General features: G+C 39.8%; 121 protein-coding genes, 3 pseudogenes and 3 riboswitches (2 of these 127 only partly in view). Of the genes and pseudogenes, 82 read left to right on the forward strand and 42 right to left on the reverse strand.

What is annotated here, in order from left to right:
- Positions 1-722, forward strand: partial view of a D-cysteate sulfo-lyase gene (gene cuyA / locus AC2YJL_RS05000; protein WP_195696125.1) — the 3' portion only. 271 nt of this gene lie to the left of the window's left edge; the window shows 722 of its 993 coding nt (coding positions 272-993); the start codon falls outside the window, past its left edge; the stop codon is at positions 720-722.
- Positions 723-757: 35 nt separating this feature from the next.
- Here the strand turns inward: cuyA and AC2YJL_RS05005 are convergent, their stop codons facing one another.
- Complete coding sequence (locus AC2YJL_RS05005) at positions 758-2107, reverse strand: sensor histidine kinase (RefSeq protein WP_050689893.1); 1350 nt, start codon at positions 2105-2107, stop codon at positions 758-760.
- Entirely contained in the window at positions 2104-2775 is a 672-nt protein-coding gene (locus tag AC2YJL_RS05010; protein WP_050689894.1) for a response regulator transcription factor, read from the reverse strand. The genes AC2YJL_RS05005 and AC2YJL_RS05010 overlap by 4 nt, the downstream gene beginning before the upstream one ends.
- Positions 2776-2997: 222 nt before the next feature.
- On the opposite strand from AC2YJL_RS05010, the gene AC2YJL_RS05015 reads away from it, so the two are divergent.
- Both AC2YJL_RS05015 and AC2YJL_RS05020 read left to right on the forward strand, forming a co-directional pair.
- A complete protein-coding gene (locus AC2YJL_RS05015) occupies positions 2998-4272 on the forward strand; it encodes a S1C family serine protease (RefSeq protein WP_487374646.1) in 1275 nt (424 codons plus the stop codon).
- Positions 4269-5171 carry a peptidylprolyl isomerase gene (locus AC2YJL_RS05020; protein ID WP_230933407.1) on the forward strand — a complete coding sequence of 301 codons (903 nt, stop codon included), beginning with the start codon at positions 4269-4271 and terminating at the stop codon, positions 5169-5171. The genes AC2YJL_RS05015 and AC2YJL_RS05020 overlap by 4 nt, the downstream gene beginning before the upstream one ends.
- 473 nt (positions 5172-5644) lie before the next feature.
- Here AC2YJL_RS05020 and AC2YJL_RS05025 read toward each other — a convergent pair whose 3' ends face one another.
- Positions 5645-6100 carry an Lrp/AsnC family transcriptional regulator gene (locus AC2YJL_RS05025; RefSeq protein ID WP_195696127.1) on the reverse strand — a complete coding sequence of 152 codons (456 nt, stop codon included), beginning with the start codon at positions 6098-6100 and terminating at the stop codon, positions 5645-5647.
- A gap of 120 nt (positions 6101-6220) precedes the next feature.
- Here AC2YJL_RS05025 and AC2YJL_RS05030 point away from each other — a divergent pair, with 120 nt between their 5' ends.
- The 4 genes from AC2YJL_RS05030 to AC2YJL_RS05045 all read left to right on the forward strand — a co-directional run bounded on the left by AC2YJL_RS05030 (position 6221) and on the right by AC2YJL_RS05045 (position 9452).
- Entirely contained in the window at positions 6221-6679 is a 459-nt protein-coding gene (locus AC2YJL_RS05030) for a carboxymuconolactone decarboxylase family protein (RefSeq protein ID WP_195696128.1), read from the forward strand.
- A gap of 115 nt (positions 6680-6794) precedes the next feature.
- Positions 6795-6939: riboswitch (cyclic di-AMP (ydaO/yuaA leader) on the forward strand.
- Between the two features lie 124 nt (positions 6940-7063).
- Complete coding sequence (locus AC2YJL_RS05035) at positions 7064-7723, forward strand: potassium channel family protein (RefSeq protein ID WP_013058591.1); 660 nt, start codon at positions 7064-7066, stop codon at positions 7721-7723.
- A 3-nt stretch (positions 7724-7726) separates the two neighbouring features.
- Positions 7727-9046 (forward strand): TrkH family potassium uptake protein, encoded by a 1320-nt coding sequence (locus AC2YJL_RS05040; protein ID WP_230933406.1) that lies wholly within the window; start codon positions 7727-7729, stop codon positions 9044-9046.
- Positions 9047-9371: 325 nt separating this feature from the next.
- Positions 9372-9452: a YjcZ family sporulation protein gene (locus AC2YJL_RS05045; protein WP_016765202.1), complete on the forward strand. Its 81-nt coding sequence runs from the start codon at positions 9372-9374 to the stop codon at positions 9450-9452.
- A gap of 188 nt (positions 9453-9640) precedes the next feature.
- Here the strand turns inward: AC2YJL_RS05045 and AC2YJL_RS05050 are convergent, their stop codons facing one another.
- Positions 9641-9727 (reverse strand): YjcZ family sporulation protein, encoded by an 87-nt coding sequence (locus tag AC2YJL_RS05050; RefSeq protein ID WP_016765201.1) that lies wholly within the window; start codon positions 9725-9727, stop codon positions 9641-9643.
- Between the two features lie 174 nt (positions 9728-9901).
- Between AC2YJL_RS05050 and AC2YJL_RS05055 the strand changes: the two genes are divergently transcribed.
- The 4 genes from AC2YJL_RS05055 (at position 9902) to AC2YJL_RS05070 (ending at position 15959) form a co-directional block, all read left to right on the forward strand.
- A complete protein-coding gene (locus AC2YJL_RS05055; protein WP_230933405.1) occupies positions 9902-10399 on the forward strand; it encodes a tetratricopeptide repeat protein in 498 nt (165 codons plus the stop codon).
- A gap of 409 nt (positions 10400-10808) precedes the next feature.
- Complete coding sequence (gene ggt / locus AC2YJL_RS05060; RefSeq protein ID WP_230933404.1) at positions 10809-12887, forward strand: gamma-glutamyltransferase; 2079 nt, start codon at positions 10809-10811, stop codon at positions 12885-12887.
- A 508-nt stretch (positions 12888-13395) separates the two neighbouring features.
- On the forward strand, positions 13396-14295 hold the full coding sequence (gene rocF / locus AC2YJL_RS05065; protein ID WP_013058586.1) for an arginase: 900 nt from the start codon (positions 13396-13398) through the stop codon (positions 14293-14295).
- 230 nt (positions 14296-14525) lie between these two features.
- Positions 14526-15959 (forward strand): amino acid permease, encoded by a 1434-nt coding sequence (locus tag AC2YJL_RS05070; RefSeq protein WP_043978423.1) that lies wholly within the window; start codon positions 14526-14528, stop codon positions 15957-15959.
- A 51-nt stretch (positions 15960-16010) separates the two neighbouring features.
- Here AC2YJL_RS05070 and AC2YJL_RS05075 read toward each other — a convergent pair whose 3' ends face one another.
- Positions 16011-17186, reverse strand: a complete 1176-nt coding sequence (locus AC2YJL_RS05075; RefSeq protein ID WP_251568480.1) for a hypothetical protein — start codon at positions 17184-17186, stop codon at positions 16011-16013.
- A gap of 164 nt (positions 17187-17350) precedes the next feature.
- The gene (locus AC2YJL_RS05080) at positions 17351-17584 is read right to left on the reverse strand and encodes a YczF family membrane protein (RefSeq protein ID WP_014458674.1); all 234 of its coding nucleotides are present in this window, start codon (positions 17582-17584) and stop codon (positions 17351-17353) included.
- 157 nt (positions 17585-17741) lie between these two features.
- On the opposite strand from AC2YJL_RS05080, the gene AC2YJL_RS05085 reads away from it, so the two are divergent.
- Genes AC2YJL_RS05085 through AC2YJL_RS05095 form a run of 3 tightly spaced genes read left to right on the forward strand, consistent with a single transcriptional unit; the run spans position 17742 to position 21707 of the window.
- Positions 17742-19364 (forward strand): spore germination protein, encoded by a 1623-nt coding sequence (locus tag AC2YJL_RS05085; RefSeq protein WP_195696133.1) that lies wholly within the window; start codon positions 17742-17744, stop codon positions 19362-19364.
- Positions 19354-20583: a Ger(x)C family spore germination protein gene (locus tag AC2YJL_RS05090; RefSeq protein WP_014458677.1), complete on the forward strand. Its 1230-nt coding sequence runs from the start codon at positions 19354-19356 to the stop codon at positions 20581-20583. The genes AC2YJL_RS05085 and AC2YJL_RS05090 overlap by 11 nt, the downstream gene beginning before the upstream one ends.
- 17 nt (positions 20584-20600) lie before the next feature.
- Positions 20601-21707, forward strand: a complete 1107-nt coding sequence (locus AC2YJL_RS05095; RefSeq protein ID WP_195696134.1) for a GerAB/ArcD/ProY family transporter — start codon at positions 20601-20603, stop codon at positions 21705-21707.
- Between the two features lie 37 nt (positions 21708-21744).
- Here the strand turns inward: AC2YJL_RS05095 and AC2YJL_RS05100 are convergent, their stop codons facing one another.
- Positions 21745-23154: a polysaccharide deacetylase family protein gene (locus AC2YJL_RS05100; RefSeq protein ID WP_195696135.1), complete on the reverse strand. Its 1410-nt coding sequence runs from the start codon at positions 23152-23154 to the stop codon at positions 21745-21747.
- Between the two features lie 158 nt (positions 23155-23312).
- Between AC2YJL_RS05100 and AC2YJL_RS05105 the strand changes: the two are divergent.
- From AC2YJL_RS05105 to AC2YJL_RS05115, 3 genes and pseudogenes are all read left to right on the forward strand, one after another.
- Positions 23313-23441: pseudogene (locus AC2YJL_RS05105) on the forward strand (RNA polymerase subunit sigma-70); the annotation flags it as partial.
- A gap of 22 nt (positions 23442-23463) precedes the next feature.
- Positions 23464-23799 (forward strand): annotated as a pseudogene (locus AC2YJL_RS05110) (RsiV family protein); the annotation flags it as partial.
- A 197-nt stretch (positions 23800-23996) separates the two neighbouring features.
- Positions 23997-24527: an HTH-type transcriptional regulator Hpr gene (locus tag AC2YJL_RS05115; RefSeq protein WP_013058578.1), complete on the forward strand. Its 531-nt coding sequence runs from the start codon at positions 23997-23999 to the stop codon at positions 24525-24527.
- Between the two features lie 40 nt (positions 24528-24567).
- Here AC2YJL_RS05115 and AC2YJL_RS05120 read toward each other — a convergent pair whose 3' ends face one another.
- The gene (locus AC2YJL_RS05120) at positions 24568-25857 is read right to left on the reverse strand and encodes a globin-coupled sensor protein (protein ID WP_230933400.1); all 1290 of its coding nucleotides are present in this window, start codon (positions 25855-25857) and stop codon (positions 24568-24570) included.
- Between the two features lie 184 nt (positions 25858-26041).
- Here AC2YJL_RS05120 and AC2YJL_RS05125 point away from each other — a divergent pair, with 184 nt between their 5' ends.
- The 8 genes from AC2YJL_RS05125 to AC2YJL_RS05160 all read left to right on the forward strand — a co-directional run bounded on the left by AC2YJL_RS05125 (position 26042) and on the right by AC2YJL_RS05160 (position 33688).
- Complete coding sequence (locus AC2YJL_RS05125) at positions 26042-26716, forward strand: C40 family peptidase (RefSeq protein WP_251568484.1); 675 nt, start codon at positions 26042-26044, stop codon at positions 26714-26716.
- 261 nt (positions 26717-26977) lie between these two features.
- A complete protein-coding gene (locus AC2YJL_RS05130; RefSeq protein WP_230933398.1) occupies positions 26978-27325 on the forward strand; it encodes a DUF2642 domain-containing protein in 348 nt (115 codons plus the stop codon).
- A gap of 18 nt (positions 27326-27343) precedes the next feature.
- A complete protein-coding gene (locus AC2YJL_RS05135; protein WP_230933397.1) occupies positions 27344-27544 on the forward strand; it encodes a hypothetical protein in 201 nt (66 codons plus the stop codon).
- 2 nt (positions 27545-27546) lie between these two features.
- Positions 27547-29073 carry a glycosyltransferase family 2 protein gene (locus AC2YJL_RS05140; protein WP_230933396.1) on the forward strand — a complete coding sequence of 509 codons (1527 nt, stop codon included), beginning with the start codon at positions 27547-27549 and terminating at the stop codon, positions 29071-29073.
- The gene (locus AC2YJL_RS05145; protein ID WP_230933395.1) at positions 29066-30289 is read left to right on the forward strand and encodes a nucleotide sugar dehydrogenase; all 1224 of its coding nucleotides are present in this window, start codon (positions 29066-29068) and stop codon (positions 30287-30289) included. Before AC2YJL_RS05140 ends, AC2YJL_RS05145 begins: the two co-directional genes overlap by 8 nt.
- Positions 30290-30332: 43 nt before the next feature.
- Positions 30333-31754, forward strand: coding sequence for a glycosyltransferase family 2 protein (locus AC2YJL_RS05150; protein ID WP_251568487.1), 1422 nt, complete (start codon positions 30333-30335; stop codon positions 31752-31754).
- A 154-nt stretch (positions 31755-31908) separates the two neighbouring features.
- On the forward strand, positions 31909-32304 hold the full coding sequence (locus AC2YJL_RS05155; protein WP_154992285.1) for a DoxX family protein: 396 nt from the start codon (positions 31909-31911) through the stop codon (positions 32302-32304).
- A 169-nt stretch (positions 32305-32473) separates the two neighbouring features.
- Positions 32474-33688 carry a cytochrome P450 gene (locus tag AC2YJL_RS05160; RefSeq protein WP_230933393.1) on the forward strand — a complete coding sequence of 405 codons (1215 nt, stop codon included), beginning with the start codon at positions 32474-32476 and terminating at the stop codon, positions 33686-33688.
- A gap of 23 nt (positions 33689-33711) precedes the next feature.
- Here the strand turns inward: AC2YJL_RS05160 and AC2YJL_RS05165 are convergent, their stop codons facing one another.
- Entirely contained in the window at positions 33712-34080 is a 369-nt protein-coding gene (locus AC2YJL_RS05165) for a winged helix-turn-helix transcriptional regulator (RefSeq protein ID WP_013084552.1), read from the reverse strand.
- Between the two features lie 242 nt (positions 34081-34322).
- Here AC2YJL_RS05165 and AC2YJL_RS05170 point away from each other — a divergent pair, with 242 nt between their 5' ends.
- From AC2YJL_RS05170 to AC2YJL_RS05185, 4 genes are all read left to right on the forward strand, one after another.
- Entirely contained in the window at positions 34323-34838 is a 516-nt protein-coding gene (locus tag AC2YJL_RS05170; RefSeq protein WP_050689912.1) for an enoyl-CoA hydratase/isomerase family protein, read from the forward strand.
- 139 nt (positions 34839-34977) lie between these two features.
- On the forward strand, positions 34978-35103 hold the full coding sequence (locus AC2YJL_RS05175) for a hypothetical protein (protein WP_264467362.1): 126 nt from the start codon (positions 34978-34980) through the stop codon (positions 35101-35103).
- A gap of 245 nt (positions 35104-35348) precedes the next feature.
- Positions 35349-37667, forward strand: a complete 2319-nt coding sequence (helD, locus tag AC2YJL_RS05180) for an RNA polymerase recycling motor HelD (protein ID WP_230933392.1) — start codon at positions 35349-35351, stop codon at positions 37665-37667.
- Positions 37668-38031: 364 nt separating this feature from the next.
- Complete coding sequence (locus AC2YJL_RS05185) at positions 38032-38622, forward strand: CPBP family intramembrane glutamic endopeptidase (RefSeq protein ID WP_050689914.1); 591 nt, start codon at positions 38032-38034, stop codon at positions 38620-38622.
- A gap of 102 nt (positions 38623-38724) precedes the next feature.
- Here the strand turns inward: AC2YJL_RS05185 and comJ are convergent, their stop codons facing one another.
- Positions 38725-39132: a competence protein ComJ gene (gene comJ / locus AC2YJL_RS05190; protein WP_028411020.1), complete on the reverse strand. Its 408-nt coding sequence runs from the start codon at positions 39130-39132 to the stop codon at positions 38725-38727.
- Positions 39133-39167: 35 nt separating this feature from the next.
- Complete coding sequence (locus tag AC2YJL_RS05195) at positions 39168-39542, reverse strand: NucA/NucB deoxyribonuclease domain-containing protein (RefSeq protein ID WP_487374723.1); 375 nt, start codon at positions 39540-39542, stop codon at positions 39168-39170.
- Positions 39543-39987: 445 nt separating this feature from the next.
- On the opposite strand from AC2YJL_RS05195, the gene AC2YJL_RS05200 reads away from it, so the two are divergent.
- Both AC2YJL_RS05200 and AC2YJL_RS05205 read left to right on the forward strand, forming a co-directional pair.
- Positions 39988-40248, forward strand: coding sequence for a metal-sensitive transcriptional regulator (locus AC2YJL_RS05200; RefSeq protein WP_013058561.1), 261 nt, complete (start codon positions 39988-39990; stop codon positions 40246-40248).
- Between the two features lie 156 nt (positions 40249-40404).
- Positions 40405-42354, forward strand: a complete 1950-nt coding sequence (locus AC2YJL_RS05205) for an FUSC family protein (RefSeq protein WP_251568488.1) — start codon at positions 40405-40407, stop codon at positions 42352-42354.
- Positions 42355-42389: 35 nt separating this feature from the next.
- Here AC2YJL_RS05205 and AC2YJL_RS05210 read toward each other — a convergent pair whose 3' ends face one another.
- Positions 42390-43208, reverse strand: a complete 819-nt coding sequence (locus tag AC2YJL_RS05210) for a squalene/phytoene synthase family protein (RefSeq protein WP_013058559.1) — start codon at positions 43206-43208, stop codon at positions 42390-42392.
- Positions 43209-43533: 325 nt separating this feature from the next.
- On the opposite strand from AC2YJL_RS05210, the gene AC2YJL_RS05215 reads away from it, so the two are divergent.
- The 6 genes from AC2YJL_RS05215 (at position 43534) to AC2YJL_RS05240 (ending at position 49405) form a co-directional block, all read left to right on the forward strand.
- Entirely contained in the window at positions 43534-44205 is a 672-nt protein-coding gene (locus AC2YJL_RS05215; protein ID WP_153255240.1) for a response regulator transcription factor, read from the forward strand.
- Position 44206: 1 nt separating this feature from the next.
- Positions 44207-45241 carry a sensor histidine kinase gene (locus AC2YJL_RS05220; protein WP_251568489.1) on the forward strand — a complete coding sequence of 345 codons (1035 nt, stop codon included), beginning with the start codon at positions 44207-44209 and terminating at the stop codon, positions 45239-45241.
- 87 nt (positions 45242-45328) lie between these two features.
- On the forward strand, positions 45329-45685 hold the full coding sequence (locus AC2YJL_RS05225) for a DUF1093 domain-containing protein (RefSeq protein WP_050689920.1): 357 nt from the start codon (positions 45329-45331) through the stop codon (positions 45683-45685).
- Complete coding sequence (locus AC2YJL_RS05230) at positions 45682-46449, forward strand: ABC transporter ATP-binding protein (RefSeq protein WP_028411027.1); 768 nt, start codon at positions 45682-45684, stop codon at positions 46447-46449. Before AC2YJL_RS05225 ends, AC2YJL_RS05230 begins: the two co-directional genes overlap by 4 nt.
- Positions 46436-48346, forward strand: coding sequence for an ABC transporter permease (locus tag AC2YJL_RS05235; protein ID WP_251568490.1), 1911 nt, complete (start codon positions 46436-46438; stop codon positions 48344-48346). The genes AC2YJL_RS05230 and AC2YJL_RS05235 overlap by 14 nt, the downstream gene beginning before the upstream one ends.
- A gap of 126 nt (positions 48347-48472) precedes the next feature.
- Positions 48473-49405: a patatin-like phospholipase family protein gene (locus tag AC2YJL_RS05240; protein WP_251568492.1), complete on the forward strand. Its 933-nt coding sequence runs from the start codon at positions 48473-48475 to the stop codon at positions 49403-49405.
- Between the two features lie 11 nt (positions 49406-49416).
- Here AC2YJL_RS05240 and AC2YJL_RS05245 read toward each other — a convergent pair whose 3' ends face one another.
- Positions 49417-49782, reverse strand: coding sequence for a DUF3221 domain-containing protein (locus AC2YJL_RS05245; protein ID WP_230933387.1), 366 nt, complete (start codon positions 49780-49782; stop codon positions 49417-49419).
- Between the two features lie 174 nt (positions 49783-49956).
- On the opposite strand from AC2YJL_RS05245, the gene AC2YJL_RS05250 reads away from it, so the two are divergent.
- The 3 genes from AC2YJL_RS05250 (at position 49957) to AC2YJL_RS05260 (ending at position 51591) form a co-directional block, all read left to right on the forward strand.
- Complete coding sequence (locus AC2YJL_RS05250; protein ID WP_251568494.1) at positions 49957-50565, forward strand: hypothetical protein; 609 nt, start codon at positions 49957-49959, stop codon at positions 50563-50565.
- Between the two features lie 136 nt (positions 50566-50701).
- Complete coding sequence (locus AC2YJL_RS05255) at positions 50702-50962, forward strand: hypothetical protein (RefSeq protein ID WP_016765166.1); 261 nt, start codon at positions 50702-50704, stop codon at positions 50960-50962.
- A gap of 290 nt (positions 50963-51252) precedes the next feature.
- The gene (locus AC2YJL_RS05260; RefSeq protein WP_251568496.1) at positions 51253-51591 is read left to right on the forward strand and encodes a hypothetical protein; all 339 of its coding nucleotides are present in this window, start codon (positions 51253-51255) and stop codon (positions 51589-51591) included.
- Between the two features lie 43 nt (positions 51592-51634).
- Here AC2YJL_RS05260 and AC2YJL_RS05265 read toward each other — a convergent pair whose 3' ends face one another.
- Positions 51635-52108: a YtxH domain-containing protein gene (locus AC2YJL_RS05265; protein WP_050689925.1), complete on the reverse strand. Its 474-nt coding sequence runs from the start codon at positions 52106-52108 to the stop codon at positions 51635-51637.
- A gap of 327 nt (positions 52109-52435) precedes the next feature.
- On the opposite strand from AC2YJL_RS05265, the gene AC2YJL_RS05270 reads away from it, so the two are divergent.
- The gene (locus AC2YJL_RS05270; protein ID WP_251568497.1) at positions 52436-53911 is read left to right on the forward strand and encodes a glycoside hydrolase family 32 protein; all 1476 of its coding nucleotides are present in this window, start codon (positions 52436-52438) and stop codon (positions 53909-53911) included.
- 50 nt (positions 53912-53961) lie between these two features.
- Here AC2YJL_RS05270 and AC2YJL_RS05275 read toward each other — a convergent pair whose 3' ends face one another.
- Together AC2YJL_RS05275 and AC2YJL_RS05280 are read right to left on the reverse strand one after the other, a co-directional pair.
- Positions 53962-54243: a hypothetical protein gene (locus AC2YJL_RS05275; RefSeq protein WP_013058546.1), complete on the reverse strand. Its 282-nt coding sequence runs from the start codon at positions 54241-54243 to the stop codon at positions 53962-53964.
- 86 nt (positions 54244-54329) lie between these two features.
- Positions 54330-54518: a hypothetical protein gene (locus tag AC2YJL_RS05280; protein ID WP_251568498.1), complete on the reverse strand. Its 189-nt coding sequence runs from the start codon at positions 54516-54518 to the stop codon at positions 54330-54332.
- 123 nt (positions 54519-54641) lie between these two features.
- Here AC2YJL_RS05280 and AC2YJL_RS05285 point away from each other — a divergent pair, with 123 nt between their 5' ends.
- On the forward strand, positions 54642-54899 hold the full coding sequence (locus AC2YJL_RS05285; protein ID WP_251568499.1) for a hypothetical protein: 258 nt from the start codon (positions 54642-54644) through the stop codon (positions 54897-54899).
- A gap of 79 nt (positions 54900-54978) precedes the next feature.
- Here AC2YJL_RS05285 and AC2YJL_RS05290 read toward each other — a convergent pair whose 3' ends face one another.
- A complete protein-coding gene (locus AC2YJL_RS05290; protein ID WP_487374647.1) occupies positions 54979-56223 on the reverse strand; it encodes an MFS transporter in 1245 nt (414 codons plus the stop codon).
- On the reverse strand, positions 56220-56963 hold the full coding sequence (locus AC2YJL_RS05295; RefSeq protein WP_230933380.1) for a MerR family transcriptional regulator: 744 nt from the start codon (positions 56961-56963) through the stop codon (positions 56220-56222). Before AC2YJL_RS05295 ends, AC2YJL_RS05290 begins: the two co-directional genes overlap by 4 nt.
- Positions 56964-57046: 83 nt before the next feature.
- Here AC2YJL_RS05295 and AC2YJL_RS05300 point away from each other — a divergent pair, with 83 nt between their 5' ends.
- Both AC2YJL_RS05300 and AC2YJL_RS05305 read left to right on the forward strand, forming a co-directional pair.
- Entirely contained in the window at positions 57047-57727 is a 681-nt protein-coding gene (locus tag AC2YJL_RS05300; protein WP_487374648.1) for a CPBP family intramembrane glutamic endopeptidase, read from the forward strand.
- Between the two features lie 231 nt (positions 57728-57958).
- Positions 57959-58921, forward strand: a pseudogene (locus tag AC2YJL_RS05305) (aldo/keto reductase).
- Positions 58922-58957: 36 nt separating this feature from the next.
- Here AC2YJL_RS05305 and AC2YJL_RS05310 read toward each other — a convergent pair.
- A complete protein-coding gene (locus AC2YJL_RS05310) occupies positions 58958-59344 on the reverse strand; it encodes a MerR family transcriptional regulator (RefSeq protein ID WP_013084526.1) in 387 nt (128 codons plus the stop codon).
- Positions 59345-59530: 186 nt separating this feature from the next.
- Here AC2YJL_RS05310 and AC2YJL_RS05315 point away from each other — a divergent pair, with 186 nt between their 5' ends.
- Positions 59531-59701: a hypothetical protein gene (locus tag AC2YJL_RS05315; RefSeq protein WP_195696161.1), complete on the forward strand. Its 171-nt coding sequence runs from the start codon at positions 59531-59533 to the stop codon at positions 59699-59701.
- A gap of 80 nt (positions 59702-59781) precedes the next feature.
- On the forward strand, positions 59782-59922 hold the full coding sequence (locus AC2YJL_RS05320; protein ID WP_230933378.1) for a hypothetical protein: 141 nt from the start codon (positions 59782-59784) through the stop codon (positions 59920-59922).
- Between the two features lie 18 nt (positions 59923-59940).
- Here AC2YJL_RS05320 and AC2YJL_RS05325 read toward each other — a convergent pair whose 3' ends face one another.
- Complete coding sequence (locus AC2YJL_RS05325) at positions 59941-60135, reverse strand: hypothetical protein (RefSeq protein ID WP_230933377.1); 195 nt, start codon at positions 60133-60135, stop codon at positions 59941-59943.
- Between the two features lie 223 nt (positions 60136-60358).
- Here AC2YJL_RS05325 and AC2YJL_RS05330 point away from each other — a divergent pair, with 223 nt between their 5' ends.
- From AC2YJL_RS05330 to AC2YJL_RS05345, 4 genes are all read left to right on the forward strand, one after another.
- Positions 60359-60880 carry a hypothetical protein gene (locus AC2YJL_RS05330; RefSeq protein WP_230933376.1) on the forward strand — a complete coding sequence of 174 codons (522 nt, stop codon included), beginning with the start codon at positions 60359-60361 and terminating at the stop codon, positions 60878-60880.
- A gap of 64 nt (positions 60881-60944) precedes the next feature.
- Positions 60945-61463: an N-acetyltransferase family protein gene (locus AC2YJL_RS05335; RefSeq protein WP_487374649.1), complete on the forward strand. Its 519-nt coding sequence runs from the start codon at positions 60945-60947 to the stop codon at positions 61461-61463.
- Positions 61464-61465: 2 nt separating this feature from the next.
- Positions 61466-61948, forward strand: coding sequence for a DinB family protein (locus tag AC2YJL_RS05340; protein ID WP_230933375.1), 483 nt, complete (start codon positions 61466-61468; stop codon positions 61946-61948).
- Entirely contained in the window at positions 61932-62099 is a 168-nt protein-coding gene (locus AC2YJL_RS05345) for a hypothetical protein (protein WP_195696165.1), read from the forward strand. The genes AC2YJL_RS05340 and AC2YJL_RS05345 overlap by 17 nt, the downstream gene beginning before the upstream one ends.
- An 11-nt stretch (positions 62100-62110) precedes the next feature.
- Here AC2YJL_RS05345 and AC2YJL_RS05350 read toward each other — a convergent pair whose 3' ends face one another.
- Both AC2YJL_RS05350 and AC2YJL_RS05355 read right to left on the reverse strand, forming a co-directional pair.
- The gene (locus AC2YJL_RS05350) at positions 62111-62752 is read right to left on the reverse strand and encodes a pyridoxamine 5'-phosphate oxidase family protein (protein ID WP_487374650.1); all 642 of its coding nucleotides are present in this window, start codon (positions 62750-62752) and stop codon (positions 62111-62113) included.
- Positions 62753-62876: 124 nt separating this feature from the next.
- Positions 62877-63122 carry a hypothetical protein gene (locus tag AC2YJL_RS05355; protein ID WP_028409779.1) on the reverse strand — a complete coding sequence of 82 codons (246 nt, stop codon included), beginning with the start codon at positions 63120-63122 and terminating at the stop codon, positions 62877-62879.
- Between the two features lie 308 nt (positions 63123-63430).
- Here AC2YJL_RS05355 and AC2YJL_RS05360 point away from each other — a divergent pair, with 308 nt between their 5' ends.
- The gene (locus AC2YJL_RS05360) at positions 63431-64441 is read left to right on the forward strand and encodes an aldo/keto reductase (protein ID WP_195696167.1); all 1011 of its coding nucleotides are present in this window, start codon (positions 63431-63433) and stop codon (positions 64439-64441) included.
- A gap of 196 nt (positions 64442-64637) precedes the next feature.
- Positions 64638-64741, forward strand: a riboswitch (purine riboswitch).
- Between the two features lie 155 nt (positions 64742-64896).
- On the forward strand, positions 64897-65775 hold the full coding sequence (locus AC2YJL_RS05365) for a 5'-methylthioadenosine/S-adenosylhomocysteine nucleosidase (protein WP_195696168.1): 879 nt from the start codon (positions 64897-64899) through the stop codon (positions 65773-65775).
- A 73-nt stretch (positions 65776-65848) separates the two neighbouring features.
- Here the strand turns inward: AC2YJL_RS05365 and AC2YJL_RS05370 are convergent, their stop codons facing one another.
- Positions 65849-67345 (reverse strand): carboxypeptidase M32, encoded by a 1497-nt coding sequence (locus tag AC2YJL_RS05370; RefSeq protein WP_487374651.1) that lies wholly within the window; start codon positions 67343-67345, stop codon positions 65849-65851.
- Positions 67346-67551: 206 nt separating this feature from the next.
- Between AC2YJL_RS05370 and AC2YJL_RS05375 the strand changes: the two genes are divergently transcribed.
- On the forward strand, positions 67552-69102 hold the full coding sequence (locus tag AC2YJL_RS05375) for an ABC transporter substrate-binding protein (RefSeq protein WP_230933733.1): 1551 nt from the start codon (positions 67552-67554) through the stop codon (positions 69100-69102).
- A gap of 166 nt (positions 69103-69268) precedes the next feature.
- Here the strand turns inward: AC2YJL_RS05375 and AC2YJL_RS05380 are convergent, their stop codons facing one another.
- Complete coding sequence (locus AC2YJL_RS05380; protein WP_230933371.1) at positions 69269-70003, reverse strand: class I SAM-dependent DNA methyltransferase; 735 nt, start codon at positions 70001-70003, stop codon at positions 69269-69271.
- A 156-nt stretch (positions 70004-70159) separates the two neighbouring features.
- Here AC2YJL_RS05380 and AC2YJL_RS05385 point away from each other — a divergent pair, with 156 nt between their 5' ends.
- Entirely contained in the window at positions 70160-71509 is a 1350-nt protein-coding gene (locus AC2YJL_RS05385) for a TcaA NTF2-like domain-containing protein (RefSeq protein WP_195696171.1), read from the forward strand.
- A 100-nt stretch (positions 71510-71609) separates the two neighbouring features.
- On the opposite strand, the gene AC2YJL_RS05390 is transcribed toward AC2YJL_RS05385, so the two are convergent.
- From AC2YJL_RS05390 to AC2YJL_RS05405, 4 genes are all read right to left on the reverse strand, one after another.
- Entirely contained in the window at positions 71610-72335 is a 726-nt protein-coding gene (locus AC2YJL_RS05390) for a transition state regulator Abh (RefSeq protein WP_230933370.1), read from the reverse strand.
- Between the two features lie 468 nt (positions 72336-72803).
- Positions 72804-72959: a hypothetical protein gene (locus AC2YJL_RS05395; RefSeq protein ID WP_014458731.1), complete on the reverse strand. Its 156-nt coding sequence runs from the start codon at positions 72957-72959 to the stop codon at positions 72804-72806.
- 144 nt (positions 72960-73103) lie between these two features.
- Complete coding sequence (locus AC2YJL_RS05400) at positions 73104-73304, reverse strand: hypothetical protein (RefSeq protein WP_142328714.1); 201 nt, start codon at positions 73302-73304, stop codon at positions 73104-73106.
- 22 nt (positions 73305-73326) lie between these two features.
- Positions 73327-73845, reverse strand: a complete 519-nt coding sequence (locus AC2YJL_RS05405; protein WP_487374652.1) for a ferritin — start codon at positions 73843-73845, stop codon at positions 73327-73329.
- A 281-nt stretch (positions 73846-74126) separates the two neighbouring features.
- Between AC2YJL_RS05405 and pgaC the strand changes: the two genes are divergently transcribed.
- The 4 genes from pgaC to AC2YJL_RS05425 all read left to right on the forward strand — a co-directional run bounded on the left by pgaC (position 74127) and on the right by AC2YJL_RS05425 (position 78761).
- Complete coding sequence (pgaC, locus tag AC2YJL_RS05410; protein WP_098249058.1) at positions 74127-75383, forward strand: poly-beta-1,6-N-acetyl-D-glucosamine synthase; 1257 nt, start codon at positions 74127-74129, stop codon at positions 75381-75383.
- Positions 75341-75802 (forward strand): poly-beta-1,6-N-acetyl-D-glucosamine biosynthesis protein PgaD, encoded by a 462-nt coding sequence (gene pgaD, locus AC2YJL_RS05415; protein ID WP_098526172.1) that lies wholly within the window; start codon positions 75341-75343, stop codon positions 75800-75802. Before pgaC ends, pgaD begins: the two co-directional genes overlap by 43 nt.
- Positions 75799-76665, forward strand: a complete 867-nt coding sequence (gene icaB, locus AC2YJL_RS05420) for an intercellular adhesin biosynthesis polysaccharide N-deacetylase (RefSeq protein WP_230933369.1) — start codon at positions 75799-75801, stop codon at positions 76663-76665. The genes pgaD and icaB overlap by 4 nt, the downstream gene beginning before the upstream one ends.
- A 380-nt stretch (positions 76666-77045) precedes the next feature.
- Positions 77046-78761 (forward strand): putative bifunctional diguanylate cyclase/phosphodiesterase, encoded by a 1716-nt coding sequence (locus tag AC2YJL_RS05425; protein WP_487374653.1) that lies wholly within the window; start codon positions 77046-77048, stop codon positions 78759-78761.
- Between the two features lie 257 nt (positions 78762-79018).
- On the opposite strand, the gene spoIIP is transcribed toward AC2YJL_RS05425, so the two are convergent.
- Positions 79019-80203: a stage II sporulation protein P gene (gene spoIIP, locus AC2YJL_RS05430; protein ID WP_487374654.1), complete on the reverse strand. Its 1185-nt coding sequence runs from the start codon at positions 80201-80203 to the stop codon at positions 79019-79021.
- A gap of 189 nt (positions 80204-80392) precedes the next feature.
- Between spoIIP and AC2YJL_RS05435 the strand changes: the two genes are divergently transcribed.
- Positions 80393-80545 (forward strand): hypothetical protein, encoded by a 153-nt coding sequence (locus tag AC2YJL_RS05435; RefSeq protein ID WP_013058513.1) that lies wholly within the window; start codon positions 80393-80395, stop codon positions 80543-80545.
- Positions 80546-80571: 26 nt separating this feature from the next.
- Here the strand turns inward: AC2YJL_RS05435 and AC2YJL_RS05440 are convergent, their stop codons facing one another.
- Positions 80572-80958 (reverse strand): VOC family protein, encoded by a 387-nt coding sequence (locus AC2YJL_RS05440; protein ID WP_195696179.1) that lies wholly within the window; start codon positions 80956-80958, stop codon positions 80572-80574.
- Positions 80959-81130: 172 nt separating this feature from the next.
- Between AC2YJL_RS05440 and AC2YJL_RS05445 the strand changes: the two genes are divergently transcribed.
- The gene (locus AC2YJL_RS05445) at positions 81131-81658 is read left to right on the forward strand and encodes a YcxB family protein (RefSeq protein WP_230933365.1); all 528 of its coding nucleotides are present in this window, start codon (positions 81131-81133) and stop codon (positions 81656-81658) included.
- Positions 81659-81720: 62 nt separating this feature from the next.
- Here AC2YJL_RS05445 and AC2YJL_RS05450 read toward each other — a convergent pair whose 3' ends face one another.
- The 3 genes from AC2YJL_RS05450 to pruA all read right to left on the reverse strand — a co-directional run bounded on the left by AC2YJL_RS05450 (position 81721) and on the right by pruA (position 85253).
- On the reverse strand, positions 81721-82524 hold the full coding sequence (locus tag AC2YJL_RS05450) for a YwqG family protein (RefSeq protein ID WP_251568511.1): 804 nt from the start codon (positions 82522-82524) through the stop codon (positions 81721-81723).
- Positions 82525-82697: 173 nt separating this feature from the next.
- Positions 82698-83612, reverse strand: a complete 915-nt coding sequence (locus AC2YJL_RS05455; protein WP_025750035.1) for a proline dehydrogenase family protein — start codon at positions 83610-83612, stop codon at positions 82698-82700.
- A 72-nt stretch (positions 83613-83684) separates the two neighbouring features.
- Positions 83685-85253: an L-glutamate gamma-semialdehyde dehydrogenase gene (gene pruA / locus AC2YJL_RS05460; RefSeq protein ID WP_230933363.1), complete on the reverse strand. Its 1569-nt coding sequence runs from the start codon at positions 85251-85253 to the stop codon at positions 83685-83687.
- 530 nt (positions 85254-85783) lie between these two features.
- On the opposite strand from pruA, the gene AC2YJL_RS05465 reads away from it, so the two are divergent.
- The 3 genes from AC2YJL_RS05465 to AC2YJL_RS05475 all read left to right on the forward strand — a co-directional run bounded on the left by AC2YJL_RS05465 (position 85784) and on the right by AC2YJL_RS05475 (position 89091).
- Complete coding sequence (locus tag AC2YJL_RS05465) at positions 85784-87178, forward strand: amino acid permease (RefSeq protein WP_251568514.1); 1395 nt, start codon at positions 85784-85786, stop codon at positions 87176-87178.
- Between the two features lie 39 nt (positions 87179-87217).
- On the forward strand, positions 87218-88606 hold the full coding sequence (locus AC2YJL_RS05470) for an amino acid permease (RefSeq protein ID WP_251568515.1): 1389 nt from the start codon (positions 87218-87220) through the stop codon (positions 88604-88606).
- A gap of 371 nt (positions 88607-88977) precedes the next feature.
- A complete protein-coding gene (locus tag AC2YJL_RS05475) occupies positions 88978-89091 on the forward strand; it encodes a YjcZ family sporulation protein (RefSeq protein ID WP_075419294.1) in 114 nt (37 codons plus the stop codon).
- 40 nt (positions 89092-89131) lie between these two features.
- On the opposite strand, the gene AC2YJL_RS05480 is transcribed toward AC2YJL_RS05475, so the two are convergent.
- Positions 89132-89806, reverse strand: coding sequence for a hypothetical protein (locus tag AC2YJL_RS05480; RefSeq protein ID WP_487374655.1), 675 nt, complete (start codon positions 89804-89806; stop codon positions 89132-89134).
- Positions 89807-90287: 481 nt separating this feature from the next.
- On the opposite strand from AC2YJL_RS05480, the gene AC2YJL_RS05485 reads away from it, so the two are divergent.
- The 3 genes from AC2YJL_RS05485 (at position 90288) to sigH (ending at position 91756) form a co-directional block, all read left to right on the forward strand.
- Complete coding sequence (locus AC2YJL_RS05485) at positions 90288-90488, forward strand: cold-shock protein (RefSeq protein WP_013058502.1); 201 nt, start codon at positions 90288-90290, stop codon at positions 90486-90488.
- A 77-nt stretch (positions 90489-90565) separates the two neighbouring features.
- Entirely contained in the window at positions 90566-90721 is a 156-nt protein-coding gene (locus tag AC2YJL_RS05490; protein ID WP_162837669.1) for a DUF3934 family protein, read from the forward strand.
- Between the two features lie 384 nt (positions 90722-91105).
- Positions 91106-91756, forward strand: coding sequence for an RNA polymerase sporulation sigma factor SigH (gene sigH, locus AC2YJL_RS05495; protein ID WP_013058500.1), 651 nt, complete (start codon positions 91106-91108; stop codon positions 91754-91756).
- 21 nt (positions 91757-91777) lie between these two features.
- On the opposite strand, the gene AC2YJL_RS05500 is transcribed toward sigH, so the two are convergent.
- Positions 91778-92206: a hypothetical protein gene (locus AC2YJL_RS05500; RefSeq protein ID WP_025750030.1), complete on the reverse strand. Its 429-nt coding sequence runs from the start codon at positions 92204-92206 to the stop codon at positions 91778-91780.
- 253 nt (positions 92207-92459) lie between these two features.
- Here AC2YJL_RS05500 and AC2YJL_RS05505 point away from each other — a divergent pair, with 253 nt between their 5' ends.
- From AC2YJL_RS05505 to AC2YJL_RS05515, 3 genes are all read left to right on the forward strand, one after another.
- Positions 92460-92912, forward strand: coding sequence for a MarR family winged helix-turn-helix transcriptional regulator (locus tag AC2YJL_RS05505; protein WP_013058498.1), 453 nt, complete (start codon positions 92460-92462; stop codon positions 92910-92912).
- On the forward strand, positions 92881-94080 hold the full coding sequence (locus tag AC2YJL_RS05510; protein WP_251568517.1) for an MFS transporter: 1200 nt from the start codon (positions 92881-92883) through the stop codon (positions 94078-94080). Before AC2YJL_RS05505 ends, AC2YJL_RS05510 begins: the two co-directional genes overlap by 32 nt.
- A gap of 179 nt (positions 94081-94259) precedes the next feature.
- Positions 94260-95510, forward strand: a complete 1251-nt coding sequence (locus AC2YJL_RS05515; protein ID WP_369361376.1) for a C40 family peptidase — start codon at positions 94260-94262, stop codon at positions 95508-95510.
- A gap of 39 nt (positions 95511-95549) precedes the next feature.
- Here AC2YJL_RS05515 and AC2YJL_RS05520 read toward each other — a convergent pair whose 3' ends face one another.
- Positions 95550-96089, reverse strand: a complete 540-nt coding sequence (locus tag AC2YJL_RS05520) for a DUF2199 domain-containing protein (RefSeq protein ID WP_369361375.1) — start codon at positions 96087-96089, stop codon at positions 95550-95552.
- 151 nt (positions 96090-96240) lie between these two features.
- Here AC2YJL_RS05520 and AC2YJL_RS05525 point away from each other — a divergent pair, with 151 nt between their 5' ends.
- From AC2YJL_RS05525 to AC2YJL_RS05540, 4 genes are all read left to right on the forward strand, one after another.
- Positions 96241-96906 carry a sigma-70 family RNA polymerase sigma factor gene (locus tag AC2YJL_RS05525; RefSeq protein WP_369361374.1) on the forward strand — a complete coding sequence of 222 codons (666 nt, stop codon included), beginning with the start codon at positions 96241-96243 and terminating at the stop codon, positions 96904-96906.
- 29 nt (positions 96907-96935) lie between these two features.
- Complete coding sequence (clpP, locus tag AC2YJL_RS05530) at positions 96936-97517, forward strand: ATP-dependent Clp endopeptidase proteolytic subunit ClpP (protein ID WP_028414941.1); 582 nt, start codon at positions 96936-96938, stop codon at positions 97515-97517.
- A gap of 145 nt (positions 97518-97662) precedes the next feature.
- The gene (locus AC2YJL_RS05535) at positions 97663-98307 is read left to right on the forward strand and encodes a Bax inhibitor-1/YccA family protein (RefSeq protein WP_028409806.1); all 645 of its coding nucleotides are present in this window, start codon (positions 97663-97665) and stop codon (positions 98305-98307) included.
- A gap of 140 nt (positions 98308-98447) precedes the next feature.
- On the forward strand, positions 98448-98582 hold the full coding sequence (locus AC2YJL_RS05540) for a hypothetical protein (protein WP_369361373.1): 135 nt from the start codon (positions 98448-98450) through the stop codon (positions 98580-98582).
- 83 nt (positions 98583-98665) lie between these two features.
- Here AC2YJL_RS05540 and AC2YJL_RS05545 read toward each other — a convergent pair whose 3' ends face one another.
- On the reverse strand, positions 98666-98908 hold the full coding sequence (locus AC2YJL_RS05545; RefSeq protein WP_369361372.1) for a hypothetical protein: 243 nt from the start codon (positions 98906-98908) through the stop codon (positions 98666-98668).
- A gap of 157 nt (positions 98909-99065) precedes the next feature.
- On the opposite strand from AC2YJL_RS05545, the gene AC2YJL_RS05550 reads away from it, so the two are divergent.
- Positions 99066-99743, forward strand: coding sequence for a hypothetical protein (locus AC2YJL_RS05550; protein ID WP_369383382.1), 678 nt, complete (start codon positions 99066-99068; stop codon positions 99741-99743).
- 106 nt (positions 99744-99849) lie between these two features.
- Here the strand turns inward: AC2YJL_RS05550 and AC2YJL_RS05555 are convergent, their stop codons facing one another.
- The 3 genes from AC2YJL_RS05555 to AC2YJL_RS05565 form a co-directional block, all read right to left on the reverse strand.
- The gene (locus AC2YJL_RS05555) at positions 99850-100011 is read right to left on the reverse strand and encodes a hypothetical protein (RefSeq protein WP_328106594.1); all 162 of its coding nucleotides are present in this window, start codon (positions 100009-100011) and stop codon (positions 99850-99852) included.
- Between the two features lie 59 nt (positions 100012-100070).
- Entirely contained in the window at positions 100071-101387 is a 1317-nt protein-coding gene (locus tag AC2YJL_RS05560; RefSeq protein ID WP_034267599.1) for a CitMHS family transporter, read from the reverse strand.
- 296 nt (positions 101388-101683) lie between these two features.
- The gene (locus tag AC2YJL_RS05565; protein WP_025750019.1) at positions 101684-102544 is read right to left on the reverse strand and encodes a LysR family transcriptional regulator; all 861 of its coding nucleotides are present in this window, start codon (positions 102542-102544) and stop codon (positions 101684-101686) included.
- Between the two features lie 184 nt (positions 102545-102728).
- On the opposite strand from AC2YJL_RS05565, the gene AC2YJL_RS05570 reads away from it, so the two are divergent.
- From AC2YJL_RS05570 to AC2YJL_RS05580, 3 genes are all read left to right on the forward strand, one after another.
- Complete coding sequence (locus tag AC2YJL_RS05570; protein WP_369361414.1) at positions 102729-103856, forward strand: 2-methylaconitate cis-trans isomerase PrpF family protein; 1128 nt, start codon at positions 102729-102731, stop codon at positions 103854-103856.
- 93 nt (positions 103857-103949) lie between these two features.
- Positions 103950-104618 (forward strand): cyclase family protein, encoded by a 669-nt coding sequence (locus AC2YJL_RS05575; RefSeq protein ID WP_369361370.1) that lies wholly within the window; start codon positions 103950-103952, stop codon positions 104616-104618.
- A complete protein-coding gene (locus AC2YJL_RS05580) occupies positions 104615-105457 on the forward strand; it encodes a GNAT family N-acetyltransferase (RefSeq protein ID WP_369361369.1) in 843 nt (280 codons plus the stop codon). Before AC2YJL_RS05575 ends, AC2YJL_RS05580 begins: the two co-directional genes overlap by 4 nt.
- Before the next feature lie 27 nt (positions 105458-105484).
- Here the strand turns inward: AC2YJL_RS05580 and AC2YJL_RS05585 are convergent, their stop codons facing one another.
- Positions 105485-106069, reverse strand: coding sequence for a YjgB family protein (locus AC2YJL_RS05585; RefSeq protein ID WP_369361368.1), 585 nt, complete (start codon positions 106067-106069; stop codon positions 105485-105487).
- A 337-nt stretch (positions 106070-106406) separates the two neighbouring features.
- Positions 106407-106565 (reverse strand): hypothetical protein, encoded by a 159-nt coding sequence (locus AC2YJL_RS05590; RefSeq protein WP_155920475.1) that lies wholly within the window; start codon positions 106563-106565, stop codon positions 106407-106409.
- A 327-nt stretch (positions 106566-106892) separates the two neighbouring features.
- A riboswitch (SAM riboswitch) is annotated at positions 106893-106999 on the forward strand.
- A gap of 75 nt (positions 107000-107074) precedes the next feature.
- On the opposite strand from AC2YJL_RS05590, the gene AC2YJL_RS05595 reads away from it, so the two are divergent.
- The 5 genes from AC2YJL_RS05595 to AC2YJL_RS05615 all read left to right on the forward strand — a co-directional run.
- Positions 107075-108085, forward strand: coding sequence for a BMP family lipoprotein (locus AC2YJL_RS05595; RefSeq protein WP_487374656.1), 1011 nt, complete (start codon positions 107075-107077; stop codon positions 108083-108085).
- Positions 108086-108167: 82 nt separating this feature from the next.
- Positions 108168-109700: an ABC transporter ATP-binding protein gene (locus AC2YJL_RS05600; protein WP_487374724.1), complete on the forward strand. Its 1533-nt coding sequence runs from the start codon at positions 108168-108170 to the stop codon at positions 109698-109700.
- On the forward strand, positions 109675-110742 hold the full coding sequence (locus AC2YJL_RS05605) for an ABC transporter permease (protein ID WP_487374657.1): 1068 nt from the start codon (positions 109675-109677) through the stop codon (positions 110740-110742). Before AC2YJL_RS05600 ends, AC2YJL_RS05605 begins: the two co-directional genes overlap by 26 nt.
- A complete protein-coding gene (locus AC2YJL_RS05610; protein WP_487374658.1) occupies positions 110729-111646 on the forward strand; it encodes an ABC transporter permease in 918 nt (305 codons plus the stop codon). Before AC2YJL_RS05605 ends, AC2YJL_RS05610 begins: the two co-directional genes overlap by 14 nt.
- A 24-nt stretch (positions 111647-111670) precedes the next feature.
- Positions 111671-112178 carry the 5' portion of a sulfite oxidase-like oxidoreductase gene (locus tag AC2YJL_RS05615; protein WP_153252718.1) on the forward strand. Its footprint extends 155 nt past the window's final position, so 508 of the gene's 663 nt are visible here — the first part of the coding sequence; the start codon lies at positions 111671-111673; its stop codon lies off the right edge, out of view.

Below are 112178 nucleotides of genomic sequence, written 5' to 3' on the forward strand. Positions count from 1 at the left end.
TGAAATGCGTGCTCGTATTAGAAGAAGGGGAAAATAAAGCAAGTGATCAGCCGACAGGGAACTATTTTCTTTATCATTTACTAGGCGCTCATGACATGCGGTTTGTCGCTGAAGGTTCTGATTTGACAGCGGAAATGAAAAAAGTAGAGCAAGAGCTAATTGAAAAAGGTCATAAACCGTATTTAATTCCAGTAGGAGGTTCGAATGTTATCGGTGCAACCGGATACGCTGCCTGTGCACAAGAGCTGCTTATGCAAAGCTATGAGCAGCAAATAAAGCTTAGCCACGTGGTTTGCACAAGCGGCAGCGGAGGCATGCACGCAGGATTAGTGGCAGGCTTTCAAGGTCTTCAAAGTGACGTATCTGTTATTGGAATGAATGTTAGTCGTGCTAAAGAAGAACAAGAAGCAAAAGTTGCTAAGCTGACGAGTGAACTTTATGATCATTTACATAGTAAAACGCCTTTTAAAGAAGAAGAGATTGTGTGTATGGATGAATACGTAGGTCCGGGGTATGCTGTTCCGACAGAAGAGATGGTGGAAGCAGTCAAACTTGTCGCCAGTACGGAAGGGATTTTATTGGATCCTGTGTATACAGGAAAAGCGATGGCTGGTCTAATTGATTTAATTCGAAAAGGTTACTTTAATAAGGATGAAAATGTGGTGTTTGTCCACTCAGGCGGTTCACCGGCTCTTTATGCCTATACATCAATTTTTTCATAAAAAAGCAAGGGATTTGGCTCCCTTGCTTTTTTAGTTTATATAGGGATAGTAAGTGAAAACGTTACTCCGGTGTCTGTATTTTCAGCCGTAATTGCTCCATCGTGCATCGTAACAATACGCTTTACGATACTTAAGCCGATACCGAATTCACCGTTTGCTCCTTTTTTAAACGGTTCAAACAAGTGTTGAAGCACGCTTTGATCAATGGGCGGACCATCGTTGCTGATTGTACATTGAATGTTCGTTTGGTGCTTAGCAAGTGAAAGTGAAACCTTCGTCTCGGCATAGCGCAGCTGATTGTCGAGTACATTTTCAAGAACTTTTGTCCACAGCTCTTTGTCTCCTTTAATCGTTGCGTTTGCGTCGTCAAATTCCCACTGTATTTCAGGGCGCCTCCACCGCAAGCGATCCACTACTTCATGAAGTAGTGCAGTAAAATCAAAGTCATCTTGTGCAAGCTGATGAGTGGACATATAGTCAAGCTTGGTTAAGTAAAGCAAATCGCGGATTTTTTTCTCGAGATTTTTGGATTCATCTTCAATAACTTTTACCGTTTGCGATAAATCACCTTTTGGATAAATGCCGTCTTGAATCGACTGAGCGTAGCTTTGAATCACCATAACCGGTGTTTTTAAATCATGTGAAATATTTTGAAGCAGCGTTTGCTGTGCTTCATCTTTAGATACGAGCCTTTTGCGCATTTGCTCGATGGACGCGCCTAGCTTGCCAATTTCATCTGAACGGTTCACTGTAACGGGCTCATGCCAATTTTGTTCGGCAATTTTTTTCACATCTTTTTCAAGCGATACAAGCGGCTTGCTTAAATATCTTGATAGCCAAATAGATGGAAGCCAGCTGAATAGAAATACAATTGAAATTACAAGAAGCAGCTGTTTAAACAGAGTAGAAGTGAGCGCGTTGCGATACGTATCCCACGAAAATGAAAGTAAAAAAGCAGGCTGTCCGTTTACACTTACTTTTCGAATTACATAAAAAAGCGTCCGGTTGCCAAGATCTTTTTCATAGCGAGCGACGATTTTTCGCTGATTGATTGCATCTTCCTGTGCTTTTCTCAAAAAGTCTTGAGGCAACACCCGTGATGAAAAATAAGAGATATCCGCATGTTCAGGCAATAAAATATGATCCACGGTTCGATTACCAAGTGTTGGTTCACTGTCTTCATTGCTAAAGTAGTATTCACCTGAGCGGCTTGGCAGGCCGTATTCTTTTAAAATATGCTGTTCATTTTCAATAGTGGTATAAATTTCATTCGTGAAGAACTGCCTGAGCGTCGTTGGGAATAAAATAGCGAGCAAAATTGAAATAAGCAGTAAAATACCGGAGATGACGAGCCAAATTTGAAATGCAAGCGACTTGTTTTTCATGCTTTCATCATCCGGTATCCATATCCGTAAATCGTTTCAATTCGTGCTTGCGGCATTTTTTTACGCACGCGTCTTACTAAATCATCCACCACTCGGTCTGTGCCAAAATAATCTTCTCCCCAAATGAGATTCAGCAACTGCTCCCGTGAAAAAGCCTGTCCAAGGTCTTTTGAGATAGTGACAAGAAAATCAAATTCTTTAGACGTTAAATCAATCGGCTTTCCATTTTCACTGACTGTACGGGTATGTAAATCGATCTCATAAGGAGTCAGCGTGATGGTATCGGTTTTCTTTTGATTGGAACCATATACGCGGTTTAGCAGTTTGTTTGCTCGAATAACTAGTTCACGAGGCAAAAAAGGCTTTGATAAATAGTCGTCGCTGCCCATTTCAAGCCCAAGAACCCGGTCAATATCGGCATCGCGGGCTGAGATAAAAATAACAGGCACTTGTGGTGTTTGCTGCTTGATTTCGCGAATGAGCTGATACCCGTCAATGTCAGGCAGCATAATATCTAAAATCCACAGATGCGGAGGAGTTGCAATCATTTCTTTGGCGTCCGTGCCGTTAAAAAATGAGCGAACGTCCCAGCCTTCTTTTTGAAGGTAAAGGCTTAAAACTTCGTTTAAATTTTGTTCATCCTCTACTAAATATAGTGTAAAGCTCAAATTTGACACCTCCCTCTGAATATATGAAAATTAAGGTAAATAAAGCATATTACGCCATCTATGCGCGTTTCTTTAAAGGCCTATGTACCCGCTATTATACTACGTGTTTGCTGTTATAAAGAAATTTTTCACAATTTCACACATTGTTTTGATACTTATCCCAAACTTTTATTTTATAGTATAGATAACATAAAATTTGCTACGTTAAAAGGAGTGTTTTTCATGGATCCACGTGATTATGAAAGAGAGCAAGAACGAAAAGAAGAATACGAAAATCGCCAGCAGCGCTACGATCAGTATCAGCCTGCGTCATCATCACAGCCTCCAAGAAAACGCTTATTTCCAGTGATTGCATCTTCTATCGCCGGAGCAGTACTTGGAGGAGGAATTGTGCTATACGGTGCTCCCCAGCTGGGGTTAATGGATTCAGCTGATACGCAAACAGCGAATCAAACAACGCAGACTCAAACGGCAACAACAACGAGCACAACGCCTCGAACAGTAAGCACAACCGTCAATCAGTCAGATCTTGTTTCAGTTGTAAATAAAGTATCAGCTGCTGTTGTAGGCGTGAACAATATTCAACAGCAAACAAATCCATTTTCTGGAGATACCCAAACGCAAGAAGCAGGAACGGGTTCCGGTGTTATTTTCAAAAAAGAAAATGGAAAAGCATACGTTGTGACCAATAACCACGTTATTGACGGCGCAAGCGAAGTAGAAGTGTCACTTTCAAACGGACAAAAAGAAAAAGCTAAAATTGTCGGAGCTGACGCGCTAACGGATTTAGCCGTGCTTGAAATGTCTGACAAAAATGTAGAGCAAGTCGCGAAGTTCGGGAAATCATCGGATTTAGTAGCGGGTGAAACGGTGCTTGCAATCGGAAATCCTCTTGGTGAACAATTTTCTCGTACGGTCACACAAGGTATCGTGAGCGCAGCAAAACGCTCTGTCCCTATTTCAGAAAATTGGAACGTAGATGCAATTCAAACGGATGCGGCGATTAATCCAGGAAACAGCGGCGGTGCCTTGATCAATTCTTCCGGTGAAGTAGTGGGCATCAACAGTATGAAAATTTCAGAAGACAATGTAGAAGGCATCGGCTTTGCTCTTCCAAGTGATGAAGTGCAGCCGACGATTGAACAGCTGATGAAAAACGGAAAAATAACGCGTCCATATATGGGGGTAGGTCTTCAAGATGTAGGTCAGCTTTCAGCTGCAACAAAACAAAACCAGCTAGGCCTAACAAGCGATACGTCTGAAGGAGTTGTCGTAACGACGGTTGAACCATTCTCTTCTGCTTCTGATGCAGGTTTACAATCAAAAGACGTGATTGTTGCCATTGATGGAAACGAAGTCAAAACATCCAGTGATTTACGTCAATATCTATACACAAAACGCAAAGTAGGAGACACGGTAAAATTAGACGTGTATCGAAATGGAAAAAAACAAACCATTTCTCTGAAGCTTTCAGAACAGCAGGATAACAATGGATGAGTTCAACACCGTTAAAGCTGCTGCTAGCAGTATTAACAGCGTTCGTATTTTTAACCGGCTGCGGAGAGCAGCATTCAAACACGATGTTTCCTTCTGTAGAAATTAGTCAGCTATCTTCTACCAAAGAACTGGCAGCGTATGAGGGAGGCAAGGTGACAGGAGCTGAATTCAACCGTTTTTTAGCCGTTGAAGGGTTCTTAAACCCAGATGCTCCGCTAAATGATACAAGCTACCGCAAAGAGTTATTGCGGCAGCTTGTTATGCAAAAAATTTTAATTTCGCATCTGAAGACAAGCGATAAAGTACAAAAACAAGTCGAGGATATGTGGAAGCAAATTAAACGCTCATATGACGAGGATACAAGAAAACAAGGTTATGAAGTGTTAAATATTCGTTCTAGTGATGTAACCAACCAGCTAACAAATCAGTTTAAATTAGAAGAATATTTCCGTAAACAAATTACGTCTGATGAACTAACTGCTTACTATAAACATATTGAAAACGATCTAACGCGCGTATCTTTTACGCAGCTGGCTTTTTCCACTTTACATGATGCCTCTGCCGCTGCGGCTGAACTGCAAAAGGGAACATCTCTTCAAAGTGTTCAAAAAAAATTTGCTGATGTCCAGACAATCAGCAAAATAGAGAATGCTGATAACCTAAAGCTTTCAAGTCTATCTTCCTCTTTTATAGATGTTTTAAAAAAACAGCACATCGGAGAGAGTAGTGAGCCCATTAAAATGGGTAAAGTCTATTATATTCTTATTTTAAAACAAAAAGATAAAAAAACGGAATCAGAAGTCAAAGAAGAAATGATGAAAGAACTTGTTTTGAATCATATCAACCGGTATATCCAGGATGAACTGCCAAGGTTTCACGTGACTTTCAACCTTAGGTAGTTCCCTTTTATATAGATTGATTGTTTTCAAAAAACAAGCAGGTAAAAGAGCTTTCTATTAATAGAGAGCTCTTTTACATTTTTAAGTAGACAGAAATGTCGGCACCTGATAAAATGAAGTTGTAAAACTTTCATTATTCGGAAAATTTATACCCTCCAGCTTTGGAGGGTTATTTTTTATGCTGTTGGACGAATAAAAGAGGCTGGGACAAAAGTAGTTTCGTTAAAGGGAGATTCGAACGCGTTTGATTCTTGATGGAGAATCAAACGCGTTCGGTTTTTTCTTATTGACAGGGTAAACGTAGGTTTAATCTATTTATTTGTTTCTGGCTGTTGATTAGAGGGCAAGGCGAAGACTCCTGTGCGGAAAGCGAAGCCTGAAACGGAAATCAACAGCAGTGTCAAAAGTGATTCATACGAGCTTATTGATTCCATTGTTCGCTTTTAGATTGGATTGCTTTCGTTACGTTTCAATCACTTTTCATCTTTTAAATGACTCAATAATGCAGGAGCCATCTCCACGTGAGAAAGAGCGATATGTGAAATCGTTTTGGCATAAGGTGTAATTTCGTTAATAAATTGTTCGAGTACGTTCAGGTGAGGAAGCTGAAGCTTTGTAATAAAGCAGGCTTGCCCGGCGATGCGTTCACAGAATAAAGCGTAGGGATACTGAGAAATAAATCGTTTAAAACGCTCGTGCTCGCCGTTTTTCATCGTTACTTCAATAAAACACGACACGGGCAAATGTAGCTTTTCATAATCAATATCGATTGTATATCCTTTTATAATGCCAAAGCTCTCTAGCTGGCGTACTCGCTCTGCCACCGAAGGAGGAGACAAATTAATTTGTTTTCCTAGCTCTCGTAAAGAAAGGCGGCTGTTTTGCTGCAGCGCCTGCAAAATCGATAAATCAATTTCATCAATTTTCAATTGAAAACCTTCTTTCTTATTAACGTTTCATTTGATTAGTAATAATAGATAAGATGTTTTATATGTAATCTGAAATTCCCATTTTTCTTACTATAATAATTAAAAAGGAGTGAGTAAAAAATGGCAAGAGTTTTGTTAGCAAACGAAGAGGGAACAAATTTTGAAAAAGCATTGAATTTAATTCCGCATGTAAAAAGATTGTATGATGAGCTTTACGACACGCTTTGGAACAGCGATATAGTAGAGAGAGAGACCAAGGAAAAAATGAGGCTTTATCTAGCAGGTGTTAACGGCTGTGAGACGTGTATGAGCATGTCATATGTAGGCGATGAGACGCTTAATCAAAAAGTGTTAAGAGAAAAAGAGCTGGAAGAAAAAGATCGACTGCTGTTTCGATTTATTGATGTGTACCGAGTGCGTCCAAGGGAGTTGACCGATGCTGACATGGATCAATTAAAAAAATTTTACAGTGATACGCAGCTGTTAGAGCTTTTGGCTGTTATTAATTTATTTGATCAATTTCACAAAATGATTGTCAGTTTAGATTTATATGATTTTTGCAGCTTGCAGCGCAAGTGAGGCCTTCGCTAAAAATATCTTGACAGACAAAATTCACAGGAGTAAGATAGCTTTCGTGAAGTGAAACGTATCATGAATCGAATCGATTATTCTAAAAAATAGATCAAAGACATTTGAATAAAAATCGCTTAATCCATTACGGAGCGGAGGACCCATTATTTACGCACATATTGTGCTCCGGGGTGAATCCTTAAAAAGGTAGGGTTACTCTTAAAACCCGAACCCGACAGCTAACTTCGCAAGCGTTTTGAGGGGGAAGAGTGTGAAAAAACACAGGAGCCTTCCTGTGTTTTTTTGCGCTTTTTTTAAGAAAAAGATGTAATTTTTTAGAAAAAGTATAAGCTAAGAGAACACACAGCAGTTGAAGAAAGGAATAAATACATTATGAAAAAACAGTTTGCTGTATTGGGATTAGGTCGTTTTGGAGGCAGTTTGGTTGAAGAGTTTGCAAATCTGGATGTGGATGTGCTCGCTATTGACCGCAATCAGGAGGTAGTAAATAAATTTAGCAACTCAGCTACATATGTTGTGCAAGCAAACGCGATTGATGAAGCTAGCTTAAAGGGGCTAGGTATCCGCAATGTTGATCATGCGCTTATTTCGTTTGGGGATGATATCGAAGCAAGCGTGCTCGCAACGATGCTTTTAAAAGATATGGGCGTTAAGCAAGTATGGGTAAAAGCGGTGAATATGTATCATCAAAAGGTACTGGAGAAAATAGGAGCGGACAAAGTCATTCATCCTGAGCGCGATATTGCTAAGCGTATTGCTCATCACGTGGTGTCAGAAAAAATCATTGATTACATTGAACTGTCAAAGGATTATAGTATTGTCGAAATTGTCGCTTCTAAGAAACTTCATAATAAAACGCTGTTTGATTTAAACATTCGTGCCAAGTACGGCTGCAATATTATCGGCTTTCAGCGAAAAGACGGGGAAATGGTGATTTCGCCTACCGCGCATGAAATAATTGAACAAGGAGATATGCTGATTGTTATCGGACATAACCGCGATTTGAACCGTTTTGAAGAAGAAGGAGTTTAACTCATGAAAAAACAAATCATTAAACTCACTCCTCCGCAGCTGCTTGTCTCCATTTTTGGCGGAGGAATTATTATTGGTGCTCTTCTATTGATGATGCCTTTTTCTACTACCGAGCCAATCCGATGGGTAGACGCCCTTTTTACATCTACTTCCGCTATGACAGTGACCGGCTTAGCCGTCGTAGATACAGGTACGCGTTTTACCGTCATCGGTCAAACGATTATTATGCTGCTAATTCAAATAGGCGGTCTTGGCATTATGTCATTTGCCGTGTTGATTTTTATAATGCTAGGTAAAAAAATTGGCTTTAAAGAGCGCGTGCTCGTTCAGCAGGCATTAAATCAAACGAGCGTCGGCGGAGTTGTCCTGCTAGTTAAAAGGCTGTTTATCTTTTCATTTTTAATTGAATTTGTTGCACTTATCTTTTTAGCAATACGCTGGGTTCCGGAATTCGGATGGTCTAAGGGGCTGTTCTTTAGCTTGTTTCATTCAATTTCAGCTTTTAATAACGCAGGGTTTGGACTACTGTCGGATAACTTAGTGCAGTATGTTGGAGATCCTATTATTAACATAACGATTTCTTTTTTGTTCATCATTGGCGGGTTAGGGTTTACCGTTCTTGCTGATATGTGGGTGAAAAAATCGTATAAAAAACTAACGCTCCATTCAAAAATTATGATTGTCAGCACGTTTGCCATTAATGTGATTGCCATGCTTTTTATTTTTTTCTTAGAGTACAGCAATTCGCATACGCTCGGAAGTTTATCATTAGGAGACAAAGTATGGGCTTCTTATTTTCAAGCGGTAACGACAAGAACCGCTGGATTTAATACAATCGATTTAGCTCACCTGCATGACGCAACGGTCTTTTTAATGGTCTTATTAATGTTTATTGGTGCAGGAAGTGCGTCAACAGGAGGCGGTATCAAACTCACGACGTTTGTGGTGATTATTTTTTCTGTATGGGCATTTTTACGAAGCCGGGAAGATATTGTGCTATTAAAGAGACGACTTCTTCCTCTTCACGTGTTTAAGGCACTAGCCATCACGATGATTTCAATTATGTTTGTATTTGGGGCCATTTTCCTGTTAAATATTTCGGAAAACCTGCCGTTTGTAAAAATTATGTTTGAAGTTGTTTCTGCGTTTGGAACAGTAGGTTTATCAATGGGAGCAACTCCTGAGCTTTCGTACTTTGGACGCGTAATTATTATCTTTATCATGTTTTTAGGAAAAGTGGGGCCATTAACGCTTGCGTTTTCATTATCTAAGCAAAAGCGCGAAGCCGTTCGTTATCCAAATGAAGATATAATGCTAGGGTAGAAAAATCGCCTTCGATGAGGCGATTTTTTATATTATTTATACGTTCAAGACATATAAGAAGTTACGCACAAAACAGTTGCGATGAATAAAAAGAAGGCAAAGACAAGAACACTGGGCAATTTGGAATGTCGGCGCATTAAAGATCCCCCTTTTTTATAGTAAAAAAATCTCTTACTATATATAACGAAAGAAACAAAAATATGATTCACTTTTTTGACGAAATTTGAAGGTTTTTCTCGTTAAAAAAATCCGCACCCCTGTCCTAAACATTTTGCCAAGCTGTTGCATACACTAAAAGCAGATAACAGGAAGTGAGGGATGGTACGTGGGAAAACAAAATTTTGCGTTAATCGTTGTGTTATTTGTTTTACTTGTTATTGTAGGTGCATCTGGCTTTCGCTTTTAAACGTTAACTTTATTTGCGCATAGCTCCCGTCAAAAAGGGCATACTAGGCGGAAGTAAAAAACAAAAATTTCTTCAATATTGCCGAACAATGAGTTCCTCTACTCATTCATCTAATCGGTATGTAGCCATGCGAAAGCATGGTTTTTTTTGAAATAAGAGGATGAATGATGTTCATCCCCTCTAAAAAATTAGTAGTAGCAAGAACATCCTACGATTACTAATAGAATAAATAAAACAACGATAAATGAAAAACCAAAACCGCCTTTTGCGCCCATATGTGTAACCCCCTTTAGTAAGAGTCTCTATATCCTATGTACTAATTGGGTTAAGTGATTGAGAAATTTGCCTATTTTTTAACGGTAACGATCTTTTGAGAAGACTGAAGAACACTTACTTTTTTCATTTGTGCAGAAATCCTTTATGATAAAGAGGAAAAGGAGGGCAAAGTGGTGGGAATACATGTAGAATACGTCATGAATCAGCTAGAAGAGGGTAAGTGGAAAGAGATCAAACGTGAAATTCAACAAGAAATGAAGAAAAAACCTCAAGCATCTGATTTGTACTGTTACTTAGCGGTTTGTTTAGCAAAGCAAATCGAAGAATCAATTATTTTTGAAAAAATGGTATTAAATTTAGAAATGGACCGAGCTCTTCATCAGGCACTAACATTAAATCCATCTTCAAGCTTGGCGCACTTCGTTCGAGGAATAAAATACCGGGAAACTCCGCTTATGTTTGGAGGGGATTACGAAAAATCGCTATCTTATTTGCAGCGGGCGCGAGATCTTGGTTTTGAAGGGATTATGCTGCCGCTCGAACTCGCCAAAACCTATATTCAATTAAAAGAAATGGAAAAAGCAAAAGAACAAATCGCCTATGCCCGGGAAATCAATCCTACTCACGGAGATATTAAAAAAGTCGAAAACATGCTGCAAACAGGACGGTGAATCAAAAGTCCTGTTTTATTTTTGGTTTTAAGGAAACATATGCTGATTTTCATAAAGAATTGCTTTTTATATAACAATAAGAATATTTGTAAAAATTTTAAGAAGTGCATGTAAGTCCAACGACTTCTTAACTGCTAGATTTTCTACATTATTAGAGCGTTCAGTCTACATAATTCCAAAAATAGTAAGAAACTATCAGCCTATGGATAAATTGTTAGAAAATATAGATAATTGTAAATGGATAGAGAAAAAAGTTAAACATGCGACTAATTAAAAAAGCAAAGGTCTGATTTACTTTGCTTTTTATTTATACACATATGTAAAAAATATTATAATAAACCAATTTATTCTTTGTGAAATCCATCGTTTCAGGCGATGTGAAATAATGTATTTGAAGGAGGAGACCCAGATGAAGGTTATGAAGATGTTGGTTATTGCATTATGTAGTTTAAGTTTAGTTGTCACACCAGCTGCTGCTGAAGTTCCGGGTGTCGACCATTCAATGAAACGAGGTGCTACACAAGGAATTGTAGCGGCATCTCACCCGCTGGCTGCTGAAGCGGGAAGGAAAGTTTTAGCTGAAGGCGGAAACGCTGTGGACGCGGCAGCTGCCATTCAATTATCTCTAAACGTTGTGGAACCGATGATGTCAGGTATCGGCGGCGGCGGCTTTATGATGATTTATGAAAAAAAGAAAGATAAAATTACGATGCTAGACAGCCGTGAAATGGCACCAACTGATGTTACGCCTAAGCTGTTTTTAGATTCAAAAGGAAAAGTCATCCCTTTCAGTAAGCGTCACATAACAGGAAAGGCAGTTGGAGTTCCTGGTACGCTAAAAGGAGTAGAAACAGCCCTTAAAGATTATGGAACAATGGACTTATCAGATGTTATTAAACCAGCTATTACTCAAGCAGAACAAGGAATCAAAGTAAATTGGTCGATGGCTCAGTACATTGATGAAAATGTAGACAAGCTTGAAAGATACCAAACGGCCGGTAATGTATTTGTGCCGAATGGCAAGCCGTTGAAAGAAGGAGATAAGCTTGTTCAGCCGGATCTTGCTAAAACATTAAAGCTTATTCAAAAAGAAGGATCAGATGCTCTTTATAAAGGAGAAATTGGAAAAGCGCTTGTTAAAGAAGTTCAAAAACGCGATGGAAACATGACCATGGATGATTTGAAAAATTACGTTGTAAAAGAACGTGAGCCGGTCAAAACAACTTACCGAGGCTACGATGTGGTTAGTGCGGCTCCTCCTAGCTCCGGCGGATTAACCGTGCAGCAGATTTTAAAGCTAATGGAAGGTTATGATGTAGAAAAAATGGGTTCCAATACGCCTCAGTATTTGCAGCATTTAACGGAAGCGATGCACTTAGCTTTCGCGGACCGCGCGGCGTATATGGCAGATGAAGACTTTTACGAAGTGCCGAAAAAAGGACTGTTAGATGAAGATTATATTAAAGAACGTCGTAAATTAATTAATCCAAACAAAGCAACGCCTAATGTCAAAGAAGGAGACCCTTGGAAATATGAAGGAAAAGAAAATCCAAATAAAGCAACAGTAAAGGAAGAAAATCCAATCGGCCAAACGACTCATTTCTCTGTTGTAGACAAATGGGGAAACATGGTTTCTTACACGACTACCATTGAACAAGTTTTTGGTTCAGGAATTATGGTTCCTGACTACGGATTTATGCTCAACAATGAAATGACAGATTTTGATGCCACTCCGGGAGGCGTGAACCAGGTTGAGCCTAAAAAACGTCCTCGAAGCAGCATGTCTCCAACGATGCTGTTAAAAGACGGAAAGCCGTTCATGGCAATTGGTTCACCGGGAGGCCCAACCATTATTGCGTCTGTAGCAGAAACGATTATGAATGTTATTGACCATAAGATGCCGATTCAAAAAGCGATTTTAACACCTCGTATTTATTCAGGCGGCTATCCAACCGTAAGATGGGAACCTGGCTTTAGCCAAGATACAATTCTTGAAATGATGGCTAAAGGACATGCGTTTGAAGAAAAGCCTGAGCATATTGGAAACGTTCAAGCGGTTATCTATGACTATGAAACGGGGAAAATGTACGGAGGCGCTGATAATACGCGCCAGGGCACGGTATTAGGAGTAGACGCAATTAAATATGTATCGAAACAGCCAAAACCAATTAAAGAAGAGAAAAAAGGAGAATTTACAGTTGAAGTCAACCGTGCCGTTTATCCATTTACTGATAAGCAAGTGAAGCTGATTGATGGAAAGCCTTACGTTCAGTCTGATCGCCTGCTGTTAGGCTTAGGCGTCATTGATTCGAGTGACTTAAAGCTGTATACACCAAATCATCACTCTTATTTATCAGTTATCAAAGTAGCCAAATCACTTGGCTACAAAGTGAAATGGGATGACGAAAAGAAAGTGGTCTCATTAGAAAAAGATCCTGGTGAAGACGATGCCGGCGATGATGAAGACGGAGACGTTATTACAAATTAAAAAAGAAACTGGGACAAAAGTATTTTAGGTGAAGAAAAATCCGAACGATGAATTGAGATTCTTGATGAAGAATCCAACTCGTTCGGATTTTTTTATTGGTATGGCAAACGTAGGTTTTCAGTGTGTAGTTACTTCTAGCTGTTGCACGGAAATCAACAGCGGTGTAACGAGCGATCCATACTCGCTCCTTTATTCCATTTGTTCATCTTTAAATTGAATGGATTTTGTTATGTCGCAATCTTTTTTTATGAAAGCAAATAAAATTGGCGATTTTAAACCGAACGACAAAAAAATTTGCGTGTTTTGCCAAAAAGTTGTAGAAACTGACAGTTTTTTTGGCGTGTGTAAGAAAACCCGTAATAAAAAGACTGATAGAATGCTACAAACAAAGTTGGCATCATTTTTGCATAAGAAATAGATGAGGGGCTGTATCAATGAAAAAAATACATAGTTACATAAACACCTATGTTTACTTCACACAGAATAAAATGCAACGGAGGTATAGAAAATGAAAAAAGACATTTCAATTATCGGTGTACCAATGGATTACGGACAAACAAGAAGGGGTGTAGACATGGGGCCGAGCGCGATCCGCTATGCAGGCATGAATACACGCTTAGAAGCTCTTGGCTATACCGTACACGATGAAGGCGATATTAAAGTAGAAATTAAAGAGCGGGCAGACGTAGATAAAAATACGAATTTGAAAAACTTAGCGGCTGTAGCCAGCGGAAATGAACAGCTTGCTGCAAGAGTTGAAGAGGTGAGAGAGCAAGACCGCTTTCCGTTAATATTAGGCGGAGACCACAGCATTGCAATTGGAACGCTTGCAGGAGTCGCAAAAGGTTCAGAAAATTTAGGCGTTATTTGGTATGATGCTCACGGTGATTTAAACACAGCTGAAACATCCCCATCAGGCAACATTCACGGCATGCCGTTAGCGGTGAGCTTGGGTATTGGACATCCTGTACTTTTAAATATTGGAGGGTATACCCCAAAAATTAAACCTGAAAATCTGGTTATTATCGGTGCACGCTCATTGGATGATGGTGAAAAAGAGTTAATTAAAGAAAAAGGAATTAAAGTGTATACCATGCATGAAATTGATCGTTTAGGTATGACGCAAGTGATGAAAGAAACGATTGATTATTTAAGCGGTACAGACGGCGTGCACCTGTCGCTGGACTTAGACGGCTTAGATCCGGATGATGCACCAGGCGTAGGTACACCTGTAAAAGGCGGCATCAGCTACCGAGAAAGTCATTTAGCAATGGAAATGCTAGCGGAAGCAGATATGGTGACATCTGCTGAATTTGTAGAAGTGAACCCTATTTTAGATCAGCATAACAAAACTGCAGAAGTAGCGGTTGCGTTAATGAGTTCATTGTTTGGCGATAAGCTTTTATAAGAAAGAGCTACTTATAGGTATCGTGTAGAAGAAAATCTGTTATGATCAATAAACGGTCATGCAGGGCTAATCGGCTGCCATCCTCGCTACGGGGCTGGCGCCATTTGAAAAACATCCGGCATTAATGGACTTCAGCCATGAAGAGCTACCTAGTAAGCGGCTAGAAAAACAAAATAAACCTAAAAAAATGAAAGCGATTTCATTTTTATGCAGCAAAGGGAGGAAATGGGATGAATATTCCACAGGGGCAGCCAGGAGAATTAAAAAGAACGATGAAAACAAGACATCTTTTTATGATATCACTAGGAGGATGTATTGGTACCGGTTTTTTTCTTGGTTCAGGTTATACCATCAATGAAGCAGGTCCGATGGGAGCAATGATTTCCTACTTAGTAGGAGGGATCATTATGTATCTAACGATGCTGTGTCTTGGAGAATTATCCGTTGCTATGCCAGTTGCAGGATCGTTTCAAACGTACTCCACTAAATTTATCGGCCCTGCAACCGGTTTTGCGATTGGATGGCTGTACTGGCTAGGATGGGCAGTAACGGTGGCACTTGAGTTTTTAGCTGCCGGGCAATTAATGCAAAGATGGTTCCCAGACTCGCCCGTTTGGTTATGGTGCGCCATTTTTGGAGCGTTAATTTTTTCACTAAATGCACTTTCAGCTAAAGCATTTGGTGAAACAGAATTTTGGTTTTCAAGCGTTAAAATTTTCGCCATCATTATGTTTATTGTTGTAGGCGGAGCGGCAATGTTTGGACTCATTGATATGAAAAGCGGACAGGAAGCACCGCTTCTATCAAACTTCTTTGCCGAAGGGCTGTTTCCAAATGGCGTAACGGCTTTGCTAATTACAATGATTACGGTGAATTTTTCGTTCCAAGGAACAGAATTGATTGGAATTGCGGCAGGGGAAAGTGAAAATCCAGAAAAAACAATTCCAAAAGCGATTAAGCAAACGGTTTGGCGTACGCTTTTCTTTTTCGTCTTATCCGTGTTTGTCCTAGCAAGCATGATTCCTCGTGAAAAAGCAGGCGTCGTAGAAAGTCCGTTTGTTGTTGTGTTAGACAGTGTAGGTGTACCTTACGCGGCGGATATTATGAACTTTATCATTTTAACTGCTCTTCTTTCAGTCGCAAACTCTGGATTTTACGCGGCTACACGTATGCTTTATTCTCTTTCAAGAGAAGGAATGGCAAGTCCTGCGCTTGGAAAAGTTAACAAAAGAGGAGTTCCGTTTAATGCACTATTAATTACGCTTGTAATTTCATGTTTTTCGCTGCTTTCAAGCGTAGTGGCAGCTAAAACCGTTTTTGTATGGCTGATTTCACTAGCTGGACTTGGCGCTCAAATTGGCTGGATTGCGATTACAGCTTCACTGCTTGCGTTTCGTCGTGCTTACGTGGCTAAAGGTGGAAAAGTAGAAGATCTGAAATTTAGAACACCTCTTTATCCGGTTCTTCCTATCGTAGCGCTTATTACGAACTGTATCGTTATGATCAGTCTTGCATTTGATCCTGAACAGCGAATGGCGTTATACTGCGGAGGTATTTTCTTTATAGGCTGCTATGTTTATTATTATTTGAAAATTCGAAAACAAAATCAGTCAAAACAAGAGCAAGAAGTTCAGCTTGCGGAAAATAAACGAATGATTATTTAACATAAAAAACCCGGAAAAGCACGATTTTCCGGGTTTTTTATGTACTCGTTTTTAGCTATCTAGTGTTGTGTCTTCATTTTTACGTCGGCGGAGCCTCCATAGTGTGATAAGGGCAACCAGTGTAAGAACAATACCGCTGCCCAGCAGGATATGACTCACTGTTTTATCCTGCTTTTTTTGGCCTTGTTCAAAATATTTCTTGTACATTGCCACCGCAGCTTTATTTTGCTTGTATTTTTTCGGAACGCTCATTTCTTTTCCGAGTTTCCAGCCGTCTTTATAAGCTTTTTGCTGTAAAGATTTCACATCTTTATTCGAATAAAAACCTGCTTTGTACCATTTTTCTAGCTCAGGCTTGTCCTGAAGACTTTTAGGCGCTCTATAGGTCTGATAAGTGAAAGCTGAGTCGTATCCGTCTGCTTTTACGTCTTTTTGTTTTTGTTTCTGTCCTTTTTCATATCCTTGCTCAAAGGCTGTTTGCAATTCGCCTTCTGCTTCTGCAGGTACTTGGAGTGGAAGGTCATGATAACCTTGTACGTAGCCTTGCTTTTCAAACTGCTTTTTTTGCTGCTCCAGCACTTCGGCTTGAGCGGTTTCAAAGCCTTCTGTAAAAGCCTGACGTGTGACATCCTCATCATCATACATGCTCGGAACACTCATTGAATCATTTTCAAGACCTTGGTCATAGCCTTCTTTTTTTGCTTTAACAGATAAGTCCATTAAAGAAATAGCTTTTTTGTAGCCTTGAACATAACCTTTATTCCAGTCGGAGGACTTAGAAGGGAAAGGATCGATTTCTGATTGAATAGTAGCATGTTTGTAATCAAGGACGCCTTGCTGATAGCCTTCCTCTTCGCCGGCAGCCATTTCATTTTCTTGTTCAGTCTTAAGCTCTTCCTCTTTTTGCTGCTGACCTTTTTTATATCCTACCGTATACCCCATCATAAACCACGTGAATTCTTCAGAAGATTTGTCCAGCCCTGTTGTTTGATCAAAATGTTCAAATTTTTTCTGTGCGTATCCATCTTCTTCTCCAAGCGAATAGCCTTCTTGATAGAGAGAGTCAAAAATAGCTTTTACATCTTCAGTTGTATCCACGTCTGTTGACTGGTCCAAAACATCGGAAGAGGAATCCGGGGAATCGGGAGTAGCATAAGAAGGGATGGGATCACTTGCAAGAATAAGTAAGCAAGCTGTACTAATAACGGCTAATTTTTTTTTCATCATTTCTTCACCTTTTAGTTCAAAGTCAATGTTTATTTTGTAGTTTAAGCGTACAGCTTTCCATGCAGAAAGGCGTGTAAAAGTTTTTCCAATTATGAAAATTATAACATTTAAATGAAAAGGAGAATAGGTGGTAAAAGGGAGAAATATGTGTTTTTCGCAGAGTTTTATCTTTGGCGCTGTTTTGCCTTTTTTACTCTGTATGAGCGGTAAAATATTTCAGCTGCAAAACAGAATAAAAGGAAAAAAAGAACAAATAATTCGGCGAACTCCATTACGCGAAACGGGCTGTAGGCATTTTGAAGAGCCATTGAAAAACTAAACCCTTGCATCATATCCACACTGATCGAAAATCCCATTAAGCATCCTAACAGCAAAGCTGATATCCAAACGATTTTCATACGTCTCACTCTCCGTTTTTGTTTTTTTCTTAAAAACATTCTACCGATAGTTTTTGTTGTTTTTTTTGTCTTACGCTTTGATTGCTCTATTAAAAATTGCATACAAAGCATTTATTTGGAAAAAGCTAAAAAAAAGAAAAGAAAGGTGTTTTTAATCGTGCCTTCTTTATTTAAAAATAAAAAAAGCAAAGACAATAAAAAGGAAACAGAAGGTTCGCTACCGGAGGAACAAGAACTGCTGAAGCAGTCGCTTGAAGGTAATATAGCCAACATAAAAAAGCGAACGGGGAACAGCTCGGATATGGTGATCCGCTATATAAAAATCGGGGAACGGGCATCCATTCAAGCGGCTGTTATCTATATAGACGGGATTGTAGACAATCAGTCTATTCAAGAGCTTTTAGTAGACACCATGATGAAAGATGACGTGTTTTCTGAACCAATAACGCCTCAAAACGCCTTTACGTTATTAAAAGAAGATGTAGTAGGAATTGGAGACGTTGCGATTTTACATACGTGGAGTGAAGTTTTTCCAGCCTTGATGTCAGGAGACACGCTTATTTTAATAGATGGAAACAACCATGCAATGAGTGCAGGTACGAAAGGCGGAGAGTGGCGTTCGATTCAAGAGCCGACTACACAGCTTGTCGTTCGGGGTTCGAAGGAAGGGTTCACGGAATCGATTGCTAAAAACATGCCCATGGTTAGGCGAATTATCAAATCGCCCGACTTATGGGTAGAAACGATGAAAATTGGGAAAGTAACGCAGACAGATGTTTCAATGATGTATATTAATGGAATTGCCAATGACAAAATCGTAAAAGAAGTGAAGCAGCGTCTTAACCAAATTAATATCGATAGCATCTTAGAATCAGGCTATGTGGAGCAGCTTATTGAAGACCAAACGTACACTACTTTTCCTACGATGTATCACACGGAGCGTCCCGATATCGTTGCAGGAAATTTGTTAGAAGGGCGTATTGCGATTTTTGTAGACGGAACGCCATTTGTGCTGATTGCACCGGCTGTCTTCATTCAGTTTTTTCAGTCTCCTGAAGATTATTATTCGCGCTTTGATATTGCAACATCGATTCGTTTTTTACGCATTCTTATTTTTTTTATTTCACTAATTGCACCCGCTACGTATGTAGCGATCACAACGTTTCATCAGGAAATGGTTCCCACAAAGCTGCTCATCGCCATTGCTGCACAGCGGGAAGATGTTCCCTTTCCTTCCTTGGTTGAAGCGCTCATTATGGAAGTCACATTTGAAATTTTGCGAGAAGCCGGTATTCGACTTCCAAGGGCGATCGGTTCTGCAGTTTCAATTGTAGGAGCGCTCGTGATTGGGCAAGCATCGGTTCAAGCGGGGATTGTATCTCCAGCGATGGTTATTGTTGTGGCGATGACGGCAATTGCAAGCTTTGCTACACCTTCTTTTGCCATTGCGATTTCTGCACGGCTCATTCGTTTTGTTTTTATGATTGCAGCAGCTACTTTTGGATTTTATGGCATTATTCTGTGCTTTTTAATGATGATTGTTCACCTCTGCAGTCTTCGTTCATTTGGCGTTCCATATATGACGCCTCTTGCTCCATTTATTCCGAGCAACTCAGGTGATACCATTGTTCGCATGCCGTGGTGGATGCTTAGACAAAGACCAAGGCTCATTAGCAGTGGAAATATGACGAGAGAAGGAGACGGACAGCGGCCAATGCCTCCTAAAAGCCGAGGAATGGCAAACACTACGGTGAAAGAAGGCGATCAAAATGATGCGTAAAGGGCTCTTATGTACAGTAATGGCGTTTACGATTTGCTTTCTTTCAAGCTGCTGGAGCAGTAAGGAATTAACCGATCTAGCGATTGTCGCAGCGATGGGAATTGATAAAACAAAAGATGGTCAGTATCAAATCACGCTGCAAATTATTAATCCAGGCAACGTAGCCGGCGGTCTTCAAGGAGGCGGCGGAGGTACACAAAGTCCGTCTGTTTCTGTATACGGAGCAAAAGGCGCAAACTTAGTGGAAGCAAGCAGAAGAGCATCGAGCACTGTATCAAGAAGACTGTACTACGCTCATACAAACTTAATTGTTATCGGAGAAAGTCTTGCGAGAACCGAAGGCATTGATGTTATTATTGATGCCATTGACCGAGATCCGGAATTTCGAATTACATCTGATATGGTCATTGCAAACGGCGTAAAAGCTTCCAGCTTTGTAAAATCTCTTACGCCAATTGATAAAATTCCAGCTAATAAAGTCCTTAAAACGCTGGAGCTCACAGAGCAAAAGTGGGGAGAACATATGAAAGTATCGGCTCAAGAAGTTATGAAAAACCTCGAATCTCCTGGAAGTCAAGCGCTGATGTCAGGGTTTGGAATAAGAGGTAGTGCTCAAAAAGCCCAAACGCTGCAAAATCTGCAGCAAACTGCTCCTGAATCGACTCTTCGTGCAGAAGGACTCGGCATGTTTAAAGATGGCAGGCTGATTACATTTTTATATGGAAAAAAAGCGCGAGGCGTAATGTGGCTGCGGGATAAAGTGCAGGGAACAGATGTGAATATTTCATGGAAAGATAAAAAGAAAGCTATTGCTTATCAAGTCGTCCGTCAGCGAACAAACGTGAGTGCAAATATGGTGAACGGCAAACCAAAGATGATTGTAAGAACTAGGGTAGAAGGAGATATTGGTGAAATGGAAGTACCTGTAGATATTAAAAATCCATTTGTGATTCTTGATATTGAAAAAAAAATAGAAGCAGCGATTGAAAACGAAATAAAAGAAGCGTTTGCTTTTGCTCAAAAGAAACAGACGGATGTTGTGGGATTTGGAGAAGTCGTGCACGAAAATTATCCGAGGCAGTGGAAAAGGCTTCAGCACGAGTGGAGCGATGTGTATTTTCCTGAAGTGGAGATGGATGTAAAAGTAGAAGCGTATGTAAGACGAGCAGGTTTGCGAAACAAGTCGTTTATGTCTGATGCGGTAAAACAACGACAGTAAACAGGAGGGAGCAATGAGTGGAAAAAGTGAAAATTAGCTCTGTGCAGTTTTTTATTTTAATCGTCCTTTTTGAACATGGAAGCGCATTGCTCATTCCGCTTGCAATGGATGCAAAACAAGACGCCTGGCTTGCTATTTTACTCGGTATGTTTGGGAGCTTGTTGCTTTACCTCATTTACTACCGGCTGTATAGGTACTACCCTAACATGCTGCCGACAGAATACATGCAAAAGCTGTTAGGAAAAGTCTTGGGATCCGCACTTGCTTTTTTATATTTGCTTCATTTTTCATATGCTGCCGCTCGCGTACTTCGAGATTTTGGAGAAATGCTGCTGACATTTGGCTATCCCGACAGCCCTTTGTTTGTGGTGAACGCGATGCTGATGCTGTTGATTATTTATACCGTGCACAAAGGACTTGAAGTAGTGGCTCGGGCAGGAGAGCTAATGTTTATTTTGATGTATATCTTGGCTGTAGCAGGATTTGTGCTTATTTTTGTTTCAGGCTTAATTGATTTTAGCTCTTTAAAACCGATACTCGAAGATGGGATTTGGCCAGTTTTGAAAACGGTGGCTACTCAGACTCTGTATATTCCGTACGGAGAAGCTGTTGTGTTTACGATGATTTTTCCATATGTAAAAGATCCTAAAAAAGTAAAGCTTGTAGGCCTTTGCGGCATTGTGTTAAGCGGCATTAATTTAGCAATTACAATGGCGATTAATGTGAGTGTATTAGGGATAGGATTGACTAACAGGTCAGTCTTTCCGCTTTTAAGTACGGTAGAGAGCATTAGGGTAGCTGATTTTTTAGAACGGCTGGACGTGTTTTTTATGATTGCCTTAGTCATCGGAGGATTTGTTAAAATCAGCGTCTTTTTTTACGCCGTGATTGTTGGACTTTCCACACTGTTTAAGGTGAAACGACCTTCTGCGCTCACATATCCTGTGGGCACGGTAATTTTATTTTTTTCTTTGACGATTGCAAGTAATTTTCAAGAGCATTTAAAAGAAGGGCTAACGATTATGCCGGTGTTGCTTTTTATCCCTTTTCACGTAGTGATTCCGTTTACGCTGCTCTGTATAGCATTTATTAAACATCGCATGAAAAAAGCAAACGCGCTGTAGCCATTAGGATGGCTGCAGCGCGTTCGTCTGCTATCTGCTACTGCACATGCAGCTGCTCCCGCTCTTTTTTTACTTGTTCTAGCTGTGAAATCGTAACAAGCTGATACCCTTGTGCGTGAAGCTGCTTCATAATTTCAACCGCTGCTTCGGCACTTGTTTGATAAATATCATGCATTAAAATAACTTTTCCGTCTCCGACTTGGCTCATAACCGCTTGAACGGAGTGAGGAACGTTTCTATATTTCCAGTCTTCGGGATCGATATCCCATAGAGTCACGCCAACATTTCCGATATAACGTCTTACATTTGCGTTCACGGCTCCATAGGGAGGGCGTACATGCAGCGGTTCATAGCCGCTCACTTGTTTAATGAGCGCTTGGGTATCGCCTATTTGGTGTTTGACCTGCGCTTCGTTCAAACGTGTGAGCTGAGGGTGATCCCAAGAGTGATTTCCGACTTCGTTGCCTTCCTTGACCATACGTTCGATTGTTTCAGGATAATATTGAACGCGGCTTCCTAACACAAAAAAGGTAGCGTGCCCGTTCACTTCTTTTAATCCATCTAAAATCAAATTGGTAGATGAAGGGTTAGGCCCATCATCAAAGGTCATCGCAACGACTTTTTTAGTTGGATCAATAGGCGCTCCTTGCCGCGGCATTTCGTTAACGATATGTTTTGGAGGCGTTTCTTTGACTTTATTTTTATTTGCTGCTTCGTCTTTGTAAGCATCGCTCAGCATGTCTTTAAATAAATCTTTTTGGATAGCGATTGTTTTGGTTTTCGTTTGTTCAGCACCTAGCTGATAAGGCTTAAAATAGATCACAATACTGTTTTCAAGCAGCGCAAACTGACTGAAATTTTGATTAGCTGCCTGAGTGCCTTTTTGAAGGTCCGGGTCAAAATCAGCTGTTTTCATTTGTTTTTTTAATTCAGCATATGAAATAGCCGAAAGGCGATCTAAATAGTTTGCATCTTCTTTAAATAAATCCTTTAACGTCATTTGTTTTTGAGCAGGCAGGTCGAAGGTAAAGGTTTTGAGAGAAGACGTTCCTTTCTCTCCATTTACAGATTCATATTCATCAAAGACAACGCTTAGCGTTTGCTTGCTGTAATGGACGATTTTATATGTAATCGTTAACTCAGCTTTTTTCTTTTTTGACTGCTTCTTCAGCTTTTTTTCATAGTGTGCAACTTGATCTGTTACGTAAGCTTGAATAGATTGATCGATTTCTTTTTTACCAAAGGAAGGGTAGCTAATGGCATAGCCTCCGTCGGTAAGGTCCTTAACTAGCGTCTGAATTTCAACGTTTGGATAGGTTTGATCTGTTTGAATATTTGCCGTTTTTTTCTCTGTACTGTTTGCTTTGACAATATACCCTGCTGTACCAAGAAGCAAAATACAGCATCCAAGCAGTGTCAAAATACGTTTGTAGCCCATGGTTTTCATGTAGTAATATTCCCCTTTTTGTATATATCTACCTAATAGACGCATGAGACCATCATTTAGTTTTACTTTTTTTTAAAAAAACCAAACTATTTTTCTACTCATTCCGTCTACCTTATAGATGTACTTCAGCAAGAGAAAATAGAAGGGTATGAAAGACGATGAAAAAACATGATGCACATCAGGTGCTCATAGCGTGCGTAACCGAGCATAAAGCGGATTTTTACCGGCTTGCTTTTAGCTATGTAAAGAATCAAGAAGATGCGCTTGATATTGTGCAAGAATCGATTAACAACGTCGAGCGTCAATCAGTACGACACGATTGATAAAAAACACGAAGTGCTCGTTACGCTTCCAAGTTTGTTCAAAGATCAAAGCTATATAAAGGTCATTAGTGAAAATATTAAACAGCAAATGAAAGATCAAATGAAACATGAAGAAGGCAAAATCTACTGGCTGACTGAAGAAGGTATGGATCCTTTTAAAGAGATTGATGAAAATCAAAGCTTCTACATTACGAAAGATCATAAGCTTAGAATTGTATTTGATAAATACAAAGTCGCCCCAGGATATATGGGAAACGTTGAGTTTGAAATTCCAACGGACGTTATTTCAAACCTTCTGGTTGGTAAACGGTATATTCATTAAAAAACAGGCGTGAACGCTGAACGTTCACGCCTGTTTTTTTTACATAAAGAAACGTTTAAATTTATTTTTATGCAAAATAAGTTGAAATATATAAGCAATCATGTATAATATTCTGTATATATTTTCATTCTTTTTGTTTATAAAGTCTTAGGGGAAAATGATGTGAACGGTTGCATTTCTAGAGAGGAAGTGAAGAGGTGAAACGCACGTTAAATCAAGATACAATTAAAGATGCCATGCTGTTTAATCAGCTTGTGATGCAAGTAAGCAAAGCTCTTTGGAAGTCTACTGAAAAGGATTGGGAGCAGTGGGTTAAGCCGTACGATCTGAGCATTAATGAGCATCACATTTTGGGGATTGCTTATCAGCTGGAAATTGCGTCGATGACCGACATTTCAAAGCTAGGCGTCATGCATTTATCCACAGCTTTTAACTTTGCAAAAAAATTGCACTTGCGAGGCTATCTTACCCTTTCTAAAAATGAGAAAGATAAGCGGAATACATACGTACAGCTCACAGAAGAAGGAAAAAAGATGTTTTTAAAAACGCTTGAGGATTATAACCCTCTTGAAAATCCTTTGTTTCAAGGAGCGATGCCGCTTCGAGATGTTTACGGAGAGCTGCCTGACTTTGTGGAGCTGACGGCTCTGATTCGAAGTATATACGGAGAGGATTTTGTCCAGTTTATCGAACGTTCTTCTCAAGAGCCCGCTAGCTTGAAAAAATAAAAAAGCCTTCTTGTGCAAGCTGAGAAGGCTTTTTTGTATATCAACTTTTTTCAGTTAACCGTTCAAGTTCTTCTGAGGAATGGGCCATCTTTTCAATTCGCAGAGACAGCTGCTTCATTACGTCGGCTATTTTTTCAAGCTCTTTTTTTGTTAGAACGGTTTGCTGTTTGTTCTCGGTTGTTATGCTAAGAACGTTCGTGAAAAAAGAAGTAATGTTGTTCATATTGTCAGCCGTATCTTTTGTTAATGTAGCGACTTCTCCGCCTAATGCCGAGACGCTTTCGATTTGTTTTTGAATGTCTCCGATAAAAGTGGAAATATTAGCAATAGATTTCTTCGTTTCTTCTGCAAGCTTCCGTACTTCCTGTGCCACCACTGCAAATCCTTTTCCATGCTCGCCCGCTCGAGCAGACTCAATTGAAGCGTTTAGTGCTAATAAATTCGTTTGCTCCGCAATAGAAGTAACAATCGAAACGATTTGATGAATTTGCTGTGATGTATGTTCGAGCGTTTTCATTTTGTTTTGAATGAGCGACGTATTTTTTTGTATGCTTCCAAGCATGTTTTGTTCTTCTTTTAATTTTGCTTGACTCGTAACAGATTCTTTCTCAATGACTTCTGCTAGTTCAGAGCTTTTGTTTGCATAAGAAACGACGTCAGAAGACTGACTGTGCATTTGATTCATAAACGTCTTCGTTTCTTCAGATAACGAAGAAAGGATAGATGATGTACGCGAGATTTCTAGCTGAATTTTCTCTTTTTGAGTCTGAAGTCCAGCGCGCTGCTCGTCATATTCAAGCTCATAGGCTTTTAACACAATTTGCTGTTCTAGACTAATAAGCTTTGTCATACTTGCAATAAAAGCCAGACATTCTTCTTTTGATTCCATCGTACGTTCACATACTGAAAGAAGCGAAGTAAATAAATTTTGAAATGCGCACAAATACCAGTTTGGCTCAAGTCCAATTTTGACGTGCATCTTGGAAATTTTTTGACGTTTTACCACAAAAGCATCGTCTATTTGTCCATCAAACATTTCTAAAATATGCCGTTTTAACGTTTGCTTTAATGCATGGACGCTGCTGTGCTTTTCGATAATCGCAACCAAATGAGCCTGTTCGCCAATAGCTTTGTAAAAATCGTTCACGATCTCTTCGATGGCATTCAGCGCGTGAACTTGAAATCTGGCAATCCGTTCGAGATCCTCTGCTGTTAAGGAAATCATGTTAATCTGTTTTTTTATCATCGGGTCCGATACATGAAGCTTTACAGTGACGGATTCGACAGCCGCTGCTTCGGGGTGCGCTTTGTTTCGTTTAAACCAATTCATGTTTATCACCTTTATTTGCTAGAATAGTTGTTTTCTCTTCTTCTTATATTTCGGCGTTTTACATCCAAGAGTTGAGGCTGTTTAAGAAGATTGTTATCAAATTGTTATCTTCTATTAATTGAATTGTTATCCCCAGATGGTATGGTTGTACGGTGCTTAAAACATGATTCGGGGAGGAAACGAAATGAAAAAAATGCTATCGGCGCTTCTTGTAGGAGGAGCATTATTTGCAAGTCCGGCAATGGGACACGCTGCGTTTGGCGACACGGTTTTAAAACAAGGGATGACAAATGATGATGTTGAACAAGTTAAAACGGTGTTAAAAGATAAAGGATTTTTAAAAGGCGAAGTATCGCGTTATTTTAATTATGAAACAAAAAAAGCGGTTATGGCTTTTCAAGTGAAACATAATCTAGAGGCAGATGGAGTTGTTGGAGAGAATACATACAATGCATTAGGTAAAGGCGGCGTTGTAGAAGGCGAATCAGAAGTGAATACGGATAAAGTAATCAGCAAAGCAAAATCTTTAATGGGCACGCCGTACAAATGGGGTGGCACTACACCTTCAGGATTTGACTGCAGCGGATATCTTCAGTATGTATATAAAGAAAGCGTAGGCGTTGATATTCCAAGAACGGTTGAAGATATCTATAAAGCAGGTGAAAATGTAAGTGAACCGCAGATAGGAGATCTTGTGTTCTTTGAAACGTACAAAGAAGGCCCTTCTCATGCAGGTATTTATCTTGGAGACGGAAAATTTATTAACGCATCGTCTTCTAAAGGCGTTACAATTAGCGATAAAAATTCAAGCTATTGGAAAGAGCGCTATATAGGAGCAAAGCGTATTGCAGCCAACTGATTCTTCATTTAATAGATAAGAAAAGACAAAGCTTAGGAGCTTTGTCTTTTTTTTTTGTTTGGGTTTCAGTAGGTAGGAGGAAGTAGGAAGTAATCATATGCAAAACGGGCTGGTCATGTGCGTATTTGTATGGAAATATAATGAAAGTTCTGTCACCTTTCTGATAAAGCTTGTATATATTGATAAAGTAATCTCTTAGGTTACGTCAATGGTTATAGGTAATTTGAAGAGATAGCAGTATAAAAAGGAGGAACAAACTTTATGTTTTTTTGTTGTTACCGTCGCTATATAGAAAAGATAAAACGTCTGTTGTTTTCAAATCGATTTGCTGAATTTATTCAGGAAAACACAAAAAAAGCAGTAGAAGACGTTATTTATTCCGACACGTTCAAAGAATACGTAATAAGTATTATTAAAGAATCTCAAGAATCACCTTTTAAAGAAATTGCCGAGCAGTATATCGGAAAAGAAGTTTTGATTGAAACAACTGCTGGTCCACTAGAAGGTGTTGTAACATTTGTAGGAGATGATTATTTAGAATTAGTAGAGTCTCCAACATCAACGGTATTACTTCCATTTACAAGCATTGTTACTATTCAAGGCGCTTAAACGAAAGGAGAGAAAAGTATGTTTCAAGATACATTACGAGAAAATGTTGGCTCATTTGTGCAAGTCATCACAGCTATTGACGTTATTAATGGAACACTGCTTGCTGTTACGGACGCAGCGGCTGTTGTACGTACATCAAGCTCATATGGTGAGCCAACGGACGTAACCATTCCACTAGTAGCCATCACGTATGTTCGAATTTTCAGCGGAGTTGAGTGAGTTTGAAAGTATCAGTGATTATTCCAGCCTGTAACGAAGAAGATTCATTATTACCTGTGCTTAAAGAAGTTCAAAAAATAAAGCCGTTTGAGATTATTGTCGTAGTAAATGGATCTAGTGATGCAACTAAGGCAATAGCTGAGGATGCAGGCTGCCGCGTCATTTATTATGAGGAAGCTCTTGGCATAAATATCGGAAGAGCCATTGGGGCTAAAAAAGCAAAAGGAGACATTTTGCTTTTTTTGGACGGAGATATCGCGGTTCCTCATCAAGAGCTGATAAAATATACGCAAGCTATAGAAACCGGTCATGATATCGCTTTGAATAATCTTACGTGGATTATGAAACGAAAGGTGCGTCCTCATCCTGTTTCCATTGCGAAATACATGCTGAACTTATGCTTACAGCGTGAAGATTTATCTGTTCAAGCATTAACAGCTATTCCTCATGCTATCAAAAAAACATCAGCAGCTAAAATCGGGTACGAGAACTTAGCTCATCCGCCCCTAGCTCATACGATTGCTCTTTTAAAAGGAATGTCAATTGTTGCACCTTGTTCTTCAGACGTTATTTATACAAACAAGATTCGAAACACTCATAAAACCATTCCTACCAATTCCCCTTTTCCTATTTCCACTAACTATATCATTGGAGATCACATTAAAGCATTAGCTCATCTTATTGAAGAAAAAGGAATAAGAGGCGGACTAACAGACGGCAATCGAAACCGGGAAGTTGTTTCGGCTTATACACCGAATGTGAAACGGAAAACAGGCGTTAAATACAGCGCTGTTATTCCAGTAGGTGAAGAAAAAGAAACGATTGCAAGCGTGATCCAAGAAGTGCAAAAAGCCGGAGTGGAAGAAATCATTGTGGTTGCTAACGGAGCAGACGAAGTGACGGTTAAGCGAGCAATTGAAGCGGGTGCTACTGTTCTTCATTACAAGCAGCGGCTTGGGCATAACGTACCTCGAGCAATCGGTGCGATGTACAGCAGCGGTGAGATTTGCCTGTTCATAGATGGAGACATTGTGATTTCTGCGGAAGATTTACGTCGGTATTTAGAAGCTGCTGATCAAGGAATTGATGTAGCGCTTAATAATTTAGAGTGTCTGCTTGACGAAGTGCATCCTATTCACTCGGTAAGTACTGCCAAATATTTTCTGAACCTTGTCTGTAAACGTCCTGATTTAACAATTAATACAACGACGGCTATTCCCCATGCCATTAAACGAGATGTAATGGAGAAAGTGGGCTATGATTCTCTTATTATTCCCCCTTTATTTCAATTAAAAAGTATCATGTACGGCTTTACGGTTCAGGCCGTTCATTTTGTTGACGTGGCGCGGACAAATCGTATTCGAAAGGAGCACATGAAAGTCAAAGGTCTAGCAGCATCAACTCAGAGAATTCTAGGAGATTATGTAGAGGCCATGGCGTACTATATTAGCCAAACTAGTGAAAGAGGCGAATTTCTTCCGGACATACGAAGACATGATCTTTTGTTTGAGGTGTTGAAGAATGAATAAAAAAGTTGCCGTTATTGGTCTAGGGTATGTGGGACTGCCGCTTGCTCTTTTGTTTGCTAAGAAAAACTATACCGTGATTGGACTTGATATTGACGTCCGGAAAATTGAAGCGCTAAAACAAGGGAAAAGCTATATTCCAGATGTACGTAATGATGCGATTCAAAGCGAGAAAAACTTTCAAGCATATGAATTAAAAAAAGGTATTTCCGCATTTCAAGCATGCGATTATGTAGTGGTAACCGTGCCAACTCCTATTACAGAGAATCATAATCCAGACTTAGGGCCCGTTATTAGCGCATCTACATTTTTGAAAGAACATATGGTAAAAGGACAAACCGTTATTTATGAAAGCTCTACCTATCCAGGCACGCTTGAAGAAGTCGTTTTACCTATTTTAAAGGAGTCTGATTTGCAGGCGGGAGTTGATTTTTATTTAGCTTACTCTCCAGAGCGAGTCGATCCAGCAAACAAGTCATACGACATTGAGTATATTCCAAAAGTGATTAGCGGCTACAGCAAAGACTGCCTTTATCACGTGCAGACGTTTTATGAAAGTATTTTTCAGCAAGTCGTACCTGTTTCTTCTCCAAAAGTAGCGGAAATGTGCAAGCTGTTTGAAAACATTCAGCGCCTTGTCAATATTTCGTTGGTGAATGAAACAAATGAACTGTGCGAGGAATTAGGGATTGATTTTCATGAGGTCTTACAGGCGGCATCTACTAAGCCGTTTGGGTTCACACCGTATTATCCAGGCCCTGGAATTGGAGGACACTGCATACCCGTTGATCCGCTTTATTTTTTATGGAAACTAAAGCAAAATGGGTTAACAAGCGAACTTATTGAAGCTGCTCATCATATTAATGAAGAAATGCCAAATAAAGTAATTAGACGTGTTGAAAAGCAGCTCGCAGCAAATGAGAAACGCGTGTTTGTTGTAGGCATGGCGTATAAAAAAGACGTAAATGATATGCGTGAATCGCCGGCGCTCACGGTATGTGAAGGTCTTTTAGCAAAAGGATATGCGCTGACGTATCATGACCCTTACATTGACTCTGCTATATTAAATAAACAAACGTATTTTTCTGTCCCGCTGACAAAAGAAGAAGTTGAAAAAAGCGATGTTGTACTTGTGTTAACCGACCACAGTCAAATCGATTGGTCAGTTGTAAAATGTGCAAAGAAAGTTGTGGATACAAGAGGTATTTTAAATGAATGAAGCCGCTGAATTGTTCAGTGGTTCTTTTTTTAGGGGGATATCAATGAAAACTCTTTCTGTCGTTCTGCCCGTTTACAATGAGGAAGAAATGTTAAAAAACGTGCTCAAGCAAATTAAAAAAGTGAATGTGCTTGAGATTATTGTGGTCGCAAATGGCTGTACCGATGCTTCAGTGAAGATAGCGAAAGAAGAGGGGTGCACGGTAAAAGTAATAGAAAAGCGTATGTCTCCACATGAAGCGAGAATGGAAGGGGCAAAGACTGCCAAAGGAGATGCCGTCTTATTTGTAGACGGAGATATTATTCTTTCGGCTTCCGAGCTTGAGCGTTTTGTTCAGCCGCTGTTATTTGCACATAGCGACGTGGTGCTAAACAAATGGGGAAAAACGAAAATGAATGCTTTTAACCGCAGCGAGCTGGCGTGGAGCACGGTTTTGCATCATGCCATTGGGAAGCCTCATCATGCCAACGCTTATTTAAAAGCGCCTTACGGTGTACAGTTAAGTGTGTTGAAAAACTACTGGGAGCTGTCTCCTCTTTCATTATTTGTGACATTTTTAACACAGTACCGCGTAAGTATGTCTATGTCGATTGAAACACAGGGGAAAGGAAGCTTTCGTCCGTTTGATCGCCCGCTGCGCAGCAAAGAACGAATGCACTCCTATCAGCAGCTTCTTCAAACATACTATACGCAGGCGTCAAATCGTAAAAGGCGAGTGGATATGCTTGCGCAGCCCATTCCAGTTGTGGAGCACGGCTGGGGGAAATTATCTTCTTTTTACGGAGGCAAACAGCTGTCTGTTATTGTTCCAGTTTGCAACGAAGAACAAACAATCAAACAAGTGATTGCAGAAGCAAGAAAACTCGAGCCGTTAGAAATCATTGTCGTGATTAACGGTTCTACTGATCAGTCGGAGGCGTATGCTAAAGAACAGGGTGTCAAAACCCTCGTCTACGATGAGCGGTTAGGGCATGATTGCGGAAGAGCTGCGGGGGCCCTTGCAGCAACAGGAGATATACTTCTCTTTATAGACGGGGATTTTGTTCTTTCAGCTCAAGAGTTGTATCCGTTTGCTTCAGCGGTAGCGAGCGGCGTTGATGTAGCTTTAAACGTATGTGAAGATGAAGCGAAGCTCACGCATGTTGTGCAGGGGTGGAAGTACGTGTTAAATGAGACGGTAGGAAGAAAAGATTTATTAATGAGCTCGATGACAGCTGTTCCTCATGCTATAAGCAAAGAGTGTCTGCAAAAAATTGGAGCCGAATCTCTTGTGATACCGGCTTTTGCTCAAGTAAAAGCGATAATAGAAGATTTGCATGTGCAGGCCGTTCACCATGTTGACGTAAATAAATTCAATCGGTTTCGATATTCTGAGCACCTGCCATTGAAGAGCCATTCTCCTACGGCAGAACTTATTATTCACGACCATATTTTTGCTTTTCTCTCTTATCTTCAGCGTGACTGAGCATAGAGTATAACCTTATTTCCAAAAAAACGTTTAAAATGGGATAAAGAAATTTGCTGATATCTTGTTTTTCTGTTCTAACCCCTTGAATTTGTTCACAGTTGTAACTAAAATTGTTACATGTGCAGACAAAAGTAAAAAAGGAGGAAAAGAAATGAAAAGCTATCAGCTTGGAACGTTTTTACTTCGCCTTATGTTAGGGCTAACGTTTTTTATTCATGGTCTTGGCAAATTCCAAAGCGGTATTGATAATACGGTCGGTTTCTTCCACAGCATGGGCATTCCTGCGTTTTTCGCTTATGCGGTTGCGGTTATTGAATTCGTAGGGGGAGCCGCTATGATTCTTGGATTTCAAACGCGTTTAATCGGTGTCTTGTTTGCGATTGTGATGATTGGCGCTATTTTTACAGCGAAAAGCGGTGCTGGTTTTACAGGCGGCTATGAGCTCGAGGTTGCCCTTTTTGTCGTTTCGCTTCATATGATTCTAGCAGGAAGCGGCGCGTACGCGTTAGACAACCGATTACAAAAAACAGAAGAACATTATTCTTAAAAAGGTAGGCGCTATGCGCCTACCCTTTTTTGTAAAAAATATCCTTCTATCGATTCATTTTTACTAAAATATACAGCTATCATTTTTAAGAAAATTCGTATATATGGTACTATTTGGTCATAGATGACTACACAGTCATTCTATTTGAACGATACGGGGAGGTTTTAACATGAAAACCGAAAGAGAAAACGGAATTGTCCGTCAAGTGAATACAATTCAAACAAAAGAAGAACGCTTTAATCCCTTTTCATGGTATGAAGAGATGAGAAACAGCGCGCCTGTGCAATGGGATGAAGAAAGGCAGGTATGGGATGTTTTTCACTATGACGGGGTCAAAGAAGTGCTAGAACAAAAGAATATTTTTTCTTCTGATCGCAGACCTCCACAAAACCAAAGACAAACTGCTCTAGGAACGAGCCTAATTAATATTGATCCGCCCAAGCATGCTGAAATGAGAGCGCTTGTTAATAAAGCTTTTACGCCTAAAGCAATGAAAGCATGGGAGCCTAAAATTGCGCGTATTACAGCTGAATTATTACAAGAAGTGGAGCATCTTGAAGATATTGATATAGTCGAGCATCTGTCCTATCCGCTTCCGGTTATGGTAATTGCCGATATTTTAGGCGTGCCGATAGAAGATCAGCGTCAGTTTAAAGATTGGTCGGATATTATCGTAGCCGGTCCTTCTAATAATGAACGTGAAACGCTCGAAAAATTGCAGCAAGAAAAAATGAAAGCAAATGATGAGCTAGAAACTTACTTTTATCGAATCATTGAAGAAAAACGCACGTGTCCAGGAGATGATATTATCTCCGTGCTTCTTCAGGCAAAAGAAGAAGGGAAACAGCTAACGGATGAAGAAATCGTCGGTTTTTCTATTTTGCTGCTGATTGCAGGAAACGAAACAACCACAAATTTAATTTCAAATACGATTTATTGTTTAATGGAAGATAAAGCTTCTTTTGAACGACTCAAACGAGAGAAAGAACTTTTGCCTTCTGCGATTGAAGAAGTTCTTCGCTATCGTTCACCCGTTCAGGCTCTTCACCGAATCGTAAAAGAAGATGTGACTCTTGCAGGTCAGAAACTAAAAGCGGGTGAACACGTCGTTCCATGGATGGGATCTGCGCATCGAGACGCTCAGTATTTTGAAGACCCGAATGTATTTAAAATCGATCGAAAGCCAAATGTGCACATGGCATTTGGAAGAGGCATTCACTTTTGCTTAGGAGCACCGCTTGCTCGAATAGAAGCAAAAATTATGCTCGCTGAGCTGATTGACCGCTATCCGCAGATGGACTGGAGCCCGTCATTTGAGTTAAAGCCGATTGAAAGCACGTTTGTGTACGGGTTAAAAGAATTATTGATTCGTAAACATGTATAAAAAAAGCACGCTTTGCGTGCTTTTTACTCTTTCTCTGCTTGAATTCTCGCTTCAGCAATTTTATCCGTATGATCATATCCCCATTTAAACATCAGCTCGATAATAGGGATGAGCGTTTCTCCAAAGGGTGTTAAATAATATTCTACTTTAGGCGGAACTTGTTTATAGACTTCGCGGTGAATAATTCCGTCGCGCTCAAGTTCGCGAAGCTGCAGCGTGAGCATTCGCTGAGTTACGCCGGGAATGAGTCTGCGCAGTTCGTTAAAGCGACGGCGTTCCTTCGATAATTGATACAAAATGACGCTTTTCCATTTGCCTCCGACTACATCAACGGCTGCTTCCACAGGGCAAGAATAGCCGTGAGGCTCCCATTTTGTTAAGTCGTATTTCATAGTGATTACTCCTTTTATCAGTGAGTTCAGCTGCATTTGTGCTGTTTATACTATAGCACGTCTTATTCGATAAAAACATGCAAATGATTTATGGAATTATTGACGGAAAATTAAAAAAGTAATGGAAATAATTATGAGTTTGTTGTATGATGAAACTATGAAAATAACTTTTCTATTAAAAAGCGAAATATTTTGAAAGCGCTTTATTCATAAAGAACAACAGGGGAAAGGGCGGAGGAACGATGAAAAGATTTATCAAAGTAGAAAAAAGAAATCATGTGGCGGTTATACGAATGAATCAGTCGATGCTTAATCGTTTGAACAGTGAAGTTATGTATGAGCTGCAAGAAACGATGAATGAGCTGCAGCACGACGCGTCGGTTGGATCTATTGTATTTATGGGAGAGTACTATAAAATGAACGGAGATCATAGAACAACCTCTTTCCTACGTGAAGAAACAGGAAGGCTTTATCAGCCAATTCATGCAGTAACAGCTCGAGCGATTTTTCAGCGTATTTCATGCAGCTCCAAACAAACGATTGCGCTTCTTACAAACTTTACGTTTGGCGGAGGGTATGAGTTAGCTTTAGCATGCGACGTACGAATTGCGGAAGAACCTGTGCAGCTCAAGTTAACAAACGGCATGACCGTTAGTGCGCAAGAAGCGTGCAATATGGGCAAAGTACAGCACGTTGTGCAAAAAGGAAAAGGATTAGAATATTCACTTGCGCTGAACGCATTAGAAAAAGAAGCTTAAAAAACGCTTTCACTTTATTTTTATAAAGTGAAAGCGTTTTTATTTTATTTTGTTGATGAAAAGGTATTGAAAATTCTGAAAAAAGGAGTAGAATGATAACAAATCTACTTATTTTAAATAAGCAAAGGAGCTGGTATCAATGCCATTCATTTTTAAAGAAGCGGTAGTCGGATTGTTTACAGCGGCAGCAGCAGGTTTACTGGCGTTTCAAGGGGTAGAAGTGGTGTCAGCCATCATTCATATGCTAACTTTTTGGAAACAGTAATAGCTAATAAGTAGAGGAATGACCTATAAAGATAAGGGGCTTGAGACTTTCTCAGCCCTTTTTGTTGTGGAGTTCATTATTTTTCAGTATACTAACGGTGGAAATTAAGACATAATATGGTTACATAGCAGGGATTTACGAATTCAGTAGGGAAGTATGTAGACTCTGAAAAAAAATAAACAACGATCGCTTTTACCCGGTAACAAGTTTTGTTATCGGGTAACGTGTGTAAGGGGTGTGGATAAGTGAAAGACAAAAATTTAACAGAAGAACAGCAGCGAGTTGATTGGGTAGTAGAAGAAATCAGCCAAAAAGCTGAAAAAATAGGCCAAAGCGTAGGAAACGTAAAGGGCGAAATTGTCGATTTGCGAAGCACGTTTTGGGACGATGTCACGGTTAATATGGATGAGCCGGATGACGTGATTGAGACATTTACGAGTATTAAGCAGCAGGCAGAACTTTTAGCTGAACGTGAAATTACCCATAGACAAGCGTATGATCAATTAAAAACATTAAAAAAACTAACGCAATCCCCTTATTTTGGACGTTTTGATTTTATAGAAAATGGTGAAAAAGAAGCGGAAGCTATTTATGTGGGCGTGGGCTCTTTAATGGATCAAAAAGATGAAGAGTTTTTAATTTATGATTGGCGTGCGCCTATTTCGAGTCTGTATTATGATTATTCGCCTGGAAAAGCGCAGTATGAAACGCCAGGTGAAGCGATTAAAGGCGAGATGAAGCTAAAGCGTCAGTTTATTATCGAAAATAGCGTAATTAAAAGCATGTTTGATACAGGGATTACCATTCGAGACGAGCTGCTTCAAGAAGTGCTCGGACACAATGCAAGCAGTCAAATGAAAAGTATTGTAGCGACCATTCAAAAAGAACAAAACCAAATTATTCGAAATGAAAAAAATAAAGTGCTGATCGTTCAAGGGGTAGCAGGGAGCGGTAAAACGTCTGCGGCTCTTCAGCGCGTGGCTTATCTTCTCTATCATCACCGAAAGCAGCTGACTGCAGAAAACATGATGCTGTTTTCACCAAATCCGCTTTTTAACAGCTACGTCTCAACCGTTCTTCCGGAGCTTGGAGAAGACAATATGAAACAAACAACGTTTCAGCAATATGCCGATGGCCGGTTAGGAAACGAGTTTGAAGTGGAGGACTTGTTCGTTCAAATCGAATATTTGCTAACGGAAAAAGATGCTGCGGCAAAAAAACAAAAAATGCAGGAAATTCGCTACAAAGCAAGCCGTGAATTTAAAAAGCAGGTAGATGCGTATATTGAAGAACTGTCTACTAAAGACATCATTTTTAAAAATATTAAGTTTCGCGGCGAAATCGTGTTATCTGCTCGGCGTTTGCTGTCTTATTTCTATTCGCTTGATACGGGAATTTCCATTCCTAACAGGATGCAGCTCGTAGCCGAGTGGGCGCTTAAGCTCATCAACCAGCTTGAAAAACTGGAGCGTAAAAAAGATTGGGTTCAAGAAGAAATTCAGCTTTTAGAAAAAGAAGATTATGTGGAGGCCTATCAGCACCTGCAGAAAAAGGAAGGCTATACGGAAAGCTCATTTGATGATTTCGACCGGGAACAAGCGTATTTAGCTAAAGCGGTTGTAGCTAAGAAAATAAAATTTATTAAGCAGGCCATCAAGCAGCTTAAATTTATCGACATTCGCCGTATCTATATGCAGCTGTTTGAAAGAAATCACCTTTTTTCCTACGTGGAGGGATGGGAAGACACTGCTAAAAACACGGTGCACAGAGTCATGAACATGAAACTGTCTTATGAAGACGTAACGCCTTACTTATATATAAAAGATCAAATTGAAGGGCGCAAAGCCAATCCTGTCATTCGCTATTTGTTTATTGATGAAGCACAGGACTATTCACCGTTTCAGCTGGCGTTTTTAAAAGAGCTGTTTCCGCATGCCAGAATGACGCTGCTTGGAGACTTGAATCAAGCGATCTATGCGCACGCCTTGAACGCACCGACCATTCTTTCAAGCGAACTGTACGAAGAGAAAGAAGCAGAAACGCTGACTCTTACGAGAAGCTACCGATCAACACGTCAAATTGTCGAGTTTTCAAGGGATATGGTAGCAAACGGTCATTTAATCGAGCCGTTTAATCGAGACGGTGCGAAGCCAACCGTTACGGCTGCAGATAACGTCCAAGACCTGCATGAGGCGATCATAGACAAAATTAATAAATTGAAGGAACAAAACTATAAAACAATCGCTGTGATTGCCAAAACTGCTGAAGAAAGCCGAGAAGCATTCCAAGCACTGCCTGCTTCGATGTCTGCAAGGCTGCTGACAAAAGAAACAAGTTCATTTGAAAAAGGCATGCTTGTCCTGCCTGCTTACTTAGCAAAAGGAATTGAATTTGATGCCGTCATCATTTACAATGCGTCGAGTGAATGTTACCAAGATGAATACGAGCGTAATTTATTTTATACAGGATGCACAAGAGCGATGCATGAGCTGCACTTGTTCTCACTTGGTGAAATCAGCCCGTTTATATCAAATAAAGAAACTTATGAATACCATGGTAAATAAACAGAGAACGGTCAGTATCTTGAGTGTTTGAAATAGTAGACGGAAAATCAAGGGTGAAATCGCAAAGGTTTTACCCTCGATTTTTTATTTTCATTGCTTAAATAAAAATTGTTTGGTCAAAGTCTAGTTACCATAAAGCGAATCAGAAGGACAGTGAAAGGAGGAGTTTTATATCCAATATTTACGAATAAATGTATTACTCGTCCTTATAATAAGTTTATTTTTCTCGGGTATTATTCTTTTTTCTTATAAGTTATTTGCTTGGGGAATGTTGCTCATCATAGGTCTACTTTTTATCTATGCTTTAACCTCTAAATATCGTTCAACGGTTTCTCTCTTTCTATTCTTTTTAGTAGGAATATGTATGTTTCAAGTAGGAAGCAATTATTTCATTGAATGGGATCTATCTAAAAAGATGAACATCATTGTAAACAGAGTTTTACTTCTGTTTATCATAGGTGGACTATTGCTTTCCATTTTGTTGTCCAAACAAAAGGTATTTCTTTTTGCATCGTTACCAGACTGGCAGAAACGTATAGTGATGCCATATCATTCGATTAAGCTAACGTATTTTTTACTGTTTGGTCTAATTGGGTCGGCTACAATCTTTGTACCGTTACTGTTCGTTGAAGATATAAGCTATACAAAATCATTCGTCATATACGGTATAGTATTCTCCGTTATAAACGCTATTTTAGAAGAGTTGCTTTGGAGAGGGATCATGTTATCTCATTTAAAAAGTAATCTATCGACTTTTTACGCTGTTTTCATTACGAGTATTGGATTCGGTCTTTTGCATATATCAATAGGAATTCCTGTAATCATGAGTTTACTTTTTTCTTTTGGTGGACTTTTCTATGCATTTGTCGTTTTAAAGACGAAAAGCATATACCCAGCCATAGTTTTTCATTTTATTATTAATTTAGGTATGGTCTTTAATGGATGGATATTTTAGCATCTTGCACCAAAAAGCTCAGAGCTATATATCGCTCTGAGCTTTTTATGAGTTATTACTGTTGTATATTGCCTGAAATGTTTACAGTAGGCCGCCTTCTTTTCATTGACTTTCAAAATGCAGCAAATACTTTACTAAATAGAGGCCTGAGTTTGTTTTTTCTTGAAGAGGAATGGTCAGGCATGTGACGTAATAATACCCGTTTGGAATATCATAGCTTAAGGTTTCAGATAGGACACTTTTGATTTCAATCCCATCGCTTTCAACATGAAAAGGAAGGCGAGTGGTCTTTTCAGCCCGTGATGCGTCTGGAGTTTCGTTTACCCACACTTCAATAATGGCTTTTGTGTTGGATACTGCTTCAAATGAAATAGCTTTATCGTCTGCGACATATCCTTTTTGAATATCTTCATCACTCCAGTCGTGATGGGGCTTTGGCTGTCCTTTTTGAAATAGCGTAAACTGATGATAAGACATGGTTAGCTCTTGTTCTTTCCATTTTGTTTTCATGATTTCACCTCTTCAAAATAAAGCTTGTTCTGCTATTATTGCACGATAAATTGTACGCGTGTACCATCTGGATACTGTTCTAACTGATTTCCAACCCATGAGCTGGCTCCGCGGTTATCAGAAGGTGAAATATAGCGAATGTCAGCTCCTGCTCCGCCTTCTTCGCACATAGCCATTGGCCATTCATCACGGTCATAACCTGTTTTTGTCGGATATCCTTTCAGGGATTCTTCTCGGTTCGCTTCAGCACCGTCGCGATCAATTGTGCAAACGGAAGAGTGCTCAGCGGCAATTGCGTCACGAATATGATCACCCGTTTCAGGATATCGGTCTAACGGAAAATAAAGCGTCGCATCATAGTTTACTTCAGCTTCCGTTTTTTCAGGAGCTAAAAAAGCCGCATGTCCCATAAACCCTAAAATACATGCCATGATAATGAATAGACTTGCCATTAATTTTTTCCCGTATGTAGCCATCTCAAACCTCCAGTGTAAGTCGTTTTTACAGCTTAACTATACTCTCAGATTGCTAAGTTTAGATTACAGGACAATAAATACGGTGTAAACAAGTATTAACATTTATGTAAAAATGATCTTTTTGTCTTATCTGTAAGGAGTAAAAAAGCTGCGTAATATTCCGGGAATTATACTTTTTATTGTGAACCTGCTTATCAGTCAGGTTAAATGCAGTGTGAAGAGGTAGGTAACGAAAAGAAATCTCAGCAGTGAAAAAAAGAGTCAACTTCCTTTACTTGACATTATACCCTAATAGGTATAAAGTTGTGTATACATTTACTTCTTGCGTACAGCTTAAAAGCAAGAAACGCAATCATGCATGAGCGGAGGTAGTAGTATGATGGAATATGATAAGCAAGTTAAAAATCGTTTGAAACGTATTGAAGGTCAGTTAAAAGGTGTCTTAAATATGATGGAACAAGGAAAAGACTGCCGTGACATTGTGACACAGCTCTCAGCAGCGAGAAGCGCAATTGATCGCACGATGGGTGTTATTGTTAGCACCAATCTTGAACAATGCGTAAGAGAAAGCATTGAAAAAGGCGAGAATACGGAAAACTTAGTAAAAGAAGCAGTAGAGCTGTTAGTAAAAAGCAGATGAGACATTCGTTTCATCTGCTTTTTGTTTTCACTGTACGCTGCTCATAAGGATAAAAACCGCTGTTCCTAAACACAATACGGATAGGAACAGCGGTTTTTTAGGTTTATCTCGTTTTAAGAACAGGAAAGATATATGGAGAGAAAGGAGGAGGTCAAGATGAGTGATGACAAAAAGTCACCAACATATAACCATACGGAAATTCATCATAAAATTGAGGCTTCTCCAAAAGCGCCGGGAATCAAAGCTGCTTTTCGCTTTAACCACGCTTCTTCTCCGTGGGTAAGAGGAATCAGCTCAGGCTTGTCTTCAAGTTTGCCGATTTTAATAGGAATTTTGTTTGATCATTTGCAGTACGGACTCATTGCAAGTATTGGAGGCTTTACATATTTATATACAAAAGATGAGCCTTATGCGCAGCGTGCCGTTAAGTTATTTTTAGCTTTGCTTGGCGTTACGCTCTGTTTCACACTCGGCTCATTATTTGCTGACGTAGCTTGGATCAAAACTATTTTATTTGGTGTGATTGGAGCTGTATCAGTTTATATCTTTGGTGCATTAAAAATTCCGGGGCCTTCAGCCATGTTTTTTGTTCTGTCATTTGCGGTGAGCACAAGCATTCCAGCTCCGAATTTGCAGTCCGTGTTTTTGCATGCAGGACTCGTTTTTTTAGGGGGAGCACTATCTTGGTGTATTAGCATGAGCGGCTGGCTTATTAACCCGCGCGGACCTGAAACTGCCGCTGTGGCGAAAGCGTACAGGCAGCTAGCTTCATTTGTCGGGTCTCTTGGTACGGAATCGTTTCACGCCGAGCAGCATAAAACGGTTGTAGAGCTTCGAGCAGCGGAAACGGCGATGAAACAAGCGAAAATTAATCGAAAAAAATCATCGTTTGCGCATCGCCTGTTTTTATTAAATCAAAAAGCCGAAGGGCTGTTTATCTTTGTAATGGCCGCTGCGAATGATTTTAATCCGGCTGTTTCTAAAAAAGCACAAGCGGTGATTGAAACGTTCGCATCTGAAATGGCCACGTTAAAAAAACATAAAAAAATTCGAGACGTGCGTGAAGAAATTGAAGAGCTGTCCATCAAAGAAGAGCTGCGCACATTGCTATTGGATGTAAATGACGTTCTTCAAATGAAGGAATTAAAAGAAACGGAGTATATTCAATTTTCACAAGGCAGTGTAAAAACACGGTTAAAAGCTGCTTTTCACAAACGTTCGTATGTGCTTAAAAATGCTTTGCGCTATGGAATTATTATGATCATCGCAGCAGCCGTTGCCTATACGACAAATATTCCAAGGTCTTACTGGATTCCCCTCACATGTGCCGGAGTGATGCTTGGCGCAACCGTTCGTGCAACGGTTCAGCGAGGTATTCAACGCTCTGTCGGAACCATTTTAGGTATTTTAATTGGAACCGGGATTCTCATGCTTGAACCAACGGGAATCGTCATTGCGCTCATTGTCTTTGTGCTTCAGTCAACGATTGAAATTGTGATTGTTAAAAACTACGCGCTCGGCACGCTTTTTATCACACCGAATGCTCTTTTAATTGCTGAAAGCGGTCATCCGGACAAAGCGATTAGCTACTTTACGTCCGCTCGGGTGATTGATATTGTTATTGGTTCTGTTATTGGAGTGGTCGGTACGGTATTAGTTTTTAAACGAGCTTCTTCGCTTCGTTTGCCTTATTTGCTTGGAGATGTGATACGAAAAGAAGGACAATTTTTAGAAATGCTAAGCACCGAACAAGATGAAGAAAGAATTAAACAAGAAAGAAATAAGCTTCAAGGGGAACTCGTTAATCTTCGGGCGCTGTACGATAATGTGATTGGAGAATATTCTAAAACGGCCGTCAAGCTTGAAGGACTGTGGCCGGCAGTTGTCGCTACCCAGCAGTTAGGTTATATGCTTCTTGCGTCGTATGAAGGATATAAGCTGTCAGAAACGGAGAAACGAGAGCTTAAGGAAACGTTTGCTCAGCTAGCTGCAGCAGCTGAGCAAAAACGAGCGCCAAAGCTTTCAAGTGTTCCGACCCTGAAACACTACCCAATTATTCAAGGAGAAATAGTCGCTTTATATGAAAGTCTGCAGGTGGAAATATAAAAAGCACGGAACCCTGGGGCTCCGTGCTTTTGTTTTTACATATCAACAACTTCATTTACCGTTTTATTTACATCGTCACGCGTCATTTTTTCTTTTCCTTTCATCAATGCGTTTAATGTTCCATCAGCAAGCGCTAACGGAATTTTACAGAAATGAAGGATCGGAAGCGATTTAACATCTTCTAGATATTTCTTTCCTAGTGAAAGATTGCGGCGAGCGTAGGCAAACATATCTTCTCTGCTCCAATTGTTAGGAAAGAAGCTGACTCCGCGCTCTGAATCTTCCGAGGTATTACGCAGGATATTAACAGACTGCAAGCCGCGTCCAAACGCAATAGCTAATTCTTTGTCTGTTTCCGTGCCGTCATACCATTTCCAAATGTCATTAAGCATCACACCTACTAGACCAGCTACGTAGAACGTATAGTCATCTAAATCCGCTTCATTTTGAATATGCCAGTCTTTTTCTACCCAATCGGCCATTCCTTTGGCCATAATAGAAGTTGCATCTAATACTTGATCTGCAACTCCAGTCGGACAAAGCGCAATCCAGTTGCCGAGCTGAAGCGTTACGTCAGGTAAATCAGCTTGATAAGGACCTACTAATGCCATGTACTCGTCTTCGTTAAAAGACTTTTTTAACAGGTCACTAATGGCGTAAAGCAAGCGGCTTTTTACACCGGCTTCTAGCTCAGGGTGATCTTCAATTTCATCAATTGCCCTCATACATAAGTAAGCAGATCCTACTGCATCCTGCAATTCTGCCGGCAAGTGGCTAATTGGAATAAAAAATGTTCGGCTTGTCTCTTTTAACATCACCATTGCGTTGTCGCGTAATTTGTTGGGTACACTCATTGATAACTAGCTCCTTTTTACATATCCACATGTCAAATTAGTTTAAGTTTTCATCTTATATACTATAGTAACAAAAAATGAGCACTTAATGGAGTTTAAAGATTACTTATTAACGATATTGTCATTATTTTGTAGTATTTAAACAGAGAAACTTGTAACATATACAAGTTTACACTACGATAATACTCGTTCATTCTTCGTTTTACAGAAATAAATGGTTTATTTTTAAGAAAATTGCTGTCATGCTAATGAATTAGATGAGCTTTTAAGAAAATACTCAACGGCCGGGTATACATAATATATAGGAGAATATAGAGGTGAATGTATGAAAATTTTAATTGTAGAAGACGATGGTAAAATATATGAATTAGTAAAAGAGAAATTTGAACAGTGGTCATTTGAAGTGGCTGGAGTAGAAGATTTTCAAAAAGTAATGGAAGTATTTATTGCAGAAAGCCCAGAGCTGGTCATTTTAGACGTGAATTTGCCTGTATATGACGGGTTTTACTGGTGTCAGCAAATACGTACGGTTTCAAAAGCTCCTATCGTCTTTCTTTCCTCTCGTGAACACCCGATGGATATTGTTATGGCAATGAATGTTGGCGCGGATGACTATATTCAAAAGCCGTTTAACTTAGATGTTCTTGTTGCTAAAGTGCAGGCGCTTCTGCGCAGAACGTATTCATATGGAGACACGATTTCAGATGTTATCGAGTGGAACGGCGCGGTACTGGACTTAAAAAAAGGAAGTTTGCATTACAACGATCAAGAAATTCATTTAACGAAAAATGAATTTTTTATTTTACGGCTTCTTTTGGAAGAACGAGGCAAGATTGTATCGCGAGAAGAGCTTATGCGAAGGTTATGGGAAGATGAGAAATTTGTAAGTGACAATACGCTTTCTGTCAACATCACACGCATTCGCACCAAGCTGGAAGAAATCGGGCTGAATGATAAAATTGTGACTAAAAAAGGCCAAGGATATTTGGTGAATTAAGATGTGGAAAAGTTTTTTAAGAGAAAGACTAAGCTGGATTTTATTTGTTCTTATATGGTTGAGTGTAATCGATGCTCTGCTGCTGCTTGAGTATGATATTAAGGTGTCGTCCACTTCGTTTTGGTATTTAAATCTATTAACGCTGTGCCTGCTGATTCTGTTTCTTTTATGGAGAGGAATAAAAGAAAGAAGATTTCTAAAAAAGTTGAGCTTAATGCTGCGGAATGATGCGTACGATTTACAAGAAATGCATTCATACGTTCGAACAAAAGCAGATGAAGACATGCTGAGTTTGCTGCAGCATATAGATAGTGTGTATCGCAGACAAACTCATGCTCTTCACGTACAGCAGCGAGAGCAGCAGGAATATGTGACGACTTGGGTTCATGAGATCAAGACGCCGCTTACTGCGATGAAGCTGCTTATTAATGCTCATCGTACAGAGCTTTATAAATGGCCTTGGCTAAAGGATATTGAAGATGAGTGGATGAAAATTGACGGGTTAGTAGATCAGAATTTATATTCCGCACGCCTGCAGTACTTAGAAAAAGATTATCAGGTGCAGGCAGTGTCGCTAAGTGAACTTGTTTTTCCAAACGTTGCGTATTTCTCAAAATGGTGTATTGAAAAGAAGCTGGATATTGATGAAAAAAATCTAGACATACTGGTACACACTGATTCAAAGTGGATGCAGTTTGTTGTGAGGCAAGTGCTGTCTAACGCCATTAAATATAGTCCTCTAGAAGGAAAGCTTTCTTTTTTTAGTGAAGAAACTCCAAAGTACGTAAAGCTATTTATCGCTGACCAAGGAAAAGGGATTCCAACTCAAGATCTTCCCCGGGTTTTTGAAAAAGGATTCACAGGAAATGCGGGAAGAAAAACGAAGGGAGCTACGGGGCTAGGGCTGTATTTTTCAAAAAAAATTACAGATGCTCTTGGCCATCGAATAGAAGTGAATTCACTTTTACACGAAGGCACCACGGTGATCCTGACCTTCTACAAACCGAATTCTTTTGATAACCTTTCAAAAATGTAAGATTGCACGCTGAGATTGTCATCTGCTTCAAACGAATCTTTCCTTGTTTCAAAGTAAGATAGAGCTATACACAAGGAGGGAACGTACATGAAGCGAAAGTGGATTAGCCTCCTAGCTCTGCTTTTGGTTGTAGGAGCAGGTATAGGAGGAATAAAGATTTATCAAAAAGCCGCAACGGAGCATCAATACGGGATTATCCCAAAAGAAGCAAAAAAAGTGGATGAGTATGGACGAGTTCAATATACCATTTCAGTGATAAACGAAAAAGGACAAACAACGTTTCAAACATTTACAACGATTAAACAGTTAAAAGAAGGAACGGTTATTGACCTTTTTGTTCGAGGCAATGAAGTTCGGAAATATGACATTATAACAAAGAATGAGCTGCCACAGCGAGTGAAAAGCGTGTGGCCTACAAAAGAACGAAAGGAGGAGGAAAAGTGAGCGTTGTTCTTGAAGGGAAAAATGTAACCAAAACGTTTGGATCAAGAGGAAATGTATACGAAGCGCTGAAAGGCATTGATTTTACAATCGAAGAAGGAGAGTTTGTCGGTATTATGGGACCATCTGGAGCGGGAAAAACGACGCTGATGAACATTCTTTCAACGATTGACCGTCCTACCGACGGCGAGATATGGATTCAAGGAGAAAACGTGGCGCTCATGAAAGATAAGAAGCTGTCTGCTTTCAGACGCAATCATTTAGGGTTTATTTTTCAAGATTATAATTTATTGGATACGTTAACGGTAAAAGAAAATATTCTTCTGCCGCTTACGGTTACAAAAATGTCTAAGAAAGAGATGGAAGCGAAGCTTAAAGACACCGCAACGCGACTAGGCATTTATGAGCTGGCGGATAAGTATCCGTATGAGATTTCTGGCGGACAAAAACAGCGCGTTGCAGCAGCGAGAGCAATGATTACGAATCCAGCTGTTATTTTCGCCGATGAACCTACCGGAGCTCTTGATTCAAAAGCTGCTTCAAGCCTGCTTGAAAAGCTGTCGCAATTAAATCAAGAAGACCGTGCCACGATTATTATGGTGACGCATGATCCGCTGGCTTCAAGCTACTGCAGCCGCGTGCTGTTTATTAAAGACGGACAAATTTACACGGAGCTGTTTAAAGGCGAACAAACGAGACAAGCTTTTTTTAAACGAATTATGAACATTCAAGGCGCATTAGGCGGTGAAGGCTATGACCGTATTTGATCTTGTTAAAAAGAATATGCGCAAAAATATTAGCCGGTACAGCCTTTATTTCTTTTCAATGATTTTTAGTATTGTTGTGTACTATGTGTTTGCTACGCTTCAGTACGACCAATCGATTTCAAAGGTTATTGGAGAAGAGCTGAGGCTGCAGGGCATTTTTAATGCTTCAAACTACGTTCTGCTTACCTTTATTGTTGTCTTTATTTGGTACACAAACTCATTTTTTATCAGGCAGCGTAAGAGAGAGCTCGGGCTGTATCATTTAGTTGGTATTGAAAAGCGTACGATTGGGAAAATGATTTTCTATGAGAATATGCTGCTGGGGATTGCTTCTTTGGTGGTCGGTATTTTACTAGGTACCGTGTTTTCAAGGCTGTTTGTGCTGTTTTTACTAAAGCTTATGGGACTGTCGTTTTCTATTACGCTCACATTTTCTCTTCAAGCTGTTTTAAAAACAGCCGTAGTGTTTTTGATTGTTACCATTTTTATATCGTTTCAAGGCTATTTTATTATGTACCGCTATACGCTATTAGATCTGTTTCAAGCAGAAAGCAAAAGTGAACGCGTAAATAAAATGAATTCGAAACGCTCAATTGCAGTGGGAGGACTGGGTATCTTACTCGTTGGCTATGGGTACTACCTTTCATCGGGAAACATTGTGACGCCTGAGTTTTTTCTAATTGTAGTCGTTGTGCTTTTCTCGGTCATTTTCGGTACATTTTTACTTTTTAAAGCCACAATTGAGTGGCTGATGGGACTTTACCGAGAGCATGCAAGCCGATATTATTCGTTTGCAAATATGCTAAGCGTTTCTACCATGATGTATCGAATTAAAGCAAATGCACGAGTCTTAACATTAATTACAATCTTGTCGGCTACTACACTTGTAGCAGTTGGTGTGACGTACTCCTCGTACTATAACACAAAAGCCGACGCCAGAAGCATGCAGCCTTATGACTATACGCTGCACAGCAAAAAAGCAGCGCAAGAATTTATGAATGTACTGGATGAGCTAGATATCCAATCAAATCGATATGTCTATCATATCGTGAAGCACTCTGCTGATTTATCGGATTTTCGATTTATTACATCGGGCTACTATAAAGATAGGGAACAAATCAGCTTTTTAGATGAAGAAGAAGTGCGGAAAAATGGCGTTTCGGTTCCTGCGCTAAGCGCAAACGAAACCGTTATTTTTGATTCAATGGCAAAAGGAAAAGTGTTTAAGCCTAGTACAGGTAAAACCGCAGCTGTGCAGCTGAACAAATCAGAACAGCTTGCTTTAAAAGTCGTTAAATCAGAACCTTCACTTATTCTTGACTCTGACAGTGCCGGCTATCAGTTTGTAGTCAACCACGATACATTTAACAAACTTTCAAAGGCTGGACAAAAGCAAGCGGTGTACGTATTTAATACCGATGATGGAAATAAACAAAATGAACTTGCTAAGAACTATCATCAAATCGCAAAAGAAGCTGGCGAAAGCCGTACTTCATACTATGATGTGTTTCAGGCAGGCTTAATGAGTAAAGGATTGTTTATTTTTATTGGAGGGTTTTTAGGGCTTGTCTTTTTGATGGCAACGGGCAGTATTATTTATTTTAAACAAATCTCTGAAGCGGAACAAGAGCGCAAAAGATTTGAAGTTCTGCGTAAACTTGGGTTTTCAGTGTCTCAAATGATGAGTGCCGTTCGAAAGCAGCAGCTGTTTACGTTTGGTTTGCCTTTAGTAATTGGCATCTTGCACAGTCTATTTGCGCTGAAGGTCATTACGAATCTAACCGGTGAAAGTCTGATAGTCCCTGTTTTAATAGCGGATGCAGTATACGGGATTATTTATTTCTTTTTCTACTGGCTGACAATGAATTACTACCGAATGGTAATAAAGCGACTGTAAAGAAAAGACTGTTTCGATCAAAGAAACAGTCTTTTTTTGTTGGGAAATAAAAGGTATGGAGTAATGAAACCCTGAATATAAAAAAAGGGTATATAAAAAGTAGAGAGTTGTATTGGAGGGGAAAATGTGAAAGCAGATGCTGTATTTGAAGGGGGAGGCGTTCGAGGAATTGCATTCACGGGTGCGATTGAAGCGATGGAAGAAAGTAATGTAGAATGGCAGCGTCTAGCAGGTACGTCAGCAGGCGCGTTAATTGCGGCTCTTTTGGCGAGTGGCTATAAAAGCAGTGAAATTCGCAGGGAGCTTCAAAACATGGACTATGCTAAGTTTCGCGGGAAAACGATCATTAACCGAATTCCTCTGATTGGAAACTTGATTGAGCTGATGATTCATTTAGGTTTTTATAAAAATGATTATTTGGAAATATGGGTGTACGGTTTGCTGCGTGAAAAAGGAATCGAAACGTTTGCGGATTTGCCGGCAGATAAGCTGAAAATTATTGCCTCAGACATTTCGAACGGGCAGATGCTTGTGCTGCCTGACGACTTGCCTCGCTACGGAATGCAGCCAAGCGATATGAAGATTTCACAAGCCGTGATGATGAGTGCGTCCATTCCTTTTTTCTTTCGTCCCGTTATCTGGAAGTCCAAAGGGTTCAAGAGATCATACATTGTCGATGGAGCGCTTTTAAGCAATTTTCCGATTTGGCTGTTTGATACGGAGCATCCGCGTTTCCCGACATTTGGTTTTCGATTTGTCAAAGAAGAAATTGATACAGCCGCTATTATTCCGACGCCGGTCCATTTATTTAAAAGTATGTTTACGACGATGCTGCAAGCTCATGATTTGCGGTATTTGAACGCGGAGACAAAAGAACGAACGGTGCAAATTCCAACCGGTGTGATTACGGCAACGGATTTTGCCTTAAAGGAAGAAGAAATCGAATTTTTATATGAATCTGGTTATATATCAGCAAAGCGCTTTTTAGAAAAGTGGGATTTTGAACAGCATAAAATGAATCGAACCGGACGGCAGCTGACAAGAAGAAAGCTCCCGTAACAGGAGCTTTTCTACGGCTGTTTTAAAATGTTGACTTCAACAGCTTCGCCTTTTGCCGGAACGGAATACTGAACGCTTTTGTCTTTTTTGAGCCATGCTTTAACGAGCTGTCCTTTTTTGTATGTTTGATCATCCGAAACTTTTACATAAATAGGCTGTACATCGCTAGAACCAAGTATTTCTTTTGTTGTATAGTCAAGCGCGGTATCTCGCGGAATGACGTTTGCAATAAGAATTTCATCCTGTTTCACTTCTAAAATTCGCCCTTGAACTAAATAGCCGGCCGGCTTTTTTGACTGCTCGGCGTTATCAGAACAGCCGCTTAAACAAATAAAAAAGAAAAGAAAAAGTGCAGTTGATTGAACGGTAAACTTCATAAAATCTCCTTTCCGTTTCAACATGACTACCATTATAACGCGTTTGACCATTTCTTTTCCAGTTTTCGGAGAAAGCAAGAGGTAATCGTTGACGGTATTTCAGCGCGCGTGATATGTTTTAACTCATAAACGCTATTTTTACTAGAAGCCACGCTTAGTACGGGAGGTCCTTATATGGATGTTACCTTTTTAACCAACGTTATTCGACATATACTAGAACGAGATAATTTTGTCATTGACTTTGAAGAATCAGACGAACAAAATATTCACTTTTGGCATCGAGACGAGCCGTTTCGCCTTTTTATTTCAGAACAAACGGAAAGTTATTTAGTATGGACCGTTTTTGAAGATGAAAAGGAACAGTGGAGCGGAAAAACATTTCTCCAAGAAGTGACGAATACGTGTAAAGACTGCAGTGAGCCAATCGCGCACTGGATTTATAAAGATGGAGGCAAAGCAGGTTATTGCGATCATTGTCTGCAAACGTTTGGAAATGCGTATTTTACAAATGCTGATGATATCAAGCAAAACCTTCATTTAATTGACGGTTCTATTTGTTTTATTACCGATGAAACCGGAAGCGATTGGTGGATTGCATATGAAGGGTTCAAACGAGTAATTGCAAGATTAGAAGAAAATCCCCATCAGAAAGTCGAAATGTACAAGCCCGAATATCCGGTCTTTAAATGGGAAATACATTTTCTAACGGAAAACAATTCTGCTAGCTTTAAGTTCAAAGATGACTTTGCATCTGGAATTGTACCGAAGGGAAGAATACTCTAACATCCTTGTTATAAGGGTGTTTTTTCTTATAATGGGAAGTTTTTTTGAAAAAAATAATTAATTTAGGTTAAAAAGAAGGAATTAAAGGGTAAAGAGTAGAAGATATATCACTATAGGAAGAATGGGGGAAATAATTATGACAACTACAACAAATTTAACACTGGGGTACAAAATGTACACGATTGATTTTAGCCGTCCAACGCAGTCTAACGAGGCACTGCTTGATTTCTTTAAAGATGTGCAGCACAGACAGGGAAATAATGCAGAAAGCTTTTCTAAAACATTAATGGAAATCGAAGAAATCAAAACAAAATATGTAGATCATGAAATCGTACTGCTGGCTAAATCGCTTGAACAGCAAATAAGCCGCTCAAATGCAGAAAAACTTGAGGTCTGATAATCACCAGAAATGGTCGATTTATCAGACCTTTTTTATTTTTATCGATCTAGCGCTGTCTCCTTGGCTAAAGAGCAGCCAAGGAGACAGCGCTAGACCTAAGCGTAAGTTGGCCTCCCTTGCGGGCTGCCAACTTACGCTTAGATGAACCTTTTGGGGTGAAGTTAAGGGGACTGGGAATCTGGGAGTGTGGCTTTTAGACTGAAGAGAGAATTTTGTACATTTCAACGGATGTTTGATTTTATCAAAAGTTGTAGATGAATAGACTATCAAGTCGTTGGAGGCGTTGTATGGTTGGAATTTGCAGCTGGAAGTGTGCGGTGAGTGGAATAAGTATTGCAAGTGTCTACAGTAAGCAGCCGTCGTGGCAGCGGGAGTGTTATTTGGTGACACCTGGTAAAGTTTATTATGAGTCGTGCTATCAAGGGTACGGAGAGTTTGCAGGAATAGATATTTTTTGTTTGATGAGAGAAGACGGAGCGGAGAAAGAAGACAGTGAAGGGGTAGTGGCTTTTAAGCCTAAGATTGTGCTGGCGAAGTATTACAGCGGACAGCGTTATGAAGAACTGCCGGAATCAGAGCCGTGTCCGTACGGAGGCTATTTTTTTGAAGGGTGGAAGGAAGGGTAGCGAATATACATAAAAGCTGTAGAGATATCTCTACAGCTCGTTATTAACGTCTTGTTTCATCGACAGATTGTTCTAAGTCACTTACTTCTTGCGTAATTGTATTTAATTCTTCTTGCACTGCTTCAGCTTCAAGAACAGGATCTTGAACGATTTCTGTCGTTTCAAGCTCTTCTGCTGCAGCCGTTTCTGCAAGCGGCTCCTCTTTAGCCGTGCGCAAAGATTTCACTTTGTTGACAACTTGCGAAGACTGTTCGGAGACTTTTTGTGAAAGACGAGCTGTGCGCTGTTTGAGGTCTTGGCCTTTTGCATATACCGTTTCTTTCACTTGACCTGTTTTAGCAAGTGCTTGATTCGCTCCGTCTTGAATAGAAGCACGCAGCTCTTTTCCTGACTTTGGCGCTACTAGTAAAGCTGTTGTTACACCCACTACGCTACCTACTAACGTGCCGACTAATAATTCTTTGCTTCCACCTTTTGTTTCTTTACCCACTGTTTCTTTTACGTTTTCTTTTGTCATGACATTTCCTCCTTTTATAATATGTAATATGAAGGGTTTACCATTTTGTTGAATACTTCCTGCAAAACGCAAATGATTCGCTAAAAAAATGTGCAAGTGCCGTCGGACGCTCGTACAGGCTGGTGAAATTTGATTGTATATAGTATTCAACCACCTGACAGAAAAACCTTCTTTTCTGCTATAAAAACAGAAAAAAACTTATCTATAAAATCCGACACAAGAAAACGACAACATTCGTTCTTTGGTAGCATTTTCACTTGAAATTTTATATCATAGAGTGCAAGGAGAATACGTTCTCTTTTTTTAAATGCTGGAGGGATTGAAGAAATGGCCGAATCGAAGTACAGAACGATTTTAGAAGCAAAATCTGGAGAGTTAGAAGCATTAAAAGACAAAGCAATCAAAGACAGCTGGCAGCCGATTTATCATATTCATCCACAGTACGGGCTGATGAATGATCCAAACGGATTGATTCAATTAAACGGCGAATATCACGTGTTTTATCAGTGGTATCCGTACGGTGCGATGCATGGAATGAAGCACTGGGCTCATGTGAAATCTACGGATTTAGTAACGTGGGAACGCCTTCCGGTTGCCCTAACGCCAACGGAAGAATATGAATCGCACGGCGCATACTCAGGCGGCGCGATTGAAAAAGATGGTCAAGGGCTGCTGTTTTATACGGGGAATGTAAAATACGAAGACGGCTCACGTTCAGCTAATCAATGTATCGCGATGCTAAACAGGGATGGAAGTGTAGAAAAATACACGAATAATCCAGCGGTACAAGGCGTTCCTGAAGGGTATACAGGACATGTGCGCGATCCGAAAGTATGGAAAGAAAATGATACATATTATATGCTGCTAGGCGCTCAGCGTGAAAACGAGACGGGCGCATTAATTGTGTATGAATCAAGCGATGCGCTTCAGTGGTCATTTAAAGGCGAAGTTAAAACATCGCTTCCTGACTTTGGCTATATGTGGGAGTGCCCGGATTACTTTAAACTGGACGGAAAAGATGTGTTTGTCTTTTCACCGCAAGGAATCAAAGCGGATGGCCACGATTTTCATAATATTTATAATGTGATTTACGCGGTGGGAACATTCGATGTGGAAAGTTTAACGTTTGAAATGGAGTATTACCGTGAAATTGATAAAGGGTTTGACTTTTATGCACCGCAAACGTTCCAAGATGAAAGCGGACGTCGCTTGCTATTTGCATGGATTGGAAACCCGGACGTTGACTATCCGTCAGACGAATATGGATGGGCTCATGCCTTAACGCTTCCTCGTGAGCTTTCGCTTGAAGGAAATGAACTTGTTCAAAAGCCTGTAGAAGAGTTAAATAAGCTTCGAGATCAAGCGGTTCATTTTAGAGGAACGCTGAAAAATGAAGAAGTGATTATTGATGAAGCAACAAACAATGCATATGAAATCAATATGACGTTCCGCGAGATAGCGGCCAAACAGTTTGGTTTAGAGCTGTTTAATAGTAAAGAAGAAGAGCTTCGCCTCGTGTTTGATACAGAAAAGCAAGAAGTGCGACTCGACCGTTCTTCATTCCACCATCAATATGCAACGGAATACGGTGTGGTTCGCTCTGAAAAATGGACAGCGTCAAATGAAGTCGATGTTTGTGTGTTTGTCGACAAAAGCATCGTCGAAATTTATATAAACGGCGGCAAAATTGTCTTCACTTCCCGCGTTTTCCCGAAAAAAGATTCCAAATCAGCTGTAAATGTATTTGCAGAAGGAGCTGTGGACTACCGGATTGATTATTACGGTATGTCGCGCGGTATTTAATATAAGAAATGAGAAAAGCCAATGAATATCATTCATTGGCTTTTTGGTTTCTATAAAAATAAAATACAAATACATGAAGCAACTAAGTGAGGAACAGCTGCAATAATAAAACGTTTCATCCACTCTGTATCCTCTCGCTGCCGGACGGGTGTAAAGTAAGGACCTCTTGTTTCAAATCGAAATGCGTCGAGAAGCGTAACGAGTGCAATCGCTGTAAGTAATATGCCAAGAGGACCTGAAATATAGTAAATATACTGCCAGTTGCCTGCTGTAATAGAAATGATAATCACAATAATTAAAGATATAATGCCAGATATTAATCCTGTTTTCAAACTCAAAATCTCCTTACATCCAGTTTTTGCTTATCTATTTTACCATAACCGAATGAAGGTTTGTATATACGGCTCGGGGCGGATATTTACTTCTTAATTGACCTTCTATGTAAGTATCTTCTCGTATAAAACGAGTTTCCTAGCAAAAGCAGTGTCCCTAAAATCCACCCGGCTGCAGGAGAATAAGGAAAGATATTTTTTAAAGCCATCCCACAAGAAATAGAGGCTGCTCCGAGTATAAATAAAAGCAGCGTGATTCCTTGACGTTTTTTCATATGTACCACCTCTCTTACTAATTTTACCATAAGATATGAGTATAGTAGAATAAAATGTAAGGTGTCATACAAAAAAAGAAGTATATGGTAAAATTTGAAGAGTAGAAAGGGAAGAGGGATGCATTGATTAAAAAAGGATTTATAGCAGGAATCGTGATGGTCGGGATTGTTGTTGCTCTTGCTCTTGCTTCTTTTACAGGGAAGTGGAGCTATCTCTATTTTGTGTCAGGCACAATGGGGGCAGTATCGCTCGTTTTAGCTTTGGTATACCTTATTGACAGTATCGTGCTAGGAAGTACAGGCACATTCTTTTCAGCCAAAAAGATGCGCAAGGTGAGCCGAGTTGAAGATGCAAAACGGTTGCGGTACCGAACGTATTAGCTGCTTTGATTTATGTAGCCGGTGGTTGATGAACAGAAGTCTAAAAAAACAGCTTGAGGTACAACCTCAAGCTGTTTTTTTATGCGTCAATCTGAACGTTTCCTTCCCGTTTATCACGCAGAGGCATCACCATACTCACAAATCCAACGACTACTACGATGATTGCCGCCGTTAAAAAAGTCGTCTGAGCCCCTGCAAGCTTTACGATCATGCCTCCAAGAAGAGGAGCAGTAAGTAAAACGGCACTCGTTAAGGTGTTGATGAATCCGTACACTTTTCCGAGGTGTTCCTTGTCGCTGTAGGTTTGAACGATATAGTTAAACAGCAGTAAATTAAGCCCAACTCCGGCCCCTCCAATAGGTGCAGCAATCAAAATGAAATAGCGTGACATAACGGCTGGATTAAAGCAGCTAATGAAAAATAAAGAACTTCCAAATAGAAGCAGGCCGAGTGATAAAAGTCTAAATGGATGTTGAACCTGTTTTTTTCTATTAAGATACATTCCTGTTACTAGCGCTCCCAGCCCGATTCCAGAAAGCAGCCAGCCGAGCATTTCCGGATGGTGAGGCAGCACATCTCGTAGGAAGATGCTGATTTGAGCGTCAACAAGCATGACTACAAAATACGAAAGGTGAAACAACATAACGGCGCGTAAAAGGATTGAGTGCTGAAAAACGATTTTCCAGCCGTTTGAGTACGTTTCTTTCAGTTGATGGGAAGAACGAGCAGCTTGCCCTTGAATGTTTTTACCTGCTTTTTTAAGTGAAAACAGCACACCAATAGAAATCATACAAGCTGCGGCATTAACTAAAATGCATGCTTTTGGCGTTGTGAACGTCAGCGCGGCGGCTCCGAGAAACGGCCCCACAACTTTGGCAATTTGAAACATAATGTTTTGTAAAGTAGAGGCCTGCAGCAGCTGCTCTTCTTTGACCACTTCTCGAACGTAAGCCAGCTGTGCAGGCACTTTCATAACAGAACTCATCGAGCGCAGCGTCAGCACCGTTAGTGCCAAAAGCGGTTCATTTGTGAAAAATAACAGACATGTGAACAGAAGACGGACTAGTTCAGACAAAAACATCAGCTGTACTTTATCATAGCGGTCCGCTAAATTTCCTGCTGCTTGACTTAGCAGGATGCTAGGCAAAGCGTACGCGACAGGAATAAGCGTAATCCAGAGGGAATTTGCGTGCCACACGTATGTAAAAAGCGTTATCACCGCAAACATATCAAATAAATCTCCGAAGCTTGCTGCGGTGCTTGAAATAAATAATCTTTTATAAGAAAAATTAGCAAACAGCTTTTCTTTTCTCAATACCTTCATTCCTTTACGTGTTGTTCGTAAAAAATAATCGCATCTTCAATAAATTGAAGGACTTCGCTGTCAATAGGGTAGAGATTAAGTGAACTTGATGCCTCAGGAGATTTGCGAATATCCCAAAAAGTTTCTTCTAAAGCGGTATGCTGCCCAAATAGTTCAGCTGATAAAAGCAGAATATCTGCTGCAATCAGCTGCCCATCTTCAGATTGAGGTGCACGCTGATGCTTTAAGCAAAGCTGAATTCGCTTTATCATGCTAATCCATTTATCGGCACTCGCATTCTCCATTTTAGGCAAATCATGCTGCAGAATCTTGCTTTCTTCTAATGAAAGCGAAAGCAGATCAGTCCAGCTGCTCTTGGCATTAGTTTCATTGTCAACTAAAGGAAGGAGCTGCTTCCAGTTTAATTCACCTTCTATTTTTATACTGTTGCGAAGCGTGTGGGTGTGTTCTAAAGCTCGCTGAATTTCTGAAGCTTTTTGCTGAAGTTTTTGCTGATGAATCCCTAGAAGTTTATCAATACTTACTTGATGAAGAATAAGTTCAATATCTCGCAAAGGAACGGCTAAGTTTTTTAAAAGGGTAATTTTCTCTAGTGTGACTAAGTCCGTTTCTGAGTAAGAGCGCTTTCCATTTTCTGATTTTGACGATGGATGAAGCAAGCCAATTTGATCGTAGTAACGAAGCGTACGCACCGTGAGGCCTAATTTTTTAGCGGCTTGCCCCGTAGAAAAATAAATCATGTTTAATCCCTCCAAAAAAATGCTTGCAGGTAACGTTACGTCACCTTTTACACTGAATATATGTAAAAGGGAGGCGAAGTAAATTGAAACAAAAAAATCAAGGATTATGGACCATAAAATCATTCGTAATTATGCTGGTCGTCACGTTTGTTGGTGTGCCTATTTTAATTGAAGGCATATTGCAGGATGCTTTGCATTCCCTGTTTAAAAATGATCTTTATGCTGGAACAGCTACTGGGTTTGTTATGGCAGCTGTGTTTTTATCAGCTCTGTATGGACTGATGGTTCAGACTGGTGATAGAAAAATTGGTTTTCAATCGTTTTCAAAACGGCACTGGCCGCGCATTCTTTTTTGGCTTTTTGTGCTGATCTTAGGAAGTGTGGCAATTGTTGTGCTAATGGAATGGTTTGGTATGACGTATGAAAATAAAAAAACAGCCAGTTTACAGCATGACCTGTCGCTGTTTTCATTTATACTTGCTTTTGTTTCAGCCGCTGTAATCTCACCTTTTTATGAAGAGATTATCTACCGAGGATTTTTTTATACATGGCTGAAACGTAAAGGAGGAATTGTGTTTGCATTGGCGGGAAGTTCGTTTATCTTTATGCTGGTGCATATTCCAACGTACAATACCTTGCCCGTTAACTTTTTATCAGGTATCGTGTGCGCGTGGGTGTACGAAAAAACAAAGTCGCTGCTTCCAAGTATGATCATTCACGCTTGTTTTAATGGAATCGCCGTTATTTTAACAGCGTCAGCTTAATGTAGTTTCGATAACGAGTAAGCTATGATTTATCTTACCATATTATGTCTACTTAAGAAGCGAATTACAAAAAATAAGCGGAAATGAACCCAAAAACTGCTAGAAGCACTGCCTGTTCCTAGCAGTTTTTTATGTATGCACGCAAGCTTAAGGCTTGTCTTAAAGTGGACGTTAAGATGTATGATAAGAAAGAGTGAGAGTGAAGACAGCCATAAAAAGGAGAGGGTATCGATGCAATATCGAAAGCTTGGAACAACAGGTCTGGAAGTATCAAATTTATGTCTAGGCACAATGGCGTTTGGACGATGGATTGACGAAAAAGCGTCGGCAGCTATTTTACATAGCGCCATTGAAAACGGCATTAACTTCATTGACACAGCCAACTATTACGGAAAAGGGCAGGATGAAGAGTTTAGATATGGCACAGGGGAATCGGAAGAAATTATTGGACGTGCGTTAAAAGGAAAACGAGATGATGTTGTGCTTGCAACAAAAGTCGGCATTGCCGTAGGAAAAGGCAAAAATGATAAAGGTCTTTCACGCACACATATTATGAGAGAAGTGGATAATCAGCTGCGACGACTGCAGACGGACTACATTGATCTTTATCAAGTTCATCTTTTTGATCACCATACACCTATGGAAGAAACGCTTCGCGCGCTCTATGATTTAGTTCGTCAAGGCAAAGTTCGTTATATTGGCTGCTCCAATTATGCCGCGTGGCAAATTGCAAAGTCTCATCATATTAGTGACAAAATGAATCTTGAAAAATTTATTTCCGCTCAGCCTCAGTACAATCTTCTCTCTCGTGAAATTGAACAAGAGCTGCTGCCGTTTAGTCAATCTGAAGGTGTAGGCGTTATGGTATACAGTCCGTTAGCGCGCGGCATGCTTTGAGGAAAATATAAAACATCAAATGACGTGCCGCCAGAAAGCCGCGCTGCGCATGGTGAAAAGCTGCTGCGAAACTACTTTACAGACCAAAACTTTCAGCTGGTGGAGCAGTATCGCAAGTTAGCAGAAACAAATGAAGTAAGCTTGTCTCAGTTTGCTCTTTCATGGGTATTGAATCAGCCCGCTGTAACATCAAGCATTATCGGAGCTAGTAAATTGCACCACGTAACAGATGCGGTTGAAATCAGCGATTGGACATGGTCAGAGGAGCTGTTGAATACCGTGAATTCACTGTATTAATAAAAAGTCCGCAGGTGCACCTGCGGATTTTTGTGTTTAAATTTTAATTTCCTTTTGCGTTAATTTTGCTTCTAGTGAGTCGTACAAAGCGAGCTTATAGTTGATTTGTTCAAGGTATTTAAAAGTTTTGGCCATTTCTTCTTCCACCGCTTCTTTGTGCTGAAGCATCATGTTTTTTCGTTCTTTAATCGTGCTTTCGCCTTGTTTATAGAGCTCTACATAGCGCTTGATTTCTGCAAGCGGCATGCCTGTTGAGCGCAGAGCCAAAATAAAACGGATCCATTCAATATTCGTATCATTATAGAGGCGCTTTCCATTTTCATCACGCTCTACAAAAGGAAGAATTCCTTCTTTTTCATAGTAGCGTAAAGTCGGTGCGGAAAGCCCGGTTTTTTCATTCATTTCTTTCATGCTATAAGACAAGATTGTTCACTCCCACTTATGAATCGTAAAGCTTACTTTAAGGTATATGATAATCGATAGTTGAACGTTTTATCAAATTATTTTCCGTTTATTTAAAAAAATATGGAACTTTTATACAGTTTGTCCGTAGTAACAAGTAGATAATAAGAAACTTACTGTAAAAGGTTAAGTAAAGGGGATAGAGTAATGAAAAAAGTAAAATGGATTAGTTTTATCCTGCTGCTGATTTCAAGCGGAGTCTTTTTTATCAATCATCAGTACGTCATTTTACTAGCGGCTTGGACCGTGTACGGAATGGCTTTATCAATCCTGGTTTATTTCTTTTCATATGATATGAGTGATTCAAACAAAGAGTAAAAGGCGTATACGCGTTTCTTATTGTCTTCAAAATAAAAGCAGAAAATGAAAGGATGGAAGAAATGGGAGAACTTTTTTGAATGATTTTGTTCGGAGCGTGTATTTGGGTGCCGCTAATTTGGAATAAAATTGCGATTGGCAAGCGCATCGCACACGAAGAAAAGAAAGCAGGACGTGATTTAACAGGGGAAATCAATCCGTTTACCGGAGGAAGAATGTAAATAGAGATTAAGACATATCTAAATTAATCCCATTGAAAGACGAGCAAATAGGATAAATGAGCTCATATGAATTGCTTGTGACACCGCTGTTAATTTCCGTGCAAGGCTTCGCTTTCCGCGGGCGGCCGGTGAGCCTCCTCGTCGCTTACGCTTCTGCGGGGTCTCACCTATTCCGCTTTTCCCGCAGGAGTCTTCGCCTTTCCCTCCAATCAACAGCTAGAAGCAGCTACCTACATAAAACTTACATTCAGCCTATCCATAAAAAATCCGAACGAATTTAATTCTCTACCAAGAATCTCAATGCATCGTTCAAATTTCCCTACCACTAAAATACGTTTGTCTCAGCCTCTTCATTAGTAAAGAAAACGATAGTTTAATTTTGTTATTAATAGTATAATTAACCATATTTACTTTGAATAGAAAGGTTGATGAAAAAGTGTCAACACTCTTTTTGGTCGGCATGATACTTGTGCTGGCGATGATTATTTTTTCACGTACGCTGTGGGTGCCGAGCGGAGTGGTAGAACGTCTCAGCAAGAAAAAGTGGTTTCAAAATCACTGGCTGAGCGGAGGCTATTTGTTTGGCATTAATGCTTTATATTTTGGTACTACAATATTTTTACTCTATCTTCTTATGTTTACAAATATCCCTTATCTACATATTGTTCTTATGTTTTTAGCGACGATTGTAAGTATTTTCACGTGGAGCGCCTTTAGTGCAGCATGGACAGGGTCATTTAAAAACCGTCTTAAAATGGCTTTAACAGGAAGCAGCTTTTACTTGATAGTGGCATTGATTATGGTGATCCAGTGGCTAAGCGTTAAGCCTCTGTATCCCAATGAAGATACGTTTATGCGAGCTTTAGGGTGGATGCTTGGCTTTTTCGTTTCAGCCGTCGCTTTTAGTATATGTTTTATCTTCACTGCTTTTCTTGGAAAACGTTCAGCACGTGTATAAGGATATCATCCGTTTATTAACGTTCTTTTCTAGTTAACTACTCTTGACGAAAGTAGGGGTAAACGTGATTCGAGAAATTTCAGCTTCCGATGCAGCCGCTTTTTTAGCGTTAAATAAAGAGCTTGATAAAGAAACAGCATATATGCTGTACGAGGAAAATGAGCGTGCGACTACGCTTGAACAGCAGAAAAAAATGATTATAACTTTTTTAAAGATGCCGAACTCGACCATATTAGTGGCGGAACAAGACGGCCAGCTCGTCGGACATCTATCTGTGATTGGCGGAAGCGTTAACCGAAAAAAACACAGCGCATACTTAGCTGTTGGCGTGCTTCAATCTTACGGAAACCGGGGCATCGGCACTTCGTTGTTTAAAGAAATGGAGAGATGGGCAGCGCAGAGCGGCATTAAACGAGTGGAGCTAACGGTGATGACCCACAATGAACCGGCCATTTCGCTGTATAAAAAAATGGGTTTCGAAATAGAAGGGAAAAAAGTATGTTCACTCGTTGTAGATGAAAAATCAGTCGATGAATATTATATGGGGAAGGTTTTTGAAAAAGCGTGCTTAAAGGAGAAATGAACATGGAAACGACGATTGTTCAGTTAAATGAATGGGTGATAAAGCTTCCTAAAAAGCTTGAAGTATTCTCTGAAGCAGCGGCGTCAAACCGTCCTGCTCCTAAGAAGTGGTCACCGAAAGAAATTGTGGGGCACTTATGTGACTCAGCCATTCACAATTTGCAGCGGTTTATCAATGTGCAGCATGAAAAAATACCTTTGGTCCTGACGCCTTACAAACAAGATGAATGGGTAGAACTGCAGCACTATCAAGCTACGCCCATGGAAGAAATAGTTGCCCTATGGCGCAGTTTAAATAAGCAAATTGCTTCCGTTCTTTCGCATATACCAACAGAAAAGCATATGTATCAATTCAAATTAGAAGATGGAAACTTCGTTTCGCTCCAGTGGTTGGCTAAAGATTATATTGCTCATTTAGAGCATCATATTAAGCAAATTGACGCCCAACTGCCGCTAGGAGGCAAAGAGGATGAAAAAAGAACATAAAAAAGAAGAATCTCAGGTGAAAGTAGATTTTAGAACAGGCCGCGCCTATGGTGATCATGAATACATAGGAAGTTCGAAAAAAGGCCTGCTTCTTGCTTTGTTACCAGTTCTAATCATTGCCGGAGGTATACTGTTTCTGATGGTAAAATGACAAAAGCCGCATTATAGCGGCTTTTTTTCATAGAGGTGCTGAGTTTTGCTTTCTTCGGGATTGTTGCGGCTTTCTAGGGTGGAAAAGCCTGCGTGTTCTGCGACAATTTTAGCTGCGGAAGGAAGCGTTTCGACTCTTTCCCAAGATTCTGGATCCCACAGCTTTGATCGCTTGAATGCTTTGCTGCAGTGGAGAAAGCATTCTTGTACTTCAACGCCGATAGCGAGCAGCGGAGTTTTATTGTGAACCGCCATTATTTCAAGCAGCGCTTTTTCTTTTACAATGCAAGCTTTGCCGTTAATCCGCAGCGTTTCTTCTATGCCTGGAATTAAAAAAAGCAGCCCTATTTGAGGATTAGATAAAATATTTTCCAATGAATCTACTTTTTGATTGCCGCGCCTCTCTGGAATCAATAGTCTCTTCTCATCGACGACTTGTACAAAACCAGGGTGATCCCCCCGCGGAGAACTGTCGCAAATTCCTTTATAATCAGCTGTAGCGATGATAACAAAAGGGGAATGTTTAATAAATTCCCGGCAGTGTCGATCTAAATAAGAAATTATTTTTTGATGCGCCAATTTGTTAGGCGCTCCGACTATACGGCGAAGCTCTTCCTTCGTTTTTACTTGTTCTTTAAAGTGACTGTTTTCCATTCCTTTTTTCACTCCTACAGTTTGCGTATACTGAAAATACCATTTTTATATATGAAATACTATGTTTTTATATTTAAAAAACAGAAAAATCAGTATATTCAAAAGAAGTAGAAGCATGGTAACGCTAATTTCTGTCTTTTTTTAAGTTTTTGATTGCGTTATCAAATATGTCATTAACCGTTTTCATATGTTCACTGACAAGATGGTCGGAGTCTTTTTCTCTCTGGCGCATGTCTTTTAACAAATCATCCATATCATCTAGCAAACTTTGAAAATACTCATCTTTTTGTTCTTCTTTCATTGTGGAATCATCCATTTCATCAAGCTTATCGAGCTTATCTTCAATTTTTTTGAAGTATTCATCTCTCAAGAATCTCACCTCATTTATAAAGTAGCTTTCTGCTTATTGTATGCACAATGTTTGTTTGCATGAGTAAGAAGTAGAAAGTACATAAATAAAAGGAGAGTCTGAAAAGCTCATTTGCTCCTTAGTAGGTTACTTTTTAGTTCCCATATTACTTTGAAGTGCGTACTTTTTTTTATTGTGTATATGCTTCATAATAAATTTTGTCAGGGGATAATAATCACATTTAATGAATAGATCAGTCATTGGGTTTACCCTCATACTGACAAATTTCTAAAATAGAGTTAACACAAATTTCAGGAGGTTTTATGAATATGAGAGAAATACTGCAAGGAAAACTAGGGTTTGGAACGGCACCACTGGGCAATATGTATCGTAATATTCCAGAAGAAGAGGCCATCGCAACGGTCGATGCTGCTTGGGAAAGCGGAATTCGCTACTTTGACGCAGCCCCTCTTTACGGAGCTGGTTTAGCGGAGATGCGCCTTGGTGAAGCACTATCAAAAAGAAATCGCGATGAGTATGTGCTAAGTACAAAAGTAGGTCGCGTTATTTCAGATGAACTAGAAGACACATCTTCACGTGATATGGGAGAAAAAGGCGGACTTTTTGAATTTGGCCGTAAAAATAAAATTATCAATGACTACAGTGCGGATGCAACTCTTCGTTCGATCGAGCAAAGCTTAAACCGTTTAAAAACAGATCGCTTGGACTTCGTGTATATTCATGATGTCGCGCAAGATTTTTATGGAGATGAGTGGGTAGGACAATTTGAGTCTGCTCGAACGGGCGCATTTCGTGTGCTTACACGCTTGCGTGAAGAAGGAGTTATTAAAGGATGGGGACTTGGAGTAAACCGAGTAGAGCCAATTGAAATCATGCTGGAGCTGGAAGAAGCAAAGCCGGATGTATCGTTGCTAGCTGGCCGTTACACGTTATTAGATCATGAGCGTGCGCTGCAGCGAGTAATGCCCGAAGCCGTAAAGCATAATATGGACATTGTTGTCGGCGGACCATACAGCTCAGGCGTTCTTGCTGGAGGTACGCACTTTGAATATCAAAAAGCATCTTCGGACATTATGGCAAAAGTAGAAAAAATTAAAGCTATTGCAGATCGTCATCAGATCAGCATTAAGGCTGCTGCTGTCCAGTTTTCACTGGCTAATCCAGCGGTTGCTGCTGTTATTCCCGGTGCTAGTCGTCCAGAGCGTATTGCCGAAGACAAAGCGGCATTAAACACAGTAATTCCGGCAGCCTTCTGGGAAGAAATGCGTGAACAGAAGCTTGTAGCTCCTCATGCACCGCTTCCACTTAACGTGAAGTGAAGGCAGAACGATAAATATGGGTTTTCAGTAAGTATAAAAAGTGTCTCGAAGTTTCGGTTTTGAGACACTTTTTTTGTATTGAGGTAGAAATTGACAAAAGATTAAGTGGCTTTCAATCATAAAAACGAACATTTTAACGATTTTTTAATTAAAATATTCGTTTTTTATTGAATAACCATTTTGTATTTGATACATTTAAAAAGTGAAAAATATTGCTCGTATATGCTTGGAAATATGGTCTGAGTGTCTCTACCTGGTTCCCATTCAAAGAACTGGACTACGGGTTAAAGTGTAAAAATGTTCGGTTTATCAGTATATAAATGTTATTCCGTGCTTAACTTCTTATACTTTGACTCTAAAAAGCTTAGAAAATCAAAAGTGTTCTAGGTTTTTTCTTTTGTCCAATCATCGAGTGTATGAAACAGCAAAACGAAATGGAGTGAAAGTAATAATCTATGAAAAACAAGGTGTTAAAATCAGGAATTTTATTGGGGATTAGTATGATTCTATTACTATCTGTACTTGCCGGGTGTAATTCAGCTTCAAAAAAGGAAGCCGGAGATAAACAGAAGCAGAAGCCTATTATTGTTCAAGGGCCGATGCCGATAGAAGCGCAGAAATTCGCTAAAAAATTAGAAAATGTAAAAGAAGAAAAGTCAGGGAATTTTGTTTTTTACAAAGGAACTGTTGATAATTATCCAGTCATCGTAGTTAAAACGGGAAAAGGAATGGAAAACACGGCAGCTGCTACAGCGATAGCTATAGAAAAATACCATCCTAGAGCAATTATCAATCAAGGAACATCAGGCGGACATGATGAAAATCTGAACGTGTTTGATATTGTGTTAGGAAAGCGAACAACGAATATAGGCTCTTTAAAAACAGAAGATAAAAAAGAAGGCGAAGGAATGGACCCTGCTGCTTGGAAGCCCATGGATTTAATGGCTTCTGAAGGAAGTGCTGGAGAAGATCCTGATGCTGAAAAAGCTCGCTATTATGAAGGAGATAAGAAGTTACTGGCGGCTGCAAATGCAGTAAAAGATACATATAAAAAAGGAAAAGTGGTTGAAGGAACGATAGGATCAGCGGACACGTGGAATAACGAAGTGGATCGAATTAAGTGGTTCCATACTAAGTACGGCACGTCTGTAGAAGAAATGGAAGGCGCGGCGGCAGCACAAATCGCAGGAAGCTATGACGTTCCATTCTTAGGTATCAGAGTGCTATCTAACAACAAAGTAAACGGTGGAAAATATAATCCAAACACAGCAGCAGCTTGCCAAGACTATGTTTATGAAGTAATTAAACATTATATTAGCACAAACGCTAAGTAAATCTTTCTTTAAAAAAGCATCAAAGCTTTTGTTTCTCTAACAAAAGGCTTTGATGCTTTTTTTGATGGCAAATTTAAAGTTTGTATAACCCTTCATATTTTTTCGTCAAATAATTAATTAACGGCTGAGCATCAATTCTACCTATAGAAAGGCTCGTTAAGATCTCTTTTGGCGTTTTTAGTTTTCCATACTGGTGGATATGCTGTTTTTGCCAGTCTGCTATAAGCGATAGATTTTGACTCGAAATGATTTCATCAAAGTCAGGATGGTCTTTGATTATGGATTCTCTTAGCTGAGCTGCATAAATAAAGCCTAGATTGTAGGAAGGGAAGTAGCCAAACGCTCCACCGTACCAGGGACCGTCCTGTAATACCCCGTCACGGTCTGTTTTTGGTTTGATTCCTAAGTACGCTTCATATTTTGCATTCCATGCGGAAGGAAGGTCCGAGACGCGAAGCTTGTCAGCGAATAAATCTCTTTCTAGCTCGTAGCGAATGATAATATGCAGCAGATAGGTAAGATCATCTGCTTGCAAACGAATGAGAGAAGGTGTGACTTCATTTAAAGCAAAGTAAAGAGTTTCAAATGAAATATCACCGTAGATCGCAGGTTCTAACTCTTTGAATAAGTGAGCGTGATTTCTCCAGAAGCCTTCGTGTTTTCCAATGATACGTTCCCAAAAAAGAGACTGAGATTCATGCAGTCCCATAGACGTGTACGCGCCTAACCCTGTGTCAAGCAAGTCAGAGCTAATTTGCTGGTTATAGATAGAATGTCCGCCTTCATGTAAAAACATAAAAGCTGCCAGTTTTACATTGTGTTCGTCGTATCTTACTGCAAGCCGTGCGTCTTGCGAGTGAATGCCTGCACTGAACGGGTGGGTCGTGATACCGATTTGGCCAGACTTAAAGTTATAGCCAATAGCAGTGAGAAGGTGTTTTCCGAGCTTCTGCTGATTTTCGATTGAAAACGGCTTGCTGATAAATGATGTATCATGTGTAACCGAAGAGCGTTTAATTTTTGTCAGCAAAGGAAGAATAGCATCTTTAATTTGTTGAAAAAGCGAATCGATGGTTTCATTAGAAACGTCGGGCTCATATTCTTCTAAAAGCTGTTCGTAAGGAGCGAGGTGAGGATTACGGTAATCCGCAAATCTTTTATGCGTATGAATCAGCTGCTGCAGGTTGTCTTCGACAAGCTTAAATTCATTTTGCTCTCTAGCCTGTGACCAAAGAGCATGAGTAGAAGCTTTTAAAACGGAAAATTGATGATAGTCTTCCAGTGGTACAGCGGAAAGTTTTTGATAGATGTTCCAATAGTGCTGTACTTGTTTTTGCTGTAGTTGATTTAGATTGTGTTCTTGAAGATGCTGCAATTCTTTTGCGAAGGCTGGATCTGTTTGCAGCAGGTAAAGCTCTTTTGAAAGCGTGCCTTGAATGGTTGCATGCTGCTTTTGGCTATTAAGAGGAGCGGATGTTTTTGCGTCCCATGATAGAAGAGATAAAGCTTGCTTGTAGTGTTCAATCGTTGCAATATGTTCTTTAGTATGAAGACGGATGGCAGAGTTCATAATATCCTCCTTTAGATAAAATACTTTACTTATAAACATACTAAGAATTAAGAATTGAAACAAGATAAATTGAATCAGTAATTGCAAAGAAACAGTTTAATTTTGCTAATTTCACAAACAAATGGAAAGGTGGTAGGATGGTTTATATTCCTACTAACCTTACGAAAATAGTAGGTTTTCAAAAAGCGATTTTAACTATTGGGGGAATGACGTTGAAAAAGGTTAAGTTGAAATGGTTATTATTTATTGTGATTGCTTTATTTGCTGCCGGGTGCAGTAATAATCAAGCAAGCTCAGAGAATAAAAGTACCAGTGCCGCTCGAAAAGACGGAGGTACGCTAAACATTGCGTTTCAAAGCGAGCCAACAACTTTAGATCCTCAGATTACTGGGAATTCTTCGGTTAAAGATGCGGCGCGAAATATTTACGAAGGACTTGTTATTTTTGATAGTAAAGGTAATGTAGAGCCTGATTTAGCAGAAAAAATTGATATCAGCGATGATAAAAAAGTCTACACGTTTCAGCTGCGAAAAGGCGTAAAGTTTCATAATGGAAAAGAAATGACAGCAGACGATGTAGAAGCTTCGATTAACCGCTGGATTAAGCTGTCTTCACTTGGCAAAACAAACTTTGTTGGTGCACAAGTCAAAAAAACGGGAGACTACACGGTTGAGCTTCATTTGAACACACCGAATGTGAATACGCTGGCCCTGCTAGCAGACCCGATTCCGGCGGCCGCTATTTTTCCAAAAGAAATCATCGAAAAAGCACCTGCTGAAGGAGCTACTGAGTTCGTTGGCACAGGTCCATTTAAAGTGAAAGAATGGAAGAAGAATCAATATATCACGTTAGAAAGATTTAAAGATTATTCTTCGAAAGGACGCAAAATCAAAAAGACTCCTCACGTAGATGAAACTAAAATTAGCTTTTTAAGCGATGAATCTACTAGAATTTCAGGCATTACAGCCGGACAGTTTGACATTGCATTAGGTATTTCAAGCGACAATGCAGCTCAAATTGAAAGTACGCAAAATGTTAAAAACAAGCTGGCTCCAGGCGGATTTATTGGTTTATTTTATAACACGCAAGAAGGGTTCTTTAGCAATTTAAATGCTAGAAAAGCTGTAAATGCCGCTATTAATGCAAAAGATATTTTATCAAGTTCATATGGCGATTCCGATTATTATGAACTGACTTCATCGATTGTGAATAAAAAATTTCCGAACTATTACAGTGAAGCAGGAAAAGAAGAGTACAATCAGCATGATGAAAAGAAAGCAAAAAGCTATTTAAAAAAGGCTGGATACAGCGGGCAGGAACTGCGTCTTTTAACGTCACGTGATTATCAAGATCAGTACAATACGGCTGTTATTGTACAGCAAGAGCTTGAAAAAATCGGTGTGAAAGTAAAGCTGGAAGTGTATGACTGGGCAACTTTTACTGATAAAGTAAATGATCCTAAAGCATGGGATATTTATCCCGTAGACTGGGCGGCGCGTTCAACCATTTTCCAAGGCTTTTGGACGTCAGGAGGAGCTCCGGTTGAAAAGTCAACGAAATACTTAGATAAAATCAAAGCCGCTGCTTCTGTAGAAGATGCACGACCAGCTATTGATGCTACGCAAAAATACGTATGGGATGAGCTTCCGTTTACGTTAATTGGCCATAAAGTCAATATTAACGCCGTGTCTACACAAGTAAAAGGCTATGATTTTAACTTAGGCCCTGTATTTTATAACGTGAGCGTGACTAAATAACATACGCTAAGTTTAAACAAAAAACGGTTTTATACGAAGAAAGTTAGGAAAGAATCTGGGACAAAAGTAGTTTAGTTGAAGGGAAATCCGAACGATGAATTGAGATTCTTGATAGGGAATCCAACGCGTTCGGATTTTTTTATAGTTAGGGTGAACGAAGTTTCATTTATCTGTTCTTCACGCCGCTCATCAGTAAAAACAACGGAATACGCATTCGACGCTCGTAAGTTTCAGCGCTGTCGAAACGTTCTTTTTGAGGACATGCTTCTTTTAAATTTGTAACGGTGAATCCGCTTTGCTGCATCAAAGAAAAGTACTCTTCAAGCGTGCGATGATACTTTTGAACGTATCCGCCCATCCAGTGCTGCTGACGAAATCCCATTGAGAAGTAGTTATCCACCGTCCAGTTTGTGCGCAAAGCAGAAGGCTGCAAAGTGGAAGTAATGACTGGATGTTCCGCAGAAAAAATAAATCTTCCTTCAGGTTTGAGTGCTTGATTCACTTTAATGAAAATGGAGGCTAAGTCTTCCACGTAGTGGAGGGACAGTCTTGCAGTAACCAAATCGTATTCTGTGCGTGGTGGAGTATAATGCTCCATCGATTCATGAAGCACTCTTGCATTTGGATAGTTTGAAAGCTGTTGCTGAGCCGCGTTTATCATATTAATAGAGCCGTCTACTCCCGTATAAGAGAAACACCCTTTTGCAAGAAGCTCCGCGCCAAATCCAGCGTTTCCGCACCCTAAGTCTAAAACGTTTGCATGTGCAACATCACCTAGAAGCTGTAAAATAGCCGGTTTTTCAATCGTATCGTTGGCATTTTCTTTTTGCTGCCGGCGTTTTGTATAGGCCAAAAACGTCTCGTCATTATCGTAAAATTCAGCTCCTGTTGAGATCTTCAACTAAATCAGCCTCCTCTATGCAAAGTATCTTATTATAATCACATATTCAAATTATTTACAATTATTTTGATAGATATGGAAATAGTGTTTTATTTTAGTATAATTGTAGTGTTAATAAATCGTTCTGTGTAACTAGAGAAGAAAAGAGGAGAAGTCATGAAACGTTCCACTATAAGCGTCAGTGTGATTAGTATTCTGCTGTTGGTTAGTTTACTTATAAGCGGCTGTCAGCAAAATGAGGTATCTTCCCGCGACGAAAAAGAAAGCATCACTTCAAGTGTTCAACATCCTGAACAAAAAGAAAGCGCTATTCACTCATCGGAGCAAAATGATGATAAGGAAAAGGGCAACCATCAAAAGTCAAGCACTCCTTCAACAAGTACTACAGCTTCTGCTAAAGATGAAATCAACGTATCCACCCCTACAAAACAAACGGCTAATGTATTAATCAAGTCATATTTGCAAGGTTTAATAAAAGGAATTAACAACGGTTCTTTTAAAGAAGTAAACAGCTATCTGGTGAAAGGAAGTTCTCTTTATAAAGATCAGCAGTCTTTAATTAGTCATTTACATGGCAAAGGAATTCAAGAAAGAGTAGTAGATTATGAAGTGGTTGACTTTAAAAAAGCAGGCTCTGCTTATGATATCCAAACTCATGAAGTGATTATGATTGTTCAGCCTAATGGTTCAGAAACGATAAAGGAGTATGATTGGGTATATTCAGCCGTATGGTCGGGCGATCAATTACGCTTAAAGGATATCTCTAATGCAGGGAACACTGCTTCAATCAAAGCATCAGCACCATCGACGCAAAACAGCGGAAACTATGACGGAGAATGGTCAAGAGATATTCATCATCAAGAAGCAGGATTAACTATCACTAATTCAACAAGCGGCTCTTTTGATTTTACACTAGGTGCAGTATACGGTGCGAATGCAGGAGGAATAGAAGGAAAAGCAGAGGTGGAAGGAAATAAAGCGATTTATAAAGACACGGAAGAAGCTACGGAATGCATACTAAACTTCACGTTAAATCAAAAAGAAATCAAAATTGATGCTACTGCAGGCTGTTCCTATTACGGCGGGTTAAATGTTTCTTTTGACGGCACGTATAAAAAAGGAAAGATCACAGAACATACGAAGACCTTATCAGAACTCGATATCCTTCCAAGTGAACAGGATGAAAATGTGAAAAAACTTGTAGGAAATGACTACGAAACGCTTGTTGATAACTTTCAAATCGTCCATGAAGAAAAAGATTTAGACGACTTAGGAGCGACAGCGCTATCAGGTGGAGTAACCGGTTTGTATACGCTTATGGAAGGGATCATTGAGTATGATAAGCAAGGTTATTATTATGTAGCGTTAATTGTTGACAGTGACAAAGTAAAATTCTATACGAATAATCCCGCATATCGAGATCGTATCACACTCACAGTAAAAGAGTGGATGAGCCGTTTTAGCGATTATCCAGTAGAGACAATATATAAAGAAATAAAAAGATAAGTCTAAAAGCTAAGAGTTGAGTATAGAAAGAGTCAGTCTATGCATAACTCTTAGCTTTTGCTTTGAAGTCGTAGGAAACCATTTGTTTTTGGCGTCGTTCTTATTTCAGTAATTTTTCAACAATTGCTGCGTCTATTTGCTGAGATAATACGCTGCTAATCTCTTTTTCATTCTCCACTTTTTCTAGAATGAGCTGCTTATTACCTGTCTTGATTTTTAACATTTTACCTGAGTGGATGGAGAAATCATCTCGCAGCTTTTTAGGAATAGTAAGTCGAAAACGGTCATCAATTTTTCGAGATTGAGCCGTAAATGTTAAAGTCGTTTTCTTACCAAAATTCATTTCATATTTTTGAATCACAATGTTATTTTCTTTGTTAATAAAAAATTGAACCTCCATGTTTGCATCCAATTCGACGGACGTTAAAAGTTCAGAAGTGAGCTGAATCTGCCGGCCGGTTAATGTTGCATAATAAGGAGGAGACACCGCAGGTTTTTGTGAAAGCGCTATCGATTTTTCGTCTCTTTTTTTCATAACAATTTGCTGTTCTACCACGTATAGTTCTACATAATCAAAGGGCTTAAGTTCATAGTCATCTCGCAGGGATCTTGGAATGACTATTCTACCCATATGGTCAATTGTTCGAATGAAGATATGAGAAGGAACCGGGACATTTTCATCATGATGATCGATAATAATCCAATCATCACAGCTCCGTAAAAAAACTTTGTCGTTCGTCTCGAGTTTTGTTAGTTGCATAAACAAAGAAGGAAGCGATACTCTTCCCATTTCGTCAATTATACACTCTTCTTTTTTTGTACGCATCTTGCTACTTAATCCTTTCTAAAAACATTTTAGATGGGGTATGTTACTTAAACTACACAGCATTTATTTCTTTGTCAAATGAAGCAAATGAGTATTTATTCATTCTACAGATTGAGAAATACAGGAAGTTTGACCTCATTCATTAGATGCACAGCTGTCCCGTGTAAATGGTCATCATCTGTAGAACACAGTTAATCTGTTAATTAGAAAAGCATAGAATAAAAGCGTTTTTCTTTCTTTTGATTTTATTGTCAGAAACAAAGGTTTAAAAAGGAGCTTCCTTCCTTTTCTAAAGAGTAGGTTTTTTATTAACAAAATCCAGCCGGATTTACGCTGAATGATGAATAGATTTATGCATATTAAGTCGAGAAAAAAATTTCAAGCGGAGCTTTTTTACTTGTTTTGAAGAGCAGTTATAGTTGAAGAATAAAGAAAAAAGCTCAAAGCAATGAGCTTTGAACAAATTTTTTATCGTTTTTCAACCAGCAGTAAGATGAAGGTAGCAAGCGGTCCTAAAGCAAGAGATAATAAGAACCAGTTCAGACCCGTTCGATTTTTACCTTGCGCTAATCCGGCATTAATTAAAGCCAGCGTTCCCCATCCTACAACGTATTGATTATCCATATGACACCCCGCTAATAATTGTTTCTTTATTTGATTAACAAAACCTATATTAGCATAAATATCCATATTTTTGATTAGGATTCCTGAATTAGGGTAGAGAAACGGTGAATTTCTTCAAGAAGCAAAATTCTTATTTTCCTCAACTTAGTGAAGGTAGTAGTGAATAAGAGAAGGGTGCACGTAGTAGACGTGAACATATTGAGGCCGATGATAGTGAAGCTGATGCATATATTGATTCATAAGCCTTTGAATGGCGTCATACACATTGGGCGGATAGCCATAATAGCCGTGATGAATACCAACTCGAAACAAGGAAACGGGCGTCGTGTTATTGGCTCTGCACATTGTTCTACACTCTTCTGCGCTTTTAACCTTGCGCAGCTGCTCCACCCGCTGGTGCAGCTTTTCGCTGTCCTAGTTCTTGATCGAGTATGAAAATAGCTGCAGGGTTATTTTGGGCGATTTTTAGACGGTCTACAATCGTTTGAGCTTGGGCTTCTTCGTCGACTTGCTCTCGTAAAAAGTCCTGCACGATGACTAATGTTTGAGGGTCATTCGCTTGGCTTATAAATTGAAACGCTTGACGATAAGAATTCGTGACGAACTTCTCATGCTCCAATACTTTTTGAAACGTTTCTAACGGTGACCCAAACTCACTTGGCTGAGCAGGCAAAGAGTTTAATTCTACCGTTCCGCCGCGGTCAACTAAGTAGTCAATAAGTTTTAGCATATGAATGCGTTCTTCTTCAGACTGCAGACGCAGCCAGCTGCCCATTCCTTTATAGTTTAATCGATTCATATAGTTAGACATAGCTAGGTATAAAGTCGAAGAGACGTGTTCAAGTTGAATTAAGTTATTGAGCAGTTTTTGAATTTGTTCGTTCATAGTTGTTATTCCTCCTTAGGGAAAAGGGTTCTTTCGTATACTATCTGCAATCATCACGCTTTTAATCTACAAAGATACTATATGTCACTTCTTTAAGTAGGTAACTTGCCCATCTTTTATTGGTGCTTCTTGCTTACATTTAAGGGTTGTATAATATAGGAATAAAAGTAGTTTAAAAGTATCTTTTTTTAGATGGTTAAAATTACTATGTTCTATTTAACCAATTTAGTGATAAAATTGTCACTCTGTGCAATTTTAATTGGTGTGAAGGAGTCAGAAAAATGAATATGCAACACGTATTAATACCTGGATTTGAAAAGCTTGCGAGCTTTGTTTTCTGGTATCCATTTATTATGTCTTTATTTTGGATTGCAGGCACGCTTATTTACATACGCTATCGCGACCGAGATCCTAAAGTTGATTTTTCAACAATTGACTGGCCGTTAGTGAGCTTTTTAGTGCCTTGCTATAACGAAGAAGAGACGATTGAAGAAACGCTTAAGCACCTTTTGGCGTTAGATTATCCGTCTAAAGAAATCATCCTTATTAACGATGGCAGTACGGATGGAACAGCTGCTATTTTAAAGGAAATCAGCAGAAATCACCCTGAAGTTCGTGTAATTCAGCTTTATGAAAATAAAGGAAAAGCCAACGCGTTACATTTAGGTGCGCACGCATCTAAAGCTGAGTTTTTAATCTGCTTAGATTCCGACGCTATTTTAGATCAAGACGCTCCGTATTATCTAATCCATCATTTTCTTCATAAAGGGGAACGGCTGGGAGCCGTTACCGGAAATCCGCGCATTCGAAACCGTAATACGCTGCTGAGTCGCATTCAGCTAGTTGAGTATTCTTCTATTATCGGTTCTATTAAACGAACACAGCGAATTTTAGGAAAAGTAATGACGGTCTCAGGTGTAGTAGTGGCTTTTCGAAAGAAAGCACTTGTGGACGTCGGACTGTGGGATCGTGACATGATTACGGAAGATATCGCCGTGAGCTGGAAGCTGCAGCAGCGCTTTTGGGATATCCGCTATGAACCGCGCGCATTGTGCTGGATGCTTGTGCCCGAAACCCTAAAAGGAATTTGGAAGCAGCGAGTACGCTGGGCTCAAGGCGGACAAGAGGTAATGCTTCGCCACTGGAAAGTGTTATTAAAATGGAAGCAGCGCAGAATTTGGATTGTATACTTAGAGCAGTGGATCAGTACCCTTTGGTCATTCGCATGGCTGTTTGTGACTATCATGCTGCTTGTTACGGCGAGCAGCCCTCAAGACATGCTGTTTTGGTTTACGTTTACTTCATTTTCCCTTGTATTTATGAGCTTAATTCAGCTGTTTATTGCGCTGAAAATTGATTCAAAATACGACAACGTGAAGCGGTATTACGTATGGGCTGCATGGTACCCAGCGCTTTACTGGATTGTGAATACGATTGTGGTAGTGGGCGCATTTCCTCGTGCTATCAGATCTAGAGTGAAAGGAGGCTATGCTACATGGAGCAGTCCAGACCGCGGCTTAACGAAGAGCAAATCATGATTCAAGCCAAACAGCCTCTTGCCCGATTAGTGATAAGCATCATTATTTCATCTGTTTTTTGGCTGTATTGTGCCATTGTTCTTTGGTTTTTCCTTTCAGCTGTTATCGGCGTAAATGACCGTTACAGCGGGGTATTAAAAATTGCGTTCAAAACGACGAACGGCGAAATTCGAACATTTTTAGTAATTGGACTCGCTATTTTTTGCTTCTTTTTCCTGGCTCTGTTTTTATGGAGATCCTACAACAAAAAGAGATTTGGAAGCTTAAACCGACGAAAAGAGCCGGCGTATACGAGTATTAAAGATTTAGAGCGTCTTGAGCTTTTATCCAAGGATCAAATTCAAGAGCTTCAGCGTGCACAGTACATCGAGTTTGATGTTAATCCGTTAAAACATACTGAAGAGAGGAAGCACGCATGAAGAAATATGTATTCTTTCTTTTGATTGCGGCATCGGTAGTTGGTTTTGTTTTCTTTAAAGTAGTGAACTGGGAAGACAAGGCGAAAGCAACAACGACCGTGGAGCCAGCGCTTGAGACGAACGGATGCTTAGGCTTAAATTATCATCGCGTGCGCAAGCATAATTGGTTTAACCGAATTGTCAGCTCAGTTACAAAGTCTGACGAACTAACAGAGTACAGCGTCTACAGCAATGATTTTGAACATCAGTTAAAAAAGCTGAAGGAACTTGACGCTACGTTTGTTACGCCAAAAGATATTGAAACGTATCAGCAAAAAGGCACGTTTCCAAAACGCTGCGTTTGGATTTCATTTGATGATATTGACCGTACCGTGTATCAAAACGCGTTTCCAATTTTGAAAAAGGAAAACATTCCGTTTACGCTATATGTAATCGCAGGACAAGTGGGAGAAGAGGACTTTCAAAATTTAAACATGGCTTCGTGGAGTCAGCTAAAAGAAATGAAAGACAGCGGCCTTGCGACAATCGGTTCGCATACATATGATATGCACCGTTTAGAAGAAGACAAGCCTTTATTTCTGACGCCTGCTAAATACAGCGCGTTTGCTGAAGATTTACGAAAAAGCAAAGAAACGATTAAGCAACATTTAGGAGTAGACCCCGTTTACTTTGCATATCCATACGGCAATACAAATGATGACGTAGCTAAGATTGTGAAAGATGCTGGTTTTCACCAAGCAGCTATCCTAGCGCCGCATCTTATTACAAAAGATAACGATCCGTATTATCTGAATCGAATTGTTGTATACAACAAAACCTTTCAAAACCTTATTCTTCCTTGGCTGACGCGTACAAGCTCGTAAGAAGAAAGTGGGAAAAGCCTCTGTTTAAAGCAGAGGCTTTTTTCTTTTTACTATCGAAAGGTATGTCAATTACGTGAAGAAAGTACACTTTCATTTCTATAAAAATCATTTTAATGGTACCATAGAAAAGTTGTGATAAAAGATATGGATAAACGAAACTATCTATCAATTTTTTTACGAACTTCTTGTAAGAAGTTTGTGAAGGTGGAAAGAGGAAAAGAAGCGATCCTACGCTTGCTATTTTAATAATGTAAGGTAATCGGACAAACCAATTCGTTGTCCGTTGCTGGTTAATTTGTATTCATTATTCACGATTCCTCTCTATCATTTCGTCATAGGTTTTGTTTTATCGTTAAAATTTTGATAAAGGTGTATAGGCTATGGAAAACAGGCATTTTGAATATAAATTTAAAGAAGCGCTGAAAAAACTAAATGATATTGAACTTGCGTTAAATGAATCATCGATCGTAGCGATTACGGATAGTCGTGGATTCATCAATCACGTGAACGATAAATTCTGTGAAATTTCTAAGTACGAAAGACATGAGCTTCTCGGTCAGGACCATCGTATTATTAATTCGAAACATCATTCAAGCTTGTTTTTTAAAGAGTTATGGAGCACGATCAGATCCGGTAAGGTATGGCACGGAGAGATAAAAAACAAGGCAAAAGACGGCTCGTACTACTGGGTGGATACAACCATTGTTCCTTTTTTAGATGAGCGGGGCAAGCCGTATCAGTACGTATCGATTCGAAATGATATTACAAAACGAAAAGCATATGAAGAAAAAATTAAGCAAATGGCTTATTATGATCCTTTAACCAATTTACCTAACCGCTACTGGTTAAACAAACAGCTGAAAAAACTGTTTTTAGATGAAGAATCTCCAGAACTGCTGGCTATTTTATTTTTAGATTTAGACCGCTTTAAATCAATAAATGATACGCTTGGCCATCATCACGGCGATGTGCTGCTGAGGCGCGTAGCAGAAAGATTAAAAAAATGTATTCCGTCCTCTGATTTTATCTCGCGGCACGGGGGCGATGAGTTTATTTTAGTGCTGCATACACTAAAAACTGTTGAGGAAATTGAAGAAATGACCGAGCAGATCGTAAAGGAAATGTCGCTTCCTTTTTATATAGATGGTGATAAAGTGCTAACCTCTACAAGCGTTGGCATCAGCTTGTTTTCAAAAGAATGTCAGCAGCATATTGTCCCAAAAGACGCAGATGAACTAATTGACCGGCTGATCAAGCAAGCAGATATTGCAATGTATGTAGCAAAACGAAATGGACGAAACACATATGAAATGAGTTCATCTTCATCAAATGAACGAATAATTAAAACAATCAGCATGGAGAATGAGTTAAAGTATGCGTTAGAAAGAAATGAGTTTCAGCTCGTTTATCAGCCGTTAATTGATTTGAAAACGTCTGGTGTGATAGGGGCAGAAGCGCTTATTCGCTGGAATAGCGCAAAATTTGGTACCGTCTATCCAAATGAATTTTTGCCTATTTTAGAAGAAGTGGGTCTAATTGTGCCCGTTGGCAAGTGGGTGTTAGAAGAAGCGTGTAAGCAAATGAAAGCATGGACAGAGCTGAATTCAAAAGCGAGCAAAATAGGAGTGAACGTATCACCTATTCAGCTGAAGTCCTCACGATTCGTAGCGGAGATTGAGCAAATCTTGCAAAAAACAGGTCTTGAGCCGCACTTTCTGGAACTTGAAATCACCGAAAGCGTTATTCAAAACAGTCAAGAATCGAAAAAAGTGCTAAACCGCCTGCGGAGTCTAGGGATAAAAGTGGCGATGGATGATTTCGGAACGTGCTATTCATCCCTTAGCTATTTGAAACACTTGCCGATTAATACGTTAAAAATTGATAAATCATTTATTGACGACTTAGACGAAGTTGGAAAAGTGCTGGTGGAAACGATTATTCAAATGGGAAAGAAACTTAACTTTAATCTCACTGCAGAAGGAATTGAAAACGAAGAACAGCTGCAGTTTGTGACGGACCAAGGCTGTCATATCGGTCAAGGCTATCTATTTGATAAGCCGCTTTCTCCTGAGGAAATGAGCCGTTTGTTGAAATGAAGGAAAATCCTATGTACGGAAAGAAGCTCTTTAATAGAGCTTTTCTTTATGGTTTTTAATCGTATGTAAGGAGTGAGAAAGTCGTGAAAGAGTACGTTGGAATCTGCACGATATGTCAAAAGAACGTGTACTGTTTAGAGGGGTTTTTAAACGGTGCGGTTGTTGAAGGGAAGCTTGTGTGCTTTGCGTGTGAAGAAGAGGAGAAGCGTGACTCTTATAGAAACAAAAACTAGCTACCCCCGGTAGCTAGTTTTTGTTTACTGCGCATTCACTTGTTCAGCTTGCCAATAATACTCGCTGAACACATCAGAAAAGGCTTTGACGGTATTTGTGAGTTCTTCCATATTGTTATCGACGCCGCCTACTTCAATTAAAATGGAGCGGTCGGATAAGTCTTGATTATATAACCCGTTATTGCCGCTTGTTTTCTTTTTGCTTAACACTCCGCGGCTAAGGCCTGGATATTTTTCTTCTAGTTTTTCATGAATCGCTTTAGCCATTTTCACGTTTTCATCAAATTTCGGGTTTGCTTCACCTAATACAATCATCATTTTAGCGTACGATTTGCCGTTGATAGCGGCCGTTGTTTTTTCTTGGCGCAGTGAATCACGATGAATATCAATTAAATAATCGACGTCTTTGTTTTGCTGAAGAGCCGTTTCCACCACGCTGCGAGACATCATATAGGCTCGTCCTGTACCCCAGCCTTTTTCATTCAGCTTTTGCGTCATATTAGTTGTATCTACTTCCGAACCGATTCCGTCTGCTTTTAATTCCATTCCTAGCATTTGACCAACGAGCGTGATGTTGGTTTTGTTATCAACGGCTTTATTTTCGTTCGCTTCACCTTGCATACCAAGTAAAGGGAAATAAGATTCCCAGCTGTGCGTGTGGTAGATGTACACAACTTTTCTGTCTCCCGTGCTTTGCTTGGCCTGTGTTTGAGACTGTTTTTTGCTTTCTTCGTACGTTTTGCTTTCAGCAGGATCCAAATCACGCTCGCCTGAAATGCTTTCGAGAGGAGGAGCCGATTCATGAGGAATCGTGGTATAATCCGTTCCTTCACCGGCTAATAGAATATGAGAATCAAAAATAGAAAAGCCGGGCAGTTCTGATCCAAATAGACTTCTTGTATCTGCCACGCGAATATTCGTCGCCAGCTGAAGAGCGACAGAAGAGAGAGGAGGCGGAGAGAAATCTTCTTCAAAGGCATGAGAGAAATGATGGTTTTCCGTATGCATGAAGTAGAACAAGCTTTGGGCTTTATAATTTGATAGTGCTTGATAGACAACGTTCGAGCGCAGCGTATGCTGAAAAGTTGAATACGTGACGGTAAAAATAGCGGCAGATGTTAAGAGAACAAATAGTATAGCGATAATTAATGATTTATAAGAAAGAATCCAAAAAAGCTTTTTAGGCTTTTCAGTGAACTTGTTTTTCATAGAGTAAGCCTCCTCTAATAAAATTTTGAAATCAGTGATGAGAACTCTAAGAGGAGAATGTTATGTATCTACTATTTACTCTATTAAAAAAAAATAGAAATATGATAGAAACCATGATATTTCACACAACATAAAAAAGCTTATATTAGGGCATACTGTAAAAAAACGGTGCGTATTGGAGCTGGTTAGATGAACGACTCATGGGTTTATCATCATTTTATTAATACATTTTTATTTCCTTTAACAATGTTTGGCGTGGCATTTTGTGTGCTGGGGGTGTTGCTATACATGCTGTGGAAAGAAAAGCAAAAAGAAGGACCAAAAGAAAACAAGAGCTCTTAAATAAGAGCTCTTGTTTTGTCGAACATTCAGTTAGAAAAAGGGAGATTCACTTTCTCTAAGAACTCCATTCGGTTGCCAAAAGGATCAGCCACGTAAATTCTTTCGACACCGGGAATGTTTTGGTCTTCTATAAAAGAAATACCGAAGCTAGTCAGATGATCTTTGAACGCAGGGAGATTTTTGACGTGAAAGCCTGGATGCGCTTTTTTTGCGGGTGAAAAGGCAGGTTCCACACCAATATGCAGTTGATAAGAACCAAATTCAAACCACACGCCGCCGCGCTTTTTTAGACTTTCCGGCTTTTCGACTTCTGTTAAGCCAAGAACGGTTCCGAAAAAGTGTCGTGCTTCGCTTTCTGAATTTGGGGGTGCAGCTAGCTGAATATGATCAATATGCGTCAGTGTAAAAGTCATAAACAGTCCTCCTTAAATAGTAGAGTACTAGTTAAGTTTACGTGATGTGTACGTGTAAATAAATGACAAAAAGATGATGCTTTTCATAAGAAAAACTTATTATTTTATATACATATAACACCAAATGAGGTATATTTTATTTTGTTGTTATTTAGGAGAATTGGAGATTAATATGGAATATCACTATACGTTAACAAAAGAGGATTACGTAGCTTTTAACATGCATCACGCTCAACATTCGGAAAGAGTACAAAAAGTGCTGAGAGTTCAGCGATGGATGTCGCTTATTTTTCTTCTTATTCCTTTGCTTGTTTCGTGGGTTGAAGGAGAATTTTTACTCGGCATGTTCGCAGCGTTTGCACTGCTTGCGGTGCTGTGGTTTTTATTTTATCCGAAATATTTTTACGGAAGTATTAAAAAGAACATTGTAAAGGTAATAAATGAAGGAGATAACAGCAGTCTGACGGGTGAGCATACTATAATGGTTACGGAAGATGGCTTGGTAGAGAAAAGCTCAAAAGGAGAAGTAAAGACTCCTTGGTCAAGCATCACTCAAATTAGAGAAACCGATGAACATATCTTTATTCTTGTTAGCGCAATGAGCGGATATGTTATTCCTATAAACACATTTGCAGATGTAAAAGCGCTACAGCAGTTTAAAGAAACGCTGAATGCTGCAAGAGACGAAAAAACAGGCTGAGTAGTAAATAATAATAATGTGAAAAAACGCCCTCCTAGATACTTTTCTAAGAGGGCGTTTTTTTAACAGCAGTCCCAGTTGTACAAAACATCTCTAAAGTTACGGTTGCGAAGGTCTTTTTCTTTAATAAAGAAATTGGCTACTCCCGCATCACCAAACATAATATCCGCTTCGTCGTCCATAGCGAATTGAAGAAGCAGAATGTTGTATGCTCGCAGCGCTTCATCGTAGTCTCGAGGATCGCTTTGAGTGAAAAATGCGTATCCGCCCATTTTATGATACTCACCCGTAAGCTCATCCCAGTAGATTTCTTCCGTTTCTTCATCGTCAAATAAACCTGATTCTATATCATTATATCGATAGTCAGTAGGGGAAACGGGTTCGATTCTTAATTCAAACTGTAAACCTACTTCTTGAGGAATAGGGAACATATCTCGGTCAACGTCCTCTAGATACGTAAAATCGGTTGTTAACTTGTTTTCGTCGGTTGTTATGTCTTCATAAAAAACGACGCGAAAGTCTTTTTGAGCCGTAGGGTGGTCAAAATCAAGACCGTACATATCGCCCGTGCTTTCGTTATCAGCTCCACAAATGAAAAATTGAAGCATGCCTTGAATGGGCATATTTTCATAGGAAGGTACTTCAGAAAAATTGATTTGTGCCATCAGGAGCATCGGCTTACCTTGAGAATCAAGAGGATGATTTGCTTCTAGAGGAAGGTAAGGGTTGCCGCCAAACTTGCTTTCGTATAATTTTGGACTGTTTCTGACCGTATTGATGTGGATGTAAGGCTTACATGTTTTTTCGATTTCTTTTCGGTAAGGTTCTAGCTTAGTAGGCAGTGCTAATTTTGATAGAGGATTCATATGTACTCTCCTTTTTGTTTGGAATTAAAAGAACGTTTGTTCGTATTTTTATTTTACCTTAATACATACTGAAAAGGAAGAGAAATCGTATAAAAAAAGCCCTTTGCAGAAGCATCTACAAAGGGCACAAAGAAATGATAGCGTTTTCATTATGGAACTTACTAAATGAATGCTTATTTAGAAAAGAAACCTTTTAAAGCAAATGCGACGTTTTGCGGTCTTTCCGCTAAGCGGCGCATAAAGTAGCCAAACCAGTCGTTGCCAAACGGCACGTATACGCGCATTGTATAGCCTTCTTTTGCAAGGCTAAGCTGCATATCTGTTCGGAATCCGTACAGCATTTGAAATTCAAACTGCGTGCGCGGGATGTTGTTTTTGTGAGCGAACTCTTTTACTTTTGCAATAATATTGTGGTCGTGAGATGCGATAGCCGTGTATGTTCCGCTAAGCAGATGCTCTTCGATAATTCGCATATAGTTCTCGTCAATTTGGGCTTTATCTTGAAACGCCACGGTTGGTGATTCTTGATATGCGCCTTTTACCAATCGAAGAGGAATGCCTTTTAGCTCTTTTACGTCTTGTTCAGCGCGGAAGAGGTAAGCTTGAATAACCGTTCCAACATTATCAAACGTCTCGCGAAGCTCTCGTAAAATATCTAGCGTCATTTGACAGTGAGCGTAGTCTTCCATGTCGATTCGGACGAAGTTATCGTATTTTTTCGCCGTTTCAAGAATGCGGCGCATGTTCTCAACGCAAAAACTGCGGTCAATATCCAAACCAAGCTGCGTCATTTTGACAGATAAGTTGCACGTTACACCGGCTTGCCCCATAGCTTCTAGCGTTCTGACATTATATTGAGTCGCTTCGATAGCTTCTTCTCTGCTTGAAACAAATTCCCCTAAATGATCAAGCGTACAAACGAGTCCTTTTTCATTCAGTTCCCGTACTTTTTTGATCGCATGTTCAATCGTGTCGCCAGCTACCACTTGAGCTGCACCAAAGCGAAGACCCCATTTTTTCGCCGCTTTGTTTAGCGCTTTATTTTGGGAAGCGTGAAGAAACACATTTTTAGATACCTCTGCCAACATAAATATCTCCCCCTATAGAAAAAATCCCTTGTTGTTTTAAGATAGAGCAGCCTAGGGCTGCTCTACTGAGTATTAAAGCGTTGTGCTTGTTGTTTTTGCTTGCAGGTGCAGAATCAAGTAATCAGGACCGCCAGCTTTTGAATCTGTTCCTGACATATTAAATCCGCCAAACGGCTGGTACCCAACGATGGCACCTGTACAACCGCGGTTGAAGTAAAGGTTTCCGACGTGGAACTCTTCTTTTGCACGCTCGATGTGCTCAGGCGTATTCGAAAGAAGGGCACCTGTTAAGCCGTAGTCTGTATTATTAGCAATTTCCATCATATGATCGAAGTCGCGCGCTTTGCAGAATGCTACGACTGGGCCGAAGATTTCTTCTTGCATTAAACGTGCTTTTTCATCTACATCTGCAATGATCGTAGGCTGAATGAAGTAGCCTTTTGAATCATCTGCTTCTCCGCCCGTCATTAAACGGCCTTCTTCTTTACCGATTTCAATGTACTTTGTAATTTTGTTGAAAGAAGCCTGGTCAATAACAGGTCCCATATACGTGTTCACATCTTCAGGGCTGCCCATTGTTAATGTTTTTGTCAGCGCAACTGCTTTTTCAAGAACGATATCGTATACGTCTTGGTGAACAACTGCACGAGAGCCTGCTGAACACTTTTGTCCAGAGAAGCCAAATGCTGAATACACAATAGAAGAAGCAGCTAAATCTAAATCAGCATCTTTATCTACAACGACCGTGTCTTTCCCGCCCATTTCAGCAATAACGCGTTTTAGCCAAATTTGACCAGGCTGTACTTTTGCTGCGCGTTCATAGATGCGGCAGCCTACTTCACGCGAACCTGTAAATGAAACGAAGCGTGTTTTTGGGTGATCTACTAAATAGTCGCCAATTTCGCTCCCGCTTCCCGGCACGTAGTTCAGTACGCCGTCTGGAAGGCCAGCTTCTTTCATTACTTCCACAAATTTTGCTGCGATAACAGGTGTGTTATTAGCCGGTTTTAATAGAACCGTATTTCCTGCTACGATTGCTGCTGCTGCTGTTCCAGCCATGATCGCTAACGGGAAGTTAAACGGTGAAATAATAACGCCGACACCAAGCGGAATGTAGTTAAATTTATTTTCTTCACCGTCGCGGCTCTCAACAGGCGCACCGTCTTTTAGCTGCACCATTTGGCGAGCGTAGTATTCAAGGAAGTCAATTGCTTCTGCTGTATCAGCATCTGCTTCATTCCACGGCTTTCCTGCTTCTTTTACAAGGTAAGCTGAAAATTCATGTTTGCGGCGGCGAATGATGTCCGCTGCGCGGAAAAGAATATCTGCTCTTGCTTCAGGCGCTTCTTTTTTCCACGTATTAAAGGTAGAAAGTGCAGCTTGCATAGCTTTTTCAGCCAAGTCTTGATCTGCTTTTGACACGCGGCCAATAACTTCTGCTTTATTAGCGGGGTTAATCGACTGAATTTGATCTTCTGTTGTAATTAACTCTCCGCCAATTACAAGAGGATAGTCCTTTCCAAGCTCTGATTGTACAAGTTCTAGTGCTGATTCAAACGCATCTTTGTTTTCTGCAATCGTAAAATCCGTGAAAGGCTCGTGTTTGTATTGTTTGATTTCGTTAATATTCATTGTGTTCATTTTCATTACCCCTTTTTTAGAAAATTTACAACATAATTAATATTCCAACAACCTATACCTGTATTATAATCACCTTATTCTCGTTTTGTACATAGTTTTTTAACAAAAATGTTCAAAAATTTTTAAAAATAAACACTTTTGTTTAAAGCGACAATGAATCTATGGTTTTTATAGTGATTTTGAACAAAAAGCACAATAAAGGACAGAGGTAAGCATAAGTAAAGATGTTTTGAACTAAAGAATTACGATAAAAGAAAGAGTTTATCGTTAGTAAATGAAAATGATCTTCCTTTCAAAAAAACAATAGACAAAGTTGTTCAAAATAAATTATCATATAATTCGAAAAGTAATTTTGTCGAATGAAGCGATCTTTTGCGTTAAGTGAAGGCTTCATTTGAATGTACAGATAGAAGGAGGGTAGTGAAACTGCAGTTAGTTGTCCATAGTATTGTAAGGGCTTACATATTTAACGCGCGATGCGAAGAACGTGTAATTCTTTAAATGACGGTTTTTATGAGGAGGATTTTAACATGAGTCATCAACCGCCTGAGTTAAAAAAAGAATTAAAAATTCGACACATAACCATGATTTCTTTAGGAGGAATCATTGGTGCCGGTTTGTTCATTGGAAGCGGATCACTCATTAACGCAGCGGGTCCTGGTTCCATTTTTTCGTACGCGTTTGCCGGTTTGCTGGTGATTTTAGTTATGCGAATGCTGGGGGAAATGTCTACGGCTAATCCTTCAAGCGGCTCGTTTGCCACATATGCCAGAGAAGCGCTTGGACCGTGGGCTGGCTTCACAATCGGCTGGCTGTACTGGTTTTTCTGGGTAATTGTTATTGCTGTTGAAGCGATTGCAGGTTCAACGATTATTCAATATTGGTTTCCGTCTTTACCGTCTTGGGGCGTGAGTCTCATCCTGACGTTTTTATTAACGTTAACGAACTTATACTCTGTTAAATCATTTGGTGAATTTGAATACTGGTTTTCACTTATTAAAGTAGTTAGTTTAGTGCTGTTTTTACTTTTAGGAGGAGCGATCATCCTCGGTTTAATACCGGGAGTAGAGTCTCCGGGAGCATCGAACCTTCTTCATAGAGGCGGATTTCTTCCAAATGGAATCAGCTCGGTCTTTTTAGGAGTGGCGATTGTGATGTTTTCTTTTATGGGAACAGAAATTGTCGCAACGGCGGCTGGAGAATCGGCTCAGCCTGAGCGAGCGATCACCATCGCAACAAATACCGTTATTTATCGTATTTTAATTTTTTATCTTGGGTCCATTTTAATCTTAGTAACGATCCTTCCGTGGGATTCTTCAAGCTTGATGAAAAGTCCGTTTGTTTCGATATTAGAGCTGGTAAACGTTCCGGCAGCGGCTCAAATTATGAACTTTATCGTACTGACTGCTGTTTTGTCTTGCTTAAATTCAGGTCTATACACGAGTTCTCGTATGCTGTACTCAATGGCGCAAAAAGGAGACGCGCCGCGCATGTTTTTGAAAGTGAATAAAAAAGGCATTCCGTTTAATGCTATTGTAGGATGTACCGTGATTTCTTACATCAGCGTTGGTTTTAACTATCTTTCACCTGATAAAATCTTTTTATTTTTAGTAAACGCATCGGGAGGCGTAGCGCTTCTTGTGTACCTTGTTATTGCTTTTTCACAGCTTCGCATGAGAAAGAAATACGAAAAAGAAAAGCCGGAAGCATTAAAAATCAGAATGTGGCTGTTTCCTTATTTAACGTATGGAACGATTGCGGCAATCACAAGTATCTTTATTGCGATGGCATTTATTGATTCACTTCGCACTCAGTTTTATCTCACGCTGCTGATTGCTGTATTTGTCGTATGTTCGTACTTCTTTATAAAAAAGAAAAAAGATGGTACTTCCCTATCAGGACAAGGGAATAAAAGAATTTCTTAATAGAAGAGAAAATCATCACGAGGGCTAGGGGGAAGTAAATTGGCAAACAAAGAGTTAAAAAGAGGGCTTGAATCTCGTCATATCCAAATGATTGCTCTTGGAGGAACGATTGGAGTAGGGTTGTTCATGGGTTCAGCAAGCACCATTAAATGGACGGGGCCATCCGTCCTGCTTGCATATGCTATTTGCGGTGTTTTTATTTTCTTTATTATGCGCGCAATGGGTGAGATGCTTTATTTAGAGCCAAGTACGGGTTCGTTTGCGACATTTGGTCATAAATATATTCATCCGTTAGCGGGTTATATCACGGCTTGGAGCAACTGGTTTCAATGGGTGATTGTGGGCATGGCAGAGATTATTGCAGTCGGAGCTTACATGCAGTACTGGTTCCCACATTTACCGGCGTGGGTTCCGGGAATTGTCGCCATGGTCATCCTCGGTGGGGCCAATTTAATTTCGGTGAAATCGTTTGGAGAGTTTGAATTTTGGTTTGCAATGATTAAAATTGTTACAATTGTTCTCATGATTATCGCTGGTCTTGGCCTTATTTTCTTTGGTCTTGGAAACGGCGGCGAAGCGCTTGGCCTGTCGAATTTGTGGGCAAACGGCGGTTTCTTTACAGGCGGATGGTCCGGCTTTTTCTTTGCCTTGTCGCTTGTTATTGCTGCCTATCAAGGAGTAGAGCTTATTGGAATTACAGCAGGAGAAGCAAAAAATCCTAAAAAAACGTTAACAAGTGCGATTCAAAGCTTAATTTGGCGTATTTTAATTTTTTATATCGGCGCCATCTTTGTAATTGTAACGGTGTATCCGTGGAACGAGCTGGATTCACTCGGCAGTCCGTTTGTTTCTACGTTTGCTAAAGTAGGAATTACAGCAGCGGCGGGCATTATTAACTTTGTTGTCATCACAGCGGCCATGTCTGGGTGCAACAGCGGAATTTTCAGTGCGGGACGTATGCTTTACACGCTAGGTGTAAACGGTCAGGCTCCGGCTTTTTTTACAAAGGTTTCTCGAAACGGCGTGCCTATTTATAGTACCGTTGCGGTGATGATTGGCTTAGCTGCGGGCGTTGTCTTAAATTATATTGCACCGCCAAACGTTTTTGTGTACGTGTACAGTGCTAGCGTGCTTCCAGGTATGATTCCGTGGTTTGTGATTCTTATCAGTCAAATTCGTTTTCGAAAAGCAAAAGGAGCGGCGATGGACCAACATCCATTTAAAATGCCTTTTGCTCCTGTGACGAACTACGTAACTATCGCGTTTTTATTGATGGTGCTTGTAGGCATGTGGTTTAATGATGAAACGCGCATATCGCTGATTGTCGGCATTATCTTTTTAGCTGTTGTTGTGCTGAGCTACTATGTACTAGGTATCGGTAAACGTACGGAAGTACGGTCTTCTGAAAGACGTAAGCTAGTGAAATAAATGATTTTGTAAGAGAGGCTGAAAAGCATTTTAGTTTAAGAAAGATCCGAACGATGAATGTAACTCGTTCGGATTTTTTTATTGGTATGGTGAACGTAAGTTTCAGCTTATGTATCTCATTTGTTCGTCTTTAGATTGAATTGATTTCGTTATGCCTTAATCTCTTTTGGACAGAGGAGAAGAAGCGAAGTTAGCGCTTTTCTTAGGCTGTTTTCTTCTTTTATTAATGAGGTGCATGGCAAGAAGGAAAAAGAAAAAAGAAAAAACCAGAGTCAAAAGGGCGCGTTTAGGCATAAGATAATCCAACTCAAGTGAAATGCAAGCGGCGTTTTTCTTGAGGAAAGAGTAATTAAAGAAAAGGAAGTGTTCGTATGTCTGGAAACCCTGGATATGGTCATGGATCTGGTTTTGCTTTATTAGTTGTATTGTTTATTTTATTAGTGATCATCGGCTGCAGCTGCTACGGCGGAGGCTTTGGCTGGTAATCCACTCATTTCAAAAGCCCTATAAGGGCTTTTTCTATGCTTATAAATAACGCTTTTTCCCGTTTTGATAAATGTTGACGTGAAAACCGTTTACTTCACTCATAAAGATTTTAGAAGGAAATCCTGCTGCTTTGACAGATGAAGTGATTTCAACAGTTTGATACGTTTTTGGTTCCAACGTAACAGTATGAAGCTTAGGCTTATTCATCATCACTAAAAAAGGGGTATCTTCTTTAAAATAGGAGCGTTCATCCATTGCTACTTCAAACGTAACGGGTTTTGAGCTGTGATTTTCAAATGAAAGGTCACAGGTGCCCGTTAATACGGTTTCTTTTTTATTTCTCTCAAATGTACAAATGCTGTTTTCCGCATCGTAAGAAACGGCATACATACCTGGTAATACGGTCTTTTGCATCGCTTCAACCATATGACCAGGACCCGATATGACAATAAACGCAGCAAACATCGTTAGTTTTAAACGATGCCGATTTAAACTTTTGTAAAGGGCAAAAAGACCAAGTAAAAGTATAATTCCCCACGCATTGCTAGCATATTGAATTCCCGTCATTGTTTCTTTATTTCCATAGAGGGGAAGACCTAAAAAAGAAAAGACAGAATGACTGAGCGGCGTTGAGTTAGGAAAAGGGATGTTTAAAATAAAAACGGCTAGTAAAAAGGTGAGTCCTTTTATTAAAAGTGATCGTTCACGAATCATGTGGTTCCTCCTTAGCTATAAATCACGTATCATTATATACTATTATTATCTTATTTTGTAATTAATGGTTATTTTATTGCGTGGGTGGAAAGAGAGTAGAAAATAAATTGATAAAAAATGTGCATGTCCATTTATAAGTGGCATAGTTCTTAGAAAGCAGGATGTGAGATATTTATTTTTGTGGAGATGATGCATATTGCTGAATGAAAAAACCTTATGCCGCATCACAATCCAGAAATTTGGGTAGCCTCAAAGCTGCCCCGTAGGCTTTTAGCAGGTACATAATTAGGTTGAAGCCTGTCTTAGAACAGAAACTTGCTATTTCTAAATTGATATGTTACACTAAGGTTAATTATTTTTGTTCGGTATGAAATTGAAAGAAGAGAAATATTCTTCAATAGAAATTTTTATCTGGAAATAGTACGATTGAGCAAGGGTAGTAATATATGCGTGGAGTAATTCCACCACTGGAGGAAATAGTATGACTGAAGGTACAGTAAAATGGTTTAATGCAGAAAAAGGTTTCGGTTTCATCGAAATTGAAGGCGGAGAAGATGTATTCGTACATTTCAGCGCAATTCAAGGCGACGGATTCAAATCTTTAGACGAAGGTCAAAAAGTGACTTTCGACATCGAGCAAGGTCAACGCGGTGCACAAGCTGCTAACGTTGTAAAAGCATAATTTTATGCAATCCAAAAAAGACTCCGACTTTGGACGGGGTCTTTTTTTATTGTAACAAACACGCAGGTAACGGAGGAATACGTATGAGTAAAGCAAAAGGTAAAGGCGGCACGGGGCGAGGCACCGGCAAAAAAGGGTGGAACCGCTGGCAGGCGAGTGCAAAAAAGAAGAAAAATGCAAAGCCTTATAAAAGCAAGGGAACAAAAAATGCTGATAAGCCGGAAGGCAACTAATCCTATATGCGCAGTATCATCTGCAACTTCGACTTACTCTGCTTGAGTAAGTTTATTTCATATGGAATTATTTTTTTATTGCTTTTTTGACAGATTGCTGTCACTATATGAAATAATAAAGTGATTTGTGTGAATTTTCTATAAAAATTGATTTTTTTTGCAAACACTTTCATATTTCGACAACCTTTTTGATTTTTATCGGTTATACTTCTTTATAATAGATTATAGAAAGATGCAGGGGAGCATAAAGTGAGAGAGGAAAGCGACAGTTTACCTGTACGCTTTTTACGTTTCTGGACCGTATTGCAGTAGCGTCGTAACAAGTAGATCATGCATCAGTTTAGAACACATCAAAACTCAACTAAGTGTAACGGGGGGATATGAGTGAGCGTAGGCATCGTAATTGAAAAAGTTCAAAATTATGCTATGTTAGAAGATCATGTTTTGGTTGAAATGGTTCACAGCGGAGATGAAAAATCATTGGAGTATTTAATCAACAAGTATCAAAATCTTGTGAGGGGTAAAGCAAGAAAATACTTTTTGATTGGTGCTGAAAAAGAAGATATCGTCCAAGAAGGAATGATTGGACTGTACAAAGCAATTCGCGACTTTAACGAAGACAAGCTAACATCTTTTAAGGGGTTTGCGGAGTTATGTATCACAAGACAAATCATTACGGCGATTAAAACGGCTACTCGTCAAAAGCACGGTCCTTTAAATTCGTACATTTCATTGGACAAGCCTCTGTATGATGAAGAATCAAACTATACGCTGATGGATATGATTCCTGGCGATCAAATTGCTAATCCGGAAGCGGTGCTGATTCATCAAGAAAAAGTGGAAGACCGCGAGTTAAAAATTGCGGAAACACTTAGTGAATTGGAAAGAAAAGCATTGACGCTGTATATGGACGGCCATTCATACGCTGAAATTTCGAAAGAATTAAATACGCACGTCAAGTCAATTGACAACGCGCTGCAGCGTATCAAAAGAAAGTTAGGTCGAGACGTAGAAAGCAGACAAGCTATTTCATAATAGGTAAAAAAGAGCCGGACCTCAAAGGGGTTTCGGCTCTTTTTCACGGTCTTTTAAAATGTCTTGAATAATTTCAATATGAACAGAAGCCCACGATTGTTCACGAAAATGAAGAAACACGCTTGGAATGAGAATAAAAACATACAGCACCACAAAAATAATCCAAAGCCAGCTGCCGTCTTTAAATAAAAATTGCTGCAGTCGCTGCGAAAATAAAAAAAAGAGCCAAGGCAAAGCAGAAACAAGGATGGGAATGACGCCGGAGCCGTTTTTTTCTTTAGTCATTCGGTAATACACTTTTCGCAAAGTAGCGCTTTCGAGCGTAAGGTAAAGCTGCCGGATTTCTTCCATTTCCGCTAATTCATCAATTTCTTCTGCGTTTTGGTTTTGATGAGCTGCTTTTTTCAGTTTAAGGTAGACTTTATGAGCATCGCCGCGCAGTGAAAACATATACCAGCCTCCCGCATAGTGTTTCGTCTTCTCTAACAGAGTTTGCAGGTGCATGTAAATATATACAAAAAATTTCGTGATACGAAAGAATAAGAAAACAGAAGTGAAAGCGTAAATCATTAGTAGAAAAAGAGAGAAAACAGCTGATTTTAGCCCTTTTTCGCCGCCTTTACACATCAAGTAGCAGCACATATACTAATAAAAGAACAATTAGTTACCTAGGTAAATAAAATGAAAAGGTGAGGTGGAAAAAGTGAATAACTTGGTTTTTCATGAGCTTCATCAAAAGTCGAGATTGTCTATTAAAGAAGTAAATGAAGTGTTAAAAGCGTACGGGCTATACAGCTCACAGTACTCAATTTTATTTTGTTTAAAGCGATTCGGCTCGATGACGCAAACGGAGATTTGGCAGTATTTAAATGTCGAAGCGCCAACGGTTACCCGCACGTTAACAAGGCTTGAAAAAAGCGGATGGATCGTTAGAAAAGCAGGCAGTGATAAGCGAGAGCGCATCGTTTATTTATCTCCTCAAGCGAAGAAAAAGCTTCCGGAAATTCAGCAAGAAATTGAACGTTTAGAAGAAAATTTGCTGATTGCTTTATCCGACAGCGAACAAGATCAGCTTATTTCGTTATTAAAGAAAATTTGTAAATCTACAGAAAAGGGTGAAATGAATGACGAACCAGCAGGAGCCAATCTGGACTAAAAGTTTTATCAGCATTGCGATTACTAACTTTTTTATTTTTGTTGTGTTTTATGCATTGCTAACGCTGCTGCCGATTTATGTATTAGACGCCTTAGACGGCACGAGTACGCAGGCAGGGCTTGTTGTTACCATCTTTTTATTATCTGCGATTATTGTTAGACCATTTTCAGGGAAAGTCATTGAAAACATTGGAAAGAAAAAAACGCTTGTATTTAGTACCCTCATTTTTGCGCTTTCTTCCTTCTTATATATGTTCATCCACCATTTTAACGTGCTTTTATTATTGCGCTTTTTCCAAGGAATTTCATTCAGCTTAGCGACAACTGTCACCGGAGCGATTGCAGCGGATTTAGTTCCCGCTAAACGACGAGGAGAAGGGCTTGGCTACTTCGGAATGTCAATGAACTTAGCCGTTGTTGCAGGGCCGTTTTTAGCACTAACGCTTCATCAATACATGGCATACGACATTATTTTCCTTGTATTTGGCGTGATTATGCTCGTTGGCTGGCTGTGTGGAATGATGGTCAAAAATCTTCAAGAAAACGCTGCTCCGTCAGTAAAGAAATCATTTTCACTGAGCGATTTATTTGAAAAGAAATCCATGCCGATTTCATCTGTAGGTATTCTCGTTTCTTTTTCGTATGCAAGTATTATTTCTTTTATTTCTGTGTACGCACAGTCGCTTGGATTGATTAAAACAGCAAGCTTTTTCTTTGTCGTGTTCGCAGCTGCGATGCTGATTTCACGACCGTTTACAGGAAGATTATTTGATAAATCTGGCCCAAACATTGTGATTATTCCATCATGTATTGTTTTTGCGATTGGTCTATGTAGCTTAAGCCTTACACATTCTTCTTGGATGCTGCTGTTTTCAGGTGCATTAGTAGGACTAGGCTACGGAACGCTGCTTCCTAGCTTCCAAACGCTTGCAATTCAAGCGGCCCCTGCTCACCGAAGCGCATATGCAACTGCCACGTTCTTTACGTTTTATGATAGCGGTATTGCGGTTGGTTCATTTGTATTAGGAATTGCAGCAGGTGCTTTAGGGTATTCAAAACTGTACTTTGCGCTTGGTATTTTTGTTCTTTTGATTACACTTTACTACAAGTGGATTGCAAATTTACGTCAAAAACAAAAAGCGGCAAATATCCAGGTGGGCATGAAATAAAAAAGCTCGGCGTAATATGCGCCGAGTTTTTTTATGGATTTTTTACAGGACTTTGGAAGGGAAGCATATTTAAGTCAAAAGGTACTAGCCAATTCCTATCCATCTGCACCATACTTTAACAGGGGACCCATTTACATATAAAACTTCTTGGATGAAATAAAAAACAAAGGAGAACAAACATGAAAGTAATGAAACCTCTTATGGTCACAGCGTTAGGACTGAGTCTTGCCACTTTTTATGACGGCGTTTTTCCTGCAGAAAACGCTGTGCAAGTACAGGCTGCTACAGATGAAAACGTGATTGCTGATAAAGCAAAAACGTATGAAGGAGCGGATTATACGTCTGGAGGAGAGACGCTAAGCGAAGGGTTTGACAGCTCTGGCTTCGTTCAATATGTGTTTAAGCAAGCGCTCGATACAACGCTGCCTCGTTCCGTGAAAGAACAGTCAGAGCTTGGAACAGACGTCGATAAAAACGAGCTGCAAGCGGGCGATGTATTGTTTTTTGACACCGATGAAAACGGTGAAGTGAACGTAGCGGCTATTTATATCGGAGACGATGAGATGATTTATGCATCTTCTTCAGACGGAAAAGTCGTGGTGAAAAACATTTCAAGCAGTGCCTATTGGTCATCACATTTTGCCAAAGCAAAGCGCATTACAGGAGCACCGGAAATTGCAAAAGATAATGAAGTCATTGCAGAAGCATTAAAACATCTCGGTACACCATATGTATTCGGAGGCGAGTCACCAACGGACGGCTTTGACTGTTCCGCATTTGTTGCATATGTATTTCAACACGCATCGGACGTCTATCTTCCGAGATCAACTGATCAGCAGTGGCAAGTTGGAGAAGAAGTTGATCGCGCAGATTTAAAGCCAGGAGACGTTATCTTTTTTAAAGACACGTATCGTGAAGGGATTTCACACGTCGGTATCTACGCAGGCGGCAATCAGTTTGTTCATGCCAAGCGCAGCGAAAATGTGACGGTGGATTACCTGACAAGCAGCTACTGGACGTCTAAGTACGCAGGAGCAAGGCGCTACGATGACTTATCGCTGTCAAAAGACAATCCATTTGTGACGGAATCTCTTAAATATGTAGGAGAAGTACCTTACGCACAAGGTGGGACAAGTCCTTCTACAGGTTTTGATACGGCTGGTTTTGTTCAATACATTTACAAAGAAGCTGCTGGAAAAGATATTCCACGCTATGCGAGTCAGCAGTGGGAAGAAGGAGAAACCATTTCACAATCTGACTTGAAGCCGGGAGATCTCGTCTTTTTTGAAGGAAGTTTACTTATTCCATCTATCTATATTGGAAATGACTACGTCGTTCACGTATCTACATCTGAAGGCGTGAAAATTACAAACTATAAAGTAGACAGCTACTGGGCGCCTAAATACTACGGAGCAAAGCGCATGCCATAAAGGTAAAAAACTAAGACAGTCTGGGGCTGTCTTGGTTTTTTAATAGGTAGTCAATTGTTTTTGTATGTCTTTGATTCGCTCTAGCGTTATCCCTTCCCGCTGCTCGATGGCTAAAGGATGATCGGTTGGTTCTAATTCAATGAGAGGTCTCGTTCCAACAGGTCTTGTATGCACATTTGTTTTTAAATTTAACGTTTCGGGATAGCCTGGAATTGAAACTGAAAACCATCCGAAATAAGGCGGTTCATTTTCTCTTTTGTCACTTTCCCATAAATCGATCATTCGATGAAAATTGTCTTCGCTTAAAGAAATCCATATGTTCCAAGTGAAAAATTCTTCTTCATTAAGAACAGGAATTTCAACACAGCCTCTTACGAAAAAATGTTCTTGATTCATGATACAAACCTCTGAATATAGTTCAAAGTCGTTTTGTTTTTCATCGTCTGACGCGTCATAATAGTAAAAAGGAGCTTCACTTGTATAGCTCATAGGCAAAGCGGGCTGAGGGTGTTCACAGGTTAAGCCTTTATAGTGAAGTTTGTTCGTTTTCTTCTTGCCATATAATCGTCTTCTTCGCATATTATTTTAGACTCCTCAGATAAAAGTATCTTCATTATAATACAAAAAAATGGCTGCTTAAGCGTATAATGTGTAAAAAGTTTGATACCCCGTATCTTTTGAACTTCCTTTAATCGTTTAGTAAATAGAGAGTGCAAAAGGAGTGAAAATCATGTCACATTCAAAAAAAATTGAAACACAAACAGAAAGCTTTGACGATAAATGCTGGAACGAGCATTACCCAAAATTGCAGCAGTACTGCCGTTTTTTAACGCAAAATGCGTGGGACGGAGACGATATTGCCCAAGAAACGTTTTTAAAAGCTCAGCGATATAAAGGTGAAGAGCACAAGCTATCTTCGGCGCTGTTAAATAAAATTGCGTATCACCACTGGATTGATCTGCTGAGAAAACGAAAGCGTGAAGTAATAGCCGAAGAAGAAGGTTTGGAGCAGCAGGCCGACAAGCAGGCGTTTGATAGTAAGGGACACTCGGTCGAGCTGCTCCTTAGTCAGTTTACGCCGAAGCAAGCGGTTATCTTTTTCTTAAAAGAAGGCTTTCGCTATCAGCTAAAAGAAATAGCGTTGATTTTACAAACGTCAGAAACAGCGGTGAAAAGCAATTTACATCGTGCTAAGCAGCGGTTAGAAAAAGGCGGTGAGCCGTTTTCTACAGATTCTTTTTGGGATGAAAAAGAGCGTAATGAGCTGTCAGAACTGTTTTATAAAACGTTAGAAGCGCAGGACCCAGCACTTTTGATTGGGGCTTTGCCTTCCTTAAAAAGCGTCATTCAAAAACCAACGTATACTCCGACTTGCACTCTCTGCATGGCTGCATAGCCATATTACATGTGATAAGGAGGATATATATGAGCACGATTCCATATGTAATTGAACAAAGCAACCGCGGTGAACGTTCGTATGATATTTATTCGAGGCTGTTAAAAGACCGAATTATTTTAATTGGTGATGAAATCAATGATCATATTGCTAACAGCGTGGTCGCGCAGCTCTTATTTCTCGCCGCAGATGATCCTAAAAAAGATATTTCACTTTATATTAACAGCCCCGGAGGTTCGACTTCAGCAGGGTTTGCGATTTATGATACGATGCAGTATATCGAGCCGGACGTTCAAACAATTTGCACGGGCATGGCTGCTTCTTTTGGCGCGCTGCTTCTCCTAGCAGGAGCAAAAGGAAAGCGCTATGCACTTCCGAACAGTGAAGTTATGATTCATCAGCCGCTAGGAGGGGCTAGAGGGCAGGCGACTGAAATTGAAATTAGCGCCCGCCGAATTTTAAAGCTGAAGCAGCATATTAATGAAATCATATCAACACGAACGGGACAGCCGGTTGAAAAAGTGGCAAACGATACGGAACGAGATTATTTCATGAGTGCTGAAGAAGCAAGGGAGTACGGAATTATCGATGGTATTCTGTTGCCTAAATAAAGGGGTGACAAGAAAGCATAGACGCTGCCGTCTATGCTTTCTTGTCTATAAAAATAAGAAAAAAGACCTTAGTATTATCTTTATTTTTCTTTAAAAGGTAGGTATTATATAAAATATAACAGATTTTAGAAAGAAGGTTTTACACATGCAAGAAGTGATTGGAGTAGAGCAGCGGTCTCTGTTTCAAAAAGTATTAGTCACATTTATTTTTTCGTTATTTATTTCAACAGTTGGCTTATATGTAGGTCAATATGTGCCTCCGGCTTATTTCCTTCCGTTAGCGATTGCTGAACTTGTGATGCTGGTTGCCGCATTCATGTTACGAAAGAAAAAAAGCGTAGGATATGGCTTTACATATGCTTTTTCATTTATATCAGGCATCACGCTGTTTCCGATTGTCAGCTATTATGCATCAGTAGCGGGGGCGCAAGTTGTTCTTTATGCGTTTGGAAGCACGTTCGTTATTTTTACGGTGATGGGTGTAATTGGCGCAAAAACAAAAAAAGACCTAGGGTTTTTAGGCAGCTTTCTATTAGTGGCGCTGTTAGCACTAGTCTGTATCAGCATTTTCTCGCTGTTTAGTCCCTTAACAACGCCTGGACTCATGGCATTCTCAGTGATTGGTACCATCGTTTTCTCACTTTACGTGCTGTATGATTTTAATAAAATGAAGCACGGTGAAATCACAGAAGAGCTTGTTCCACTGCTGGCACTATCTCTTTATTTAGACTTTATTAATCTATTCATCAACTTGCTACGCTTTTTTGGTATTTTAGGCAGTGATGATTAATAAGAAAGAGGCTGGGACAAAAGTGTTTTAGCTGAAGGAAGATCCGAACGGTGAAGATGTCTTGATGGAGAATCTTCACCGTTCGGATTTTTTATTGGTAGGATGAGCGTAGATTTTATCTATTTAGCTGCTTCTAGCTGTTGATTGGAGAGCAAGGCGGAGACTCCTGCGGGAAAAGCGGAACAGGTGAGACCCCGCAGGAGCGGAAGCGACGAGGAGGCTTACCGGCCGCCCGCGGAAAGCGAAGCCTTGCACCGAAATCAGCAGCGGTGTAATAAGCAGTACAGCTCATGTATCCAACCTGTTGATCTTTAGAGGGGATTGATGTAGTTATATCACAATCTCTTTTTTGTTTTAGTTATTCTCCGCCGTCTCCATCTCCATCCTCGCTAACGTCATCTTCTGTTTTTTCATAGTTTGGTCCGGTAGCGTAAGGTTCTTTAAAAAACTTTTCAAGCCACGTGGAGCTTGTAGCCACCGCACCGTTTTTAGCGTGAATAAATTCACTGATTGTATATATTTCAACGACTTGCTTTCGATATTTCCGAAATAAACATGCGCTGGCAACGACGCCAATGCTGATGATTATATACGTATTCATGAAATCCTCCTTATAAAAGGGTTAGTGTTATGTATGCCAGATAAGAAAAGGATATGCGAATCTAAAACAAGTTCGTTTAGTGGTGCGAGCCTTTGAAAAAATGGTAGTATAGAGCAGGTACATAGAGAACGTAAATTTTTTGGAAGGATGCATGTTAGTGGTGAATTTTAACGAGTTTTTTACTATTTCTTCGTATGAAGTAATGGAGCATTTGAGTCGAAAAGAAAATGGAAAGAATATAGATGAATACGAAGTGCTGTTGTATAACGAAAGCGTCAGTCAAACGGAAAATGTAAAAATCAAATTCAAAAAGACGAACGATGAAATAGAAGTGGAAAAAGTACAAACGCTCTCTTACTTTGATCAGCAGAGTCCCAAACGCCCCTGTAAGATTTGCGGCAGTGAAGTGATGGTAAAAGAGAACAGCGCTGAAGAACTAAATGTTTACGTACATAATTGTTCATTTAACTATGAAGAAATAGAGTGCTGTTTAGGAGAACTAGTACAAAATGAACTTTTACAGGATAGATTTACTCAAGAAGAATTCGACCGGAACTATGGAATTAACTACCGGGATGACGCTAACCAACAATATAGCTTTTACGATACCCAGCAAAGAGATACTTTTTACACGATCTTCAAAGATACTGTTTATCACACCTCTTATGCAGGACCACAAGAGCTCCGCTGCAAGTTTTGCGGGATGGATGAAGAGCTGCTTGTTATAGACGGAGCGTTCTATCAAAAATGCTCAGTGCTAACTCCACATACAAATCAAATTATTAGTATGATTGAAGCAAGAAAACAAAACGAACCAGACGTAACAAAACGTTGAGGAGAGAAAAGGGGCCGAAGTCTCAGAAGAATATAAAAAAAGAAGCTTCCTTTTGAGCGAAAGGAAGCTTATCAAATTTGTACCTATAGGGTTGAGTGGTGCATAATTAAATAGCTATCGGAATAACCGATGAATCATTAAAGTAAACAACTTCTGAAAGAATACTGCAGCCTTTCAGGTTTTTGAGCTGACTAAGTGCTTCTTCCTTACTATCAAACTCGTACATTCTCATTTCACCTTTTCCTACATAACACGTAATTACATACATTTTAGAAGTACCTCCACCTATCATTTATTAATAAAAAACCATAACGGCTTTTATTCCTATTAAAATAGCGTAAGTGCGCCTGTGACAATAGCAAGGACAATCAGAACAAGAGACGTTAAAACGGCCCATTTAAATGCAAAGCGCTGATGTTCACCAAGATCTACACCTACCATACCTACAAGTAAGAAAGTAGACGCAACGAGTGGACTTAACAGATGAACAGGTTGTCCGAGTACTGAAGCTCGCGCAATTTCCATCGGATCAATTCCGTAAGAAGCAGCTGTTTCAGCGAATATTGGTAAAACACCGAAGTAATAAGCGTCGTTACTCATCACAAATGTAAACGGCATGCTTGTTAAAGCAACGATTGTTGGTAAAAATGAACCGAGTGAATCAGGAACTAAATGAATTAACAGGCTTGCCATTTCGTCAACCATTTTAGTGCCGGATAATATTCCTGTAAAAATACCGGCTGCAAAGACAAGGGCTGCAACAGTTAACGCGTTGCCTGCATGAGCCATTAAACGTTCTTTTTGATCCTCGAGTTTTGGATAGTTAATCATAAGAGCAAGCGCGAAACCAATCATAAATAAAACAGAAACTGACCAAATGCCAGAAACTAACACGACCATGAGTGCAATGGTTAAAGCTAAGTTAATCCAGATCTTTTTAGGCTGTGTAATATCTTCTTGAGAAGTTAAGGACGCGTCTTCAGCAAAAGCAAGCGAGCTTTTTAATTCAAACTGCTCAATGTCAATAGCACCAAGTCGTCTGCGCTCTTTTTTACCAAGAATATAGCCTGTAAAGATCACCCACAAAGCTCCGCCAATTAACGTTGGAAGAAGTGGAATAAAGAACTCTGATGCATCAAGGTGAAGGGCAACAATCGCACGAGTAGCCGGGCCTCCCCAAGGCGTCATGCTGCTCATAATACTAAGAGAAAGCATCGCAACCGTCGTTAACACTAACGGGCTCATATTCAGGCGTTTATAAAGTGGAAGAAGAGCAGAAACCGTAATCATATAAGTAGTTGTGCCGTCTCCGTCTAGTGCAACTAAAAGCGATAGAAGAGCGGTTCCGATGACGATTTTCAGCGGATCGCCTTTTACGATTTTTAACAGCTGTTTAATTAATGGATCAAACAAGCCAGCATCAATCATAACCCCGAAGTATAAGATGGCGAACAGCAGCATCGCAGCTGATGGAGCTACTTGTTTTAGCCCTTCTAGCATCATGTCTCCGACGCCTTTGCCAAACCCTCCAATCACGGCAAAAAGAAGTGGAATCACCATTAAAGCTACGATAGGAGACATCCTTTTTGACATAATGAGATACGTAAAGACAATAATCATTGTAAAACCTAGTAGTGCTAGCATTCAAACAACCTCCTTTATTTTCCCTCTTTTCTCTGAAAGCGTTTTCTTTTAGAGTAAAAAAACGTGACTAACATCTCTCATCCCCATGTATGAGTCGTAGTTTGATTATTAAGAATTTTTAAAGCCGCTCTTTACCCCCGCTGATGTTTCTTGTTTTCATGTTAGTACATTTTGAAAAATAAAGGAAATATAGGTTTTTTTAGAAAGTTCATAAAAAATTTTTATAATGGTAGTCTAGAAAAAAGCTTGGTCTAAAAGAGAGATTCTTCCAAGACGCAAACTTTTTAGCTTTTGCTTTATTTTTCACTTAGCTTTAAAAAGTCAATAAATGCTTTCACGACCGATAGATTCAAGTAAGAAGGATCATACATGAGCCACGTATTTCGAAGCAAAGGTGATTCATCTCGGTACGAAAGTCCATATGTATATAAATTATCGCTGGAGTGAAGGCAAATTTCAGGTAAAATCGCAAAGCCTAAGTCATTTTTAACCATTTCTTTGGCCGTTTCTTGCCGGTCAACTTCCATTGCCACAAACGGAGGCTCTGAAAACTTGTCATGCCACCAGTCTTGAATGAGATCTTTTAGCGACGTATCGGTTTTATAGTTAATATAAGGCAGGTTCGGCAAGTCATCGATCGCAATTTCTTTTTTCGAAATTAAGCAGAGCCGTTCTTTCGTCAGCAGTGATTTTTCTCCGTTCCACGGGTAATTGCCTCGTAAAATACCAACGTGCACACGCGAAGAATCTAATAGATTCATAACTTGCGTGCTCCAACCCGTATTGACGCTGAACTGTACATTTGGGTAGTGAAGAGAAAATTGTTTTAAAATCTTTGGGAGTTTATGCTGTGCAAAGTTACTCGATACCCCTAAGCGAAGCGTGCCCGTAACGGTTTCGCTCATATTACGCATGCTGTCTTTTGTTTCCTGCAGCTGCTTCCACATATTTTCCGCATAGCGAACAAGATGCTCACCTTCAGATGTAAACTCAATTCCTTTTTTCGTTTTGAAAAAAAGCGACACGCCAAATTCTTCCTCAAGATTTTTAAGGCGGTAGCTTAAAGAAGGCTGCGATACGTAGAGCCTTTCAGCCGTTCGCGTAATGTTCTTTTCTTCGTGAAGCGTTTTAATTAATATCCAATCTTTTTGATCCATCCCGATTCCCCCTTGTATTTAGATTATAAAAAAATTTTTAAAAAGACAATAAATTTTATGTATTTTACTTATGACCACCTCTATTATACGATAAATGGCAAATGAACCGGTTCTAAATAGTAAAAAAATAAAATGGTTTGATGAACGCCTCGGCGTTTGTTAGTAGGGGAGAAAGGTGATTAATATGACGCGTATTCCTGTAACGGTTATGAGAGGTGGAACAAGTAAAGGGGTTTTTATCAATCATGAAGAAATGCCTGTGAACAAATCGGATTGGGAACCGTTTTTGCTAGATATAATGGGAAGTCCGGACCAACGTCAAATTGACGGACTCGGCGGAGCTAATTCGCTGACGAGTAAAATTGCGATTATAAAAAAATCAGATTTAGAAAAAGCTGACGTAGATTACACGTTTGCGCAGGTCAGCATCAGCGAATCTCTCGTTGATTTTAAAGGAAACTGCGGCAATATCTCTTCAGCAGTTGGACCTTATGCAATCGAACAAGGACTTGTACAAGCTGTGGAACCGGTGACTAAAGTGCGGATCTATAATACAAATACCAAAAAAGTAATTGTAGCGGAAGTAGAAGTAGAAAACGGAAAAGTGAAAACAGAAGGATCGTGTATGATTCCTGGAGTGCCAGGTACGGGTTCACCCATTTATCTTTCGTTTGAAAACGGAGAAGGAGCCGTTACTGGAAAACTGCTCCCGACGGGGAACGCTATTGATCTTCTGCAAACATCCATCGGGACAATAAAAGCATCCATTGTTGATGTAGGAAATCCGCTTGTATTTGTTAAAGCAGCGGATATTGGCCTAAAAGGAACAGAACTTCCGCATGAATACACGGACAAACAGCTGAAGCTATTTGAAGAAATTCGCTCCATTGCAGCGGAAAAAGCGGGGCTCGCACCTCAAGACAAAGCAACTAAACTATCACCAGCCGTTCCAAAAATGACAATTATTGCTCCTCCAATGGACCACCGCGACGGAACTGGCAGAGAAAAAGCTGCTTCTCAAATGGACGTATTAATCCGTATGATGTCGATGCAAAAACCGCATCAAACGCTTGCGATTACAGGAGCAATTTGTACAACGGCGGCTATCTATACAAAAGGCACGCTTCCGTCAGAAATGGTTCAATTAAAAGGCGATACCGTTCGACTTGCTCATCCAATGGGAATTATGGAAACCAGTGTGGATCTAAAAGATGGACAGATTAACGGAATCAAAGTAGTGCGTACAGCCCGTCTTATTTTTGAGGGATTTGTTTATACAAAGCATACGTACGATGTATGTTTATCAAGTTAATAACATTCTCTAAAAAAGCTCTTTCTAGGAAACTAGGAAGAGCTTTTTTATGTTAGAATATTTTTACTGAATATTGAAAAAGTGGGTGGAGGTATGAAAAAAAGAACGTATATTGATCTAAGCCACATCATTGAAGACGGAGTTATCACACATAAAGGCTTGCCGGCACCGATCATTTGCGACTATTTAAGTCGAGAAGAGTCTAGAAAGCTTTATGAATCAGGCACTGAATTTCAAATCGGTAAAATTGAAATGGTCACGAATACCGGTACGTATATTGATGTGCCGTTTCACAGATACAAAGACGGAGCGGATTTAGCTCAAACGGCTATTGATAAAACAGCCGGGCTAGAAGGAATAGTCGTTTCAGTTGACCCGACTTTAAAAGCGATTGATGAATCTCATTTTCAACATGTAGACGTAAAAGGCAAAGCGGTATTAATTCATACGGGATGGGATCGCTACTGGGATACAGACGAGTATTTAGAAAACCATCCATACTTAACAGAAAGCGCGGCAGCTTATTTAGTGTCTCAACAGCCCGCTCTTGTTGGAATTGATTCGATGAATATTGACGATACAAAAGGAAAAGCAAGACCAGCTCATACGCTGCTGTTAGGAGGGGACATTGTAATTGCTGAACACTTATGTCACTTAGATCAACTAACGGCGGAGTCCTTTTTATTTTACGCCGTGCCTCCTAAAATAAAAGGAGTTGGAACGTTTCCGGTAAGAGCATTTGCGGAGGTAGAAAGAAAATGATCCAGTTACATAGATATAGAGAAGTGCAGGAATTTAAAAACCAAGTAGAGCCGCTTTTATCAAAGAATGAAGTTCTTTATAACTTAGCGCTTGGCATTTTACACAGCTTGCAGGAAAACAGCAAACCAAATTTTATGGGTGTTATTTTAAAAGACAGCCGTGCTGCGCTTGTGTTTCTGCAAACCCATCCTAAGCAAATCATCCTGTCTCAAATACAGCAGCTAACGGAGAGTGAACTAAGCGAAGCGGCAGAGCTGTTACAAGAAATCGACATACCGGGTTTAGTTGGAGAGAAACAAACGGTTTTATATCTTTCTCAAAAACTAGCAGATTTAAAAAATCAAGAAGCTTCTTTGAAAATGGATCAGCGCATTTACCGGTTAGACAAAGTGAAAAAAGCTGTGGAAGCTGAAGGTATGCTGGTAAAAGCAAGATTAAAGCACCTTCGGCTCGTGACAGAATGGATTTGGGAGTTTATGGGCGTCATTGGAGAGCCTGTATCAAAAGAACAAGCTGCCAAAACAGGAGAAGCTTTTATTAAAGCAGGAAGGTTATTTTTATGGGAAGTGAATGGCAAGTATGTGTCGATTGCCAATGCTACGCGCCCAACGGCCCATAACATTACGATTAACTATGTGTACACACCTCTTGAAGAACGTAAAAAAGGCTATGCCTCAAGCTGTGTATCCACGCTTTCTCAGCTTATGCTAGACGAAGGAGTTCAAACAACAAGTTTATACACAGATATGACAAATCCTACGTCTAACAAGATTTATATGGAGATTGGGTATGAACACGTAGCGGATTCAGCATTGGTTTTATTTCATGAAAAAAAGTAGCAGACAGCCTGCTACTTTTTCTATTACTTAAGGTTTTTTAACTAAATTAACGTGATTTAACGTTTTGCTATCATCAAAAATGAATTCAAGATCATAGGCGCCGGCGTGATAGGTGTACTTCGTTTGAGCCGTACCATCACCTTTTACTTTGCTTGTAAAGTTCGGCTGACCTAATTCTTTCTTTAAGTTAGCTTGGGTGATGGAGCCTAGATTTGTTTGACGCTCTACATTTGTACCAAAATAGCGGATTTCGTTAATGACGTTATTTTGATCATAGCCAAATGCGTATCCAGGGTGACCCATTTCCGGGTGATAGTAGTCAAAGTTGTTTGATGAACCTTCAGGCGGGGGACCGAACTGATCGCGAACGTCTTGACGCAGTGTTTTGCCAATTTTGAAGTCTGCCGTTAGGCGTGGCACTTCACCTTTTACTGCGGCGTTGTAAATTTCATTAATGTTTTTTACAGCTGTTTGACTTTGACTGCTTGTTTCTTGAGATGTAGCTGCGTGGGCTGGTGTATCAAGCTGAGCGACAGGAGCAAATCCAAACGCAGCAATTCCTGTAATCGTTGCAGCCGCCGCTGCTTTTGATAGTCGTTGTTTCATTTTCATGATTTTTTCCTCCTATATATAACGATTTAGCAACTTCAGTCTACCTAAAAGAGCAGGTAGGCCAGAATAGTCAAGGAGTCTTAGTTTAGTTGGTAACTGATATATATATAATTTAACACGTCTTTTAGAATGTAAACGTCAGGTAAAGTAAAAAGCAAAAAACAATTCATTTATCATAGGTTAAAAGATTGGTTTATATTCCTTTATTAGGTAAAAAACGTAATATAGAGAGGGTTCTAATTCATTATAAAATATTAGATATTAACCGAGATTACTTATACTAAAGCAGCTAAAAGAAAACACCACTTTACTAATAAAAGGTAGTGATTTTTTTATCTTATCTTAGTTTCGCTCTTGCTATACCTGTTACGACCATACTAGTAATAAAAATAACTACAATTCCAATATTGGTCGGGGTATCAAAAAAGATTTTTGAAACCGCCAAAGCGATAATGAGTCCAATAGCTACTCCAGATAATTCTTTCATCAATTTCAACGTTAACACCTCTTAAAAAATATCGCTCAGGAAAAGTCTAACATTCTTGGTAAAGTGATTTCAATCGATAGTGGATTAACAAAAGAGATGTAATAAAAGTGCTCTGCTACACATGACCCTTCTAGAAGACTAGCTGACTTACCGTAAGCGCTTTGCTAGAAAGCATACGATGATTAATTTAGAAGATTGATCTGTATTTTAGTAGACTAAAACCATATAATCCTATCTGTTTTTTAAGTTTTTTGCGTGAAAAAGAAAAATAATATTGACAATTGTTAAAAAACTATTAATATTGACTATATTACATAAAACAAATAGCTATTGTTTTCCTTATCAAGAGAGGTGGAGGGACTGGCCCTGTGAAACCCGGCAACCGCTGTCTATGACAGAATGGTGCCAAATCCTTAAGAACAGTATGTTCTTGAAGATGAGGAAGAGACGTTTGGTTAACGAGCTCTTCCTTTATATAAAGGAAGAGCTTTTTTTATATTATAGGGGGAGTAAGTTAAATGAAGAGACTTCTTATTTTAGCCGTTGCGCTTGTACTACTCGTAACTGGCTGTCAGTCAAAAAGCACAAAAAGCAGCGGAAGTGAAGAGAAAGGAAAGAAGCGAATTGCTCTTGTTTTACCTGAAAAGATTGGAGTTAACCCGTTTTTTCAACAAATGGATGATGGAGCAAAACGCGCTGGGAAGAAGTACAACATTGATGTAAAGACAATTGAATCTACGGACCAAGCAGCCATTGAAAGTAACTTGCGTGCTGCCGTAGCAGAAAATTATGATTTGATTATTACGTCTTCTTTTGAATCCGAAGATGCATTGAAAAAAGTAGCTCAAGAAAACCCGCAGCGTCAATTTGCGATTATTGATACAGTGGTCGATTTACCAAATGTAAGAAGCGTTGTATTCCGTGAACAAGAAGCTTCATATTTATTAGGAGCAGCGGCAGGATTAGTTACAAAAACGAATAAAGTAGGAATGGTTGCAGCTGATGATATTCCATTATTAAAAAAATGGACGGTAAGTTTTAAAGAAGGATTACAATCAACAAATCCAAAAGCAGAGTTTCTAGTAAACTATGTTGGAAGCTTCTCTGATCCAGCTAAAGCAAAAGAACTTGCTATTTTACAGGCTTCAAAAGGAGCTGACTTTATCGCCGGAGCTTCAGCGGTAGGCGACTTGGGTGTATTTGAAGCAGCAAAAGAAAAGGGTTTTTATACGGCTGGCCAAGATATTGACCGTACGGAAGTAGATCCTGAGCATATCGTTTTATCGCAGTTAAAAGGATCTGATGCGGCTGCTTATGAAACGGTAGAAGCACTGGCAAATGACAAATTTAAATCGGGCGTAGTGACATACGGCTTGAAAGAAAAAGGTGTTGGGTTAACGTATGTGACTCAAGACAGCAAGACGCCTCTTAATGACTTTGTAGGGCAAGATGTAATTGATCAATTAAAAGAAATTAAAGATTCGATTATTGATGGAAAAACAGTGGTAAAAGATCCGTTAGCAAAGTGAGTTGAAAAGAGAAGTCGAGTAAGGCTGGCTTCTCTTTCTTATTTTTGAAAAAATCCTAATGGGGAAAGGAGCAATGAATAGAATGAGTGAGCTGCTGCAGTTAACGAATTTGACGAAGAAATACGGTTCATTTTTAGCAAATGATAACGTGTCCTTTAAACTGAAAAAAGGCGAGGTTCACGCGCTCGTTGGAGAAAATGGCGCTGGAAAAACGACGTTGATGAGGATGCTTTACGGAATGGAAAAGCCGAGTTCAGGAAGTATTCAGTTACACGGGAGAACCGTCTCGTTTTCATCTCCTGCAGATGCGATCAAAAATGGAATAGGTATGGTGCATCAGCATTTTATGGTTTTTCCGCATTTTACAGTGGCTGAAAACATTGTCTTGGGGCATGAGCCAAAGAAAGGCCTCTTTTTTAATAGAAGGCAGGCGAAAGCAGATGTACAGCAATTAACCCAAACCTATCAAATTTCAGTAGATGTTCATAAGAAAGTAAAACATTGCTCAATTGGAGAACAGCAAAAGATTGAGATTTTAAAAGTGCTGTATCAAGGAGCAGAAATCATTATTTTAGACGAGCCTACCGCCGTTCTTACTCCTCATGAAGTGAAGGAACTATTAAAAACAATCCGTTTTTTAGCTTCTCAAGGTAAAAGTATCATTATTATTACACATAAGCTGCAAGAAGTGATGGAAGTAGCGGACCGCATTACGGTTCTTCGAAATGGTAAAGTAGCCGGCGTCACAAGTAAAGAAGATACCAATGCTCACCACCTAGCCAAGCTGATGGTAGGGCGAGAATTAAAAGAGCGTCCTGCAAGAATACCATCACAAGGTACCTCTCATTTAAACGTACAAAATCTCTTTTTAAAAGGAAAAGGACAAAAAAACGTATTGCAAAATGTGTCTCTTCACGTTTCTGCAGGCGAAATTGTCGGTATTGCAGGCGTGTCGGGAAATGGACAATCAGAGCTGCTTCAAGCCATTGCTGGATTAATAGAAACAGATAGTGGCAGTATCAAACTTGGCGATGAGCAACTTACAGGGCGATCTGTGCGTGAAAGAAGAGAAGCAGGCATCGCTCATATTCCAGAAGACCGCTATATGTGGGGAGCCTCCAAAGACGATACGATTGAAGAAAATGCACTGATGGGCTATCAGTATAAAGCTTCTTACTCGAAGATGGGCTGGCTGAAAAGAAAGATATTCAAGTCGAGCGTGGAGGAATGGATAAATGAATTTTCGATTAAAGCCACTTCATCTAAGCAAAAAGCAGGAGAGCTGTCAGGGGGAAATCTGCAAAAATTGATTGTTGCCAGAGAGCTTGGGCAAAACACTTCTTTTCTACTTGCTGCTGAACCAACGCGAGGAGTGGATATTGGGGCAATGGAACGTATTCATGGTGCTTTGATTCAAAAAAGGAATAATGGCTCCGCTATTTTACTTGTGTCTTCGGAACTGTCGGAGATTATCTCCCTATCAGATCGAATTTTAGTTATGTACGAAGGCAGCATTGTCGGAGAGCTTACAAGGGAAGAGGCAACAGAAGAGAAACTAAGCATATTAATGGCAGGAGGAACGGTAGAAGGTGATACAGTTGCAGAAACTTCTTAAATCATTAATCCAGCCGATTATTGCAGTTATTTTTGGCTTAGCAATAGGAGGCATTATTATTTCCTTAACTGGTGGTTCGGTTCTTCAAACATATACAGAGCTCTGGAATGGAGCGTTTGGTAATTTTTATTTCTTCACTACTACGCTGGCTCGCGCTACGCCTATTCTTTTAATTGCGTTAGGTGTCGGGTTTGCTTTTAGAGCAGGTGTGTTTAATTTAGGGGGAGAAGGACAGATGGTCGTTGGAGCGATTAGCGCAGCAATTGTCGCTTATTATCTGCCAGCGCCGGGGATAGTCAAGCTTATAGCGGCTATCGCAGCTGCTGTTGTGGCAGGAGGTTTGCTTTCTGTTTTAGCAGGCTGGATGGAAGCTGCGTTTAAAATTCAGCTCGTCATTTCTACGCTTTTATTAAATTATATCGCTGTTTTATTTGCAAGCTATTTAGCAGGTCACCCTTTTCAAGATAAAACAGGCTCAGCTGCTCTCGCTCAAACGCCTATGATTGAGCAAGGGGCGTGGCTTGGAAAAGTGTTTCAAGGAATGCCTCTTCATATCGGGTTTATCATTGCTCTAGTAGGTGCGCTTCTGCTGTGGACGGTGCTTCGCTACTCTGTGTTTGGGTACGAAGTAAACGCATCCGGGAAAAATCCGTTGTTCGGGGCGTATGGAGGTATTCATCAAGTAAAAGTCATGCTGCTTAGTATGTTTATTAGCGGGAGCTTGGCTGGATTAGCCGGAGGATTTGAAGTTCTTGGTTCACAGTACCGATTTGTAGACGGTGCGCTCACCGTTCCTGGATATGCATGGACTGGAGTGATGGCTGCTCTGTTAGCAAATTCAAATCCAATCGGCATTGTTTTTACGTCTCTTTTACTTGCCGCTTTGCAAACAGGAGCGATGGGGCTGGAGCGTAATACAGAAATTCCGTTAGAAATTGCGAGTATTATGCAAGCTGTGCTTATTCTATTTATCTCAGCAAAATTCACAAAGCAGTGGTGGAGAGCAAAAAAGAAAGGAGCTGATATTCGTGGAGCTGCTTGATTGGTCACTGTTAAATGCAACGTTACGAATGGTTGCGCCTATTTTATTAGCGGCGCTGGGCGGGATGCTTTGCGCGCGCGTAGGCATATTTAATGTAGGGCTAGAAGGTCTGATTTTGATTGGAGCTTTTAGCGGGGTTGCCGGCAACTATTATACTCATAATGTCTTTTTTGCGATCGTGATTGCAGCTGGAGCAAGCTTACTTTTTGCGTTGCTGTTTGGAATGATGGTCGTAGTGTTTAAAGCGAATGAAATTGTGGTTGGGGTGTCTATTAATTTTTTAGCACTAGGCTTAACAACCTTTTTACTCCGGACAATTTTTCATACAAAAGGTGCCTATTACGATAAAAATATGCAGGGAATAGGCACATGGGATATTCCTTTGATCAAAGACATACCTGTAATCGGCGAAATTATTTCAGGACAGTCGCCGCTTGTCTATTTTGCTTTTTTAGCAGCAATTGCTTTTTATATCTTCTTTTATCGAACGATCTTTGGTTTCCGGCTCCTAGCGGTAGGCTACAATCAAGTAGCAGCAAGTACGCTTGGTTTAAAAGCAATCAGATATCAGCTGTTTGCGATTGCAGCATGCGGAATCCTGTGTGGGATTGCCGGAGCGCAGCTTTCATTAGGACAAGTCACGATGTTCTCAGAAGGCATGACTTCAGGACGTGGATTTATCGCACTTGTTGCGATGATGCTCGGTCAATCTCATCCGCTTGGTATTTTAGCCTCAAGTATACTTTTTGGCTTAATGGATGCGGTGAGTACACGGCTGCAAGGTTTTTCAATACCGACCGAGTTTACGATGATGGTCCCTTACGTGCTGACATTAGCAGCGATGTTTTTCCTGCGAGATAAAGGAGTCGAAACGAATCAAACAAGTCAGCAAAGTGCACGCTGATAAAAAAATAAAGAGGTGGTACCTATGAACAAAGCAGACCGTATAAAACGAATGAAAACACCAGAAATTGATCCAAAGTATGAAGGACGAGTGCCTCCGGGGCAAGTAGTGACAGAGCGCTTTCCGATTTTACATGAAGGCGACGTGCCGGAGTATAACTTAGAGGAGTGGACGCTTCGAGTGTTTGGATTAGTAAACAAGGAAGTAACGCTTTCGTATCAAGATATATTGGACATGCCGCAAACAACGGTGAAATGTGATATTCACTGCGTAACGAGATGGACAAGGCTTGATAATGAATTTACGGGCGTGCTGTTTACAGACTTTTTGAAAGCAGTTGGCGTGGAGTTGAAAAGTAAATACATCATGCTGCACGGAGATAATGACTATACGTCAAATATTGAAGTGAAAGATTTACTGAGAGACGATATTCTTCTCGCTCATTCCTTTAACGGAGAGCCGCTTACACCTAAGCATGGATATCCGCTGCGATTAATTGTTCCTCATTTGTACTTTTGGAAAAGTGTCAAAT

The sequence above is a fragment of the Priestia sp. SRI_019 genome (genome assembly GCF_057586255.1).

What these genes read in the sequence shown, in the direction of transcription:
- spoIIP (WP_487374654.1), bottom strand. Translation starts at nt 80,203, where the DNA reads ATGAAAAACAAGTTCACTGAAAAGCCTAAAAAGCTTTTTTGGATTCTT.
- AC2YJL_RS05405 (WP_487374652.1), bottom strand. Translation starts at nt 73,845, where the DNA reads ATGAACGAACAAATTCAAAAACTGCTCAATAACTTAATTCAACTTGAA.
- AC2YJL_RS05525 (WP_369361374.1), top strand. Translation starts at nt 96,241, where the DNA reads ATGTCACATTCAAAAAAAATTGAAACACAAACAGAAAGCTTTGACGAT.
- AC2YJL_RS05320 (WP_230933378.1), top strand. Translation starts at nt 59,782, where the DNA reads ATGATTTTGTTCGGAGCGTGTATTTGGGTGCCGCTAATTTGGAATAAA.
- pgaC (WP_098249058.1), top strand. Translation starts at nt 74,127, where the DNA reads ATGAATATGCAACACGTATTAATACCTGGATTTGAAAAGCTTGCGAGC.
- AC2YJL_RS05450 (WP_251568511.1), bottom strand. Translation starts at nt 82,524, where the DNA reads ATGAATCCTCTATCAAAATTAGCACTGCCTACTAAGCTAGAACCTTAC.
- AC2YJL_RS05145 (WP_230933395.1), top strand. Translation starts at nt 29,066, where the DNA reads ATGAATAAAAAAGTTGCCGTTATTGGTCTAGGGTATGTGGGACTGCCG.
- AC2YJL_RS05250 (WP_251568494.1), top strand. Translation starts at nt 49,957, where the DNA reads ATGGATGTTACCTTTTTAACCAACGTTATTCGACATATACTAGAACGA.
- AC2YJL_RS05070 (WP_043978423.1), top strand. Translation starts at nt 14,526, where the DNA reads ATGAATATTCCACAGGGGCAGCCAGGAGAATTAAAAAGAACGATGAAA.
- AC2YJL_RS05455 (WP_025750035.1), bottom strand. Translation starts at nt 83,612, where the DNA reads ATGTTGGCAGAGGTATCTAAAAATGTGTTTCTTCACGCTTCCCAAAAT.
- AC2YJL_RS05170 (WP_050689912.1), top strand. Translation starts at nt 34,323, where the DNA reads ATGAAAAGATTTATCAAAGTAGAAAAAAGAAATCATGTGGCGGTTATA.
- comJ (WP_028411020.1), bottom strand. Translation starts at nt 39,132, where the DNA reads ATGAAAACAAAATGGAAAGAACAAGAGCTAACCATGTCTTATCATCAG.
- AC2YJL_RS05015 (WP_487374646.1), top strand. Translation starts at nt 2,998, where the DNA reads ATGGATCCACGTGATTATGAAAGAGAGCAAGAACGAAAAGAAGAATAC.
- pgaD (WP_098526172.1), top strand. Translation starts at nt 75,341, where the DNA reads ATGGAGCAGTCCAGACCGCGGCTTAACGAAGAGCAAATCATGATTCAA.
- AC2YJL_RS05570 (WP_369361414.1), top strand. Translation starts at nt 102,729, where the DNA reads ATGACGCGTATTCCTGTAACGGTTATGAGAGGTGGAACAAGTAAAGGG.
- AC2YJL_RS05220 (WP_251568489.1), top strand. Translation starts at nt 44,207, where the DNA reads ATGTGGAAAAGTTTTTTAAGAGAAAGACTAAGCTGGATTTTATTTGTT.
- AC2YJL_RS05600 (WP_487374724.1), top strand. Translation starts at nt 108,168, where the DNA reads ATGAGTGAGCTGCTGCAGTTAACGAATTTGACGAAGAAATACGGTTCA.
- AC2YJL_RS05215 (WP_153255240.1), top strand. Translation starts at nt 43,534, where the DNA reads ATGAAAATTTTAATTGTAGAAGACGATGGTAAAATATATGAATTAGTA.
- AC2YJL_RS05185 (WP_050689914.1), top strand. Translation starts at nt 38,032, where the DNA reads ATGTTTCAAGTAGGAAGCAATTATTTCATTGAATGGGATCTATCTAAA.
- AC2YJL_RS05200 (WP_013058561.1), top strand. Translation starts at nt 39,988, where the DNA reads ATGGAATATGATAAGCAAGTTAAAAATCGTTTGAAACGTATTGAAGGT.
- AC2YJL_RS05080 (WP_014458674.1), bottom strand. Translation starts at nt 17,584, where the DNA reads ATGAAAATCGTTTGGATATCAGCTTTGCTGTTAGGATGCTTAATGGGA.
- AC2YJL_RS05090 (WP_014458677.1), top strand. Translation starts at nt 19,354, where the DNA reads ATGATGCGTAAAGGGCTCTTATGTACAGTAATGGCGTTTACGATTTGC.
- AC2YJL_RS05290 (WP_487374647.1), bottom strand. Translation starts at nt 56,223, where the DNA reads ATGAAGGTATTGAGAAAAGAAAAGCTGTTTGCTAATTTTTCTTATAAA.
- AC2YJL_RS05030 (WP_195696128.1), top strand. Translation starts at nt 6,221, where the DNA reads ATGGCAAGAGTTTTGTTAGCAAACGAAGAGGGAACAAATTTTGAAAAA.
- AC2YJL_RS05235 (WP_251568490.1), top strand. Translation starts at nt 46,436, where the DNA reads ATGACCGTATTTGATCTTGTTAAAAAGAATATGCGCAAAAATATTAGC.
- AC2YJL_RS05365 (WP_195696168.1), top strand. Translation starts at nt 64,897, where the DNA reads ATGAAAAACAAGGTGTTAAAATCAGGAATTTTATTGGGGATTAGTATG.
- AC2YJL_RS05465 (WP_251568514.1), top strand. Translation starts at nt 85,784, where the DNA reads ATGAGTCATCAACCGCCTGAGTTAAAAAAAGAATTAAAAATTCGACAC.
- AC2YJL_RS05595 (WP_487374656.1), top strand. Translation starts at nt 107,075, where the DNA reads ATGAAGAGACTTCTTATTTTAGCCGTTGCGCTTGTACTACTCGTAACT.
- AC2YJL_RS05155 (WP_154992285.1), top strand. Translation starts at nt 31,909, where the DNA reads ATGAAAAGCTATCAGCTTGGAACGTTTTTACTTCGCCTTATGTTAGGG.
- AC2YJL_RS05445 (WP_230933365.1), top strand. Translation starts at nt 81,131, where the DNA reads ATGGAATATCACTATACGTTAACAAAAGAGGATTACGTAGCTTTTAAC.
- AC2YJL_RS05535 (WP_028409806.1), top strand. Translation starts at nt 97,663, where the DNA reads ATGCAAGAAGTGATTGGAGTAGAGCAGCGGTCTCTGTTTCAAAAAGTA.
- AC2YJL_RS05385 (WP_195696171.1), top strand. Translation starts at nt 70,160, where the DNA reads ATGAAACGTTCCACTATAAGCGTCAGTGTGATTAGTATTCTGCTGTTG.
- clpP (WP_028414941.1), top strand. Translation starts at nt 96,936, where the DNA reads ATGAGCACGATTCCATATGTAATTGAACAAAGCAACCGCGGTGAACGT.
- AC2YJL_RS05585 (WP_369361368.1), bottom strand. Translation starts at nt 106,069, where the DNA reads ATGAAAATGAAACAACGACTATCAAAAGCAGCGGCGGCTGCAACGATT.
- AC2YJL_RS05205 (WP_251568488.1), top strand. Translation starts at nt 40,405, where the DNA reads ATGAGTGATGACAAAAAGTCACCAACATATAACCATACGGAAATTCAT.
- AC2YJL_RS05560 (WP_034267599.1), bottom strand. Translation starts at nt 101,387, where the DNA reads ATGCTAGCACTACTAGGTTTTACAATGATTATTGTCTTTACGTATCTC.
- rocF (WP_013058586.1), top strand. Translation starts at nt 13,396, where the DNA reads ATGAAAAAAGACATTTCAATTATCGGTGTACCAATGGATTACGGACAA.
- AC2YJL_RS05120 (WP_230933400.1), bottom strand. Translation starts at nt 25,857, where the DNA reads ATGAATTGGTTTAAACGAAACAAAGCGCACCCCGAAGCAGCGGCTGTC.
- AC2YJL_RS05050 (WP_016765201.1), bottom strand. Translation starts at nt 9,727, where the DNA reads ATGGGCGCAAAAGGCGGTTTTGGTTTTTCATTTATCGTTGTTTTATTT.
- AC2YJL_RS05165 (WP_013084552.1), bottom strand. Translation starts at nt 34,080, where the DNA reads ATGAAATACGACTTAACAAAATGGGAGCCTCACGGCTATTCTTGCCCT.
- AC2YJL_RS05555 (WP_328106594.1), bottom strand. Translation starts at nt 100,011, where the DNA reads ATGTATGTAATTACGTGTTATGTAGGAAAAGGTGAAATGAGAATGTAC.
- AC2YJL_RS05295 (WP_230933380.1), bottom strand. Translation starts at nt 56,963, where the DNA reads ATGATTTATTTTTCTACGGGGCAAGCCGCTAAAAAATTAGGCCTCACG.
- AC2YJL_RS05315 (WP_195696161.1), top strand. Translation starts at nt 59,531, where the DNA reads ATGAAAAAAGTAAAATGGATTAGTTTTATCCTGCTGCTGATTTCAAGC.
- AC2YJL_RS05265 (WP_050689925.1), bottom strand. Translation starts at nt 52,108, where the DNA reads ATGACAAAAGAAAACGTAAAAGAAACAGTGGGTAAAGAAACAAAAGGT.
- AC2YJL_RS05260 (WP_251568496.1), top strand. Translation starts at nt 51,253, where the DNA reads ATGGTTGGAATTTGCAGCTGGAAGTGTGCGGTGAGTGGAATAAGTATT.
- AC2YJL_RS05005 (WP_050689893.1), bottom strand. Translation starts at nt 2,107, where the DNA reads ATGAAAAACAAGTCGCTTGCATTTCAAATTTGGCTCGTCATCTCCGGT.
- AC2YJL_RS05130 (WP_230933398.1), top strand. Translation starts at nt 26,978, where the DNA reads ATGTTTTTTTGTTGTTACCGTCGCTATATAGAAAAGATAAAACGTCTG.
- AC2YJL_RS05515 (WP_369361376.1), top strand. Translation starts at nt 94,260, where the DNA reads ATGAAAGTAATGAAACCTCTTATGGTCACAGCGTTAGGACTGAGTCTT.
- AC2YJL_RS05100 (WP_195696135.1), bottom strand. Translation starts at nt 23,154, where the DNA reads ATGAAAACCATGGGCTACAAACGTATTTTGACACTGCTTGGATGCTGT.
- AC2YJL_RS05370 (WP_487374651.1), bottom strand. Translation starts at nt 67,345, where the DNA reads ATGAACTCTGCCATCCGTCTTCATACTAAAGAACATATTGCAACGATT.
- AC2YJL_RS05270 (WP_251568497.1), top strand. Translation starts at nt 52,436, where the DNA reads ATGGCCGAATCGAAGTACAGAACGATTTTAGAAGCAAAATCTGGAGAG.
- AC2YJL_RS05195 (WP_487374723.1), bottom strand. Translation starts at nt 39,542, where the DNA reads ATGGGACATGCGGCTTTTTTAGCTCCTGAAAAAACGGAAGCTGAAGTA.
- AC2YJL_RS05575 (WP_369361370.1), top strand. Translation starts at nt 103,950, where the DNA reads ATGAAAAAAAGAACGTATATTGATCTAAGCCACATCATTGAAGACGGA.
- AC2YJL_RS05135 (WP_230933397.1), top strand. Translation starts at nt 27,344, where the DNA reads ATGTTTCAAGATACATTACGAGAAAATGTTGGCTCATTTGTGCAAGTC.
- ggt (WP_230933404.1), top strand. Translation starts at nt 10,809, where the DNA reads ATGAAGGTTATGAAGATGTTGGTTATTGCATTATGTAGTTTAAGTTTA.
- AC2YJL_RS05435 (WP_013058513.1), top strand. Translation starts at nt 80,393, where the DNA reads ATGAACGACTCATGGGTTTATCATCATTTTATTAATACATTTTTATTT.
- AC2YJL_RS05225 (WP_050689920.1), top strand. Translation starts at nt 45,329, where the DNA reads ATGAAGCGAAAGTGGATTAGCCTCCTAGCTCTGCTTTTGGTTGTAGGA.
- AC2YJL_RS05210 (WP_013058559.1), bottom strand. Translation starts at nt 43,208, where the DNA reads ATGAGTGTACCCAACAAATTACGCGACAACGCAATGGTGATGTTAAAA.
- AC2YJL_RS05340 (WP_230933375.1), top strand. Translation starts at nt 61,466, where the DNA reads ATGGAAACGACGATTGTTCAGTTAAATGAATGGGTGATAAAGCTTCCT.
- AC2YJL_RS05150 (WP_251568487.1), top strand. Translation starts at nt 30,333, where the DNA reads ATGAAAACTCTTTCTGTCGTTCTGCCCGTTTACAATGAGGAAGAAATG.
- AC2YJL_RS05520 (WP_369361375.1), bottom strand. Translation starts at nt 96,089, where the DNA reads ATGCGAAGAAGACGATTATATGGCAAGAAGAAAACGAACAAACTTCAC.
- AC2YJL_RS05360 (WP_195696167.1), top strand. Translation starts at nt 63,431, where the DNA reads ATGAGAGAAATACTGCAAGGAAAACTAGGGTTTGGAACGGCACCACTG.
- AC2YJL_RS05160 (WP_230933393.1), top strand. Translation starts at nt 32,474, where the DNA reads ATGAAAACCGAAAGAGAAAACGGAATTGTCCGTCAAGTGAATACAATT.
- AC2YJL_RS05480 (WP_487374655.1), bottom strand. Translation starts at nt 89,806, where the DNA reads ATGATTCGTGAACGATCACTTTTAATAAAAGGACTCACCTTTTTACTA.
- AC2YJL_RS05035 (WP_013058591.1), top strand. Translation starts at nt 7,064, where the DNA reads ATGAAAAAACAGTTTGCTGTATTGGGATTAGGTCGTTTTGGAGGCAGT.
- AC2YJL_RS05580 (WP_369361369.1), top strand. Translation starts at nt 104,615, where the DNA reads ATGATCCAGTTACATAGATATAGAGAAGTGCAGGAATTTAAAAACCAA.
- AC2YJL_RS05255 (WP_016765166.1), top strand. Translation starts at nt 50,702, where the DNA reads ATGACAACTACAACAAATTTAACACTGGGGTACAAAATGTACACGATT.
- AC2YJL_RS05040 (WP_230933406.1), top strand. Translation starts at nt 7,727, where the DNA reads ATGAAAAAACAAATCATTAAACTCACTCCTCCGCAGCTGCTTGTCTCC.
- AC2YJL_RS05350 (WP_487374650.1), bottom strand. Translation starts at nt 62,752, where the DNA reads ATGGAAAACAGTCACTTTAAAGAACAAGTAAAAACGAAGGAAGAGCTT.
- AC2YJL_RS05175 (WP_264467362.1), top strand. Translation starts at nt 34,978, where the DNA reads ATGCCATTCATTTTTAAAGAAGCGGTAGTCGGATTGTTTACAGCGGCA.
- AC2YJL_RS05075 (WP_251568480.1), bottom strand. Translation starts at nt 17,186, where the DNA reads ATGATGAAAAAAAAATTAGCCGTTATTAGTACAGCTTGCTTACTTATT.
- AC2YJL_RS05125 (WP_251568484.1), top strand. Translation starts at nt 26,042, where the DNA reads ATGAAAAAAATGCTATCGGCGCTTCTTGTAGGAGGAGCATTATTTGCA.
- AC2YJL_RS05425 (WP_487374653.1), top strand. Translation starts at nt 77,046, where the DNA reads ATGGAAAACAGGCATTTTGAATATAAATTTAAAGAAGCGCTGAAAAAA.
- AC2YJL_RS05345 (WP_195696165.1), top strand. Translation starts at nt 61,932, where the DNA reads ATGAAAAAAGAACATAAAAAAGAAGAATCTCAGGTGAAAGTAGATTTT.
- AC2YJL_RS05510 (WP_251568517.1), top strand. Translation starts at nt 92,881, where the DNA reads ATGACGAACCAGCAGGAGCCAATCTGGACTAAAAGTTTTATCAGCATT.
- AC2YJL_RS05440 (WP_195696179.1), bottom strand. Translation starts at nt 80,958, where the DNA reads ATGACTTTTACACTGACGCATATTGATCATATTCAGCTAGCTGCACCC.
- AC2YJL_RS05245 (WP_230933387.1), bottom strand. Translation starts at nt 49,782, where the DNA reads ATGAAGTTTACCGTTCAATCAACTGCACTTTTTCTTTTCTTTTTTATT.
- AC2YJL_RS05390 (WP_230933370.1), bottom strand. Translation starts at nt 72,335, where the DNA reads ATGCGTACAAAAAAAGAAGAGTGTATAATTGACGAAATGGGAAGAGTA.
- AC2YJL_RS05500 (WP_025750030.1), bottom strand. Translation starts at nt 92,206, where the DNA reads ATGTTTTCACTGCGCGGCGATGCTCATAAAGTCTACCTTAAACTGAAA.
- pruA (WP_230933363.1), bottom strand. Translation starts at nt 85,253, where the DNA reads ATGAACACAATGAATATTAACGAAATCAAACAATACAAACACGAGCCT.
- icaB (WP_230933369.1), top strand. Translation starts at nt 75,799, where the DNA reads ATGAAGAAATATGTATTCTTTCTTTTGATTGCGGCATCGGTAGTTGGT.
- AC2YJL_RS05280 (WP_251568498.1), bottom strand. Translation starts at nt 54,518, where the DNA reads ATGAAAAAACGTCAAGGAATCACGCTGCTTTTATTTATACTCGGAGCA.
- AC2YJL_RS05565 (WP_025750019.1), bottom strand. Translation starts at nt 102,544, where the DNA reads ATGGATCAAAAAGATTGGATATTAATTAAAACGCTTCACGAAGAAAAG.
- AC2YJL_RS05400 (WP_142328714.1), bottom strand. Translation starts at nt 73,304, where the DNA reads ATGTGCAGAGCCAATAACACGACGCCCGTTTCCTTGTTTCGAGTTGGT.
- AC2YJL_RS05020 (WP_230933407.1), top strand. Translation starts at nt 4,269, where the DNA reads ATGAGTTCAACACCGTTAAAGCTGCTGCTAGCAGTATTAACAGCGTTC.
- AC2YJL_RS05375 (WP_230933733.1), top strand. Translation starts at nt 67,552, where the DNA reads ATGACGTTGAAAAAGGTTAAGTTGAAATGGTTATTATTTATTGTGATT.
- AC2YJL_RS05395 (WP_014458731.1), bottom strand. Translation starts at nt 72,959, where the DNA reads ATGGATAATCAATACGTTGTAGGATGGGGAACGCTGGCTTTAATTAAT.
- AC2YJL_RS05545 (WP_369361372.1), bottom strand. Translation starts at nt 98,908, where the DNA reads ATGAATACGTATATAATCATCAGCATTGGCGTCGTTGCCAGCGCATGT.
- AC2YJL_RS05485 (WP_013058502.1), top strand. Translation starts at nt 90,288, where the DNA reads ATGACTGAAGGTACAGTAAAATGGTTTAATGCAGAAAAAGGTTTCGGT.
- AC2YJL_RS05475 (WP_075419294.1), top strand. Translation starts at nt 88,978, where the DNA reads ATGTCTGGAAACCCTGGATATGGTCATGGATCTGGTTTTGCTTTATTA.